This is a genomic window from Bradyrhizobium sp. RD5-C2 (assembly GCF_019972155.1).
Lineage (GTDB): Bacteria > Pseudomonadota > Alphaproteobacteria > Rhizobiales > Xanthobacteraceae > Bradyrhizobium.
This window is the reverse complement of record NZ_BOVL01000024.1, coordinates 1-115,343: the sequence shown is the minus strand read 5'-3', so window position 1 is coordinate 115,343 and position 115,343 is coordinate 1. Positions and strand designations below refer to the sequence as shown.

The following is a 115,343-nucleotide window of genomic DNA, read 5'->3' as shown; positions in this document are numbered from 1 at the left end:
CCTCGAGACCCGGTTGCAGGCCAAGCCGCTCGGCGGCCACACCGGCATCGGCCACACCCGTTGGGCCACCCACGGCAGACCGACCGAGAACAACGCGCATCCGCACGCCACCGAACGCGTCGCCGTGGTGCATAACGGCATCATCGAGAATTTCCGCGAGCTGCGCGAGCAACTCGAGCACAAGGGCGCAGTGTTCTCGACCGAGACCGACACCGAGGTCGTGGTGCATCTGGTCGACGATCTGCTCAAGGGCGGCGTCGCGCCGGTCGAGGCGGTGAGGGCGGTGCTGTCGCAACTGCGCGGCGCGTTTGCGCTCGGCTTCATCTTCGCCGGCCAGGACGATCTGATGATCGGCGCCCGCAACGGCCCGCCGCTCGCGGTCGGCCATGGCGAGGGCGAGATGTATCTCGGCTCGGACGCGATCGCACTCGGGCCGTTCACCGATACGATCAGCTATCTCGAGGACGGCGACTGGGTGGTGCTGAACCGCAAGGGCGCGACGATCTTCGACAAGGACAACGCCATCGTCCACCGCGAGGCGATCAAGCACACGACCGCGACCGCTTTGGTCGACAAGGCTAACTATCGCCATTTCATGGCGAAGGAGATCCACGAGCAGCCGGAAGTGGTCGGGCACACGCTCGCCCGCTACGTCGACATGGCGACCGAGCGCGTCGCTCTGCCGGTCAAGCTGCCGTTCGATTTCAAGGATATCCAGCGCATCTCGATCACGGCCTGCGGCACCGCGAGCTATGCCGGCTTTGTCGCAAAATACTGGCTGGAGCGGCTGGCACGCGTTCCGGTCGAGCTCGATGTTGCCTCCGAATTCCGCTACCGCGAAGCGCCGCTGCGCAGGGGCGACCTTGCGATCTTCATCTCGCAGTCCGGCGAGACCGCCGACACGCTGGCGGCGCTGCGTTACGCCAAGTCGCAGGGCGCACACACGCTCTCGGTCGTCAACGTGCCGACCTCGACGATCGCGCGCGAAAGCGAGACCGTGCTGCAGACGCTCGCCGGTCCTGAGATCGGCGTCGCCTCGACCAAGGCGTTCACCTGCCAGCTGATGGTGCTGGCCTCGCTCGCGGTTGCCGCCGGCAAGGCGCGCGGCGAACTCTCCGATGCCGACGAGGCCAAGCTGGTGCACGGCCTTGTTGAAATTCCGCGTCTGATGTCGGAAGCGCTCACCTCAGAGCTGCAGATCGAGAAGCTGGCGCGCGAGATCTCGAAGTCGCGCGACGTGCTCTATCTCGGCCGCGGCACCAGCTATCCGCTGGCGCTGGAAGGCGCGCTGAAGCTGAAGGAGATCTCCTACATCCATGCCGAGGGCTATGCCGCCGGCGAGCTCAAGCACGGGCCGATCGCGCTGATCGACGAGCACATGCCGGTCGTGGTGATCGCGCCCTACGACAAGGTGTTCGAGAAGACCGTCTCCAACATGCAGGAGGTCGCCGCCCGCGGCGGCAAGATCATCCTGATGACCGACGCCAAGGGCGCCGCGGAGGCGACCATCCAGTCGCTGGTGACGATCGTGATGCCGGACATGGGGGCGACCTTCGCGCCGATGGTCTATGCCGTTCCGGTGCAGTTGCTCGCCTATCATACTGCCGTGGTGATGGGCACCGACGTCGATCAGCCCCGGAATCTGGCCAAGTCGGTCACGGTCGAATAGCCGCAAGTGACGCTGTCACGCAGCCCTTCAAAAACCTGCTAGAATGGCTTAGCTCAGGGGTGCTGCGCGCCGAAGTTCGGGACAGGATCATCATCTCGCGCTAGCCTTTTGTTTATGCACGGTCTTTTCGGAAATCCGCGGCGCACTTTTCCGGATCATGCTGGTGAGGACGGCCGCTTCGACGATCTGGAACAGCAATGACGTCCAACAAAGTGCCTCCCCACGCGCCAGGTGAACTGCCTCCGGACGCTCCCCGCGGGCTGATGGCGCGGTTCCGCAACTATTTCCTGACCGGCCTGGTGGTGGCCGGGCCGATCGCGATCACGTTCTATCTGACCTGGTGGTTCGTGAACTGGGTCGACAATCTGGTCCGGCCGTTCGTGCCCACGGCCTACCGGCCGGAGACCTATCTGCCGTTCGGATTGCCGGGTTCTGGCCTGATCGTCGCCGTCATCGCACTGACGCTGCTCGGCTTCCTCACCGCCAATCTGATCGGGCGAACCTTGGTCGATCTGGGCGAGCGGCTGCTCGGTCGGATCCCCGCGGTGCGTGCGATCTATCGCGGCCTGAAGCAGGTGTTCGAGACGTTGTTCTCCGGCAACGGATCGAGCTTCCGCCGCGTCGGCCTGGTCGAGTTTCCCTCGCCCGGGATGTGGTCGATCGTGCTGATCTCGCAGGCGCCGAGCGCCGAGCTCGCGGCCAGCCTGCCCGGCGAGGAGGAGCACATCTCGGTGTTCCTGCCGTGCGCGCCGAACCCGACCACCGGCTTCTTCTTCTACGTGCCGAGGAGCAAGATCATCGAGATCGACATGAGCACCGAGGATGCCGCGACGCTGATCATGTCGGCCGGCGTGGTGCAGCCCGGCGCCAACGATCAGAAGCAGCGCGCGGCGGCGCTCGCCGGCATGGCCAACGCCGCGCGCGTCGCCAACCAGGCCTCGTTGCAGCCGGCCACTCAGCCCGCGCCGGCGAAGGTGGAGTAGAGGCTAGCGCGCCCATGCGGCGTGTCTGGCCGTACGATCGCGCTATCGCACCGTCATCCCCGCGCAAAGGCTTCGCCTTTGTCGCTCGAGGGGCGCGCTCTTGCGCGCGTCTCGAAGGATGCACGGCCACCAGCCGGGCCGTCGATCCTTCGAGACGGCCGAGTTGCGGCCTCCTCAGTATGACGGTGTGAGGGCTCGGCGTGTGTCGCGTAATCACCCCGCGCCGATCAGCGGCACGGCCTCGTCGCGCTCATAGAGATAGAGCAGGCAGCGCAACGCTTCGCCGCGTTCGCCCTTCAGCTTCGGATCGTCCTTCATGATCCGCAGCGCTTCGTCGCGGGCCTGGGTGATCAGCTGGCCGTGCACCTCGGAGCGCGCGATGCGGTAGCCGGGCAGGCCGCTCTGGCGGATGCCGAGCACGTCGCCTTCGCCGCGCAGCTTCAAATCTTCTTCGGCGATCCGGAAGCCGTCCGTGGTCTCGCGGATCACTTTCAGCCGCGCCTTCGACATCTCGCCGAGCGGCTCCTTGTATAGCAGGAGGCAGGTCGAGGCTTCCGAGCCGCGGCCGATCCGGCCGCGCAGCTGATGCAGTTGCGCAAGGCCAAAGCGTTCGGCGTTCTCGATCACCATGATGGTCGCCGCCGGCACGTCGACGCCGACCTCGACAACGGTCGTTGCGACCAGCAAGCCGATCTCGTGCGCGGCGAATTGCGCCATCACGCGATCCTTCTCTGTGCCTTTCATCTGGCCGTGCACCAGGCCCACACGATCGCCGAACCGCTGCTGCAGGCTCTCGAAACGCTCAGTCGCGTTGGTGAGGTGCTCGGTGCCCTCGGCCTCGGATTCATCGACCAGCGGGCAGATCCAGTAGACCAGCTTGCCGGCGCCGAGCGCGCGGCCGACGCCGTCCATGACATCCTCGATCCGGTTCATCGGCACCGCGCGGGTGTCGATCGGCTGGCGGCCGGCGGGCTTTTCGCGCAGCTCCGAGACGTCCATGTCGCCAAAGTATGTCAGCACCAGCGTGCGCGGGATCGGCGTTGCGCTCAGCACCAGCACGTCGACGGCCTCGCCCTTGGAGGTCAGCGCGAGGCGTTCGCGCACGCCGAAGCGATGCTGCTCGTCGACCACGGCGAGCGCCAGCGCCTTGTAGATCACGTCATCCTGGATCAGCGCGTGGGTGCCGACCAATAGGTCGATCTCGCCGGCCTCCAGCCGCGCCAACAGCTCGCGGCGCTCCTTGCCCTTCTCGCGGCCGGTCAGGATGGCAACCCGCATGCCGGCGCGCTCGGCGAGCGGCGCGATGGTCTTGATGTGCTGGCGCGCCAGGATTTCGGTCGGCGCCATCAGCGCGGCCTGCTTGCCGGCTTCGGCGACGGCGGTGGCCGCCAGCAGCGCCACCACGGTCTTGCCGGAACCGACATCGCCCTGCACGAGGCGCAGCATCCGCACCGGCTGGCGCAGATCCTCGGTGATCGCCGCGACCGCCTCCTGCTGTGACTTGGTCAGCGCATAGGGCAGGGCGTCGATGATCCGGTTGCGCAGATGGCCGTCACCGGCATTGCGCACGCCGGCGGGGCGGCGCAGCGTGGCGCGGATCAGTGCCAGCGCGAGCTGGCCGGCGAGCAGTTCGTCGAAGGCGAGCCGCGACCAGAACGGGCCGTCGGGCAGGATGTCGGTCAATTCGACCGGAACATGGACGCGGGTGAGCGCCTCCCTGATCGGCGGGAAGTTGCAGCGGCGCAGCACCTCGGGACTGATCCACTCCGGCAGGTCCGGCAGCTTGGTCAGCGCCTGCGCGATGGCGCGGCGGAGCGAGCCGATCGCGAGCCCCTCGGTCAGCGGATAGACCGGATCGATCCCGGACAGCTTAGCAAAGCCGACGTCATCGATGACGCGGTCGGGGTGCACGATCTGCGGGATGCCGTCATACATCGCCAGCGTGCCGGAGACGTAGCGCTTCTCGCCGACCGGCAGTAGCTTCTCGACATAGCCGGGCTGGGCGCGGAAGAAGGTCAAGACGACATCGCCGGTGTCGTCGCTGGCGTAGACGAGGTACGGCGCGCGCGAATTGCGCGGCGGCGGCGGACGATGGCGGTCGACGGTGACCTCGAGCGTGACCATGGTTCCGACCGCGGCGTCGCGGATCTTCGGCCGCGCGCGGCGATCGATCACGCTGGCCGGCAGGTGCAACAGCAGATCGACCAGCCGCGGCGTCTCGCTGCGGTCGAGCAGATAGCGCAGCAGCTTGTCCTGCTTCGGGCCGACACCCTGGAGGGTGGTGACCTGGGCAAACAGCGGATTGAGCAGGCTGGGGCGCATCAGGAGAATCTAGGTCCGTTTCGACACGTCATGCCCGGCCTTGTGCCGGGCATCCACGTCTTTTTTTAACGAGCATGAATTGCCGGGTCCCGTCTACGCCAAGGCTTCGACGGGCGCGCAAGCCCGGCAATGACGGCATGCGCCCAAAGCATCTCCAAAACGCGGCAAAAGAGGGCTGACATCGGCCCCCGCCGTCGCTATATCAAGCCCGCCCGGCACGTCCGGGCTTTTGGCGTTCGATGGATTTTGGGACATGACGGGATCGACACGATCGAGCAGCGGGCTCGATGACCGCCGCAAGCGGCTTTTGTTTCGCTGCTGGCATCGCGGCACCCGGGAGATGGACCTGATCCTCGGCCGCTTTGCCGATTCGACCATCGCCGACCTGTCCGATCTGGAGCTCGGCGAGCTCGAGCATTTGATCGAGGTGCCGGACCCCGACCTCTATGCCGCGCTGACCGGCGATAGGGTGCTGGCTGCCGAGCATCAGACCGCGCTGTTTGCCCGCATCAAGGCGTTTAGGGTGGCGGATCCCAACGCATGAAGCAGCCCATGAAATCGCCGGCCGCGATGCTCGCGCCCGGTCGGGTGCTGACCATCGCCAATGTCGCCGAGGGCGCCGAGGGGCTCGTGATCTCGGATCTCGCGCGCGCGATCGCCGCGCAGCCGAAGCGGTCGGCGGTCAGTCTCGCCGTGGTGTGCCGCGACGGCGCGCGGATGCAGCAGCTCGCCCGCGCGCTGGAATTCTTTGCGCCCGATATCGCCGTGATGCAGGTTCCGGCCTGGGACTGCCAGCCCTATGACCGCGTCTCACCGCATTCCGGCGTTCTGGCGCAGCGGCTCACCGCGCTCGCCAAGCTGTCGCGCCTGGTCGGCTCCGACAAGCCGCTGATCGTGCTGACCACGGTGAACGCCGCCGTGCAACGTGTCCCGGCGCGCGATCAGGTCGCAGCGCAGGCGCTGTCGGTTGCGCCCGGCAACGTCGTGCCGATGGACTCGGTCGTGGCCTGGCTCGAGCACAACGGCTACACCCGTTCGTCCACGGTGCGCGAACCCGGCGAATATGCGGTGCGCGGCGGCATCCTCGATCTGTTTCCGGCCGGCCTCGACCAGCCGGTGCGGTTCGACTTCTTCGGCGACTCGCTGGAGTCGATCCGCACCTTCGATGCCGAGACCCAGCGCACGCTGCTCGACATGCGTGGGCTCGACCTGGTGCCGGTGTCCGAGTTCCAGCTCACGACCGAAACCATCCGCCGTTTCCGGATGGGCTATGTCGCAGCGTTCGGCGCGCCGGGACGCGACGACCAGCTCTATGAAGCGGTCTCCGAGGGACGGCGTCATCCTGGCATGGAGCACTGGCTGCCGCTGTTCCAGGAGCGGATGGACACGCTGTTCGACTATCTCGACGGCGCAACGATCGCGATCGAGCCGCAGGGCGAGGACGCCGCGCGCGAACGCTTCACGCAGATTGCCGATTATTACGACGCACGGCGCGAAGCGCTGGAGCATCCCGGCAGCGGCGCGATCTACAAGCCGCTGCCGCCGGACAAGCTGTATCTGTCTGAGGCCGAATGGACCAGGCTGCTCGGCGATACACCGCTCGCGCGGCTGACGCCGTTCGCGGTGCCGGAAGGCTCGCCCGACATGTTCGACGCCGGCGCGCGGCAGGGCCGTAACTTCGCGCCCGAGCGCGCCGACGGTAATGTGAACGTGTTCGAGGCCGTCGTCGGCCATATCGGCGCGCTGCAGTCGCAGCGCAAGAAGGTGATCGTCGCGCTGTGGAGCGAGGGTTCGCGCGACCGCATGGGCGCGATGCTGCGCGATCACAAGCTGCTCAACACGACCAGCGTCAACACCTGGCGGATCGTGCAGGCGACCCCGCGCAACGAGACCATGCTGGCCGTGCTCGGCATGGAGTCCGGCTTCGAGACCGACGAATTCGCCGTCATCAGCGAGCAGGACATTCTCGGTGACCGCCTGGTGCGGCCGCGCAAGGCGAGCCGCAAGCTCGACAATTTCATCTCGGAGGTGACGAGCCTTGCGACCGGCGACCTCGTCGTCCATGTCGAGCACGGCATCGGCCGTTTTGTCGGGCTGCAGACGCTGGAAGTCTCCGGCGCGCCGCATGACTGTCTCGAGCTGCACTATGCCGCGGAGACCAAGCTGTTCCTGCCGGTCGAGAACATCGAGCTTTTGTCGCGCTATGGCTCCGACAGCGCCAATGTCGAGCTCGATCGTCTGGGCGGTGGCGGCTGGCAGGCGCGCAAGGCGAAGCTCAAGAACCGCATCCGCGAGATCGCCGGCGAACTGATCAAGATCGCGGCCGAGCGGCAGCTGCACGAGGCGCCGAAATTCCCGCTGCAGCCGCATGTCTATGACGAGTTCTGCGCGCGCTTCCCCTATGAGGAGACCGAGGATCAGTTGGGGGCCATCAACTCGACCTTGAAGGACCTCGAGATCGGCCGTCCGATGGACCGCCTGATCTGTGGCGACGTCGGTTTCGGCAAGACCGAGGTGGCGCTGCGCGCGGCCTTCGCGGTGGCGCTGGAGGGCAAGCAGGTCGCGGTCGTGGTGCCGACCACGCTGTTGGCGCGTCAGCACTCCAGGACCTTCACCGAGCGCTTCCGCGGCTTCCCGGTCAACATCGCGCAGGCATCGCGGCTGGTGTCGACCAAGGAGTTGAGCCAGGTCAAAAAGGGCCTCACCGACGGCAACGTCGACATCGTGGTCGGCACCCATGCGCTGCTCGGCAAGGCCATCAAGTTCAAGGACCTCGGCCTCCTGATCGTCGACGAGGAGCAGCATTTCGGCGTCAGCCACAAAGAGCGGCTGAAGCAGCTTCGCGCCCAGGTCCATGTGCTGACGCTGTCGGCCACCCCGATCCCGCGCACGCTGCAACTCGCGCTGACCGGCGTGCGCGAGCTCTCGATTATTGCCTCGCCGCCGGTCGATCGCCTCGCGGTACGCACCTTCGTCGCGCCGCACGATCCCCTGATGATCCGCGAGGCGCTGCTGCGCGAGCGCTACCGCGGCGGGCAGGCGTTCTACGTCGTGCCGCGGATCGAGGACCTCGCCGGCGTCAAGGATTTCCTCGACAAGAACGTGCCGGAGATGAAGGTCGCGGTCGCCCACGGCCAGATGCCGCCGACCGTGATCGAGGACATCATGTCCGCGTTCTACGACGGCAAATACGACATCCTGCTCTCGACCACGATCGTCGAGTCCGGTCTCGACATCCCGAACGCCAACACGCTGATCGTGCATCGCGCCGACATGTTCGGTCTCGCCCAGCTCTACCAGCTGCGCGGTCGTGTCGGCCGCTCCAAGCTGCGCGCCTATGCGTTGTTCACCTTGCCGGCGCAGCAGAAGATCACGGCGCAGGCGGAGCGGCGGCTGAAGGTGCTGCAATCGCTGGAGACGCTCGGCGCGGGCTTCCAGCTCGCCTCGCATGACCTCGACATCCGCGGTGCCGGCAATTTGCTGGGCGAAGAGCAGTCCGGCCACATCAAGGAAGTCGGCTTCGAGCTGTACCAGTCGATGCTCGAGGAGGCGATCATCAACCTCAAGGCCGGCGTCGCCGAGCCCGCCGCCGACCGTTGGTCGCCGCAGATCACGATCGGGATGCCGGTCCTGATCCCCGAGGACTACGTCAACGACCTCAGCGTGCGGCTGTCGCTCTATCGACGCCTCGCCGATCTCGAGACCGACGACGAGATCGACAGTTTCGCCGCGGAGATGCGCGACCGCTTCGGCGTGCTGCCGGACGAGGTGCGTTATCTGTTCAAGGTCGCCGCGATCAAGGCCTATTGCCGCCGGGCCAATGTGGGGAAGGTCGATGCCGGCCCGAAGGGCGCGGTGATCGCGTTCCGCGACAACAGCTTTGCGCATCCGGAGCGGCTGGTGACGTTCATCCGCCAGCACGGCCAGGCCGCCAAGGTGCGACCCGATATGAAGGTGGTGTTCTTCCAGGAATGGGATACGCCCGAAGAGCGGCTCGCCGGCACCACCGAGATCCTGCGCCAGCTCGCCAATCTCGCGGAGAACAAGAAGGCGGCGTGAGGTTCACCCTCCCGGTGGTTGTTGCGTCTGCAAGCTTGAGGCGATCTCACGCAAACTCGTCATGCCCGGGATAAGCCCGGAGATGGTGGTTCTCAAACATCAGTTCGTTTCCAAATATTTCTGCACCTTGGCGCGGCTCGACTCAGAGAGCGAACGGAAGATCTGAGGCGGGCGCGACGATTCCACAATGTGAACAACTGGCGAGAAACATTGAACTTTTGCGACCTGGATCTTGACGGCTTTGGGGCGAATTGTAAGCTGATCGTGTTTTTAGTTCAGATCGGCCTTTATATTTTGGATGACGTAGCAACTTGAATCTGGTTGGCGTCCCGCCAGCATTTCAACTGCTCTCCAAAACTCAGTGATCGAGACCCCGCGCCAAGTGAGTTGGTGAGGGCCAGGAGGCGTTTGCGTCGACTGTTGGGCCATCGGCCAGGCTCGGCTGCGGGGGCGAATTGCCGGCCAGATTTATTGGATTTCGAGATCAGTTTTTTCGGGGGAGGGGTTGATGGGTGTGAACGTCGGCAGCGGCAGCACCGTTTCTGTGTCCGATACGGAGAGCGGCAACACGGTCCAGGACGGCGGCACGCTCTACGTGCTGAATGGTGGGTATATCAGCAGCACGCTCGATGTCGGCACCGTCGTTGTGTCCTCCGGCGGCACCGATTTCGGCGACACCGTATCCAACGACTCAAATGGTGCCGCGCAGCTCTACGTTCTCGGCACCATCATCAGCGCCGTGATCAGCGGTGGCAACGCGATCCTCGGCTTCAGCTATCTCCCTTCCTACACAACCGGCGTTGGAACCGCGATCAGCACGACGATCATCGGTGGCCGACTGACAATTGACAGTGGCTCAACCGCAAGCAGCACCACGGTCACCAGCGGCGGCAGTCTGACCTTTTTCGGCGGCACGGCAATCAATACCACTCTCAATGGCGGTAGGCAGGACATATATGGCGGCACCGCGATCAACACCACGGTTGTGAGCGGAGGATACCAGTACGTCTCGAACGACTACAATAACAACCCTGGCGCCTATGGCAGCGCAGTCGTGTCCAACACCACGGTGGTGGGAAGCAGTTCCGAACAGATCGTTGGATTTCTCGGCGCCGGCAGCGCGGTCAGCACCATCATCGATGGTGCTACGCAGTACATCGGCTATGCCGCCTTCGGAACCGCCGGTATTGGTTACGCCAGCAATACCACCGTCACCGACGGTGGAATCCAGTACATTGCGCCGTACGGCTACGTTGAAACCGGCACGGCCGTCAACACGACGGTCACCGGCAGCGGCAGCATCCAATATGTCGGCGAAGGCCAATACTGCGGCAGCGCAACGGCGATCTCCACCACGCTGATCGCGGGCGGTGAACAGATCGTGTGGGGCGGCGGCGTGTACAGCCCCATCGCCAGCAGCACCGTGATCAGCTCCGGCGGTGCCCAGATCGTTTCATCCGGCGGCATCGCCAGGACCACCGTGATCAGCGCCGGCGGTACCGAGACCGTTATGGCGGGCGGCATTGCCAGCAGCACAGTGATCAGCTCCGGTGGCACCGAAGTCGTTTCGTCCGGCGGCACCGCAAGCGGCGTCGTCGTCGACAGCGGCGGCACCTTGATTCTCATTACCGGCGCCAGTGTCACGAACGTCACCAGCAATGGCGGCACAGTCGTTATCGAAAGCGCCCCTGTGACCGTAAGCAGCGGATCGTCCTACACCGTTTCGAGCGGCCAAACCGACACCGGTGATACCGTGCTCAATGGCGGTTCGATGTTCGTTGCCTCCGGCGGGACAGCCGTCGGCACCACCGTCAGCAGCGGCGGGCTTCTGACCATCAGCAAGGGCGGCGGCGACACGGGTACGGCCGTCTCGTCCGGCGGCACGGAAGCGGTCGCGGGCAACGATACGAATGCCTTCGTTGCAAGCGGCGCGACGATATTTGTCAGCAGCGGCGGCACCGCCAGCGGAACGCTCGTATCCGGAGGAACGCTCGACGTCCTGGCCGGTGGATTTGCCACCGGGACGACCGTCTCGGCGGGCGGCACTCTCAACGTGACGGGGACCACGTCCAATACGGTCGCGGTGTTGAGCGGTGCTATCGAGAACGTCTCGTCCGGCGGCGTCATCCAGGGCACCATCAGCGGCACGGCCGGTACCGGCACGTTCGTCGCAGCCGGTGCGACGCTCAACGTTCTGGCCGGAGGCTCGGCCAGCATGATCAACGTGTCCGGCACGCTCAACGTGCGGGGCAAGATCACCAGCAATGTCACCGTTCAGAGCGGCGGCCACGAAATCGTCTCTGCGGGTGGCTCCGTCACCGGCGTCACTGGTTCGGGGACCGTAATTTCGGGCGTGGTTGACGTTCTCTCCGGCGCTTCGTTCGAATATGCGACCGTCTTCAGTGGCGGTGACCTGAATGTCTCGTCCGGCGCGACCGCGGACCATATCTCCGTCTCGAGCGGCGGCATCTTCAACGTCGGCGGCACGGTCCTGAGTAACGTCGCGGTCTTTGCCGGCGGCATCGAGAACGTGTTCTCGGGAGGTGTGGTTACCGGCGTGACCGGCTCCGGAACCGGGATTTCGGGCGGCACGGTCAACGTGTCGTCGGGAGGCGCGATCGACCACACGACCGTCAGCAGCGGCGGCATGTTGAATGTTCTGTCCGGGGCGACGGCCCACAATGTTTCCGTCTCCAGCGGCGGCACGTTCAAAGTGGCTGGCGCAGTGACCAGCAACGTGACGGTGTTTGCCGGCGGCGCGGAAGTCGTTTCCTCCGGCGGGTCGACTGGTCCGGTGACGATTTCGGGCGGCGTGGTCGAGTTGCAGGTCGGCAGCGTCGCGAGCGGCGGCATCACCTTCAGCGGGTCCGGCGGGCAGCTCAAGATCGACAGCACCTCGATGCCGACGACGACCATCAGCGGGCTGGTGCTGGGCGACAGCATCGATCTGGCCGGGGTGACGTTCTCATCCGGCGGCTCGGTGACCTTGCTCGCAGGCAATGTCCTGCAGGTCACGGAGGGGGGGACCTCCTACGATCTGCAGCTTGATCAGACGCCTGGCGTGCGGTTCAGCGTCAGCACGGATTCCGGCACCGGCACGCTGGTCACGACGCGAGCCGATATCGCACCGGTCACGTCAGCGCCCAATGTACAGGCAACGGTCGGCCAGACCTCTGTGGCGGCGTCCAGCCTGTTTACGGTGTCGGACGCCGATGGCGATCCCATCACCCAATACGCGTTCTGGGACACCCAAGGTAACGGCCACTGGGCCATCAACGGCGTCGTCCAGGCCACCAATGCCGAGATCGATGTTGCGGCGGCGAACCTGTCGCAGGTGAGCTACGTCTTTGGTCCAAGCGGCTCTCCGGCCGATACGCTCTACGTCCGAGCCAATGACGGTACGGTTTGGGGCGGCTGGACCCAATTTGCAGCAACGGGATTTGTGGACACCGCGCCGACCGTGAACGCAGTCAACGTGACCGGGGCGCATGGTCAGACGTCGGTTGCCGCATCCAGCCTGTTCACGGTGACCGATCCGGATCACGACACGATCACCGAGTACGCCCTCTGGGACACCGGGGGAAGCGGCCACTGGGCGTTGAACGGCGCGGCTCTGCCTGCCAACACCGAGATCGATATTCCCGCGGCGCAGTTGTCGCAGTTGACCTACGTGTTCGGGCCGCCAGGATCAGCCCCTGATACGCTGTTCATCAGGGCGAACGACGGAACGTTGTGGGGGGCCTGGAAAGCGTTCACGGCAGGGCCGGGGAGCGATACTGCCCCGGTTGTTACGGCACCGAACGTCACCGCCAATCACGGGCAGGCGTCAGCTCTCGCCTCGAGTCTATTCACGACCTCGGATGCCGAGCACGATACGATCACGCAGTATGCGTTCTGGGACACCGGCGGCAACGGCCACTGGGTGGTGAATGGTGTCGCCCAAGCGGCCAACACCGAGATCGATGTTGCCGCCGCGAACCTGTCGCAGGTGAGCTACGTCTTCGGCCCCGGCGGCTCGCCGTCGGATACGCTCTACGTGCGGGCCAATGACGGGATGCTGTGGGGAGGCTGGACTGCGTTCACGGCGGCGCCGGGCCCCGATACGGCTCCGGTGGTGACGGCACCGAACGTGACCGCGACTCATGGTGAGACGTCGGCGCTCGCCTCGAGCCTGTTCTCGGTCACGGACGCGGAGAACGATCCGATCACCCAGTACGGGTTCTGGGACACCGGCGGCAACGGTCACTGGGTGGTCAATGGTGTCGCCCAGGCGGCCAATGTCGAGATCGATGTCTCCGCGGCGAACCTGTCGCAGGTGAGCTACGTGTTCGGCCCCGGGGGCTCGACGCCAGATACGCTCTACGTACGAGCGAACGACGGACAGAAGTGGAGCACCTGGGCCGCGTTCACGGCAACCCCGGGGATCGATGATCCTCCGGTCGTGACGGCACCGAACGTGACCGCCAATCACGGGCAGTTCTCGGCGCTCGCCTCGAGCCTGTTCACGACCTCGGACCCCGAGAGCGATCCGATCACGCAGTATGCGTTCTGGGACACCGGCGGCAACGGTCACTGGGTGGTCAATGGCGTCGCCCAGGCGGCCAACGCCGAGATCGATGTGTCCGCGGCAAACCTGTCGCAGGTGAGCTACGTGTTCGGTCCCGGCGGCTCGGCGCCCGATACGCTTTACGTGCGGGCGAAGGACGCCGGATCGCTGTGGAGCGCCTGGGCCGCGTTCACGGCGACACCAGGGATCGATACGGCCCCGGTCGTGACGGCACCAAACGTGACTGCCAATCACGGGCAGTTCTCGGCGCTCGCCTCGAGCCTGTTCTCGGTGACGGATGCCGAGAGCGATCCGATCACCCAGTACGCGTTCTGGGACACGCAAGGTAACGGACACTGGGTCGTCAACGGCGTCGCCCAGGCGGCCAACATCGAGATCGACGTGTCCGCGGCGAACCTGTCGCAGGTGAGCTATGTGTTCGGCCCCGGCAACTCGACATCAGATACGCTTTATGTGCGCGCCAATGACGGCAGCATGTGGGGCGCCTGGACCGCGTTCACGGCAACCCCGGGGATCGATGATCCTCCGGTCGTGACGGCATCGAACGTGGCCGCGGTCCACGGCGAGACATCGGTGCTCGCCTCGAGCCTGTTCGCGACCTCGGACCCCGAGAGCGATCCGATCATGCAGTACGCGTTCTGGGACACCGGGGGCAACGGCCACTGGGTGGTGAATGGTGTCGCGCAGGCCGCCAACACCGAGATCGATGTTGCGGCGGCGAACCTGTCGCAGGTGAGCTACGTGTTCGGCCCCGGCAACTCGACATCAGATACGCTTTATGTGCGGGCCAATGACGGCAGCGAGTGGGGCGCGTGGGTTGCATTCACGGCAACGCCGGGCCCCGACACGGCTCCGGTCGTGACGGCATCGAACGTCAGTGGAGTTCACGACCATTCGGTGGCGGCCTCGACCCTGTTCACGACCTCGGATGCCGAGCACGATCCGATCACCCAGTATGCGTTCTGGGACACCGGCGGCAATGGCCACTTTGTGGTGAATGGTGTCGCACAGGCCGCCAACACCGAGATCGATGTCTCGGCGGCGAATCTCTCGCAGGTGAGCTACGTGTTCGGCCCCGGCAGCTCGCCGTCGGATACGCTCTATGTGCGGGCCAATGACGGCAGCGAGTGGAGTACGTGGACAGCGTTCACGGCCACCGCCACCAACCAGGCGCCGACCGTCTCGGTCGCCAACGTCGTGACGGTCTCGGGGCAGACGTTCGCCGCATCGAGCCTGTTCGGCGCCACGGACGCTGACGGCGATACCATCACGAAATATGCGCTGTGGGATTCCAACTCGAACGGGCACTGGAGCATCAACGGCACATCGCAGGCCGCGAATACCGAGATCGACATCACCGCGGCGCAACTCTCGCAGACGACCTATCAGGCCGGCTCTGGTACCGACCAGCTCTGGATCCGTGCGTATGACGGCATCGCGTGGGGGGCCTGGCAGTCTTTCAACGCGACCGGCGAGAGCTCCGGCAGCGCCAACATCGCTGCGGGCGCCACCCTGGAATTGCCGGGAGCGTCGAGCGCCACCGTCGCATTCCAGGGCTCGACAGGGACGCTGAAGCTCGACAATTCCGCGAGCTTTGGCGGGACCGTCGCCGGGATGACCGGTTCGGATGCGATCGATTTCGCGAACATCAATTTCGCGAGCGTTCACACGCCGAGCATCAGCGGAAACGCAGCGAGCGGAACGCTCACGGTGACGGACGGCACCGTCACGGCGAGTATCATGCTGCTGGGCAACTACATGGCCTCGACCTTCACGACCTCGAGTGATGGCCATGGCGGGACCCTGGTTGTCGATCCGCCGGCGACGCAGGTCAGCCAGCTGGCGCAGCCACAGCATGCGTGAGGCTTGAGGATGAGAGGCATACGGAGCCACCAAGATAAGGTGGCTTCGCCTGCTGCCGACGCTGCCTGCGCAGCGATTGCAGCAACTGAAAAGCGGCATAGAGCTTGATTACGACGCCGCGCGCTCCGGCGTCCCGAACAATCGTCCCAGCAGCGACATCGCGGAATCGCCCGGCAGCAGCGTTGCGATGCTGACGGCGGGCTCGGCCCTGCTGTCGCGGCGGCCGTTCTGGGTGTGGCGCATCACGCTTGCCAATCGCCGCGTAATTGCCTGGGCGTTGCGCATGTCGGTCCCGGCGAACGCCACGACGAGCGACCGGTCGTCGTGCACGGCGCCGAAATCGGCCTGGCGCATCAGCCGGCTGATGATCCGCGCGCCGTCGAATTGCGCGCGCGGCTGCGTGTTGTCGAAGGTGAAACGCGCCACCGAGAGCGCGCCGCCGCGCTCGGCGGTCTGGTAGACGGCGGTTGCGAAGTCGCGCTCGAACGCGGCCTTGGTGAGCAGGCCGGTGCGGGGATCGATCAGGCCCTTGGCGTCGATTGCCTTGAGCATGCGGCCGAGCCGCGCCTCGAAGGCATGCTGGCGGATCATCGGCAACACCATGTCGCCGACGCGTGTCGGCCCGGCCGTGACGATCTCGAGATTGGGCAGCTCGTAACGCGGCGTCAGCTCGCCGGAGGCGACGATCACCGGCAACGGACGGAAGCGGACATCCTCGGTCAGCACCGTCAGGAACGCATCCATCACGCGCGGGGTGAAACCCTCGGCCAGCACGATGCCGTCGATGTCACGGTTGGAGAGATGTTTTGCGGCCGCCTCGATGCTCAGCGCACCGACCACGCCGGCACGTTCGCCGAGCGCGACCGACAGGGCCGGGTAGGCGCCGCCGCGGCCGATCAGGAGCGCGGTGGCCTCTCCGACCGGATCGATATCGGACATTGCGATCGGCGCCGGCGGCACCAGGCGGCGCATCACGGTCGCATGCAGGGCGCGAACGCGTAAGGACGCGTTGAGCCGGGCGACCAGGCGATCCGGCATGCCCTTGTGCTGGAAGAACGCGATGACGGTGTCGGGCAGGGTGGTCGCAGGATCGACCGCGATCAGCGGCAGATAGGGCGCGCGGGCGGCCGCGCGCTTGGCGAGGCCCGACAGGGCGACGAAGTCGATGCCCTCGGCGGCTGCGATGATCGCAGCCGGCTTGACCTGCTCGATGGCGCGTCCGACCTCGTTCCAGTCGGTGACCACGACCGGAAACAGCTTCGTCTCATCGAGGACCGCGGCAAACGGCGGCTTTGCCGACGCCGATACGATGAGGACCGGACCTTGTTGAGACATTCGAACGCTCGAAACCAATGCACAGATCAGCAAACGGCTACGATGCTAGTTGGCATGGCTTAATGCGGCGTCAACACAATGCTAAGACTAACGCAATGATAAGATTCTAGGGCGTTTCGGTGCCGCTGCGGTCGCGAAATGCTTCGACCATCAAGGGGTTAAGCCCAAGTTCTGTCAGGGCGTCGCGGGCCCGCGCATTGTCCTGGGCCCGTCCGGCCAGCCGGTGGCCACTGAGGCGGTCGGGCAGTGCCGTCAACAATGCGCCCTGGCCGAGGCGGCGCGACCACTCCTGTAGCTCCTGGGCGAGGAATCGGTAGCCGCCGACCGTCATGACCCCCGACGGCGGGGCGGTGATGTTGACGGCGCCGGTCGCGCGATCGACCCGCGCGGCATATTCGGTGTCGACGTAATCGCGCGGCGCTGGCGCAATCAGGGTGTCGCCCGGGGGCGGCGGCGGCGCATAGGCGGCGACCGGCACCATCGGGCCACGCAGGCCGAGCGTCCCCTTCGGGGTCAGCAGGATCTCGCCGGCGATCGATGCGCCGGGAGCCTCACGCGGCGCGCTGTGCGGACCGGGCTTGATCGGGGCCGGCGATCCGTCCTCGGCGTTGCGGCGGGCGCCGAACAGCCCGGCCTCGCCGAACAGATAGACGTCGGTCAAGGTCACCCGCCGCGACGTCCAGTGCGCGCTGGAGGCAACCTGCTCCGGCGTCCGCCAGAGGCCGATCGCGTTGCGCAGGGTGGGCAGGCGCTCCGACAGGCCGCACTCGTCGAGCCGCAGCGCGAGTTGCGCCGGCGCGATCAGCGTGTCGCAGCCGTGATCGTTGAACTGGGTTTCGAACGCTTCCTCGTCGAACGGGTGATGCATGACGAGCGTTCCGCCCGACAGCAGCCAGATCACCAGCGACGAACAGACGCCGGCGAACGACATCGGCGCGAACGCCGACATAATGGTCGCGCCCTGGGCCAGGTCGCTCTCCAGCGACATCGCGAGCCCGCCGGCGATCAGGCCGAAATGCGCGCGCGGCACCGGACGAAAACCCTCGCTGGTGACGTCGAAGGAAATCAGCGCCGCCTTGCGGCCGTCCTGGATCATCGGGCGCGCGGTCCGCGAGTCCTGCAGGATCGCGTCATCGAGCGACGCCATGCCTTCGGGCAGATCGGCGCCGAACCCGCAGACATGGCGGATCGAAAAAGCTTCCGCCGCGGCGTTCATGGCGATGTCTGCGTAGGAGACGCCGTCGATCCTGCCGCAGGTGACGATCGCCCGCGCCGCGGTGCGGTTGAGGACGGACGTCAGCTCGGCTTGCCGCCACAATAGCGGCAACGGCGCCACCACGAGGCCGACGCGATGGGCGGCGAGCACGGTCAGGGCGAATTCGATCGTCGAGGGAAGCTGAACCGCGATCACGGTATTGGCCGGCAATCCGCTCTCGACGAAGTGGGCGGCAATCGCCGAGATCGCGCGGTCGGCCTGAGCATAGGTCAGGCGCTTGCAGGTCTGTCCGGTGATGCGCTGCTTGTTGATCGGGTCGACCAGCGCCAGCGCCTCGGGTTGCCGCGCCAAAGTGCGCTTGAACAGCGTATCGAGCGTGGGCGAGGTGATCGACTGGTTCACAGGTTCAACGTCGGTTGCATCGCTTCGATCAGACCGGTCCATGCCGCGTCGGGTCGCAAATCACTTGGTCGCTCAACTTGGCAGCTCAATTGGATTGCGCGCCGGGCTTCTGCCACCAGGTCTCCGGCAGGTAGCCCGTCAACGCCGTGGCCGAAGGCCGTTCTATCCGATTCCAGCGCGCGATCCATTGCTCTCCCAAGTTAAATAGGGGGATAGCGTAGAAGCCGGACATCAGGGTCCGGTCCAGCGCCCGCACCGCCGAGACGAAGGCCGGCCGCTCCCGCGCCGCGAGCAGCGCGGCGATCATGGCGTCGATGGCCGGATCCCTGGCGCCCATGTAGTTGCGGGTGCCTGGCACGTCGGCGGCCTGGCTGCCCCAGTAGAACCACTGCTCGTTGCCCGGCGACAGCGACTGGTCCCAGCGAATGGGGATCATGTCGAAATCATAGGCGACACGGCGCTGCTCGAACTGCACCGCGTCGACCACCCGGACCGCGGCGTCGATGCCGGCCCGCTTCAGGTCGCGCTGATAGGCGAGGGCGATCCGCTCATGCTCGCGTGTCGTCACCAGAAGCTCGATCCGGAGCGGCGTCCCGGTCGCGCGCTGCTTCAGCACCGTGCCGTCGAGCGCGTAGCCCGCCTCCGACAGGAGTTTAAGCGCGTCGCGAAGGATGGTGCGGTCGCGGCCTGAGCCGTCGGTCTCGGGGAGGCGATAGCGGCCCTCGAGAATGTCGGGTGCGATATGCGACAGATACGGCTTGAGGAGCTCGCGCTCGCGGTCATCGGCGGGGCGGCCATAGGCGGACAGGTCCGAGCCGGCGAAGTAACCGCCGGCGCGCGAGTAGAGTCCAAAATAGTAATTGCGGTTGATCCATTCGAAATCGAACAGCATCAGCAGCGCCTGGCGCACTCTGACGTCGGCGAACTTCGGCCGCCTGGTGTTGAACACCAGGAATTCCGACGGATCGGGCGTGCCGATCTTGATGGTGTCGCGGATCACCTCGCCGCTTTTCGCGGCGGGGAAGTCGTAGCCGTCATGCCAGCGGAGCGGTTCGGGCTCGGTCCTGAAGTCATAGAGGCCGCGCTTGAACGCCTCGAACTGGCCGTTGGCGTCGCGATAGTAATCGAGCCTGATCTCGTCGAAATTCCAGAGCCCGCGGTTCACCGGCAGGTCGCGCCCCCAGTAATCCGGATTGCGGGTGAAGGTCACGCTGCTGCCGGGCTTGACCGCCGTCACGCGGTACGGGCCGGTGCCGATCGGCGGCGCCAAGGTGGTCTCTTCAAACTTGGAGACGTCGGTGGCATGGCGCGGCAGGATCGGCATCAGCCCGAGGATCAGCGGCAATTCGCGGTCCGCAACGCCGCCGAAATCGAACCGCACCGTGAGCGGGTCGAGCACCTCGGCCTTTGCGACTTTCGAATAATACTGGTGATGCAGCGGGCGGCCGTGATCGCGCAGCAGCTCGAGCGAAAACACAACGTCGTCGGCCGTGACCTCGTGCCCGTCGGAGAAGCGCGCGCGGGGGTCGAGGTGGAATGTCACATAGCTTCTGGCATCGTCGGTCTCGACGCTGCGGGCGAGCAGGCCGTACAGCGTGAACGGCTCGTCATTGTTCCGCACCAGCAGGCTTTCGTAGACATAGCCGCGCTCGTAGGCGTAGCCCCGGAGCTGCTGCACGGCGAGACCCCTGACAATCAGGGGATTGAGGCTGTCGAAGGTGCCCTCCCGGGGGCTCAGGACCAGACGGCCCCCCTTGGGGGCGTCAGGATTGGCGTAGGGCAGGTGGCTGAAGTCGGCAGGCAGCGCGGGCGCGCCATGCATCGCGATGGCGTGGCTCTCACTGGCGGCCACAGGGGCAACCGCGCTCGTCAGGAAACCCAGAATGGACGCCAGGACGAGCCAGATGGCGGCCGACGCGGTGCGCCAAACGTGACCGGGAACACGTCCATGAGGCGCCGGATTTGATTCGCGAAACGTCACATCGGAAGGTTTATCACAGGGCGGCAAAACTCGCCGTGACAGGTGCGCAAATGCGCTTGTCGGCATTGATCTTTCCGCGCGCCGCTGTATTGAAGGCGTGCAATTCGAAGGCGGGAACGCCTGTCACGTATCCGCCTCAATTGACTAGGAGACAGCCGCCCAAACGGCTATGTGTCGGCGCCTGCAGCGGTTTCGGGCGCTGCCGTTCAGAAAGGGTTTTCCGCAATGAATTTCCGTATCTTGGCCGCCCCGGTCCGGCCGCATGGGCGAATTGTTGCCCTGATGGCGGCGACGGCATTCTCTGCAGCGCTCCTGGTTCCTGCCGCTCAGGCCCAGCAGCCGGCAGCGCCGGCGCCTGCGGCACCGAAGGCCGCGCCCAAGGCGGCACCCAAGGCAGCTCCGAAGGCGCCGGCTCCGGCAGCCCAGGCGGCGCCCCAGGCACAGGCCCCGGCCGCAGGTCAGGCGCCCGCCGCGGCAGCCCAGCCGCCCCAGGATCAGCAGATCCAGCTCATCTACGCCCCCTGGACCAAGTTCTGCCTGAAGGGCCAGGAAGCCAACGCCAAGCAGGTTTGCTTCACCGGCAAGGATGGCCGCATCGAGTCGGGCCAGCCCGTGATCGCCGCCGTGATCATCGAGCCGGAAGGCGAGCCGAAGAAGATCCTGCGCGTCACGCTGCCGCTCGGCATGCAGCTGGTTCACGGCACCCGCATCATCGTCGACAGCAACCCGCCGCAGCAGGCGCCCTATGTGATCTGCTTCCAGAACGGCTGCATGTCCGATTATGAAGCAACCCCCGAGCTGATCGCCAACATGAAGAAGGGCCAGAACCTCGTGGTCCAGGCGATCAATTCGAACGGCGCGCCGCTGACGCTGCCGCTGCCGCTCAACACCGAATTCGCCAAGGCCTATGACGGCCCGCCGACCGATCCGAAGGTGTTCGAGGAAAACTCGAAGAAGCTGCAGGAAGAGTTGCAGAAGCGCGCCGAAGAACAGCGCAAGAAGCTGGAAGGCGCGGGCGGTGGCGCTGCGCCGGCTCCGGCCAACCCGGCCGCCAAGTAACAACGTCGATCGCGCGTTCAAGAAGTCGCGAGTTCGTCGCAAGCAAAAGGCGCCCGTAAGGGCGCCTTTTTTTGTCATGCGAAACAGACTGGCTGATGGCAGCCTGCCGCGCTGGTGATCGCACAGGTCGTGTGCGATGGTCGCTCAAGGCAAATCGATCGCGCCAAGCCGCATCGTCGTTGCCTTGTCCGGACAAGTCCGGCGTCGAAGCACAATCATAAATCTGTCACGGGAGGCCGGACGAAAGCGCGCAACACGCGCCTTCGATGCGCAAATGCGCGCGTGGTTCGCTGCGAACCCCGGCCACTGTGTGGAAGCGTGATGGCGCGATGCGACTGGACTTTGCCTGGGCCGCAAGTCCGTCCGTCGTTCGCAATCATGAAAGTCCCCAATGTCCCAGCGAGTCAGCACGCAGCGGCGGGAACCGGTTTCCCGGCCTTCGGAGCAGCCGACCGGCCGTGCTTCGGTCGATGCCGGCGGGCGTCTCAACCAGGACAACGCCCCCGGGAGCTTTCATCCGGGCATCGTTCATCTTGCGCTGGCGATGGGCGGCTTCGCGATCGGCATCGCCGAATTCGCCACCATGAGCCTGCTGCCGTTCTTCGCCCATGACCTGCACATCAGCGAGCCCCAGGCCGGCCACGCGATCAGCGCCTACGCGCTCGGCGTCGTGGTGGGCGCGCCTGTCATCGCCGTGCTGTCGGCGCGCATGACGCGGCGGACGCTGCTGATCGCGCTGATGGGCTTCTTTGCGCTGATGAACGGGCTCTCCGGGCTCGCGCCGGATTATCACACCATGCTGCTGCTGCGCTTCCTCGCCGGGCTGCCGCACGGCGCCTATTTCGGCATAGCCATGCTGGTCGCGGCCTCGCTGGTCCCGATCGACAAGCGTACGGCGGCCGTCGGACGCGTGCTGCTCGGCCTCACCATTGCGACGACGATCGGCGTGCCGCTCGCCAATGGCGTGGGCCAGGCGATCGGCTGGCGTTGGGCGTTCGCGATCGTTGCCGGCCTCGCACTGCTGACGTCCATCCTGGTTCTGATCTTCGCGCCGCGCGACGTTGCCGACAGCAAGGCGAGCCCGTTGCGTGAGCTCTCGGCGCTCGGGCGCAAGCATGTCTGGCTGACGCTTGCGATCGGCGCCATCGGTTTCGGCGGACTGTTCTCGGTCTACACTTACCTAGCGTCGACCATGCTGGCGGTGACGCACACCTCGCCCGCGCTGGTGCCCGTCACGCTATGCGTGTTCGGCGCCGGCCTCACCGCCGGCAACATCATCGTGCCGCGCTTTGCCGACCGCGCGCTGATGGCAACCGCGGGCGGGCTCTTGCTGTGGTCGGCCGCGACGCTGGCGCTGTATCCGCTGGCGGCGGCGAACTTCTCGACGCTGAGCGCCGACGTGTTCCTGATCGGCCTGGGCGGCGCGCTCGCCACCGTGTTGCAGACCCGGCTGATGGATGTCGCAGGCGAGGCGCAGAGCCTCGCCGCGGCGCTCAACCATTCCGCCTTCAACGTCGCCAATGCGCTGGGGCCGTGGCTCGGCGGAATGGCCGTCGCAGCCGGCTACGGCTGGACCTCGACCGGTCTCGTCGGTGCTGGACTGGCCCTGGCGGGTTTTGCGGTGTGGGCAATCGCGGCGGCGCTGGCCGCGCGTGAGGGGGTATGAGCAGTTCGGAAGCCGCGCCGTCGCGTCCGTCGCCGGACGGGCGCCGCGCGTCAGTTCAGCGACGGGTTGCGCGGACGATAGCCGCCCGATTTGTCCTTCACGAAGATCTCAGCCACCTGCGAGTGTCGGATCGGTTCGCCGGAATCGTCGGGCAGCAGGTTCTGCTCGGACACATAGGCGACGTACTCGGTCTCCGAGTTCTCCGCGAGCAGGTGATAGAACGGTTGGTCCTTGTGCGGCCGCATGTCCTCGGGGATCGACAGCCACCATTCCTCGGTGTTGTTGAACTCCGGGTCGATATCAAAAATCACGCCCCGGAAGGAGAACACCCGGTGACGGACGATCTGCCCGATCTGAAACTTGGCGGTGCGCGCTTTGATCATGGTTCGTCGATAGACCAACATTGTGGCCGATGCTAGGGGCTAAGCCTCGAATTAACCCCCGGCTTACCGATTCTAGCGGCACTAAAACGACCCGAAATCCGGCCGAGAAACTACTTTCAGAATGATCGATATCCTCAATCTGGCGTTGCCGTATTTCGGCTTGATCTTCATCGGCTACGCGTGCGGAAAAGCCAAGGGTTTGCCCGAGAGCGGGCTCGCCTGGATGAATTTCTTCCTGCTTTACGTTTCGTTGCCGGCGCTGCTGTTCGGGATCATGTCGAAGACGCCGTTCGCCGAGCTGAACAACCCGCCATTCCTGATCGCCACCACGCTCGGAACCGTGATCGCGTTCTTCCTGGCGATGATCGCAGGCAAACTGATGGGCGGGCTGTCGCTGCGCGAGGCGACGCTTGCGGGCCTGTCGGGAGCCTACGGCAATATCGGCTATATGGGGCCTGGGCTGGCGCTTGCCGTGCTCGGCGCCAAGGCGGCAGCGCCGACTGCGCTGATCTTCTGCTGCGACAGCATCTTCCTGTTCTCGATCGTGCCGCTCCTGATCGAGCTCACCGACCGCGACCATCCCTCGCTGCTGCACGCGTTCGGCGTGGTGCTGCGGCAGATCGTGCAGAACCCGTTGATCATGTCGGCGGTGTTCGGCGCGCTGGTGGCCGCGTTTCACATCCCGATCCCGGTCGCGCTGGACCGCACCATCCAGTTCCTCGAGAACGCCGCCGCACCGACGGCGCTGTTCGTGCTCGGCATCACCGTGGCGCTGCGGCCGTTCGAGCGGGTGCCGTGGGAGGTGCCGGGCGTGGTCGCGATCAAGCTTCTGATCCATCCGCTGCTGGCATTCGGACTGATGCTGCTGTTCGGTCCGTTCGCGCAGCCCTGGGCTGCGACCGCGGTGCTGATGGCCTCGCTGCCGCCGGCGCTCAACGTGTTCGTGATCGCGCGCCAGAACGACACCTGGATCGAGCCGGCATCGGTCGCGGTGCTGATCGGCACTTTCGCCTCGGTGGTCACGCTGACCAGCGTGATGTGGTTCATCCAGAGCGGACGGCTGGTGTTTCCCTAAGACGAGTAGGGGCTACCGCCGCCATGACGGCGCGAGACCCTCGCGCATCGCGAGCCGCCGCAGCGGGCCGAAGGCGCCGAGCAGATGCAGGCCGGCGGCCCGCGCCGTCTGGACGCCCAGGAAATCGCTGAGCAGCGACCGGTTGGCGATGTCGATCGCCCAGGTCCGGCTGGCGACATCAGGACGCCGCGCCGCCTGGTAGCGCGACAGCACATTCGGCGCGCCGGGATCCTCGCCGCGGCCGATCGCCTGGCCCGTGATCTCGGCGATATCGGCGGCATCGCGCAGCCCCATGTTGAGCCCCTGCGCGCCGATCGGCGGCAGCACATGGGCGGATTCGCCGACCAGCGCGATCCGGTCCTTGGCGAATTGCCGGGGCCGCTCGATGGCGAGCGGAAACACGTGACGGCCGCCCTGGACCTCGACGCGGCCGAGAATCGAATGCGACTGCCGCTCGGCCGAATCGGATAATTCGCCATCGCCAAGCGCCTTCAGCCGTTCGGCCTCCTTGGGCGCCGAGACCCAGACCACGCTGCTGCGGTTGCCGCTGAGCGGCACGAACACGCAGGGGCCATGCTCGGTGTGAAACTCGGTCGAGATGTTGTTATGCGGCCGGCTGTGGGTGATGTTGAAGGTGAGGGCGGACTGGCCAAGCTCGCGGCTGACCACCTCGATGCCGGCGGCCTCGCGCGAGAGCGAGTTGCGTCCGTCGGCGCCGACCACGAGTCGGGCCGATAACGTCTGGCCCTGTCGCGTCACCACGGTGACCGCGGCATCATCCGGTTGAACCGAGGCGGCCTCGTCGTCGAACCGCGTCAATGCGGCCATCTCGCCGGCGCGCTCCTCGAGCGCTGCGACCAGCGAGCGATTGTCGATGTTGAAGCCGAACTGCTCGCGGCCGATCTCCTCGGAGGAGAACCGCACCTCCGGCGCGCGGATCAGGCGGCCGGTGTCGTCGACGAGGCGCATGGTCTTGAGCGCGGCAGCCTTGTCGCTGCAGCGCCGCCAGACGTCGAGCCGCTCCAGGATCTCGGTCGAGGCGCCGAGCAGCGCGGTGGTCCGGTTGTCGGCATAGGGGGCGCGGCGCGCCAACAGCGCGGTGCGCGCGCCGGCGTCGGCGAGGGCAATCGCAGCCGTCAATCCGGCCGGGCCGCCGCCTATTACGATAACGTCATAATCCTGCGAGCTGTCGGACATATCAGGACATTTGACATGCTTGGCCCGATTTTCAAGCCGTCGGTAACCACTGAATCCTTCCAATGGTTTGCGCGGCGGAACGCCGCAAGACTGCATATGCAAAGGGGGCCGATTCCTGATAGCACTCGGCCGATGGAGCACTCGAGCCAGCCGGATGCGTTGCCAGAACGGATGCGGACCGCCGCATTCTCCGTTCATATCTTCACGGCGCTCGGCGCCGGTGTCGCGCTGCTGGCGATGCTGGAGGCGGTGCGCGAACACTGGGCCAACATGTTCGCCTGGCTCGGGGTGGCGCTGATCATCGACGGGATCGACGGCCCGCTGGCGCGCCGGCTCGACGTGGTGCGGCTGCAGCCGAACTGGTCGGGCGAGGTGCTCGACCTGGTGGTCGATTTCGTCACCTATGTGTTCGTGCCGGCCTATGCGATCACCGCGAGTGGCATGCTGCTGCCGCTGGCTGCGCCGATCCTTGGCATCGGCATCGTGGTGTCCAGCGCGCTGTATTTCGCCGACCGCCGCATGAAGGCCGACGACAACCATTTCCGCGGCTTCCCGGCGTTGTGGAATGCGGCGGCGTTCTATCTGTTCCTGCTGCATTTGCCGCCGGTGTTGTCGACGATCGTGGTCGCGCTCCTGATCGTGCTGACCTTTGCGCCGTTCCATGTGCTGCACCCGTTCCGGGTGGTGCGGCTGCGCTGGCTGACGCTGTGGCTGCTCGGCGCCTGGGCGCTGCTCGGCATGTACACGCTCGCCAACGATTTCGTGGTCGGAGCCCCGATCACCTTCGGCCTCTGCGCCATCGCCGTCTACATCGTCGGCAGCGACACCCTGATCCGCCGGATGAAAGCCTTCAGAGCATGATGCAATTGATCACCAGCCCGGAAGCCTGGGCGGCGCTGCTGACCCTGACTGCGCTCGAGATCGTGCTCGGTATCGACAACGTCATCTTCCTGTCGGTGCTGGTCTCGCGGATTCCGCAACCGCAGGCCAACCGCGCGCGGCAGATCGGCCTGCTGCTGGCGCTGGTGTTCCGCATCATCCTGCTCAGCGTCCTGGTCTGGCTGATCGGGCTGACGCAGCCGGTGATCACCATCGAGAGCGTCGCGCTGTCGTGGCGCGATATCATCCTGATCGGCGGCGGCCTGTTCCTGATTGCGAAGGCGACCCACGAGATCCACGCCGAGGTCGAGGCGCGTGACGCCGAGGAGAATGACAAGCCGAGCCCCAACGCGTTCTTCTGGGTGATCGTGCAGATCATCATCATCGACCTGGTGTTCTCGCTGGATTCGATCATCACCGCGATCGGCATGGCGCAGGACATCGAGATCATGATCGCGGCGGTCGTGATCGCGTGCATCATCATGTACGTCTCGTCGGGACCGGTGGCCCGGTTTGTCGCGGAGCATCCGACCACCAAGATGCTGGCGCTGGCGTTCCTGGTGCTGATCGGCGTGGCGCTGGTGGCCGACGGATTCAAATTCCACATCCCGCGCGGCTACATCTATTTCGCCATCGCATTCTCGGCGGCGGTCGAGATGTTCAACGTGCTGGCCAAACGCAACCGGAGGAAGCCGGCGTGCTAAGGGGCATGATCTTTTCGGAAAACCGCTTCGCACTTTTCCGGATCATGCTGTAGCCCCCGGTTCCGGCCGGTTGGTTGACAAGCCGGTGCCGATGGCATTCGCTCGGCTGACACTGAGATCTGAGGGAGCGACGACATGACCAAGGCTGTGCGGGTGCACAAGGTGGGGGGCCCCGAGGTCCTGACCTATGAGGATGTCGAGGTGGGGGCGCCGGGGACCGGGGAGGTCCGCATCCGCCAGCATGCGGTCGGGCTGAACTTCATCGACGTCTATTTCCGCACCGGCCTCTACAAGGCGCCCGGCCTGCCATTCATCGCCGGCAACGAGGCCGCGGGCGAGGTCGTGGCGGTTGGTCCGGGGGTGACCAATTTCCACCCCGGCGATCGCGTTGCCTACTACTACAACCTCGGCGGTTACGCCTCAGAGCGCGTCATCCCGGCGGACAAACTCGTCAAACTGCCCGACCACATCACTTACGAGCAGGGCGCCGTCCTGATGCTCAAGGGGCTCACGGTCTGGTACCTCCTGCACAAGACCTTCAAGGTCGAGCAGGGCCATCGGGTGCTGATCCATGCTGCGGCCGGCGGCATCGGACTGCTGGCCTGCCAGTGGGCCCACGCGCTCGGTGCGCATGTCATCGGCACCGTCGGCTCGAAGGCGAAGGCCGATATCGCGCTCGCCAATGGCTGCGACCACGTCATCCTCTACAACGAGGAGAATTTCGTCGAACGCGTCAAGCAGATCAGCCGCGGCGAGCTCTGCGACGTCGTCTATGACGGCGTCGGCAAGACCACGTTCCCGGGATCGCTGTCGTGCCTGCGGCCACGCGGCCTGTTCGTCTCGTTCGGCAACGCCTCGGGTCCAGTGCCGCCGTTCCCGCTCGCCGAGCTCAACAACCACGGTTCGCTGTTCGCGACGCGGCCGAAGCTCAACGACTATGTCGGCACCCGCAAGGAATTGCTCGAAGGCGCCGACACGCTGTTCGCTGCCGTGATCAACGGCAAGCTGCACGTGCCGATCAACCACGCCTATGCGCTCAAGGACGTCGCCAAGGCGCATATCGACCTGGAGAGCCGGGCTACGACGGGTGCGGCGATCTTGCGGCCGTAGCGATGCTACGGTCGCAAGCACTTTGCCGGACGAGCCAACCCGGCAAGATGGTGGTCCCGCGAGGACTCGAACCTCGAACCTTCGCGTCCGCAACGCGGTGCTCTGTCCAATTGAGCTACGGGACCATGCCATCATCGGCCGCGATCTGATATCGCCTGTCTACGCCACCCGTCTGGCCGCACCGACCTTCGTCAGCACTCCCTCCAGACAATCGATGACAGCGGAAATCTCCTCCCGCGTGACGTCGAGCGCCGGCATGAAGCGCAGCGTGTCCGGCTGCGGCGAGTTGACCAGCATGCCGGCCGCGAACGCCTCGGCGACGACGGCGGCGCCGATCGGCATCTTGAGATCGAGCGCGAGCAGGAGGCCGCGGCCTCTGATCTCGCCGAGCCCGTGCCGCGCCGACAGCCGCTGCAATTCGCGCTCGAGCAGCAGACCGGCATCGACGACCGATTTCAGGAAATCGGGCTGGCTGATCTTGTCGAGCACGACAAGCCCCGCGGCGCACATCAGGGGGTTGCCGTTGAAGGTGCCGCCCTGATCGCCATGATCGAAGCATGAGGCATGCTCGGTCGCAAGCAACGCCGCGAGCGGCACGCCGCCGCCGATGCCCTTGCCGAGCGTCATGATGTCGGGCGCGATTCCGGCGTGCTCATAGCCGAACAGCTTTCCGGTCCGGCCGATGCCGGTCTGGATCTCGTCGACAATCAGCAGCAGTCCGCGCTGCTGGGTCAGCGCCCGCAGCTCTTGCAGGAACGCGTCGGTCGCCGGCCACACGCCGGCTTCGCCCTGGATCGGCTCCAGCATCACCGCGACCGTCGATGAATTGATCAGTTGCCGCACCGACTCGATGTCGTTCAGCTTGGCCTTTCGGAAGCCCGAGACCTTCGGCTCGAACAGCGGCTCGAACGCCTTCTTGCCCGACGCCGACATGGTCGCGAGCGTGCGCCCGTGGAAGCCGCCTTCGAAGGTGATGATCTCGTGCGCGCCACCCTTGTACTTGGCGCCGAATTTGCGCGCGAGCTTGATCGCGCCCTCATTGGCCTCGGCGCCGGAATTGGCGAAGAACACCTGATCGAAGCAGCTCTTGTCGACCAGCATCTTCGCCAGTTTCAGGCTCTGCTCGTTGTAGAATGCCGGGCTCGGCGTCAATAGCCGCCTGGCCTGCGCGGCCAGCGCATCGGCAACGATGACCGGCGAGTGGCCGAGCGGATTCACGGCCCAACCCTGCACGAAATCGAGATAGCGGTTGCGGTCGGCGTCCCACAAATACGAGCCTGCGCCGCGCACGAACACGACCTCGGGGCGAGCGGTGATGTCCATCAGCGCATCGAACGGATGGGTGGCGTTGGTCATGTCGATCTCCTCTGGGGGCGGTGTGGGGATTAAGGGCAGGCCGAAAAGCGAGAAGGCCGCGCTTTGGGGGCGCGGCCTTCTCGAAAACCTTGGCTGATTTAGCTAATCAGCGGTGGCGTCGGACACGGCGCAGCCCAGCATCGTCGCGGGTGCGACGACGGTTGATGGCGCGGCGGTGGGTCCGGTTCAGCTTCATGGCGCAGGGCCATACAGCCGAAGGGCCGGTGGTGTCAAGCGGGAGGTGATATCGCACGCGAGTCGCTCGCGGAGCGTGTTAGATTGCGACGAGGCAATCTTGGAGCAATCTTGGAGGTGGCGCCGTGATCAAGCTGCTGATCGAACGAGACCTTCCGGCCAATTTCGACGTAACGGACGATGCGCAAGCGGCGCGTCATGCGCGGATTGCGCTGGACGCCATCAACGCAACGCAGGGCAGGGCAAGATGCACTGGCTCTGCACCTATGCGACCGATGACCGCAAGCTGTTCGGCCTCGTCGTGGTCGAGAGCGAGGCGGTCATCGATGCCTATGTGCGCAATGCAGGCATCACAAGCTCGGTCCGCATCCATCGCGTGCTTCGCACGCTCGATCCAGCGTTCGCCGCGCCGCCGACGACCAACTAGCGTTTCATCACAGCGATTTTGACTCTTTGGGAGTTGCTGGATAGGCGCAGCGGAGTTTGCCGAAGGGGACGCCATGTACAGTCTCGATATCATTCGGCCCGCGATCGTGTTGGCGTTGTTCACGCTGGCGGTTTTGCTTCTTATGGGGATCAGGAGGGGCCTGTCCAAGGAGACAACCGCAGACGACTACCGGTTCGGCGAATCGCATCGGGTTCCGCCTTCGGTCAGCGTCATCAACCGCAACTATATGAACCTGCTGGAATTACCGGTACTGTTCTACACGATCAGTCTCCTGATCCTCATCCTCCAGAGGTCCGACACCGTTTTTGTGTGGCTGGCCTGGACCTATGTTGCGCTGCGCATCGTTCACAGCGTTGTCCATCTGACGTACAACCGGGTACTTCACCGGTTGCTAATTTTCGTGGCGAGCAATGTCGTGCTCGTCATCATGTGGCTTCGCATCCTGTTCATGACCTGGTGAAGACAATCGACCGTCCTACTCACCGCAAATAGCTGCTGCCTGCTCGGCTGCTCTTGCCCCAGCGGCGGCTGAGCGCGACTTCGTCTCCGTGTCTCGACTTCAGAATCCGGCGACGCTGCCGTGCAGGTCGTATTCGTCGGCGCGCTCGATCTTGGCGGTGACGATCTCGCCGACCTTGAGCGGGCGGCGGCTGGTGAGATAGACGGCGCCGTCGATCTCCGGTGCGTCGGCCTTTGAACGACCTTTCGCGACCGTCGGGCCGACCTCGTCGATGATCACCTGCTGGCGGGTGCCGACCTTGCGCTTCAGGCGCTTTGCCGAAATCTTCTGCTGCCGCGCCATCAGCGCATTCCAGCGCTCCTGCTTGACCTCGTCGGGCACCGCATTGCCGATTGCGTTCGAGGCGGCGCCGGCGACCGGCTCGTATTTGAAGCAGCCGAGACGGTCGATCTCCGCTTCATCGAGCCAGTCGAGCAGATAGGCGAAATCGGAATCGGTCTCGCCGGGGAAGCCGACGATGAAGGTCGAGCGCAGCGTCAGCTCCGGGCATTGCTCGCGCCACTTCTGGATTCGCGCCAGCGTCTTCTCCTGTGCCGCCGGGCGCTTCATCGCACGCAGCACGTCGGGGCTCGCATGCTGGAACGGGATGTCGAGATAAGGCAGCACCTTGCCCTCGGTCATCAGGCCGATGACCTCGTCGACATGCGGGTAGGGGTAGACATATTGCAGCCGCACCCAGGCGCCGAGTTCGCCGAGCTCCTTGGCGAGATCGAAGAATCTTGCGCGCACGCTGCGATCCTGCCACGGGCTCTCGGCATATTTGATGTCGACGCCATAGGCCGAGGTGTCCTGCGAGATGACGAGCAATTCCTTGACGCCGGCCTTCACCAGCTTCTCGGCCTCGCGCAGCACGTCATTGGCCGGCCGCGACACCAGGTCGCCGCGCAGCTTCGGGATGATGCAGAAGCTGCAACGGTTGTTGCAGCCTTCGGAAATCTTCAAGTAAGCGTAGTGCCGCGGCGTGAGCTTGACGCCCTGCGGCGGCACCAGGTCGAGATGCGGGTTGTGCGCCGGCGGCAGCGCGCGGTGCACGGCGTCCAGCACGCTCTCATATTGCTGCGGCCCCGTGATCGACAGCACACCGGGATAGGCGCTCTCGATCTGCTCAGGCTCGGCGCCCATGCAGCCGGTGACGATGACCCTGCCATTCTCGGCCATCGCCTCGCCGATCGCGGCGAGCGATTCCTGCTTGGCGCTGTCGAGGAAGCCGCAGGTGTTGACGATGACGATGTCGGCGCCGTCATGCTTGCGCGCCAGCTCATAGCCCTCCGCGCGCAGCCGGGTGATGATGCGCTCGGAATCGACCAGCGCCTTGGGGCAGCCGAGACTGACGAACGAAATATGGGGCGCTCTTTCCATGTGGTCGCCTGGAGCCTGATCTGAATTGTTCGGATATGGTGATCCAACTAATTGATCTCATAGCAAAATTCAACCGCTAGCGCGTTCCGGCGATGAGAAAGTTTTGCTTGTTCTTGACGATCTGCAATCCACCAGTTCTTTGGGATGCAACAATTCGACGCGCGCGAGCGCTTCGCCCAGGCAGTCGGCCGGATGCCCAACCCCGCAACCGGCACAAGAACGAACATTCGCCGGCCAGCGATCGGCCAGCCGGAAAAATACTGCTATTGGATACGCATGACCCGAACACACAACTGGATAGCGACGTCCGGCGGTCCTCACCTGGTAATTGCTGATGAACAGCTGTTACATTGGCGGGGTATCGAGGGATGGCGCGACCATGGAGATCCGGCTGACCAAAGTGACTATGCCCGTGCGTGCAGAGTGACGACCTGGTTGGGGTCAATTGCCTGCCACCGAGGCAAAGCTGTTGTGTTATCTGGCGATGCCGGCGACATCGCATGGTATTCCGATGGTCAGGGTGACGGGGGCTTTCTCGTTCAATGGATCGGCGTCGATGACGAACGACTCATCGAGCCTGCATTGCGCACACCACAATTGCGGGACATTTTGGGAAGCTCAGACGCTGAGCGGCTTGAATTGGAAACAGGTGCGTCCGGCACGATGTGGCTGATTGATGCAAGCGATCGAGGCCGCGATCTGCGCGGCAATCATCAAGCTCTCGCGTTGCTGCCAGGGAGCTACCTCGCGAAGGCTGCGTACTACTGTTCAGCCGGGCTCGCGATTGTCGTTCGCGAAATCCGCCGGATCAAATCACCGCTCAACGAAGCTGGTTAGATTCCGGGGCCAGTCGACCGGCTTCGGGCTGAATAGCCGGCTCGAAGAGTTTACATTCCTTGCCTCAGGACCAACCAAGGACACAAAGCTTACCTTCGGCGCGGCGGCCTCTTGCATATCTGTGAATCTGCCTGATTGATGGGCAGGAGCTAGTCCCAATTGCCGAGAATTACAACCCTTTCCGCGCCGCCCCGGCGTGATATGGGTGGTTGTTGCCGGGCTTTAAGAGTGGTCGATGAGCGCTGAATCGTCTCCCAAGATCGTCATTGTCGACGAGAGCCCGATCCGTGCGGCCATCCTGGAGGAGGGGCTGCGGGAGGCCGGCTACACGGACGTGGTCCACATCAGCGAGATGCAGAGCCTGCTGTCGCGGATCTATGCGCTCGATCCCGAGATCATCGTCATCGATCTCGAGAACCCCAGCCGCGACGTGCTGGAACAAATGTTCCAGGTCAGCCGTGCGGTCCGCCGGCCGATCGCGATGTTCGTCGACCAGAGTGACGCCGCCTCGATCCAGGCCTCGGTGGAGGCCGGCGTCTCCGCCTACATCGTCGACGGCCTCAAGAAGGAGCGGATGAAGCCGATCCTCGATCTCTGCGTCTCCCGCTTCAATGCCTTCGCCAAGCTGCAGGATGAACTCGACCGTACCAAGCATGCGCTGGAGGAGCGCAAGGTGATCGACCGCGCCAAGGGCATCCTGATGAAAGTGAAGGGGCTGACCGAGGAAGAGGCCTACGTGCTGATGCGCTCGACCGCGATGCGCGAGAAGAAGAAGATCGGCGAGATCGCGCAATCGATCCTGACGGCGTCGGAGCTGTTGAAATGACCACACCCCTGCACATCGGATTCATTCCGCTGGTGGACGCTGCCGCCTTGATCGTCGCGGTCGACAAGGGGTTTGCGGCGACTGAGGGCCTCGACGTCACGCTGGTGCGCGAAGTGTCGTGGTCGAACGTCCGCGACAAGCTCAATATAGGCCTGTTCGACGCGGCTCATCTGCTGGCGCCGGTGGCGATCGCATCACACCTCGGGCTCGGTCACGTCAAGGTGCCGATCGCAGCCCCGTTCAATCTCGGGCTCAACGGCAACGCCATCACGGTATCGCCGGCGCTGCACGCCGCGCTGATGGCAGAGATCGACGGCGACCGCTTCGATCCGATGGCGACCGCGCGGGCGCTCGCGCGCGTGGTTGCAAAACGGCGGAAGAGCGGGGCGGAGCCGTTGACGTTCGGCATGACCTTTCCGTTCTCGACCCACAATTATCAATTGCGGTTCTGGATGGCCGCCGGCGGCGTCGATCCCGACGAGGACGTCCAGCTCGTGGTGCTGCCGCCGCCCTACATGGTGGACAGTCTGGCCAACGGGCATGTCGACGCGTTCTGCGTCGGCGCGCCCTGGAATTCGATCGCGGTCGATCTCGGCGTCGGCCACATCCTGCACTTCGTCTCGGACATCCTGCTCAGCGCGGTGGAGAAGGTGCTGGCGGTGCGCCAGAGCTGGTCGGAGAAGCACGCCGACGTCGTGGCCGCGTTGGTGCGCGCGCATCTGCGCGCCGCGGAGTTCATCGAGCAGCCGGAAAACCGCCCCGAGGTCGCGCGCATCCTGGCGCAGCCCGAGCGGCTCGGCGTCGACGCCAGCGTCATCCAGCGCACGTTCGATGGCCGGCTGAAGATCCTGCCCGACGGCACCATGCGCGAAAGCAGCCGCTATTTGCTGGTCGGGCGCGAGGCGGCGGCGCGGCCGGACCCGGGGCAGGCGGCCTGGCTCTACGCGCAGATGGTTCGCTGGGGCCAGACACCGTACCGGCCGGAGGCGCTGAAGGCTGCCATGGCGGTGTTCAGGCCGGACCTCTACGACGCCGCGGCCGGGCGCCCGGCCGATACCTCCCACGCCATAGGCGCGTTCGCCGGTCCGCCGTTCGATCCGACCGACGTTCCCGGCCATCTGGCGGCCTTCAAAATTGGGCGCTGGAAGCCCTGAGCGCGACGCAGCGGCCGCGCCTCAGTTGGCCACCGTCGGCTACTTTGCATGGGGTTGTTTTCGAGATTTTCGGTTATTGCAAGCTTGGCGCGGGTTCCCGACGCCTCGAATTGCAACGAATAAGATTCTCGGGCCGGCCTTCGGGGAAGAATATTCCTCTGGGAACCGGGTTCGCCGAGGGAGCGACGTCGCTATTTTTGCCACCCGCTTGAATCGGCGCGCGAACGATATTCCATATGCCTGAGAATGGGGCGTTGGAGATCGACCATGCGCGAGCTATCGGCGGAAGCCCGCCTGCACTTTTACGCGCGACAAATTTCAAGGAAGTCCGGGACCGGAGTTCACACTGCGGCGCTCTACAGCGCGTTTGCAGTGATCGCGGCCATCGTGTTCGGCACACTCTCCGTCCACCCGTTCTGAGGCCCTGAGAGAACTGCAAAGCCGCCGTCTGATGTCCTCAGGCGGCGGCTTTGTGCTGTCTGGACGCTGACGGCTCAGTAGCCGTAGCCGCGACCATAACCGTAACCGTAACCACCGCCGCAGGTGCTGCAGGTCGGCTGGACCGGCGCGTAGTAGGAATAACCCGGCGAGACCATCTGGGTGCGTTCCTGGGTGGCGTATTGCGGCGCGATGCGCTCATAGGCGACGCCTTCGGGCGCGACCATCACGGTCTTCGGCACCATCACGGTACGATACTGCGGCGGCGTACGATGCGCGATGACGCGGCCCGGCGACACCATCACGGTCTCCTGCACGGTGCGATACTGCGGCGGCACGGTCTGCACCTGATAACAGGTCGTGCAGGGCTGGGGCGGCGGCGTATAGCAGCTGTAGCAGCCGGCGGAGGCCGCGCTGGTGAAGGCGGCCGTGGCCACCGCAGCAATTGCGAGGGAGAGGCTGGTGCGGAACATGCTTTCGTACCCAATTTTCCTGAGAGGACAATCAAAGGCTCGGAAGCTGCACCTAGCAATCAAACGGCAAGTTTGGGTTTAAGAAGACTCTTAACGGAATCTAAAAGGGTCGGCGCGGCGGCCGGCCCTTGCTGCTCCGTGTGTTCGCGGCTCAGTGCGCGGTCTTGAACGGCGCGACCGTGATGCCGGCCTTGCTCAGCGCCTCGCGCAGACCGCGCGCGATCTCGACGGCGCCATGGGTGTCGCCATGGATACAGACGGTGTCGGTCTGCATCTTGATCACCTTGCCGGTGACCGAGACGACCGCGCCATCCTGCACCATCCGCACCACACGCTCGGCGATCGCCTTGGGATCGTGCAGCACCGCGCCGGGCTTCTTGCGCGACACCAGATTGCCGTCGTCCTCATAGGCGCGGTCGGCAAACACTTCATGCGCCATCCGCAGATTGGCGGCTTCGCCCGCGCGCACCAGCTTCGAGTTGGCGAGCACCACGAAGATGAGATTGCGGTCGACCGCCTTGATCGCATTGGCGATCGCGCGTGCGGTCATGTCGTCCTCGCAGGCGACATTGGAAATCGCGCCATGTGCCTTCACATGGGTGACCTTGTGGCCGGCCGCGGTTGCAATCGCCTGCAGGGCGCCGATCTGATAGGCGATCAGGTTCTCGATCTCGGAGGATGTCAGCCCCGGCATCGGGCGGCGACCGAAACCATGCAGGTCGCGATACCCAGGGTGGGCGCCGACGCTGACGCCGCGCGCCTTTGCGAGCTCGACGGTCTTGCGCATGATGTCGGCATCGCCGGCATGGAAGCCGCAGGCGACGTTGACCGAGGTCGCAAGCTCGATCATCGCGGCGTCATTGCCCATTTCCCAGGGGCCAAAGCTTTCGCCGAGATCGCAATTGAGGTCGATGGTTGCAGTCATGACGATCGATCCGTTTGTTGTTGATATTGGCTCTTTTGTTTGAGCATCATCTGATCGGAAAACCGCTTCGCACTTTTCCGGATGATGCTCTAGGGTAGCGCAACCTGCCAGGTAGTCACATCGACGGCGCTGACGGCCTGACCCGCGACATTCGCATCCCGCAGCGCCTCGATGTTGAGGCCGAGATCGTCGATGCCGCGGAGGCGATCGGGCAGGGAATGCAGCAGCGTGTGGAATTTGATCGCCTCGGCCTGCGCTTCCGCCATCGTGACGGCCTTGAAGTGGACCGGTCGGCCGGCCGAGGTCTGCGCGAAGCGGCCAAGATCGGCCGTGATCACGGTTGCGATCTTCGGATAACCACCGCTGGTGCCGCGGTCCGGCATCAGCACGATCGGCTGGCCGTTGCCGGGCACCTGGATGCTGCCGTTGACGGTGCCGTCGGAGACGATGTTGTGGCCGTCGCGGTGCTTGATCACAGCCCCTTCGAGCCGGTAGCCCATGCGGTCGCTGGTGGCCGAGATCTTCCACTCGTTGTCGAGGAACAGCTTCCTGTTTTCCGCGGTGAACTCGTCGTCCTGCGGGCCGAACAAGATGCGGATCGGCGCATCGGAGGCGGCCGGCAGTTCGATGCGGCGCTCAGTGGCGCCGCTCGCAGCTTTGGTCTTCAGCTCGTCGCCGCTTTGCAGCGGCCGGGGGTAGGGACTGCCGAGCCCGGCCCGGGCGTTGACGGCGAGGCTGCCGAACATCGGCTCGCCCTCGATGCCGTGCTCGATCGCGAGATAGCTGAACGAGCCGCCGCGCGCAAAGCCGAGATTGAGCGTCTCACCTTCGGCGAGCGTTGCCGAACTGTCGAAGGCAACCGGCCGGCCACCGATGTCAGCATTGCGTGACGCGCCGGCGAGCCCGATGCGCACCGCGCCGCCGCGTGCGGCGAAGGTGGCGCCGAACGGGCCGATCTCGACCACGGCAGCGAACGGCTCATTGCCGACCAGCGTGTTGGCGGCCGCCAGCGAAAGCCGATCCATCGCGCCGCTCGGCGTCAGGCCGTAGCGCTGCGAGCCCGGACGTCCGCCGTCCTGCACCGAGCTTGCCGGGCCGATCGAGGTGACGACGAGCTTGCTCATGGCGTCACCAGTTCTGCGACGAACTCGCCCGCCTCGGCGGCGCGGTCCTGTTCGGCAAAGGTCTTGGCATCCACCGCCGTGAAGGTGACGGCATCGCCCGGCTCCAGCAGGAAGGTCGGGTCGCGATGCAATTGATAGGTTCGCACCGGGGTGCGGCCGAGCAGGTGCCAGCCGCTCGGGCCGGCCAGGCACTGCACGCCGGTCTGAATGCCGCCGATTGAGATGGTGCCGGCCGGGGTCACGAGCCGCGGCTCCTTGCGCCTGGACATATGCAGGAACTTGTCGAGCCCGCTGAGATAGGACCAGCCGGGCGTGAAGCCGATCATGGCGACGCGATAGTCGCCGCCGGCGTGGCGCGCGACGATGTCATCTGGCGTGGTCTGGAGCGCCTTCGCCACATCCTCGAGATCGATGCCGTGCTCGCCGCCATAGGTGATGGGGATCCGCCAGCGCCGCGTTCCGGTCTCGGTCGGCGGCGCCTTGGCGGCGCGCGCAAGCAGCTGCTCGCCGAGTGCATCGAAGGTGATCTGCACGGGATCGTAATGCACCAACAGCGACCGGTAGGTTGGCACGGTCTCGATGATGCCGGCGATCGGCTCGGCTGCGATCACGCGGTCGAGCGCGAGCACCCGCCGGTTGGCGGCGTCATCGATGGTGCGGCTGAATTCCACCGTGATGGCGCTGTCGCCACTCGGCAAAAGGCGGGGAGGACTTAAGGGTTCGGCCATCGGCTCAAGCAGATTGGATTAGCCATCAAGCTAGCGTGTTTCGATTCAAAACGGAATTCGCTTCGTGCAAAATGATGCAGCAACTTCAATAAATTAATCGGCATGCCGGCGATAAATTTGGATGATCGCAGGTTTTTCGCGCAGCCCTTGACGCAGGGCCTTCGCCCGGCAACATGCGCCGGTCTTTTCCTCCCATCGGAGCAAGCTTTCGAGATGTCACTGTCCGCCGAAGCGATCGCGACGCTGTCGCACGTGTCCACCGCCACCATCACTACGGTCCTGCTCAAGAAGGGCCTGCGCAACATCTGGATGCGCGGCACCAAGCCCTTGAAGCCCGGGCAGAAGCGGTTGGTCGGACCGGCCTTCACGCTGCGCTTCGTGCCGGCCCGCGAGGATCTGGCGACGCCGGAATCCTGGTCGTCGCCGATCTCGACCCGTACCGCGATCGAGGCGATGCCTCAGGGATGCATTGCCGTTGTCGATGCCATGGGCATCACCGATGCCGGCATTTTCGGCGACATCCTCTGTGCCCGCATGGTCAAGCGCGGGGTGACGGCGCTGATCACCGATGGCGTGGTGCGCGATCTCGAGGGCGTGCTCGGCACCGGCCTGCCGGTGTGGTGCGATGGCTACGCGGCGCCGCCGTCGGTCGCAGGTCTGACCTTCGTCGGCTGGGGCGAACCGATCGGCTGCGGCGGCGTTGCCGTGTTTCCGAACGACGTGGTGGTGGCCGATCAGGATGGCGCGGTGCTGATCCCGCAGGCGTTCCTCGACCACGTGCTGGCCGAAGGGCCGGAGCAGGAGCGGATGGAGGCCTGGATCGTCAACGAGGTGAACAACGGCGCCCAGCTGCCCGGCCTGTATCCGATGAACGCTGAGACCAAGGCGCGCTACGCCGCATCCAAGAAATAACGTCAAGAAAGGGAGGTAACCCCATGGATATCCACGTTTCCGGCTCGCGGCCGACCCGCCGCGCGCCGAAAGAGAACTTCACCGGCAGCGTGCTGCAGGACCCGATCAACATGGCGCCGGCGCCAGCACGGCTGAATGCCTCGCGGGTGTCGTTCGAGCCTGGCGCGCGCACCGCCTGGCACACCCATCCGCTCGGGCAGACGCTGTACGTGATCTCAGGCATCGGCCGCGTTCAGGCCAAGGGCGGGCCGATCCGTGAAATCCGCCCCGGCGATGTCGTCTGGATCCCGCCGAACGAGAAGCACTGGCATGGCGCATCGCCTGACAACAGCATGACCCACATCGCCATGCAGGAGGCGCTCGACGGCGTGTTCTCGACCTGGATGGAGCACGTCACCGACGAGGAATACAACGGCAAGCTCGGTTGAGGCGTCGTTGCCTGCCCAAAGGAAAAGCCCCGCTCACGAGCGGGGCTTTTTGCTTTCACGACGCGGCGTCGATCAATTCACCCGCGTCCAGGTCTGGCCGCCGCAGAACATGCCGCCGAACGCGCAGCCCTGGACACGCAGCGTGTCGGGGCTCTTCAGTGCGATAGTGGAGTCGTAGGTGCTGCCGCTGTTCGGATCGAAGATGCGGCCGCTCCATTTGTCCTTGCCCGGCTTCATCTTGATCAGCACCTGCTCGCCATTGGCGTTCGATTTCTTGTCGACCGAGTAACCGCAGAGATTGGCGCCGCATTGTTCGATGCGGACCTTGCCTTCCTTCTCCTCGGTCAACCAGACGCCGAGCGGCGAGTTGGCTGCTTGTACGGCGTTCGCTGCCGGCTTGGGCGCAGGCGACACGGCGCCGACCGTCGGCGCTGAAGCGGGATTTGCCGCCGGCGCGGCGCTTTGCTGCACTACTGGCGGCGCGGGTGGTGGCGGCGGTGTGGTCGCTGCCGTGGCCGGAGGTGGCGTAACGCTCGTGTTCGCGGGGTCTGTCGTTGTTGCGGTCGGCGCCGGAGCGGCGGCCTGATCAACGGCAGGCGGAGAGGGTGAGGCAGCGGCTGCGGGTGGCGTGGCAGGCATGGACGGAGGGTCCGCTTTGGCGTCCTTCGGGGCCGTCTCGCGCTTCTGCTCGGCGTCCTTGTGCTTGGCGCGCTTGGTGCTGCGGCCGGCATTGTCATAGACGCCGGGGATCGAAACCGTTCCGCGATCCGGATCGATGCGAATGGTACGGCCGCCGTAATCGAACGTGTATTGCGCCTGCGCTGCCGCCGTGCTCGCCAGCACGAGTGTGGCGATCGCCAGAAGCTTTCTCATTTCGACCTCCAGTGCAGGGAATCCCGTTCGCGAGGCTATTTGGTGGCCGCCTCGCTGAACGTGCCCCAAATCACGGTCAGAAGATGAGTCGTGTCCTCGCGCCCGAGGTTCAAATCACTGGATTGCGATCCGGTTTCAGGCCGTGCGCATCAATTTGCGGCCGTGAGCAGCAGACTTGACGCAGCCTATTCAAACCACGCGGCATAGATCTTCGCATAGCTGCCGTCTTCGCGCGCGATGTGGAGCCACTGGTCGACGAACGCCTTCAAGGCGACGTCGCGCTGCATCCAGTAGGCCTTTTCCGCGAAGTCGAACGGCTTGTCGGGATGCACGGCGCAGAGCACGCCGGGATGCAGCTTCTGCTGATAGCGCGTCTCGGATGCATCGGTCATCATCAGGTCGGCGTCACCCTTGGCGATCTCGTCGAAGATTTTGGTGTTGTCGTTGAAGACACGGATGTCGGCGGCCTTCACGTTGGCGCGCGCAAAACGCTCGTTGGTGCCGCCGGGATTGACGATGACGCGGGTGCCGGGCTTGTCGATCTCGGCGATCGTCTCAAACCTGCCCTTGTCGGCGCAGCGTGTGATCGGCGTCTTGCCCTCGCGCATGATCGGCGTCGAGAACAGGCCCTTCTTCTGCCGGTCAAAGGTGATGGAGACGCCGCCCATCACGATGTCGAAATTGTCGGCTTCGAAATCCCTGGTCATCTGCGGCCACGATGTCGGCACGAACTCGACCTTGACGCCGAGCGCCTTGCCGAGCGATTGCGCCATGTCGACGTCGAAGCCGCGAAACGCCTTGGTCTCCTTGTCGAGCGCCGTGAAGGGCAGGTAGTCGCCGGTCATGCCGACGCGCAACGTGCCGCGCTTGACGATCTCATCGAGCCGGGACGGCGCCGGCTGCGCGTGCGCGGCAGACAGAAGCAAAACGAGAGCGAGGCCGGCCAGCGCGCGAAACATCAGACTTCTCCGTCAATTCCGATGACATGTCGTTGCGGACCATTTAGACCAGATGAGACTTTCCGGCCAGCACAGCGGGCACAATAGTGACCATCTCGCTCCACGAAGCATCCGTCGGCGTCTATGTGCCGTATCTGCGCAATCTTTCTGCGCTGCTCGATCATGCCGAGGCCCATGCCGGGGCTCGCAAGATCGATCCAGCCGTGCTGCTCGAGATGCGGCTTTCGCCGAACATGTACAGTCTTCGCCAGCAGGTCAGGGAGGCGAACCGGCATGTCCTCCTGAGCTGCGCGTTGCTGGCGGGGTGCGCGCCGCCGGTCTTGGCCGACACGGCGCCCGGCATCGCCGGGCTGAAAGGCGCAGATTGCGGCAACGATTGATTTTGCCCAAGGCCTGCCGCCGGACGTGATCGACGCCGCCCGCGACAGGGACGTCGTCTTCACGTTCCGGAGTGGCGCGACCAGACCGTTCACCGGCAAGTCCCTGATCCTGACCTTCAGCGTCCCGCAGTTCTTCTTCCATGTCGCGACGGCCTACGACATCCTGCGCCATGCCGGCGTCGATCTCGCGAAGAAGGACTTTCTGGGACCACCGAGGCCGCCGCAGGGCTAGAGCGTTTTCGAGCGAAACGGACGCCGGTTCGCGTGAAGAAAACGCGTCAACGCAAGAATCTAGAGCTTCGGTTCTGATTGAATCAGAACCGAAGCTCTAGGCCTCGTGGCGGTCCCTGCTTGCCTGAAGGGCGGCGGCCGTGCGGCTGACGATCTCGTGCTTGAAATGCTCGAAGCGCTGCCGTGCCTCGGCCTCGCGATCGTCGACGAATTTGATCGCGGCGTCCCTGTCCATCGGGCCGTTGACCAGCGGGTTCGATCCTTCGCCGACAGTCTCATCGACATAGTATTGGGCGCCGTCCTCGCGCACCGTCCAGCGGAAGCGCAGCGCGGCCATCGGGCCCGGGCCGGACTTGGAATAGCCATTGGCCTCGATCGGTTGGGGCGGCGGGATCGGCTCCGGCTCGCTCGGCTCCGGTGCGACCGCTTCGGGTTCGACCGGCTCGGGTTCTTCGAGCTCGGCCTGCTCGATGTTTGGTTCGACCTGCTCAATCGGCGGCGGCTCCACCGCCGGCGGCTCGGCCACGATGGAAACCGCCTCGACAGAAACGTCTGTGACGGACGATGGCAGGGGCGGTGGCATCGCTATCGAGGCCGGCGGCTCCTCGGCAGGGTCCGATGCCTCGTCCTTGTCGGTCGACTTGTCGTCGGACGATTTGGACTTCTCGGGAGGCGTCGTCGTCTGATCGAGAATGCTCGCGATGGCGGCGAGCGCATTGTCGGTCGGGTCACTCACGGTTCGGTCTCCCAGGCATAACGCCGGCGGAATCGTGCCGGCTCCCTTCCTATCTACCTGATTGGACTGCCCTTTGTCGCGCCCGATCGAGCTAGGCGCAGACCGGCGGACGCCGGTCCTTCCAGGGGCGGACCTGTTCGAGCTGACCGGCCAGGCGGAACAGCAGTCCTTCCTCGCCAAGCCTGGCCGCGAACATCATGCCGAGCGGCAGACCGGCCTTGTTCCAGGCCAGCGGCACCGACATCGCCGGTTGCCCGGACATGTTGAACATCGAGGTGCCCGGCATGTAGCGGCGCAGCACGGGCGCGATGTGCGTCAGGTCCTCGGACATCGTGTTCAGCTCACCAATGCGAAGCGGCGGCGCGCACAGCGTCGGGCTGAGGAAGATGTCGCAGCCCTCGAAGAAGGTCGCAAGCCCGCGCGAGATCTGGAACGCCGCAAGCTGCGCGGCGACGTAGTCGGCAGGCGTCATCTTGACCGAGTTCTGGCCGCTGGCGAGCGTCAGCCGCTCGACATCGTCCGACGTCAGCGTGCGCCCGACGCGCTGCTCGAGCAGGCGGATCGTCAGCGCCGTGTTGCCGCCGACGATGGTCGTCATGACCGCGGCGGGATCGGCGGCAAGCGGCGGTGCGCGCTCCTCGACATGATGGCCGAGGCCCTCGAGCACCTTGGCGATGTCGCGAACCGCCGCGGCGATCTCGGGATCAACAGCATCGCCGTAGGGCGACTTGTCGGTGAAGCTGATGCGCAGATGGCCGGGGTCGCGGCCGACCTCCTGGGAAAACGGCCGTTCCGGCGCCGGCGCGACGTAGAGGCTCGACGGCTCCGCGCCATGGATCGCATCCATCATGACTGCGCTGTCGCGGACGCTGATGCTCAGCACATGGCCGACCGAGAAGCCGCCCCAGCCTTCGCCGCGATCGGGACCGCATGGGTTGCGAGCGCGCGTCGGCTTCATGCCGAACACGCCAGAGGCGGAGGCGGGGATCCGGATCGAGCCGCCGCCGTCGCTGGCATGCGCGACGGGCAGGATGCGCGCCGCGACCGCAGCCCCCGCGCCGCCGGACGAGCCTCCGGAGGAATGGTCGAGATTCCAGGGATTGCGGGTCGGGCCGAACAGGCGGGATTCCGTCGTCGGCATCAGGCCGAACTCCGGGCTCGCGCTCTTGCCGAAGATCGCAAGACCGGCATCGAGGAAGCGTTGGGTCAACGTACCGTTGTGGTCGGCAACGAAGTCCTTCAGCAGGCTGGCGCCCGACGTGGTGCGGGTGCCCTCGAGCAGGTCGAGATCCTTCAGCAGGAACGGCACGCCGGTGAACGGGCCGTCAGGCAACCCCTTGGCGATCTGGCGCTCGGCGTGGTCGTAATGCTTGACGACGACCGCGTTGATCTTCGGATCGACGGCGGCCGTGCGCGCAATCGCCTCGTCGAGCAGTTCCTTTGCCGTGACGTCCTTGTTGCGGACGAGCTCGGCGAGACCGACCGCATCGTAGTTGCCGAATTCCTTGAAAGCCATGTGCATGCTCCGCATCGCCGGGCCGACCTCGCGGGATCGGCCGCGGCGCAAACGAGAAAGGCTGAAAGCTCAGCCGAGGACGTCCTGGTTGATCACGTTCTGGCGCAGCGGATTGCCGTCCAGCACGCTCAGGATATTGCGCGCGGTCTGCTCGCTCATGCGATCGACAGCCTCGACCGTCACGCCCGCGACGTGCGGCGCCATGATCACGTTCGGCAAAGCATGCAGCGGCTGGCCGACCGGTGGAGGCTCGACCTCGAACACGTCGAGGCCGGCACCGGCGAGCTTGCCCGACGCCAGCGCGTCGTGCAGCGCCTTCTCGTCCACGATGCCGCCGCGGGCGGTGTTGATGAGATAGGCGGTCGGCTTCATCAGCCTGATCCGCGCGGCGTTGAACAAGCCGACCGTCTCAGGCGACTTCGGGCAGTGGATCGTGACGAAATCCGCCCGCGGCAATGCCGCTTCGAGGCTCGACACCGCCTCACAGCCGGCCGCGGTGATCTCGCTCGCGGGCTTGTAGGGATCGTAGACCAGCACGTTCATTTCCATCGCGAGGCAGCGCTTGGCGGTGCGGGTGCCAATGCGGCCGAAGCCGACGATCAGAACCGTCTTGCCGTAGAGGTCGAACGGCAGCACGCCGAGCCGGCTCGCCCAGGTACCTTCCTTGACCATCGCGTGCATTTCCTGCGCGCGCTTGGCCAGCGTCAGCATCATGAACACGGCATGCTCTGCGACCGACGGCGAGTTTGCGGTGCCTGCGACCATCAGCGGCACCTTGCGGCGGGACAGCGCCGGCACGTCGACGGCGTCGTAACCGACCCCGATTCGGGTCACCACCAACATGCCCTTGGACGCCTCCAGCTCCGCCTCGCCGAAGCGGGTCGCGCCGAGCGCCACGCCATGGACCGGCGCATGCTGCTCCAGCATCGCCTGGAAGTCCTTGGCCGAGATCAGGTTGGGAAATTCGACGAGTTCTACATCATCCCGTTCATTGAGGAGGACCCGCGCCCCCGGAGACAGAGTCTGGGTGATGAAAATCTTCTTCTTGTTGGTAGCCATTTCCTGCCCTTGAGGTTTCTTGTGCGCCGTCAAAGCACGGCGCCGGTCACCTCGTTTAGCAAATGCATATTGTTGAGGTCCACAGCCAATCGGAGCGGGCTGCCATCCTGCGCGCCGGCATTGGGATTGACCCGGCCGCAGAGCTGGGAGCCCTCCAGCGTGAAGTAGACCAGGGTCTCCATGCCCATCGGCTCGGTCACGTCGAGCACCGCGTCGAACGGCTCGATGCCGGGCTCGGCATGCGGCCGCGCCTCCATGACATGCTCGGGCCGCAGACCCAGCAGCAGCTTGTCGGTGCGGGAAAGGCCCTGGTAGCGGGCGGCGCGCGCCGGCGGCAGCGGGAAGGAGAGGCGATCGGTCAGCCGCACGTTGAGCTTGCCGCCGACGTCTTCGAGCCGGCACGGCACGAAATTCATCGCGGGAGAGCCGATGAAGCTGGCGACGAACCGGGTCGCCGGCTTGTGATAGAGCTCGTTGGGCGTGCCGATCTGCTCGATCCTGCCGTGGTTCATCACCACCACACGGTCGGCCAGCGTCATTGCCTCGACCTGGTCGTGGGTGACGTAGACGGTCGTGGTTCGGACCTTCTGGTGCACCTTCTTGATCTCGATCCGCATCTGCACGCGCAGCTTGGCGTCGAGATTGGACAACGGCTCGTCGAACAGGAACACCTTCGGGTTGCGCACGATCGCGCGTCCCATCGCGACACGCTGGCGCTGGCCGCCGGAGAGCTGCTTCGGCTTGCGGTCGATCAGGTCGGTGATGTCGAGCATGCGGGCGGCTTCCGTGACCCGGCTCTTGATCTCGGCTTTGGGGTAGTGCTTCAGCCGCAGCCCGAACGACATGTTCTCGGCGACGGTCATGTGCGGATAGAGCGCGTAGTTCTGGAACACCATCGCGATGTCGCGGTCCTTCGGCGGCACGTCGTTGACGACATCGCCGCCGATCATGATATCGCCGTCGGAGATGTCCTCGAGGCCGGCGATCATCCGCAGGGTCGTCGACTTGCCGCAGCCGCTTGGTCCCACCAGCACGACGAACTCATGGTCGGCGATATCGAGGTCGATGCCGCGCACCGCCTCGACCTCGTCGTAACGTTTCACCACCTTGCGCAAACTGACGTCGGCCATGAATCCTACCCTTATCCTACCTTTGTCGCGTTCAACCCTTGGTCGCGCCGGCGGTCAGGCCGGCAATGTAGTAGTCCATCAGGAAGGCGTAGATGATCAGCGGCGGCGCGGCGCCGAGCAGGGCGCCGGTCATGATCTGGCCCCAGTTGAAGACGTCACCCTTGATCAGGGTCGTGATGATGCCGACCGGCAGCACCAGCTGATCGGTCGAGGTGGTGAACACCAGGGGGTAAAGGAACTGGGCCCAGGAGACGGTGAAGGCAAAGATCGTCGCCGCGATCAGGCCGGGCAGTGCGACCGGGATGAAGATCCGGGTCAGGGTCTGGAACCAGCTCGCGCCGTCGATGATCGCAGCTTCGTCGAGCTCCTTCGGGATCGAGGCGAAATAGCCGATCATGATCCAGGTGCAGAACGGCACCGTCAGCGTCGGGTAGATGAACAGCAGCACGTACCAGCGATTGACCAGCTGAATGCCGGTCCAGTCGCCGAACACGGCAAACATCTTGAACAGCGGGATGAACAGCAGGCTGTCCGGAATGAGATAGGTGAGGAACACCCCGGTCGCGAGCGTCGCCGAGCCCCAGAACTTCATCCGCGCCAGCGCAAAGGCCGCCGGCACGCTGATCAGCATCGTGATGGTGACGACGATGATCGAGACCCAGGCCGAATTCCAGAAGAAGCGCAGGAACTGATTGGAGGTCAGCAACTCAACGTAGTTGGAGAGCGTCGGATGATATACCCACCACGGGTTGGTCGCCGCGGAAATCTCCGCGCTGCTCTTCAGCGAAGTGATCAGCATGTAGAACGGCGGCACCAGCGAGAAGATCGCAAACAGCGTCAGGAAGAAGTAGGACCAGCGCAGCGCCCAGGTCCGATCGCGGCTCATGCTGCCGTATTTGACCTTGCGGGTCGGTCCCGACTTGTCGATCGTCACGGTGCTCATCAGGATTCATTCCCGCGTTTGGTGATGTCGCGCAGGATGAAGATCGCCGCGACCGCGAGGATCGGCACCATGAACAGCGAGACGCTGGCGCCGAGCGGAATGTCGCTACCCTCGATGCCGACGCGGAACGCCCAGGTGGCGAAGATGTGGGTGTGGTCGAGCGGTCCGCCCGCAGTCAGGATGCGCACGATGTCGAAATTGGCGAAGGTCACGATCAGCGAGAACAGCGTCGTGATCGCGATGATGTTGCGCATCATCGGCAGGGTCACGTACCAGATGCGCTGCCACCAATTGGCGCCGTCGATCGCGGCCGCCTCATAGAGCTGCTCCGGCACCGATTTCAACGCCGCCAGATACATGATCATGAAGAACGGGGCGCCGTACCAGACGTTGACCAGGATCACCGAGAAGCGCGCCCACATCGCGTCGCCGGTCCACGGGATCGGGCCGAGGCCGAAGAACGACAGCGTGTAGTTGAAGGCGCTGTAGGACGGGTCGAACAGCCACAGCCAGGCCAGCGTGCTCATCGCCGGCGGGATCACCCATGGCACCAGCAGCATGCCACGCCATTTGCGCTGCTTGTTGGCGGGAACGTTGTGCACGAAATGCGCGACGATGAAGCCGATCAGCGCTTTGAAGACCACCGCCGAGATCGCAAAGATGCAGGATTGCTTGACCACCAGCCAGAAGGTTTCGCGCTTGAACAGGAACTCGAAATTGCCGAAGCCGACGAACTTCGTCATCGCCTTGTTCAGCGTCGCAAGGTGCAGAGAATAGAGCGCCGGATAGATCACCAGCACGGCGATCAGGAGGATCAGCGGCAGCGTCATCAGGAACGCCGACATCGACTTGCGCCGCAGCGCGTTGCGCAGGCCGGCGCGCTTTCGCCCTGCCTGGGCCGTAGCTGTGCGGCTGGATTGGAGTGCGACATCAACCATTACGCTGGTCCCTCGCGCGGGTTGGTTGCACGGCTCGCCGTGTTCGGCGGCCGCGATGCAGAGGCGAGATCTCGCGCGGCCAACATGATCGGCGACCGCGCGCGAACTCGTCCGTTCGTCAGCTTCGCATGAAGCCTTCGCACTCGCCCTCGGCCCAGGCGAGTGTCTTTTCCATGGCTTCACCCTGGTAGTAGCGCAGGCACATCTTGGTCAGGGTGGCCTGGAAGTAGATCTGCTGTGCGACCTTGGGCGGCGCGGGCGAGGCCGCAATGGACAGCGTCTGGTGCTTGAAGGGGTTCGGGTAGTGATAGAGCGTGCCCTTCGGCGGCCCAACCTCTTCCCAGACCTTCAACGTCGTGAGCTTCTCATAGGCCGGCAGATCGTAGCCGCCGCTCGCCACCACCATCTTCTCGATCGATGCCGGTTGCGACAGATAAGACAGCAGGCTCTTGGCCGCTTCCTTGTTCTTCGAGAACGACCAGATCGACCAGAAGAACGGCAGATAGGGCGCGAAGCGTCCCTTCGGCCCGGCCGGGAACCCGTGCGTCCAGCATTGCTCGGCGACTTGGGGGGCGTCGCGCTTGGCGACTGCCCACGCGCTCGGCGGATTCATGATCATCGCGCCCTTGCCCGCGACCAGCCACTTGTTGTTGGAAGCATCGTCCCATGCGGCAACGTCGGGCGGCAGGAACGCCAGCAGCTTCTTGTAGAATTCGAGCGACTGGCGCACCGCGTCGGTCTTGACGGTGAGGTTGCCCTTGGCGTCGACCAGCTGAGCACCGAACGACTGGAAGATCGCGCCGGCAGTGTCGACATTGTCACTGGTCTCGCCGAGACCGATGCCGAACGGGAAGCCGGCCTTGTGGCAGGCTTCAGCCGCCTTGAGGAATGTATCGAGGGTCCAGTTGTCCGCCTTCGGCGCGCTTCCGGCAGGATACATCTCCTGGACGTCGATATTGGCGTACTTCTTCATCAGGTCGATGCGCGAGCAAGGACCCTTGATCTGGCTGCCGACGCTGGCGGGAACGCCGAGCCATTTGCCGTCGGCCTGGCCGAGATACTTCACCGTGCCGTTGACGTCGCCGTTCAGCTTGATCAGCGGGTCCATGATGTCGTTGACCGGCTCGAGCAGCTCGGCGTTGGACTGTGGCCACCATGTCGGCATCTGGAAGATATCGTGACCGGATTTCGCCTGCGCCTCGGCGGCGATGGTGACGATGTTCTTGTTGCCCTGGCTGGTGATGTAGTCGAGCTGGACCTCGACCTTTTCCTTGGCAGCCCATTCATTGACGAGCTCGGTGGAGGCACTGTTCGCACCCGGCACCCAGTGATCCCAGAAGCCCATCGAGAGCTTGCCGGCTGCGTAGGCGCCACGGACGTAGGGGGCTGTAATGAGCGCCGCCGATGACAGCGCTGTCGCTGCAACGAATTCTCGGCGCGAAAGCTTCTTCCGTGACATGGCATTCCCTCCCTGGTAGCCGACGGACAAAAGACTTTTTGAATCCCGTTGTTGTTTTTGTGCGTCGCGTTCGCGCGACGTCGTGGGATTTCGTTCACACTGATCAGAACAGAATTGCCGCCTGCTGTCGAGAAACGAGATGCCTGTGCCAAGTAGTACTAACGTTGTGGTCAAATCGCAGGCAGTGTCACCGGCATCACCGCAGATGCCCGTGGTTTGCCGCGCTTCCGGTCATCATGCTGCGACGCACGCGGAGGTTGGCGCAAGCGATGCTTGCAGACGGTGCGCGGTTGAGCCGCAGGTTTCCGGCCACGCCTGATCGAGCCGCGTTCCGTCATGTTGATGGTCGTCGCGACCAATAGACTTGCCGAAGCCGGAAACGATAAAGTCCGGATTCGTCGAACCCGCCCGCCGCGTCAGTCCTGCAATCCACCATCGATCACGGAGACCCGATCATGCTCATCCCGGTAGCGAAGCTGCGAGCGCAATGGAAATTGTGCGTCGCGGTTGGGGCCGCCGCCGTCACCCTGCTTGCAGTGCCTCATATGGTCGATGCGCAGATCGTGCAGGGCGTCGAAAACGGCGCGCGCGAAGGCAACAAGGCTGCCGGCCCGGTTGGCGGCGTGCTGGGCGGAGCAATCGGCGGCGTTGTCGGGGTAGTGACCGGCGTGACCGGGGTGCTGACCGGCAACAACAACGCCAACCCCAATGCCGGCAACGGCAAGAATGCGCAGGCTCCGGCGTCCGGTGACAAGCAGGGCGCCAAGGCCGCCAAATCGGCCAAGGCTGCCGCCAAGGACAAAGGTGCGAAGCAGGCGCCGACCGTGCTGACCCAGGCAGGCGCGCCGCAGCTTACGGCCGAACAGATCGTCGCCAATAGCGACGCCAACATCGAGCGGATCAAGAAGGAGCTCAACCTGACCCCGGAGCAGGAGAAGAATTGGGCCGGCTTCAACAGTGCGATGCACTATCTCGGGCACAATGGCGCCGACCGTCTCAACCTGCGCATTGCGCGCGCGCAGCGCGATCCGCCTGACGACATCATCGAGCAGATGCGCAACGAGGCCCAGTTCCTCAATGACCGCGCAGGCGATCAGCGCGGCGTAGCCGACGCCGCCGAGCCGCTCTATGCGAGCCTCGACGACAAGCAGAAACAGATCTTCATCAACGAAATGGTCCGCCTCAGCCACGAACGCGGGCTCGATTGAGCCCCATCGACGGCGAAGTGGGGACGAATAGCCGGGCTACCAGGCCCTGGGGTAGGTTAAAGGCGCAGCACCCGGCTATTCTGCCGCAGCGGCGCGGCCGGGTTAATTCGTCATTCAATGTTGAAGAAAAGCGGACCGGATCACGCCCGAGTGATGGCCGAGTCAGGGCCTTGTCGGGAACCGGTTTGCTGACATGAGAAATTGGCCGGCACATGCGCCGGCCAATTGTTGAGCAGGGGCAAAAAACCGGCGAAGACCGCTTCAGCTGTTCGGGAAATTCAGCTCCACGCCGACGCCGTCGGGATCGTAGAGGAATATCTGGGTGTCGCCGGTGCGCGGCACGATCTGCTCACGGAAGCTGACGTTGTTCGACTGCAAGCGCTTGCGCACGGCGTCGACGTCGGTGGCGGCGAAGGCAATATGATCGAGCCGGCCGGTGTCTTCATATTTCTTCTCGGTGCCGCGCACCACGATGCCGTCGCGCGGCTTGCGGGTGCCCATTAAATGGACAGTGGCCTGGCCGCCGGAATAGAGCCAGTAGCCGGGGAAATCGAGCGGTGGGCGATCGCCATTCTCGAGCCCGAGCACATCGCAATAGAACGCCTTGGTCTTCTCCAGGTCCTGCGGTTCGATCGTGAAATGCTGTAGTCCACCCAGTGGCATGGTTCTTCTCCCTGAGAAATCGGGTTAAACGAAGCTGAGGTCGGCATCGACGCCGAGCATCCAGGCGCCGACGGTCTCGAAATGACTGAAGCGGCCCTGCAATTGCTGGGTCACGGTGTGGATGTCGCGGAAGCGCCGTTCCAGCGGATGGCCGTCGAAGATCGCGGTGGCGCCGGCCGTGTTGTAGGCGAAGTCGACGGCTTCCCGCGCCTTGTGGATGGCGTGCGTTGCCGCCATCCGGATCGTCATGCGCTGCGCGACCGTAATGCTGTGGCCGGCAACCAGATCCTGCCAGATATCCGCCATAGACTGCAGCAGGAAGGCCCGGGCGGCGCGCAGATTGACCTCGGCCTGGGCGAGGCCGGATTGCACCACGGCATTGTCGCGCAGCGTCTTCTTCATGCCGCGCGGCACCTTGTTGCGGGCGACGTCAACGAAATTGTCCAGCGCGCTGCGGGCGATGCCGCAGGCGACCCCGGCGAAGCCGACCTGGTAACAGGTGTGGTTGCTCATCCGGTACAGCGGGCCACTCTCGCGGCATTCGCGATCGAATTCGCGGGTGATCGAATGGTCCGCACGGACGAAGACGTCGTTGAGCGCGAACTGGTCGCTGGCGGTGCCGCGCAGCCCGACCGTGTTCCAGATATCGGTCCATTCGACGTCTTCGGTCCGCACCAGCATGGTGCGCTCGACCTGCTCGCCATTGGCGTCGCGGCGCGGCGAGCCGTCCGCGGCATAGACCGGGCAGTGTGCGCCGAGCCAGGTGGCGTGCCGCCCGCCTGATGCAAACGACCAGACCCCGGTGACACGGTAGCCGCCCGCGCACTCGATCGCCTTGACCTTCGGGCCAGGTCCCCAGGCCAGCACGGCGCGTGGGTCGGCGAACATCTCCTGCGCGACCGGCAGGTCGAGATAGGCCGCCGACATCGCACAGCCGCCGGCCTGGCTCAGGCACCACGCCGTCGACGCATCGGCCTTGGCGATGGTCTCAATGACATGGAAGAAGGTGACAGGATCGGTCTCGATCCCCTCGGTGGAGCACGGCAACAGCAGGCGGAACAGCCGCGCCTCATGCAGCCGGTCGAGCAGATCGGGCGGCAGGCGGCGCGTCGTCTCGATCGCGTCGGAGGCGGCCGCAACCGCCTCCCTGACCGCCTCCGCGCGGGCGATCACGTCGCGATCACCGGCAAGATCGGCAGAAGTCACGCTCATGTCAGCCTCCCTCAGGCGCGCCGTATGGTTGCGGAGGCCGCGACGTCAGCCGTCGCGTTGAGCTCCTTGTCGATCTGCTCGATCGACTTGCCCCGGGTCTCGAGCCCGAAGAACAGATAGACCGCGCCCGCCATCAGGAACCAGCAGCCGAGATAGACGAAGGCGGTCGGGATCTGGGTCAGCGGCACATCCGGCTTGAGATAGTTGTTCGAGCCGACGATCAGGGCAAGCCCGACCGGTCCGATGATCTTGCCGATGCCGCCGAAGCCATAGGCCGATCCCATGCCGGTGGTGCGCAGATGCGACGGCCAGACCTCCGCGGCATAGGGGCCGACGATCGCAAAGCCGCCGTCGGCGAAGAAGAAGGCGGCGCCGAGCAACAGCCAGAATGCCGACATGCCGAACAGCGTCGCGTCGTAGTGATAGCCGGCGATGATCGTGAGCGCGCCGGCGCCGAGGCCGAGCAGGCCGCCGGCGATGCGCCGTCCCAGCAGTTCCGAGAACCAGGAGAACGAGATGCGTCCGAGGAAGCCGGTGATGCTGAGCAGGATCATCATCTTGGCGGCCTCCTGCGGCGTGACCTTCAAGAGCAGCACGAACAGCGCGGGCGCCCACAGCGTGATGCCGTAGACGCCAGTCTGCGCGCCGGCATTGCCGAGCCAGGAGACGATCAGGCTGCGCGGATATTTGAACAGGTCGAACCAGCTTGTCTTGACGATCGGGCCGGCGTCTGCCGCGCTTGGCAATGGCAGCTCCGATGGCTGAACCTCGAGGGCCCAGGCCAGCGACTTGCGGGCCTCGTCATAGCGTCCCTGACGGCACAGCCAGCGCGGCGATTCCGGAACCCAGAGCCGGACCAGCAGCACCAGGACAGCAGGCAGCACGCCGATCGCAAACAGCAACCGCCACTGATCGGTGCCCATGATCGCGCCCAGCACCGCGCCGAGGCCGACGCCGAGCGGGATCACGCAAGTGACGAGCCCGCCGACCCAGCCGCGCTTGTGCGAGGGCATGAACTCCTGCACCAGCGGCAGGTCGACACAATAGAGTCCGCCGACGCCGGTGCCGACGAAGAAGCGCAGGATTGCCAGATAGACCCAGCCATTGTCGGGCGTGAAATAGAGCAGGCCGGTCGCGATCGAGAAGTTCAGGACAGTGCCGATGAAGACGATGCGGCGCCCAACCCGGTCGGCCAGCCAGCCCCAGAGATAGGCGCCGAGGATGGCGCCGATGCCGGAACTCATCAGCACGGTGGCCGACTGGCCAAAGGTGAGTTTCCACGGCCCGATCAGGAACGCGAGCACAAAGCCGATCAGGAAGTAGTCGAAGAATTCCAGGGCATCGCCGATGATGGCCGCCGCAAGGATCTTGATCTGGTTGCCGGTCAGAGTCGTCCTGCGATCGAGGATCTCGAACATGGCGCGTCTCCCCATGGCGCCTGTTCGTTGTTGTTGGGAGCGTGCGTTGCGCCGGCGCATCGCCCATAGGGTGAGGATATCCTTGCGCCGTCGCGAACGGCAAGCCCGCACCGACGCGGGGCTCATCTGCAAGGGCGCGATACGCAAATCGGCTTACTGCTGCGCACAAATCGTGGTGCGAAAGCCTGATGCGGGCCGCGGGAGCCGTTGACTCCGGCAATGCCGATCGCCCACGTTTGCGTGAAGAAAGTTTGAGGGGGGCAAGGCCGGGTGGACGAAAAGCGCAAGCATCCGCGAATCGAGGTCAACGAACCCGGCTACGTCTCGTCGGGCGGTTCGGTCATGCATTGCACGATCGTGAACATATCGCCGGAAGGGGCCGCCATCGAGGTCGAGAATCCGGCCTTCGTCCCGCACAGATTCCGCTTGGTGATGGCCCGGGACGCCTCGGTCGTCTATGACTGCCAGGTGATCTGGAGCAAGAAGACGCGGATTGGAGTGAGTTTCGTGACGGCCGCCTGAGTGCGGCAATCTCCAGGGAACGCCGTGACCGACCGTGCCAGGTGGGGCGTGTCTGGTTGGTGGAACAGCAGGTGAGGCGCCGATGACTCCGGAACCCGCAACGATCTGCCTCGGCTGCTGGCAAAACCTGCATATGCCGATCCCGTTGCGCGGTCCCTTGTCGGCGCCGTTCCGCCTGTTCGGTGTCCGGCCGAGCCGTATGAATCCGAACACCTGCACGATCTGCGAGATGGCCTTCTCGAAGATCATGAAGGCGCGCGCCGTGACCATCGACGCCACCCTCCTGTTCGCCGATTTGCGCGGCTACACCACACTGACGCAGACCATCGCGCCGGCCGGGCTGACATCGTTGCTCGATGCGTTCTACGACGACTGCGCTGCCGCGATCTGGCGCTATGACGGCATTCTCAACAAGACGATCGGCGATGCCGTGTTCGCGATCTTCAATTTTCCGGTGCGACGGGAGGATCATGCCGTGCAGGCCCTGCTGGCGGCGCGCGAGATCCAGCGCCGTTTCCAGGAAAGGCACGACGCGCTGGTGCGGGCGATCGGCGCCGGCGACATCGAGCTCGGCATCGGCATCGGATTGGACAGCGGCGACACCAATTTCGGAGAGTTCGGCCAGACCCATCGCGACCTGACCGCGGTCGGCACGGTGGTCAATCGGGCGGCGCGCGCCCAGGCCGCGGCGAAGTCCGGCGAGATCCTTGTCACGACGGCCGTTCGGGATCGAACCCGCGACATGATCACCGCGGTCGGTTCCGACTATACGCTGAAGGGCTTCGACCAGCCGGTTACGCTATTTTCTGCGTGAGTTGATGCGGCGCAAAAAAAGACGGCTCCAGCGTGCAGCTGCGCGCCGAAGCCGTCGGGATGGTCGTTTGCCGATTACGAACGTCGCCTCAACGCGGGATCGGCGGCTTCGTTCCTGCCCAAACGAAATTTCTTTTGACCCGTTTCAGCGCCACATGCCGCGCATCCGGGCGCCGATGTCGATCGGCGGCGCCCGGCTGGCGGAGGAGGCCTGCGCGGCCGCGGCGCGCGGCCAAGTGTTCCGCTCGAACATCGGCAGCAGCCGTTCCGGGATGAAGCGGGTGCGCGAGGCGTACATGTGGCGGTCGCCCTTGGCGGCCTGGCCGTGGACGAAAAACCGCTGCGGCACCAGCAAATGCAGATCGTCCTTTGCCCGGGTCATGGCGACATAGAGCAGGCGGCGCTCCTCCTCGAGCTCGGCCGACGTGCCGGCGCCAAGATCGGAGGGCATGCAGCCGTCGACGACGTTGAGCACGTAGACGGATTTCCATTCCTGCCCCTTGGCGGAGTGGATGGTCGACAGGATCAAATAATCCTCGTCGAGCAGCGGCACCCCGGCCTGGTCGCTGGTCGCATCGGGCGGATCGAGCGTGAGTTCGGTGAGGAAGCGTTCGCGTGAAGGATAGCCGGCGGCGATCTGCTCGAGTTGAATGAGGTCGGCGCGGCGGACCTCGCTGTCCTCGTGGATTCGATCGAGATGCGGCTCGTACCAGAGGCGCGCGCGTTCGATGTCGACCGGCCATTCCGAGTAGCGGAGGTTCTCGATCGCCTCGACGAACAGCCGCCAGTCGGCGCCGGCGCGGGGCGGGGCAGGCAGCGCCACGAGCGCTGCGATCGGATCAGGGGCTTCTGCCATGCAGTCGAGCACGCGCTGCGCCGAGGCCGGCCCGACGCCGGGCAACAGGTGCAGGATGCGAAAGCCGGCGACCCGGTCGCGCGGATTGGCGGTGAAGCGCAGCAGCGCCAGCATGTCCTTGACGTGCGCGGCGTCGAGAAATTTGAGGCCGCCGAATTTCACGAAGGGAATGTTGCGCCGGGTCAGCTCGACCTCCAGCGGACCGCTGTGCGAGGAGGTGCGGAACAGCACCGCCTGGTGCTTCAACAGCGCGCCTTCCTCACGGTTGGCCAGCACCTGCTCGACGATGTAACGGGCCTGATCGGCCTCGTCGCGGATCGTGACCAGCAGCGGCTTGCGGGTCGAGGTCCGGTCGGTCCACAGGTTCTTGGTGAAGCGCTCCTTGGCGAGCGAGATCACGCCGTTGGCGGCCGCCAGGATCGGCTGCGTCGAGCGATAGTTGCGGTCGAGCGTGACGATCTCGGCGGCCGGGCTGAACTGCGCCGGGAAGTCGAGGATGTTGCGCACGGTGGCGGCGCGGAACGAGTAGATCGACTGTGCATCGTCGCCGACGACGGTGAGCCCGCGTCCTGCCGGCTTGAGCGCGAGCAGGATGGAGGACTGCAGGCGGTTGGTGTCCTGATATTCGTCGACCATCACATGGTCGAAGCGGCCGCCGATCTCCTCGGCCAGGGCCGTATCCGTCACCATCTGCGCCCAGTAGAGCAGAAGGTCGTCGTAATCGAGCACGTTCTGCCGCTGCTTGGCTTCGACATAGGCCGCAAACAGTTGCTTCAACTCGCTGGCCCAGCCGGCGCACCACGGGAAGAACTGGCCCAGCACGGCCTCGATCGGCATCTCCGCGTTCACGCAGCGCGAATAGATCGCAAGGCATGTGCCTTTGGTCGGAAACCGGCTTTCGGTACGGGAGAAACCGAGATCGTGGCGGACCAGGTTCATCAGGTCGGCGGAGTCCTCACGGTCATGGATCGTGAAGGCCGGGTCGAGCGCGATACGTTCGGCGAATTCGCGGAGCAGCCGCGCGCCGATGCCGTGGAACGTGCCGGCCCAATTGAGCGCATCGGTCATGATCGATGCGCGATCGCCGAGCACGCGCCGTGCGATACGCTCGACGCGGCCCGCCATCTCGGCGGCTGCGCGTCGCGAAAAGGTCATCAACAGGATGCGGCGCGGATCGGCGCCCGCGACGATCAGATGCGCGACGCGATGGGCGAGCGTGTTCGTCTTACCGGAGCCTGCGCCCGCGATCACCAGCAGCGGGGCGCCGACGATGCCATCCGCGCCGACCCCGTGCTCGACGGCGCGGCGCTGCTCGGAATTGAGCGCATCGAGATAGGCTGTGTTGGCAAGATCAGGCACGAATCACCTCCACGAAACGCTAACAGACATTGCGATTCCGTGGAGCCGGCGCGCCGGCGTGGGAGCAGAGAAATTAGATTGACATTAACGCACCGCGGAGCACAACCGCGCCATGGCTGACGTTTCCAAATCCGACACGCCGCTGAAGGCGACATTCAGAGTGCGGCTGAACGGCGAGACGGTAACGCTCGCGACCGTCGGCCAGGCCCACCGCTTCATCAGCAATCTCAGCGCCGTCGAATGGATGGAGTTCCGCTCACTGCATGACGACGCGCTGGTCGCGCTGGAGCGCGCGGCCGGCAACGCCATGCTGACGGTGCAGGCAACCTCCGCGCTGCGGGTGCTATTCGTCCGGGCCAAATTGCTCTGAAAAGAAATGGGCCGCCTTGGCCCTCCGAAGGCGGCCCGAGAGTGCGGCCGAAGCGCATTGCGCCCCTGGCCGTCGCGTGTACCGCCGTTACCTTGTTTGCGGCCATAACGAACGGGCCTTACGAAAGGAGTGCCGATTCGGCTGTAGCTGCAACACCACAATCAGTGGCCGACGTCGTCGACGAGACGGTCATACACAAGCGCAGAGCGCAGATTCATCGTTGCGATCCTCAGATAGCTGGGCTCGCGCATGGCGTTGTTGAACATCATGATTGCCGTCTTCCAGTACCCGCGCTCGCGCTGATCGACATTCAGCGCTGACAGGTAGTCCGCCGCGTCGCCAACGGTCGCGAGCGTTCGCCCGTCCTTCAGCGTGATCGGAAACGCTAGCGGCGACCGCTTCTCCAGCTCCAGCACGAAAGGCTCCCCCACAGGCAAACAGCAATAACAGACCAGACCTAGCTGCGCCGCTATATCAAAGCCTTAAGGGAGTGTCCGGCCCGGGCGGTTCAGAAGGAATCCGCCAATGCGATCTCGGCCCTGAGCGCATCGATGCGCCGTTCGGCTTCCTCTGACGTCAGGCCGTGCACGTACTGGTTCGGCTGATAGGCCTCCTCGGCTAGACTCCTCAACCGCAGCGCCTGGGCACGCGACATCAGCCCGCCAAGCCGCTCCGCAACCCCGCCAAATCTTACCGCTGCCATGCTCATCGCTCACCTCACTTGCCGGATCGTGACTTGACAATATGTTCTATTTTTGTTCTAACAAGCCATGGACAACAAGATCAATGAAATTCGTCGTAGGATCAGCACTTTGCGGGCTGAGATGACCCTGGTCGAGGCGTCGATCCGGGACCAGGTCAACCGCGATCTGGATTGCAGCGAGGCGTCCTACCGGCTGATGGCAATGCGCGCCGAAGTGACCGAACTCATCGGCCGCTGGAAGGCCGCCGGCGGTGGCGAGCGCCTCCCCACGGTTCGGGAGCGGCTGAGCCGAAGCTTTGCGGATCGGCCGGTCGCAACCGCTAAGCCGGCCCCAGTGAAATCACACAAGGCCAAGCCCAGCGCCAGGGTGTGATCCGGCCGCTCGGGTAAACAGGAGCGTCCGCACCGTCTCGCGCTCAAATCAGGTTTCGGGGCTGGAACCCTGGCCGCGGGTGGGCATTTTCTTGTGGTGAGAGCCAACACCATAGCATCGCCCAGCGCCATGATCGCCGATCCAACCGCGCCACCGCGGGCATCGATGAATGACGATCGCAGTCCACTGCTGACGCTGATTTCCTGCATCAGCTGCATCAGGACGATGCGGCTTGAGAGCAGCTCTCCGGGCAGCGAGGGCAGGGACATCCTTCAATATCGCTGCGAGCAATGCAGCCGCATCGAACGGGTGCAATTGGTGCGGCGAACCTGGCCGGCGGACCGTTCGTCCTCAACTTGAGAATTACTGCCGAACTCTCACCTTTCTGGGCGCATCTTGATGCGCTGGGAGATCCGGAGCGGTTTCGGATCGTTGCCCCGTCAGCTTCGAGAGTTCTCGGCTGAGGTCGTGAATGTGGTACGGCTTGCGCAGAACCGGAAAGTCGGACCGCACGTCGCGCGCACTCTCGCTGTAGCCAGTCGTCAACAGGATCGGCAGCTCGGGCTTCCTGTCCCGGATCGTGCGCGCCAGCTTCAGCCCGTCCATCCTGCCCGGCATCACGATGTCGCTGAACACCACGTCGACGCCATCGGCGTCGATTTCCGATAAGGCAGCCTCAGCGTTCGAGGCCCAGCGCACGGTGTAGCCGAGCTGTTCGAGCAGGCCCGTGCTCGCGTCCGCAACGGCCGGATTGTCCTCGATCAGCAGGACGGTCGCGGAGCCGCGCACGCTGTGGCGCTTGGTCGTGCCCGTTGCGGCCGCGGTCCCGCGCGGGAGGTAGACGCTGACCGTCGTGCCCTTGCCAAGCGCGCTTGCAATCTCGATCCGCCCGTCGGCCTGGTGGGCAAAGCCGTGGACCTGGGACAGTCCGAGGCCGGTCCCTTTGCCGACCGGCTTGGTGGTGAAGAACGGGTCGAACACCTTGCTCAGCACATCCTGGGGGATGCCTTCGCCGGTATCGGCCACGCTGACGGCCACCTCGGTGGTTTCGGATACGTTTCGGGCCGAGACGGTCAGCGTACCGCCATTGGCCATCGCGTCCCGCGCATTGACGACGAGGTTGATCAGCGCGGTCTCGAACTCGTTCGGGTCGACGAAGACCGGCCAGAGATCCGGCTGGATCTCCATGTTGAGCTTGATCGCGCCGCCGAGCGCGCTGCTCAGCACCTCTCGCACCGCGGTGATCCGGTCGGCGACAACGATGGTCTGCGGGTTGACGCTCTGGCGGCGCGCGAACGTGAGCAGTTGGCTGGTCAGGGATGCGGCGCGCTCGGATGCGGTTTCGATCGCGCTCAGGGCAAGCTGGCCGCGCTCGCTCGTCACCTCGCGCTTGATCCGGTGCAAATTGCCCGAAATGATCATCAGCAGGTTGTTGAAGTCGTGCGCGACGCCGCCGGTCAATTGGCCCAGCGCATCCATCTTCTGCGATTCCGCCAGTTGTCGCTGCACCAGTTCGAGCTTCTGCTGCGCCTCACGCCGCTCGGAAATGTCCCGCGTGATCTTGGCAAATCCGACCAGACTGCCGTCGTCGTCGCGGATCGGATCGATCACGACGCTGGCCCAGAAGAACGAGCCGTCCTTGCGGACCCGCCAGCCATCCTCCTCGTAGTGGCCGGTCTCTTCCGCGATCTTGAGCGCGCGAGCCGGCTTGCCCGCGGCCTGGTCCGCCGGCGTGTAGAACCGCGCGAAGCTCTGGCCGATGATTTCGCCGGGCGAATAGCCCTTGATGCGCTCGCCGCCGGCGTTCCAGTTGGCGACGATGCCGGCGGGCGTCAGCATGTACAGCGCGTAGTCGGTGACGTTGCTCACCAGCAGGCGGAACTGGCTTTCGCTGGCGTCGAGATCCGCGCGCGCCTGTTGGTGCTCGGTAACGTCGCGGGTGACCATCGCGTAGCCGATCAGCTTGCGCTTCTGGTAGATCGGATCGATGACGACCGAGGCGTAGAATTGCGATCCGTCCTTGCGGATGCACCAGCCCTCGGCCACGGCGTGCTTATCCTTCCGCGCCACCTGTAACGCCTTCGCGGGAAGGCCCGATGCACGCGTCTCCGCAGGATAGAAGGCCGAGAAGTGCTTGCCGAGGATTGCCTTGGCCGGATAGCCGGTGATGCGTTCGGCGCCTTTGTTCCGGTTGATCACCCGTCCATCAGGGGCGAGCGTGCAGATCGCGTAGTCTGCCGCTCCTCCGGCCAGCAGCCGGAAGCTGCGCTCGTTCTCGAAAATGCCCCGCCTGAGCCCGTCTGATTTCTTAACCATCACCAATCCTGCCAACGCCGGGAACGTTCCGGAGAGGCCAATGTTCCAATGCGATCAAATGCGCCGACGACGGCCAGGCAATACGAACGGCTTACGCTACTGCGCAAAAAGTTCCAATGCGCATGGGAACTTTTGGTTCCATTGGCGATTAAGCCCCTCGGTTTGCGTCACAAATCGCGGTTTTGGCGTTTTCCCGCTTGAATAGATCAAGGGCAGTCATTCTTATGGTCGCACTGGCTTCTCCGAGTCCCTGGATTCGTGGCCGGCGCGTAGGGGAAATTACATGACCGATCTCGGTTCGCCGCCTCGTCCCCGTGCTGATACACGCCGAACTCAATCATCGAACGGAAGCCTCGATTCCTCGCACGATCTGCTGCAATCGCTGCAGGCGATGCGCGGTGGCGACTTCTCGGTTCGCATGCGTGGCGACTATCTCGGCATCGACGGCAAGATCGCGGACGCCTTCAACGAAATCGCAGCCGCCAACGAGCGCATGGCGCAGCAATTGGCGCGCGTCGGACAGGTCGTCGGCCGCGAAGGACAGACCCGCCAGCGCGTCAATTTCGGCCTCGCCAGCGGCGCCTGGGCCGATATGGAAAGCTCGGTCAACACCCTGATCGACGATCTGCTGTGGCCGACCCGCGAAGTCACCCGTGCGGTCGCCGCGGTGGCGCAGGGCGACCTGCTGCAGACCGTGCAACTCGACGTCGAGGGCAGGCCGCTGCGCGGCGAATTCCTGCAGTCGGCGAACATCGTCAACACGATGATCAAGCAATTGTCGGTCTTCACCTCCGAGGTCACGCGCGTGGCCCGCGAAGTCGGCACCGAGGGCAAGCTCGGCGGCCAGGCCCAGGTGCCGGAAGTGACCGGCGTCTGGAAGGACCTGACCGAGAGCGTCAACTCGATGGCCAACAATTTGACCGGCCAGGTCCGCAACATCGCCGAGGTGACGATCGCGGTCGCCAACGGCGACTTGTCAAAGAAGATCACGGTCGACGTCCGCGGCGAGATCCTGCAGCTCAAGGAGGCCATCAACACGATGGTCGATCAGCTGCGTTCGTTCGCCTCGGAAGTGACGCGCGTGGCGCGCGAAGTCGGCACCGACGGCAAGCTCGGTGGCCAGGCTATCGTGCCCGGCGTCGCCGGCACCTGGAAGGACCTGACCGACTCCGTGAACGCGATGTGCGGCAACCTGACCGCCCAGGTCCGCAACATCGCCAACGTGACCACGGCCGTGGCGCGCGGCGACCTGTCGCGCAAGATCACGGTCGACGTCAGCGGCGAGATCCTCGAGCTGAAGGACACCATCAACACGATGGTGGACCAGCTCAATTCGTTTGCCTCGGAAGTGACCCGCGTGGCGCGCGAGGTCGGCACCGAAGGCAAGCTCGGCGGCCAGGCCCAGGTGCCCGGCGTCGCCGGCACCTGGAAGGACCTCACCGACAACGTCAACTTCATGGCGTCGAACCTGACCGCCCAGGTCCGCAACATCGCCGACGTCGCGACCGCGATCGCCGGCGGCGACCTGTCGAAGAAGATCACGGTGAATGTGTCGGGCGAGATCCTTCAGCTGAAGGAGACGCTCAACACGATGGTTGACCAGCTCAACGCTTTCGCGTCGGAAGTGACGCGCGTGGCGCGCGAGGTCGGCACCGAGGGCAAGCTCGGCGGCCAGGCCAATGTGCTCGGCGTCGCCGGCACGTGGAAGGACCTGACCGACAACGTCAACTTCATGGCGTCGAACTTGACCGCGCAGGTGCGCAATATCGCGGGCGTCACCACCGCGGTCGCCAATGGCGACCTGTCGAAGAAGATCACGGTGGACGTGCGCGGCGAAATCCTCGAGCTGAAGGACACCATCAACACGATGGTGGACCAGCTCAACGCCTTCGCCGGCGAAGTCACGCGCGTGGCGCGCGAGGTCGGCACCGAAGGCAAGCTCGGCGGCCAGGCCGAGGTGCGCGGTGTCGCCGGCACCTGGAAGGACCTCACCGACAGCGTCAACTCGATGGCCTCCAATCTCACGGGACAGGTGCGCAACATCGCCGAGGTCGCAACTGCCGTGGCGAAGGGCGACCTGTCGAAGAAGATCACCGTGAACGTGTCGGGTGAAATCCTTCAGCTGAAGGAAACGCTCAACACGATGGTTGACCAGCTCAACGCCTTCGCCGGCGAAGTGACGCGCGTGGCGCGCGAGGTCGGCACCGACGGGAAGCTCGGCGGCCAGGCCGAAGTGCCTGGCGTCGGCGGTACCTGGAAGGACCTGACCGACAGCGTCAACTCGATGGCCGGCAACCTGACGGCGCAGGTCCGCAATATTGCGGAAGTGGCGACCGCGATCGCCGGCGGCGACCTGTCGCGCAAGATCACGGTGGACGTCCGCGGCGAGATCCTTCAGCTAAAGGAAACGCTAAACACGATGGTCGACCAGCTCAACCGCTTCGCGGGCGAGGTGACGCGCGTGGCGCGCGAGGTCGGCACCGAGGGACGTCTGGCCGGCCAGGCCAACGTGCCCGGCGTTGCCGGCACCTGGAAGGATCTGACCGACAGCGTCAACTCGATGGCCGGCAACCTCACGGCGCAGGTCCGCAACATCGCCGAAGTGACGACCGCCGTGGCGCGCGGCGACCTGTCGCGCAAGATCACGGTCGACGTGAAGGGCGAAATCCTCGAGCTGAAGAACACCATCAACACGATGGTCGACCAGCTCAACGGTTTCGCGGGTGAAGTGACGCGCGTGGCGCGCGAGGTCGGTACCGAAGGCAAGCTCGGCGGCCAGGCCGAAGTGCCCGGCGTCGCCGGCACCTGGAAGGACCTGACCGACAACGTCAACTTCATGGCGTCGAATCTCACGGCGCAGGTCCGCAACATCGCCGAGGTCGCGACCGCGATCGCCGGCGGCGACCTGTCGAAGAAGATCACGGTGGACGTCCGCGGTGAAATCCTGCTGCTCAAGGACACCCTGAACACGATGGTCGAGCAGCTGCGCTCGTTCGCCGCCGAAGTGACCCGCGTGGCGCGCGAGGTCGGCACCGAAGGCCGGCTGGGCGGCCAGGCCGTGGTGCCCGGCGTCGGTGGCACCTGGAAGGACTTGACGGACAACGTCAACCTCTTGGCCGCGAACCTGACCACCCAGGTCCGCAACATCGCGGAAGTGACCACCGCCGTGGCGCGCGGCGATCTGTCGCGCAAGATCACGGTCGACGTGAAGGGCGAAATCCTCGAGCTGAAGAACACCATCAACACGATGGTCGACCAGCTCAATGCCTTCGCCGGCGAGGTGACGCGCGTGGCGCGCGAGGTCGGCACCGAGGGCAAGCTCGGTGGCCAGGCCGAAGTGCGCGGCGTCGCCGGCACCTGGAAAGATCTGACCGACACGGTCAACGTCATGGCGGCGAACCTGACCGAGCAGGTGCGCGGCATCGTCAAGGTGGTGACCGCGGTCGCGGACGGCGACCTCAAGCAGAACCTGACGGTGAAGTCGAAGGGCGAGGTGGCCGCGCTCGCCGACACCATTAACAACATGACCGAGACGCTCGCGACCTTTGCCGACCAGGTCACCAGCGTGGCGCGCGAAGTCGGCGTCGAAGGACGCCTGGGCGGCCAGGCCAACGTGCCCGGTGCGGCCGGCACCTGGAAGGATCTGACCGGCAACGTCAACCTGCTGGCCGCCAACCTGACGTCCCAGGTCCGCGCCATCGCGGAGGTGGCGACCGCCGTGACCAAGGGCGACCTGACGCGCTCGATTCAGGTCGACGTTCGCGGCGAGGTCGCGGAGTTGAAGGACAACATCAACACCATGATCGGTAACCTCCGTCTCACCACGGAGCGCAACACCGAGCAGGACTGGCTGAAGACCAACCTCGCACGCTTCACCAACATGCTGCAGGGCCAGCGCGACCTTGCGACCGTCGGCCGCCTCCTGCTGACCGAGCTGGCGCCGCTGATCAACGCGCATATGGGAGTGATCTATCAGGTCGACAATCCGGAGAGCCCGCAACTGCGGCTGCTTGCTGCCTATGCCAACGATAGCAGCAACCCGCATTCGCAGATCGTCCAGCTCGGCGAGGGCTTGATCGGCCAGTGCGCACTCGACAAGCGCCAGCGCCTGGTCTCGGACATTCCCGGCGATGCGGTGCCGATCAATTCGGCGCTGATGCGGATTATGCCGAAGAACCTCGTCGTGTTCCCGGTGCTGTTCGAGAACCAGGTCAAGGCGGTGATCGAGCTGTCCTCGATCTCGTCGTTCACGACTTCGCAGATCACCTTCCTCGAACAGCTGACCGACAGCATCGGCATCGTGCTCAACAGCATCGAGGCGACGATGCAGACCGAGGCCTTCCTCAAGCAGTCGCAGACGCTCGCCGGCGAGCTTCAGACCCAGCAGAGGGAGTTGCAGCAGACCAACGACCAGCTGGAGCAGAAGGCCCAGCAGCTTGCCGAACGCAACGTCGACGTCGAGCGCAAGAACCAGGAAATCGAGCAGGCGCGTCGCGCGCTGGAAGAGAAGGCGACCGAGCTGTCGCTGACCTCGAAGTACAAGTCCGAATTCCTCGCCAACATGTCGCACGAGCTGCGCACGCCGCTGAACTCGATCCTGATCCTGGGCCAGCAGCTCACCGAGAATCCGGATGGCAATCTGACCGGCAAGCAGGTCGAGTTCGCCCGCACCATTCACGGCGCCGGCACCGACCTGTTGAACCTGATCAGCGACATCCTCGATCTCTCCAAGATCGAGTCCGGCACGGTGACGGTCGATGCCGAGGAAATTCTCACCTCGAGCCTGCTCGAAACCGTCGGGCGGCCGTTCCGGCACGAGGCGGAGAACCGGCATCTCTCCTTCAGCATCGACGTCGACGCCAATCTTGCGCGCAGCATGGTGACGGACTCCAAGCGGCTGCAGCAGGTGCTGAAGAACCTGCTGTCGAATGCGTTCAAGTTCACCGCGGATGGCGGCGTGAGCCTGACCGTGTCGGCCGCGGTCGGCGGCTGGAGCGCCGAGCATCCGATCCTGAACGCCGCAACGGCCGTCGTCGCATTCGAAGTGTCGGATACCGGTATCGGCATTCCCCAGGACAAGCAGAAGCTGATCTTCGAGGCGTTCCAGCAGGCCGATGCCGGCACCAGCCGCAAATATGGCGGCACGGGCCTTGGCCTTGCCATCAGCCGCGAGCTGGCCGGCCTGCTCGGCGGCGAGATCCATCTGCGCAGTGCGCCGAGCAAGGGTTCGACCTTCACGCTCTATCTGCCGCTGAAATATGCCGGACCGTCGGCGGCGTTACGTCCGCAGGCGCTGGCGCTGCCGCACACGGCGACGCCGTCGCTGCAATCGTCCAGCGTGCAAGAGCGCGTGATCGAGCAGCTGCCGGACGACCGGCTCGATCTCGAGCCCGGCGACACGATCCTCCTGATCGTCGAGGACGACCCGCATTACGCGCGGGTGCTGATCGATCTGGCGCGCGACAAGGGCTTCAAGGTTCTGGTCGCAAGCCGCGGCGCCGAGGCGCTGGATCTCGCCAAGCAGTTCCAGCCGAGCGCGGTTTCGCTCGACGTCTTCCTGCCCGACATGCTGGGCTGGACGGTGCTGAGCCAGCTCAAGCACAATCCGCTGACCCGTCACATTCCGGTCCAGATCATTACGCTCGACGAGGACCGACAACATGCGCTGGCGCGCGGCGCGTTCTCTTTCGTCAACAAGCCGACCACGACCGAGGGCGTCAGCGCGGCGCTATCGCAGATCAAGGAATACGCCAGACCACGTCGCAAGCGTCTGCTGATCGTGGAGGACAATGCGGCGGAGCAGCTTAGCATCACCGAGTTGCTCGGCCACGAGGATATCGAGATCGTAACCAGCGGAACCGGGGCAGGGGCACTCTCGACGTTGCGCGAGCATCCGTGCGACTGTGTCGTGCTCGATCTGCGGCTGCCCGACATGAGCGGCTTCGAGGTGCTGGATCAGATCCGCAAGGACGAAACGCTCTCCAATATTCCCGTTGTGGTGTTTACCGGTCGGGAACTTTCGGCCGAAGAGGACGCGGAACTGCACACGATGGCGCGCAGCATCGTCGTCAAGGGTGTGGAGTCGCCGGAACGTCTGCTCGATGAAACGTCACTGTTCCTGCACCGTGTGATCACGGAATTGCCTGTCGAAAAACAGAGGATGCTGGAGAAGCTCAATAGTTCCGATGAGGATCTTATTGGCAAGACCGCGCTCCTGGTCGACGACGACGCCCGCAACATCTTCGCGCTGTCGAGCGTGCTGGAGCGGCGAGGTATGAAGGTGTTGACTGCGACAACCGGTCACGAGGCGATCTCGCTGGTCGAGTCCAATTCGAAGATCGCGATCGTGCTGATGGACATCATGATGCCGCAGATGGACGGTTACCAGACCATCGGCGCCATCCGGCTAAATCCGGCCTTTGCGCGGCTGCCGATCATTGCACTGACCGCGAAGGCGATGAAAGGCGATCGCGAGAAATGCCTGGAGGCAGGCGCATCCGACTATCTGGCGAAACCCGTGAATACCGAGCAACTGCTGCTGGCGATCCGCATGTGGCTGCACCGCTGATCGGCGATCGAACATGATGGACCATGAAAAGGTAAACATCCTTCTGGTCGATGACCAGCCGGCCAAGCTGCTGGCTTATGAGGTGATCCTGAAGGAGCTCGGCGAGACGCTGGTTGCCGCTTCGTCGGGCCGCGAGGCGCTCGAGTTCCTGCTCAAGAACGAAGTCGCGGTCATTCTGGTCGACGTCTGCATGCCTGAGCTCGACGGCTTCGAACTCGCCGCGATGATCCGCGAGCATCCGCGCTTTCAGAAGACCGCGATGATCTTCATCTCGGCAATCCAGGTCAGCGACATCGATCGGCTGCGCGGCTACGAGATGGGCGCGGTCGATTACGTGCCGGTGCCGGTTGTGCCGGAAGTGTTGCGCGCAAAGATCCGCGTGTTCGCCGAACTCTACCGCAAGACACGGCAACTCGAACGCCTCAATGCCGAGCTCGAGGACCGGGTGCGCGCGCGTACCGCCGAGCTCGAGCAATCGACCACGCGGCTGGTTGAGAGCGAGGCGCGCCGCAGCATGGCGATTGCCGCGGGCAAGATGGGCTCGTGGGACTGGGATTGGGTCAACGGCGACTGGATGTGGGACGAGGGACAATACAAGATCTTCGGCGTCGAACCGAAGTCCTTCGCGCTGACATCAGACAATATCCAGGCGCTGTTTCATCCCGACGATGTCGAACAACTCCGGCAGGGCTGGACCGGTTTCGACAACGGCCGCACGTCTTATGAGGCCGAATTCCGCGTGGTGCGGCCGGACGGCGAGATACGCTGGTGCGTCGGCACGGCTGCGGCGACCAGCGACAGGAACGGCAGGGTGGTGCGGGTCAGCGGCGTCACCGTCGACATCACCGATCGCAAGAAGGCCGAGGAACGGCAGAGCCTGTTGACCCGCGAGGTCGACCATCGCGCCAAGAACGCGCTCGCGCTGGCGCAGTCGATCGTGCGCCTGACGCGCGCGCAGAACGTGACCGCCTATGTGCGGGCGGTCGAGGGCCGCATCACGGCGCTGGCGCGGGTTCACACCGTGCTGTCGCTGTCGAGCTGGCAGGGCGCCGAAGTCCGGCGGCTGGTGACCGAGGAGATCGCGCCTTACTCCGAGGCCGGGCAGATCCAGATCGCCGGCGGAGAGGTGCAGTTGCAGCCCGCGACTGCGCAGACATTGGCACTGGCGCTCCACGAGCTCGTCACCAACTCCGCCAAATATGGCAGCCTGTCGGTGTTGCCGGGCCGGCTCGCGATCACCTGGGAAGTGGCGGACGACACACTGATCCTGGCCTGGGTCGAATCCGGCGGGCCTCCGGTGACCAAGCCGAAGCAGAAAGGCTTCGGCACACGAAGTGTCATCGCCAGCATCGAGACCCAACTCGGCGGACGGGCCGATTTCGATTGGCGTGCCGAGGGCCTGATCTGCCGCCTTACGGTTCCTCTCAAGCCGCTTGTCGGAGACACGCCGGCGTTCCGCGAACCGTCGGCAGCCGAGCGCAAGCCCATGGTCAGGTCCCGGGCCGTGTAGCGCATCCTGCGGAGCGCTCGCCTGTCGCTGTCACGGCGCCTCCCGATGAACATTGATGCAGCCGACATTGTGAACGCAGCTTGCGCGCGAACTGCGCTATGAGCTTCGCGTCTGACAGGGACCTCGCGCGAGGAGCAAATGCGTAAGACAAATCTTGCCGGCGTGAGCATGTCCGTCGTCATCCTCGTGGTGAGCAGCATCGCGCGGTCGGGCGCAGAACCTGTGCTGAAGGGCGTGGAGGCCTTCGGCGACTGGCAGCGCGACAGACCCGGCACGGTGCGCCTGATCACGCCGCAGGACCTACCCAAGCCGGGCGCAACGGCTTCCAGCAGCAATTCGTCCCGCGTCGTGTCACGCCCCGCATCGGCGGTGCCGCAGGTGCCGGCGGGCTTCAAGGTCGAGCTATTTGCCAGCGGATTGAGCGGTCCGCGCATTATCCGGACCGCGCCCAATGGCGATATCTTCGTCGTGGAAACCAGCTCCGGCCGCATCCGCATCCTGCGCGGCGCCGATGGCGGCTCGAAGTCGGCGACCAATGAGGTCTACGCAACCGGACTGAGCCGGCCGTTCGGCATCGCGTTCTTTCCAAACGGCGACAATCCGCAATGGCTCTACGTTGCCAACACCGACAGCGTCGTGCGCTTTGCCTACCGCAACGGCGATCTCAAGGCGTCGGGAAGGCCTGAGAGCATCGTCGCAAGCCTTCCGCACGGCTACGGCCACTCGACGCGCGACATCGTGTTCACGCCGGACGGCAAACGGATGCTGGTCTCGGTTGGCTCCGCCGGCAACGCTGGCGAGGGCCTTGGCCGGCCGCCGGAAGGTATCGAAAGCTGGAGCCGCGATCACGCGCTTGGCGCTGCCTGGGGATCGGAAACCGACCGTGCGGCTGTGCTGGCCTTCGATCCCGACGGCAAGAGCCAGAAACTGTTCGCCACCGGTATCCGCAACTGCGTCGGACTTGCGATCCAGCCCGGAAGCGGCACGCCCTGGTGTTCGACCAACGAGCGCGACGGCCGCGGCGACAACCTCGTGCCCGACTATGTGACGCGTGTCCGCGAGGGCGCGTTCTACGGCTGGCCCTGGTACTATATCGGCGCCAACGAAGACCCCGCACATGCCGGCGCGCGGCCCGACCTCAAGGACAAGGTGACTACTCCCGACGTGCTGTTGCAGGCGCACTCGGCCTCACTCGGCCTGACCTTCTACACCGGCAGCAGTTTTCCGGCCGAATATCGCGGCGATGCGTTTGCAGCCGAACACGGCTCGTGGAATCGCGCGAAGCGCACCGGCTACAAGGTCATTCGCATCAGGTTGAAGGACGGCGTACCGACCGGCGAGTACGAGGATTTCGTCACCGGCTTCGTCATCGGCGACAATGAGGTCTGGGGCCGTCCGGTGGGTGTCACCGTGGCGCGGGACGGCGCGCTGCTGGTCTCCGAAGACGGCAACGGCACGATCTGGCGCGTCAGCCACGACTAGCCGTTCGATCTTTACCGGGGCTCTTCAGGGGCCGCCGCGACGGCGGCTGCTATCCCAGTCCGTCCTTGAGGCCGTATTCCTCATAGATGGTCAGGGGATCGGTATCGGGAAACAACCGGCACTTGGCTTGTGCAAGATGCAGGGTGACGGCGCCGGCCTCACATCTCGCGGTCAGGATCTTCCGCACGTCCTCCATATGCGCGCGCGGCTGATGCTTCGACGGCAACTGCTCGAGCGCGACCAGCGCGGTGGCCAGCGCTTCCGTGACCGCCCAATCGTCGTGTCCGGTAATTCCCTTTCGCGGCATCACCACACCCTCCGTCACACCGGCTGCGACATTGTAGCGCGAGAAGGGTGGGGGCTGTCATCAGCCAACATGGCAGGCCGGCCAGGAACCGGTTGGCACGGCGCTGCCACGATGCGCCGCAGGGAGCCAGCGTGGCGGCGCGCGCAGGCAATGCTTACAACGACGGGTACGTCCCCTGATCACTCAATCAGCCCGCCCGATGTTCGAACCCTATCTCTCGGCCTGGAGCCTCGTCCGCGACGGCGATCCGATCGTGACGCACGCCGCACGGTTGCTGCCGGTGCGGCAGTTCGGCGAACCGGCGATGCTCAAGCTCTCTCACGAGCCGGACGAACGCCTCGGCGCCATCGTCATGGAATGGTGGGACGGCGACGGTGCGGCGCGCGTCCTTGCCTGTGACGGCGAGGCGCTCCTGCTCGAACGGGCGATGGGCTCGGCTTCGCTCAGCGACATGGCGCGAACCGGCCAAGACGATGAGGCCTGCAGAATTCTCTGTGCAACGGCCGATCGGCTTCACGCCCGGCGAACGAAACCGCGGCCGGACCTGACGCCATTGAGGGACTGGTTTCGCGAACTGTGGCCAGCGGCGAGGGCGCACGGTGGCATCCTGAACCGATCGGCTGCCGTCGCCGAAGCGCTGCTCGGCGATGTCAGCGAGATCGTGGTGCTGCATGGCGATCTGCACCATGACAACGTGCTCGACTTCGGCGCGCGCGGCTGGCTCGCGATCGATCCCAAGCATCTGGTCGGCGAGCGTGGCTTCGACTTCGCCAACATCTTCACCAATCCGGATCTTGCCGATCCGGCACGGCCGGTCGCGACCGAACCCGGACGTTTTGCGCGGCGCCTCGACATCGTCGTGGAAGCAGCAAGGCTGGATCGCCGGCGCTTGCTGTCATGGATCGTCGCCTGGACGGGCTTGTCGGCAGCATGGTTTCTCGGCGATGACAATCCGCTCGCCGAAATCGACCTGCAGATTGCAAACCTTGCCGCGGCCGAGCTCGACCGGATGGCGTAGGGCGCGCAGCGACTAAGCCGCGGCGGCGCTGGCTCCGCTCAGCGACACGCTCAAGATCCGCCATTTCGATATGTCGAAGAAGTAGGCCGCCTTGATACGCGCGGACGCGGCATCCGGCGCCTGAATCGCCGTGTGGAATTTCCGCTCCCCGTCGCTCAGCGAAATCCGGAATGTCTGCATTGGTCGAACCTCCACGCGCGGATGCTGCGGCAAGGACGGTTAAGATCCGGTTGCTGACAGCGGTCCTGCGTGGAGCACGCGCGTCTCACGCGATGCCGTTCTCAGGTGAAGTCTGCGGCAGCCGCACCATCGTGTCTCCTGCACCAACGACGCGTCCGTCCTGCGCTCTCAGTTCGAGGCGGCGCACCGGCAGCCCGCTCTTTCGGTCGACCAGCAGCACATGCGCTTCGTCGGGTTCGAAGAAGAAGTCCTCACCCCATTGCCGGAGCGCGACAAGGAGCGGAAACAGCCCGCGTCCCTTTTCGGTCAGCACATATTCCTGATACGGGCTGCCGTCCGCGGCGGGCACGGTCTCCATGATTCCGTGCGCCAGCAGATTGCGGAGCCGGGCAGAGAGGATGTTCTTGGCAAGCCCGAGGCTCTTCTGAAATTCGCCGAACCGGCGCAGCCCATCGAATGCATCGCGCACGATCAACAGCGACCACCAATCGCCGATCGCGTCCAGCGGCCGGGCCACGCCGCATATCGAGTCCCTGTGGCTCACTCGCTTGGCCATCGTGCTCCGCCTGACGCTCCTCATTCCACGTCGTGAATCGGTGGCGCGGTCCCGAAAGACCGCCCGAGTCGGAGCTCGATATATCGGTTGCAAAGTAAAACCTCAAGCGCTACAGGGTGGTTTCAATTTAAAACCGCTCGAGGCCAGCCATGATCCAACCCGACGCCACCTTCGACGGCACGTTTCCGTTCGCACCGCATTTCAGCTCGGCGCCGGGCTTCCGGATGCACTATCTCGACGAAGGCCCGCGGGACGGCGAGGTGGTGCTCTGCCTTCATGGCGAACCGACCTGGGGCTATCTGTTTCGCCATCTCGTGCCACTCCTCAGCACCACGCACCGCGTGGTCGTTCCGGATCACATGGGGTTCGGCAAGAGTGCGACGCCGGCGGAGCGCAGCTATTGGCTGCAGGACCATGTCGACAATCTCGAAGCGCTGGTCCTTGCGCTCGATCTCGCCGACATCACGTTGGTCATGCATGACTTCGGCGGCCCCGTCGGCATGGGGTTCGCGGCGAGGCATCCGGATCGCATCCGCCGCATCATCTCGGCCAACGGGCCGACGCCGTTCGGGCAAAGCGATCTGTTCGAGCGCGTCACCGCCAATGCGCTGGCCTCGCCCTGGTTTCAATGGATCGCAAAGGCCGAAGCGGACGGTGAGCTCGAGCCGATTCTCGGCCAACTCGGCTTCAACATCCTGAGCACGCTCAAGCTCAACGGCTTCGAGAACAACGCCATCATCACCGACGCTTGGCTCGCCGCCTACGGCGCACCCTTCGCGCGTCCGGCTGACTGCCTCGGTGCGATCGGATGGGCCAGGGGCTTTGCGATCGGCGCGCACAGGTTCGACGCGCCGGATCCCACAGCCGACCGCGTGATCCGCAGCAAGACTGCACTCGCTATCTGGGGCGAAGCGGACCGCACGCTGCACGCAGAGCATTTGCTGCCGCTGTTTTCCGCGATCTTCCCGGCGGCACCGGTCAGGCGTCTTGCCGGCGTCGGGCACTATTGTTTTGAGGATGCCCCGGAGGAAATCGGCGCCCTGATCACGGAGTTCATCGGGCAGACCTGACCGCGTGCCCGATCGCATGCGACGGGCAAGGCAGCGACGGCGCTGGTCAGGCGGCAGAGGAGTCGGACGTTGATCGGATCATGCCTGCTCGCAACAAGCGAGCAGGACGGTCAGATCGCCAAATCTCGATTGGGATGTGTCTGGTTCAGCTCGCGCCTGCGAGAAGGACGAGGTTGTTGATGACGGGCGTCGCGCAAAACGCCACCACAAGGGCAATCCTGGAAAGGCTTTCGCTGCGCCAAAGCAACGCGATGACGAGGAACGTTAAACCCAATTTCGGGATCAGCCACCAGGCGCCGAACCAGGCCTGCGCCATCTCCATGAACGGGTTCGCCTCGCCGAACCCGAGCTCCAAAATCCGGTTGGTGGTCGCGAGGTCCGCGCATCCAAGGAGCAGCACGGAGAGCAGCAGCAGTGCCTTGACCCAATTCATTTCAGCCTCTTGGTGTCGAGCGCCAGCCTGGCAATGACCCCATCATTTTAAGCTGATTCGTTAATTGTTGGTTCCAGCAGGAGATTCAACCGCGGCACCGGGATGAGCGCGCGGCCGTTTGGCATGGCCGCTGCTCCGGTCACCCCCTTGCATTTGCTCTAAACGACACCAACGACCCTGATCGTCGCTGGCTTGGCTCGCGCAAATCGTTTCCTCGCGTAGCCGATCAGCGGAGACTCGATCGTGCGCCAGATGATCTCCGCCAGGACGCAGACAACCGGAAGTGCAAGGCACCCTGCAAGCGGACGGCCGAAGTCAAAGAACACATCGTAGACGAGCATGTGGAATAGATAGAGCGAATAGCATCTGCGTCCCGGCCATACGAACGGACGAAGCAGTTCTGTCCGTTCCATGTTGGCGCCCAACCACACAATCGCGCAGCATGCGAATGCTGCGATGGAGAGAAAGCCGAAGGGTTCAACCACGATGGCATACGCCACATCGCAAAGTGGCGGCACGCAGGCCAGCATCATCCACACGGAGCGGGAGCGGCAGTAGCCGCGCATGAAGCAGGCGAGGAGGACGCCGCCGAACAGTTCATCGAGGCGACCGGGCAGCAGAAACTGCCAGGAATGGTCGGGCAGATAGGCGTGAAACAGCCAGCGCCAGACCGGCGCCAGCAGCACACCCGCCCAAATGGTAGGGATCAGCCATCGGCGTGGCAGCCAGTAAATCAGGATGGGCAGGATCAGATAGAACTGCTCTTCGATGGCCAGCGTCCAGGTGACGAAGGTCAGGTCAGACTGCGGATAGCCGAACTCCAGCCACGGGATGGCCTGGATGAAGAACAGGTAGTAACCCCAGTGATCTGGCGGCACGAGCGCCAGCAGCAGCCAATACAGCGGCAGGATCCGAAACGCCCTCCGTCCATAAAAGGACGAGAAATAGCCGGGCTGTTCGCGGCTATCCAGCAGGATGCCGCCGATCAGAAAGCCGCTGAGGACGAAGAACAGATCAACGCCCAGCATGCCGTATTTAAAGCCGAAATAGTGCCGGGCGATGACCATCGAAATGGCCAGCCCTCTGAGCGCGTCAAGCGGTTCGGAACGGCCGGACTGACCCTTGCGTTCCGCGCTCATGGATCGCCGATAGTAGCAATGTCCATCTTGCCCCGCCTTCAGGAGGAACGGAAAGGCTCCCGCACCCGACAGCGGAGGGCAACCCGGGACTCTACGGGGCTTTCCGGTCTTCGCTGAACGGAAATGCGTGGCTTCGGCGATCGTGCCAATGCCGTCCAGAAATGACTCATCCAGCGACGACGACCACCATGACCGATCCCCAGGTGGTCAGTAGAATGTTCGAGATCGGATAAGCGGGCGTATAGCCCAGCACTACCACCGAACTGCCGGAGCGCTCCTGAATGGCGGCCATCGCTGCCGTGACCGTCTGTGCCCCGGTCAATGCACCGAGCAGGAGGATGGGATTCATGCGCAGCACGAAATGGCCGAAGCAGAAGCCGACAATCTGCGGCAACAGGGTGACGATCATGCCGCCCAGAAGCAGGCCGATGCCCGACTCGCGTATGGCGGAAAGGAAGATCGGGCCGGCATGAATTCCGGTCAGGCCGACAAAGGCCGCCAGTCCGAGCGACGTCATCAGGCTGATGGCGCCGTCGGGGATCCGGCCGAAATGCGGCAGACGGGTGCGGAGATAGCCGACCAGAAGTCCGGCGAGCAGCGTGCCGACGCTGGTGCTCAGCGAGATGTTGATGCCGCCGACCGTAAAGCTGACGAGAACGCCGACGAGGCCGCCGAGGAAGATCGCGAGCCCCAGCACCACGAAATCGATGCTGGTGCTCGGCGCAACGATGACGCCAATGCTCTTGGCCGCATTCTGCACCACTGATTCGGGACCAACGATGCGAAGCAGATCGCCGCGCTGCAGGACGACCCCGGCGGCGACGGGGAGCGCTTCTCCACCTCGGCTCAACGAGCGCAAATAGAGGCCGCGAGCCCAGCTCTGTTCCGAGGCTTGTTCGAGATTGGTGCCCGCAAGCTTCGGGTTGATCAGGAACACGTCTGCCGAGATCAGAGGGATATCGAGCAACTCCCGGTCCTCCACCTCTTCGCCGCGCGGTTCGATCAGCTCCACGATGGTCTGGCGCGGTGCGGACAGCGCGATCACGTCACCTGCCGCGAGCGTCGTTCCAGGCTCCGCCTCGAGGATGTGCTCTCCACGGCGAATGCGGTGGATGAACACGCGTTGCCCGGGTACGCGGGCTTCGGCGGCGGCAACCGTCAGTCCGGCGATCGCCGCGTGATCATCGAGCCGGTAGCCGCGCAGTTCGAATTTGCGCCGGGCCGACGCCAGACCGGGCTTGGCGCGCGTGATCCCCAGGGCCTGCTCCAGCCTGAGCGCTTCCGTCTTCAGGTCGATCTTCAGCAGCGCCGGGACGACGATCGTGCAGAACGTGATCACGCCGGCATAGCCGAAGATGTAGCAAACCGCATCGGCCACCGCGATGTGCGAGACGAACAACGCACGCTGTGCGTCGGACAAAGGCAGCGAGTTGACTGCGTCGGTCGCCGTACCCATTGCGGCGCTCTGGCTGAGCGCACCTGACAGGAGCCCGGCCGCAAAGCCGGGGTCAAGTCGCAGCACGCGTGCCACGACGATCGCCGCCGCAAGGCCGGTGAGGCTCACGACCACGGCCATCAGCACCGGCTTCAGCCCGTCACGCTTCATCGCCAGCACGAATTGCGGACCGACCGAATAGCCCACCCCGAACAGGAACAGCAGGAACAGGAACGATTTGGTCATGCTGGAGACGGGCACGTGCGCGAAGTCGCCGACCGCAAGGCCAGCGAATAGCGAGCCCGTCACCGGGCCGAGGCTGAAGGCGCCGATCCTGAAGCTTCCGATCCAGTAGCCCGCTGCGATCACCAGGAACAGCGCGAGCTCCGGATAACGGACCAGAAACTGCTGCAGCCAGATCGACATGTTCCGGGCCGCGGCTAAGTCATCATCATCACCAGCACCATGCCCCAGATCGTCAGCAGCGTGTTTCCGACCGCGTAGGTGACGGTATAGCCGAGGCCGGGTATCTGGCTTTTCGCGCGGTCGTTGATCATGCCGAGCGATGCAGTGGTCGTGCGCGCGCCGGAGCAGCATCCGAGCAGGATCGCGTCATGGAAGCGGAACAGGTACTTGCCGACGAACATCGCCAAGATCAGCGGCACCGTGGTCACGATGACGCCCCAGAGGAACAGGCTGAAGCCGAGCTTCTGCAATCCGGCGACAAATCCCGGTCCCGAGGAGATGCCGACCACGGCAATGAAGACATTCAGGCCGACCGAGTTCATGAACCACACGGTCGGTGAGGGGATGCGGCCGAACGTCGGGTGCACGGATCGGAGCCAGCCGAAGAACAGACCGGAGATCAGCGCGCCGCCGGAGGTGGACAGGGTGAGCGGCACGCTACCGATCTTGTAGACGAAGGCGCCGATGAGCGCGCCGATCGCAATGGCCGCCCCGATGAACGCTACGTCGGCAACGTCGGTCGCGCGATCCGGCCGGCCCAGCAGCTTCGTGGTGGCCGCGACATCTGACGTGCGGCCGACCAGGGTGACGATGTCGCCGCGGTTGATCTTCGTGTTCGGCAGGATCGGGATCTCGGTCGCGATCGCGCCCCGGGCGATCTTGCGCAGGAATACGCCACGAGCGCCCGGTTCCTTCGCCAGTTCCGCCAGCGTCTTGCCATCGACGTCCTTGCTGGTGACGTAGACATCGACGCCCTCGATCGGCACCGCCAGCAGCTCGCGATCGTCAACCTCCTCGGCCTGCTCGCCGATCAGCTGCACGAGCACGTCGCGGCGGCCGGCGACGGCGACGACATCGCCGGCGTGAATCACGGTGCCGGAGCTTGCCTCCATGATCTTGCCAGCTTGCCGAAGCCGGAGGATGAAGATGCGATGATCGGGGATCAGCGCCTCGGCTTGCTCGACCGTCTTGCCGACGACCGGCCCGCGTTCGCTGACGCGATAGGCACGCAAATCGAACTGGTGCCAGGCCGTACCCGGACCGCCCACCTCCTTCTTGCCGCCATGCTCCTCTTCATATCTCTTGCAGGCGGTCTCGAGATCGATGCCGAGCAGCGCGGGCCCGAGCAGGGCAAGGACGATCGCCGACCCAACCGTGCCGAAGATATAGGTCACGGCATAGGCGACTGGCATCGCATCGAGCAGCTTCTTGGCCTCGTCCGCCGGCAGGCCAAGGCGATTAATCGCGTCGGTTGCGAGCCCCATCGACGCGGAGATCGTCTGCGAGCCGGCATAGAGGCCGATGGCCGATCCGACGTCGTAGCCGGCGATCTTCGCGCCGAAATACGCCGAGAGAAGGCAGAACACACAAACCACGGCCGCGAAAATCGCCTGCGGAATGCCGTCCTGCGCGATGCCGCGCACGAATTGCGGTCCGACACCGTAACCGATCGCGAATAGGAACATCAGAAAGAAAAACGGCTTGAGCGGACCTGAGATGGTGATGCCGATCTGGCCGATGATAACCGCGGCCACCAGCGTCGCGGTGACGGCGCCAAGGCCGAGACCCTTGTAGGTGAAGGATCCGAAATAGTAGCCCAGGGCCAACGAGAGGAAGATCGCGATTTCGGGATAGGTGCGCAGCGTCTGAAAGAACCAATCGATCATGATGTCACCCGTTCATGCTGTCCCGGGGCTTCGGCATGCGCCCGCTTCGATCTCACGCAGGGGGCCGAAAAGGGCGAGCAACTGTATCGATCGACATCAGACGGCGGTCGGCGAGGTGGATGTTGATCTATGTCAACCGCGAGTGCGACAGCCTCGTGATTTCATCGTCTTGCCGACAACGCACGCGTGAGCTGCTTGCGATCGCAAGGCCCGCACGAGACCGTTGACATAGATCAAGGCTCGTCACCGGCCGCCGCTCATGCTGAGCGCAAGGCGCCTGTCCACCTCCATTCCAACACCTTGCATCGTCCCGGGAGTATCAAATGGCCGATCTTCTGACCTTAAAGAAATTCGAGGCGTTGAGCCCGTTCGAGATCAAGGACGAACTGATCAACCTCGCGAAGAGCAATTCGAAGCGGAGTCAGATGCCCTTCCTGAACGCCGGGCGGGGCAATCCGAACTGGGTGGCCACGACGCCGCGTGAAGGCTTCTTCCTGCTCGGACAGTTCGCCATGACCGAGAGCAAGCGGGTGATGGAGCACCCGGCGGGCATCGGGGGCATGGCTCAGGCAAAGGGCATTGCCGGACGGTTCGAGGCCTGGCTCGCACAGCACAAGGACATGCCGGGCGCGAGCTTCCTGACCGAGATGCTGCCCTTTGCGGTGAAGAAATTCGGCTTCGATCCCGACGCTTTCGTCCACGAACTCGTCGACTCGATCATCGGCGACAATTACCCGGTGCCGGATCGCATGCTGGTGCACAACGAACGGATCGTGCACGAATATCTGATGTGGGCGGTTTGCGGCGAGCCCCGGCCGACCGGGAAGTTCGACATCTATGCGGTCGAAGGCGGCACGGCGGCGATGTGCTACCTCTTCAAGTCGCTGAAGGCCAATCGGCTGCTGGTGCCCGGTGATACGATTGCGCTGGCGACGCCGATTTTCACGCCCTACATCGAGATGACGCACCTGGAGGACTACGATCTGAAGGTCGTTCAGATCAGGGCTCCGCAGGAAAACAAGTTCCAGTTCACCGACGAGGAAATCAAGAAGCTGGAAGATCCGAAGGTCAAGGCCTTCTTCGTCGTCAATCCGTCCAATCCTCCGGGGATGGCGTTGAGCAAGGAGACGATCGCCAAGCTGGCCAATTTGGTCAAGACCAAGCGTCCCGACCTGATGATCCTCACCGACGACGTCTACGGAACCTTCGTGCACAACTTCCGTTCGTTGCTCGGCGAGCTGCCGCACAACACCATCGGCGTCTACTCCTATTCGAAGTATTTCGGCTGCACGGGATGGCGGCTCGGGGCCATCGCGATCCACGAAGACAACATCTTCGACAAGAAGATCGCCAAGCTCCCGGACGAGGCCGTGAAGGCGCTCGACAAACGTTACGGGCCGCTGACGCTCGAGCCGCGCAAGCTCAAGCTGATCGACCGGATCGTCGCCGACAGCCGCGACGTGGCGCTCAATCACACTGCGGGACTGTCGTTGCCGCAGCAGGTGATGATGAGCCTGTTCTCGCTTGCGGAGATGCTGGATGTGAAGAAGGCCTATCAGGCCGCCTGCATGGAAATCGTCAACAAGCGCCTGTGGTCGCTGCTCGACGGGCTCGGGCTCGCCGACAAGCTGACCCCCAATCCGAACTATGATGCCTACTATGCCCTGATCGACTTCGAGTTCTGGGCCCGAAAGAACATCGGCGACGATGCCGTCGAAAATCTCAAGAAGAACGTCCACCCGCTGGACCTTGCGTTCAGGCTGGCCGAGGCCCACGGGATCGTGCTGTTGAACGGAGGTGGCTTCGATGCCCCCGAATGGTCGCTTCGCGTGTCGCTCGCGAACCTCCCTGACGATGTTTACGACGACATCGGACGCGGCGTCCGCGCGATCGCCAGAGGCTATCGCGATGCCTACGAAGCGGCGACAGGGAAGGGCGCAGGCGCGAGGCGCTGATGAACTGAGTTCCACGGGCGGAGAGACCCGTTGATTTACGGCGCGACGGTTGGCCACGGTTGTCACCATTCAGCTGTCCAGATGTCGCGTCGTCAACGGCCCGGCTCTCATAGCCCGATTGGGTTAGGCAGGTTGTCGCAAGTGATTTCGATCGCGTGGCACAAGCTGCACTGGTCATCCGGTTTCCACGTGATCTACGATGACGATCATGAGGAACGGCGGCGACAAATTTAGTCGAATCGTTCGTGCAGGCCGCGCTCGCGGTTGGTTGAATCATGGGCTTGAGGCCATCGACGGCGATTTTGCTTTCAGGATGATTGTTGTCGCGGCCGGCACTGTGTCGACCATGGCGATTGCATTCGGATTGCTATCGCCCTGAGCGCGCCGTTACCCGAAGTCGAGCGAGCTGATGTCGGTGACGAGATCGGCGCCGGCAACCGCAGGCACGAGCCCGGTCTTGACGGCATAGCCGCCGACGATCACATGTGGCCGGCCCGACGCAGGGAGCGCGGCAACTCGTCTGGCAATATCGGCAACGGGCTCGCGTTGTTCAGCCAGTGCCATTGAGATCAGCAGGTATCTTGGCTTGGTCGCAACGAGACGCTTCTGCAGTCCATCGAAGCCAATGGGACCGTCAACGATCTCGGCGTGGACTCCGCGGCTGCCGAGCCAGAGCGCAAGGATGCGGATCGCGAGCGTGTGGGTGTTGCCTGGCGCATTCATGAGCAGGATCTGACCGGAGGGCGGGGCCCTCGGTGCTTGGCCGAGCGCGCTCGTCCTCGCCGTGATCAGGTCGACGACCTCCTCGCAGAAGGCGGTAAAGCGACGCTCGCCTTCGACGCTGAGCACGCCGGTCTTCCAATCCTCTCCGATCTGATACAGCATCGGGGCGATCATGCCGATCAGGATGTCGACCGGCCGGCAGCTTGCGCCGATTGCCTCGTCGACGACGGCTTCCGCGGCTTTGACGTTGTTGTGGCGCCCGGCAATGAACAGGCGGCCGAAGATATCGCGGAGGAATTGTGCATGCGCGAGCTCGCGCCCCTCGAAGGACCAGTAGTGCTTCGCTTCGCAATCCGCGCACAAGCCGTGCGTGATGCTGAAATCGTCGTATTCAGGCGCTTCGCCCGCGAAGTGTTGGCAGTATGAGCACCATTTCAGCACGAGACGGTTACTCCCGGCGGCAATGAATGCGCTTCAGAATAATTGCAAATTCGACCGGACGTCGAGATCGCTGTGCGGCCAGGCTCGGTATCGGGGCCTGCGTCACGACCTTCTTGTTTTGCTGCGCGCAAGAGGCGGTCGCGCTACCGCTGACACCATTCCGCTATGAGGCCCAGGCGCATCGGCATTGTCCCGGGGATACCGTGGTCTGGCTCGATCTCCGCCGCGGACGCTATTATCTCAAGGGACAGATCCGTTATGCCAGAGGCTTCGACGGCAGTTACGTGTGCAGGAACGAAGCTCGCGACAGCGGCTATCGGCGATCGTTGCTAGGCCTCCGCTGATCCCAGCAAAGGCCGGCGTAGTGTCCGACGACCGATCTACCATCCGTAATAGGCGCGCGGCTGGGCGTAATATCCGTAACCTCCATATCCTCCATAAGTCGGGCAATAGCCGGAGCCGTAACCATATCCGCCGCCGTAATAGGGGTATCCGCCATAGGCCGAGCTTGCGATGGCTCCGCCGACGATCGCCCCGGCTGCGGCGGCGCCCCATCCGCGATAACCCCAGCCACGATAGCCCCAGCCGCCGTAGCCTCCTCTCCAACCGCGGTAGCCCCAGCCACCGCCCCATCCGCCCCAACGGACCTGAACGGCGCTGTTGTCGACCGCGGCTTTCATGGCCGCGATGTTGGTCGGCAGCGGGGCGGCCTGGCTCGCGTCAACGCCGGTCGCGCTCGCAAGCAGGGTCAAAGCCAGCAAGGTTCTGGTGTTCTTCATGATGTCCTCCAGATCGGGGTGATAAGGCAGTCGTGATCCAACGGCTGGCAAATCACGAGCGGCTTCCAGATCATGTGCAGCCCAGACTGTCAGCCGGCGGGGGCCGACGCTTGATTTGAATCAATGTGACCGTGGGGCTCTCGGTGAAGCGGACGATTGATGCTGCACCTTGGGACAATTGCCGCGGGCTGCCGTCCGTCGCCTAATCGGAGCGCGATCGCGATCGTGATCCCGGCCGTGATCGCATCCCGACGAGTTGGAGCGGCCCCGATTCCCATCCCCGAACCGGGGCCGTTTCTTTGGCGAGGCAGCGGACGCGCGACGCTTGATCTGGATCAACTCGTGCGCGGCAGTGCGATGGCACCGCTTCCTGCGTGCCTGCTGACGCTCAACCGAAAGCACGCTCTTGAAAACCCTTCGCCAGCTCGTAGCGGGAGACGAGTTCATCCAGCTCGCAATTCGCCTCGGATTGCTGGCGCTGCTGATCTACTGGTCGTTCGTCCTGGTCCGCCCGTTCGTGCCGATCCTGGCCTGGAGTGTGGTGCTCGCGGTCGCGCTCTATCCCGTCTTCACCTGGCTCACGAGGATACTCGGTGGCCGCGCCAGCATCGCGGCTCTCGTTCTGACCTTGATCGCACTGGGAGTCGTCATCGGACCGGCGACCTGGCTCGGGATCGGGGCGGTGGACGGGGTGAGGGAGCTGGCCGGACAATTGAGCGCCGGGAACGTTGTCGTACCGTCGCCGGTGCCGCAGATCAAGGATTGGCCGCTGATCGGCGGCCCGCTCTACGATCTCTGGGATCGGGCCTCGACCAATCTGAGCGCCGTGCTGCGCGAGGTCGTTCCGCACCTAAAGCCGCTCGCCGGGATCTTGTTTGCGTTTGCGGGCGATGCCGGGGTCGGGATGCTGAAATTCCTGCTCGCGGTTGTCCTGGCGGGGTTTCTGTTTCCCTATGGCTCGCAGCTTGCCGCAGCCTGCCGGAGCTTCCTGTCCCGCATCGTGCCGGAGCAGAGCGAGCACTTCCTCGACCTGGCCGGCGCAACCATTCGGGCGGTGTCCCGGGGCGTCATCGGCGTTGCCGTCCTGCAATCGCTGCTGGCCGGGGTCGGCTTCAAGCTGGCGGGGATTCCAAGTGCGGGCCTGCTGGCGTTTGTCGTGATGCTGCTGGCGATCGTGCAGATCGGGGCGGCGATCGTGCTGATTCCGGTGATCATTTGGCTCTGGTCGACCAAGGACCTGGCGACGGCGCTTGCTTTCACGTTGTTCTTCCTGGTCGTCGGGGTCATCGACAATGTGCTGAAGCCGCTGGTCATGGGGCGGGGCCTGACCACGCCGGCGCTCGTCATCTTCGTCGGCGTGATCGGCGGGACGCTTGCGCACGGCATCGTGGGCCTGTTCATCGGGCCGATCATTCTCGCGGTCGCCTGGGAGCTGATCACGGCATGGATCCGGGACGACCGTGCCCGGCTAGCAGGACAGCGGTGATGCTATATCAACTCATCGTTGGATCGGCGGTCAGTGCGATCAATATCGTGCTCCATTCGCTGTTCACCGTCGGGGTGATTGGGCTGCTGCGGAACATCGCCTTGAGCGCGGCCGGCAGGTCTGGGTTGCAACTCAGCGGCGTGATGGTGGCGGCTGCGCTGATCCTGATGGTCGCACACACGCTGGAGATTATGGTGTGGTCACTGGCCTATTTCGTGATGAGTGCAGTGCCTGCGGGTAGCGATCTGATCTATTTCGCGTTCGTGAACTACACCACGCTCGGTTACGGCGACGTGATCCCGGTAAAGGCGTGGCTGTTGCTCGGACCGATGGCGGCCATGAACGGTATTCTGATGTTCGGCTGGTCGACGGCGGTCCTGTTCGAAGTGCTGCAAAAGACCATCGAGCGCCAAGCCGCGCCCGTGAAGTCCCCGTAAACTCGCGGTCAGTTGTCCAGCCTGGACAGCTGGTCGCGGTCGACCAGCATGATTTCGCGCTGGTTCGAGCCGAGGAAGTTGAGCGCTCCGTAGGCGTGCAGCTTGGAGAGCGCGCGCGATACCGTCTCCAGGGTCAGCCCGAGATAGTCGGCGATATCGCGTCGGCACATCGGTAGGGCGACGACGTCTACTCCAGTCAGCCGGCGGTCCATTTCGAGCAAGAATGCTGCAACCCGCTCCAACGCGGTCTTGCGGCCGAGCAGCAGCATGTGATCCTCGGCATGCTGCAGATTGCTCGTGGTCATGCTCAGCAGGTTGCGGGACAGGGCGGAATCCGAATGGGCCACCCGTTCGAGGCTCATCCGCTTGACCAGGCGCACATTCGTGTCGACGACAGCTTCGGCGGTGAAGCGATGGAATTCGGTATTCTCGAGGCCGAAAATGTCTCCGGCGAGATGAAAGGCGCCAATCTGGCGCCGTCCGTCGGAGAGGAGCTTGTAGCTGCGGACGGCCCCCGAGACGACCTGGTAGACGTACTCCGCAGGCTCCTTCTCGCCGTAGATCTCGGCGCCCTTTCTGTAGTGGAATTCGCTGGTGATGAAGTTGGCGTGCCGGGCGGTCAGCCCACCGAGGATGTTAGGTCCATTGGCCGGTCTGACATTGACGTGAGCGAACATGGACCAACTCACTCTGTAATGAACTTGCGGCGTCCGAGCGGTTCGAAATGCCTGTCCGCACGCAATGACTACGACAGGGCTCGATCAGCCTCTATTGGTCCTGAGGTCATTGTCCTAAAGGACAGGGCGCGGGAATGCGGCGATTTGTTCGTAATTGGTGCGGAAGTCTTCGAGGAAAATTCAATTCTCTCGACGATAATGGGGTGCTAGGTTTTGAACCCGTTGATCTCCGGCTCCGAGCGCTATGGGCAAGCCAATTCGGCTCTCTGGACTGATCATCCTGCTGGCTATCTTGCTTTCTCCGCCTGGTCTCCGGGCGCAAGAGATGCGTCCGCATTCGGCGCTGGTGCTGGACCAGTCCGATCGGGGCGGCCCGTTCTACGATCAGGTGTTCGTCGGGCTGAGGGATGCCGTGAGCGCGCACGGTCACGCGCCGACGACCGTCGACACGGAGAGCCTCGATTTCAGTCGCTTCGGTCGCGAGGCTTATCAAAACGGATTTCGGCGTGAAGCCGCTCTTCAATTGGCAGCCGATGCAGCGCTGCCGCAAGGCAGCGAAAGTCGCCTCCGTGAGCCGGGTTTTATTGAAAGGTACCGCTGGCGGGCGATCGCGCTCGCCGCTGCAATACTAGCCCAGACCTTGCTCATCGCGTTCCTGCTGCACGAGCGGCACATGCGGCGGAAGGCCGAGGTCGAATCCCGCAATCAGCTGTCCCAGCTTGCCCACGTCAATCGGCAGGCGACCGCCGGAGAGCTGTCGTCCTCCATTGCCCATGAGCTCAACCAGCCGCTTGGCTCGATCCTGACCAATGCCGAGACCGCGGAGCTGATCCTGGCTTCGCCGACGCCCGACCTTCAGGAGGTCCGGGAGATCATTTCCGACATCAAGCGCGATGATCTGCGCGCGAGCGAGGTGATCCGTCGGATGCGCAGTCTGCTGAAGCGTGCGCCATTTGAGAAGAAAGAGATCGATCTCAATCAGACCATGCGGGAAGCGTTCGATTTCCTCAAGCTGCAGGCCTCGGCGCGCAACGTCGCGATCTACCTGCAGACCTCACCGGAGACCCTGCGGGTGACGGGTGACCCGGTTCAGTTGCAGCAGGTCATTCTCAACCTTGTGGTCAACAGCATGGACGCGATGGCCAAAATGCCCTACGGGCGCACGATCATCGGTCGTACCGAGGTCAACGGCGACGCGCTGGCGATGATTTCCATCTGCGATTCAGGTCCGGGAATTCCCCAGGACAGGCTGAACGATATTTTCGATCCGTTCTTCACCACGAAGGAGCAGGGCATGGGCATTGGCCTGTCCATCGCGCGGACGATCGTTCTGGCGCATAGCGGTCAGATCTGGGCCGAGAACCAGTCCGGCGGCGGAGCGGCTTTTCATCTCTCGTTGCCGCTCGCTGCATAGCTCGTTTGGGGTCTTTTCTTGGCGGGAGGCCGTGATAATACGAATGGAGGATCTCGCTGTCGATCGCGCAGGAGAGGGCGTCATGCACGCTTACGTGCATATCGTCGATGACGATGACTCGTTTCGTACAGCACTTGAGCGCAGGCTCAAGCTCGCGGGCTATCGTGTTCTGACGTATGCGTCGGCCCGGCAACTGCTCGATCGATTGCCGGGCGACGAAGAGGCCGGCTGTATCCTGTTGGACGTGCGCATTCCCGGAATGAGTGGTCCCGAGCTGCAGGGCCGTCTGAACGAGCTGCAATCCACGCTCCCGATTGTATTTCTCACTGGATATGCCGACACGGCGACGACCGTCCAGGCGATCAAGGCGGGAGCCGAGGATTTCCTGACCAAGCCGATCGCGTCAGACCAGCTGATCGAGGCGATCGAGCGCGCCGTTGCGCGGCACGAGTTGGCCCGTAGCCAGCGAGCCAGGTTCGACTCACTCCGCGCGCTGCTGGCAAGGTTGACCCCACGCGAGCGGCAGGTGTTCGATCTGATCGTGTGCGGCCGGATCAACAAGCAGGTTGCCTATGAGCTCGGCACGACGGAACGCACGATCAAGGCGCATCGTCACCAGGTCATGGAGAAGATGCAGGTGCAGTCACTGGCCGAGCTGGTCTCGATCGCGGAGCGGCTCGGCACGCGCCAACCCGGTGGCGCGGTCAGGGGATAATCCGCTGCGGCCGCCTGTCCCAAGGTACAATATGAAAACCATGTGACGGCGGATATCTCCGGTATTGGCCGCGGTGATGTCGCGTGCCGGTGAGATTCCGATGCGCCCGTCGTCCAGGTGCCGACGTTAGGCAAAAATCGGGCTTTTGATTCAACAACGAGTGAAGGCCTCCGGATTTGCCGACCGCGAAATTTGTCTTCGTCGTGGATGATAATCCCTCCATGCTCCGTGGAATCGGGCGGCTGCTCAGGGAATACGGATTCGCATCCAGATTGTTCGAGACCGGAAGCGCTCTGCTAAAGCATGGCAGCTTCGACAGCGCGCTGTGCCTCATCCTGGATATCAATCTCAGTGATGGTTCCGGGATTGAACTGCGTCACCAACTGACGGATCTGGGCGTCGACGTCCCGGTCATCTACATTACCGGGAATGACAACCCGGCGACACGCATGGCGGCGATGGCATCGGGATGCGTGGCCTATCTGACCAAGCCATTCACGGCGAATTCATTGATGCAGCCGATCGAGCGGCTGCTGGCCGGCGTAGTCTAGCGGCTGCGAGCCTCAATCATTCGTCGATGGCTTGATCGAGTGTCAGCGCGGGTGCTCCCTTGCGCACGGTCGCAAAGCGGTCGAGCGGCACCGAGGTTGTCACCGTCAGAATGCTGGTGTCGACGGTGACGATCGACAGCGACTTTCCGCCGTCCATCTCCTCGAGGAGCTTCGGATCGGCAACATTGGCCGCAATGCACATATTGGTCACGCACCAGGTGTAGGGCAGGCGATGAACTTCCATCTGGTCAACCGATAGCTTGACCCCGGCCTGCAGATACATCCCGACCGGCAGGAAGAGCTGGAGGCGCGCGGTCCCGTCCTCACGCTCGACCAGATCGATGCGAACGGCGGTCTGGCCGGTGCCGAGCGTGCCGGTGATCGACGTCCGGCATAATGTCTTGGCGCCTGCTGCGTTGAAGCAGAGCTTTCGCCACTCGCCATACTTGACGTCGCGCGCCACGCGCGCTCCCCGCGGGGCGACCTCGTCACCATCCTTCACCGCAGCCGGCGGTGAGGGCGTCTGTTGACCGTGCGTGGCACTGACGCTCGCCACAAACAGCATTGAAGTAACCAAAGCACCATATCGGACCATAGATTCTCCTTCAGGGAGGCTTGGCCGCCTAGCGAACGTTGCCCAGAAATCGTTCGACCAATGGCGACCAGATGGGAATCGAATTGGGAGAGCCGATCAGGAAATGCCCTTCGTCGCCGAACGGCGGCAATAGATGGTATTCGGCCCGCCCGCCGGCGCGCGAGAACGCCTCGTGCATTCGCTTTGACAGGACCGGGCCGAAGAAGGTGTCGTTCTCGATATAGAGCCACAGCATGGGCACCCGTGAAGTCTGGCCAAAGAAGCCGGTCGTTTCGACCAGTTTATCGGGATTGCAATTGTTGTTGGGCTTGCCATCGACCCGGCCGCCGCGGCCGGCCGCGAAGGTGATGATGGCTTTGACCTGCGGAGGGTTGAGGCTCGACAGCGCGATCGCCGCCCAGCCGCCGGCCGACTGTCCGACGACGATGACGTCTTTCGGCACGATGCGCTTTTCGGCTGCCATGTAGTCGATGATCCAGAGATCGACCTGCGCGACGGCGAGACCCGGATCGAGGAAATTCGGATTGGTGCATTTCCCGACCTTGGAGAAGAACGGGCCGTAGAGACCGCGTTCGGGAATATCGATCGCCGCCGCGCCATAGCCGGTGCCGACCGGTGCCACCACGAGATAGCCGCGCCGCGCAAACCACATTGCGGCATCGCGAAATTCTACCAGCGGGAAGAAGCTGCGATCCCTGGCGTTCAGCGACACGCCATGATTCATGATGACCAGCGGGAAGGGACCGTCGCCCACGGGGCGAACCAGGTAGGCGAACATTGGTAGCGGTAGCGGCAACGCCCAGATCTCCTCCTGGATGCGCTGGGATGTGCCTTGATCATCGGTGCGTGCGGGAGCGGTCAGGCCAAGCAACAGAAGGGTTGCGGCAGCGAGGGTCCGTAAGCGGTGCTGACGCATGCCATGCGCTCCAGCGGTCGTCCGGCAAATGTGCAGGTCAGGATGATCGAGCCGAGCAAGGTAAGAAGCATTGCGGGCAGCAAGGCTTGATCTGAGTCAACGAGCATCGCGTCCGCCGGCGCAACCACATGCACCCATTGCGGCTTCATACGGCGGGCTTGATGTCGATCCGGGGCGAGATGAGTTGGATGCGTCGATTTCCGCCGGCGATCTGGCTCGCCGATTACCGCGTCTCCTGGCTTGGCGCGGACGCGATCGCCGGGGTCACGCTGGCGGCCTACGCCATACCGGTGTCACTGGCCTATGCGGGCCTCGCCGGCCTGCCGCCTCAGATCGGCGTGTACGGCTACCTGCTTGGCGGCATGGGCTACGCCCTGCTGGGCTCCTCCCGGCAACTCGCGGTCGGGCCGACCTCGGCGATCTCGCTGATGATCGCCGGTGCTGTCGGCATATTGGCCGGCGGCGATGCCACGCGTTACGGACAGATCGTCAGCCTCGTTGCGTTCAGCGTCGCAGTGCTCTGCCTGATTGCGTGGCTGTTCAAGCTCAGCCTGCTGGTGCGGTTGATCAGCGATAGCATTCTGGTGGGCTTCAAGGCCGGGGCAGGGCTCACCATCATCATGAGCCAGCTGCCGAGCCTGTTCGGCGTCGCAGGCGGCGGCCACAATTTTTTCGACCGCGCGATCAAGCTTGCCGGCCAGCTCGGCGATACCAGGCCGCTGGTGCTCGGCATCGGTGTGGCTGCGACCATGCTGCTGTTGCTCGGCGAGCGCAGGCTGCCCGGCAAGCCTGTTGGGCTGGCGGTGGTCGCGCTGTCGATCCTCACCGTCTCCGTGCTCGGGCTTGCGGAAATGGGATTGCCGGTGACCGGAAAGATCCCAACCGGGTTGCCGGTCCTTGCGTTGCCGACATTTGGCCTGCTCGAATTTGACGATCTCTTTCCCATCGCCGCCGGGTGCCTGGTGCTGGCCTATGTGGAAGGCGTATCCGCCGCGCGAAGCTTTGCGGCAAAGCACGGCTACCCGCTGGATGTCCGGCAGGAGTTCTTGGGACTCGGTGCGGCCAACCTCGCGGCAGCCCTTGGGCACGGCTATCCCGTTGCGGGCGGCCTGTCGCAATCGGCCGTCAATGACGCAGCCGGCGCGCGGACGCCACTGGCGCTGGTGTTCTGCTCCGTGACCCTCGCACTCTGCCTGCTGTTCTTCACCGGTCTGCTGACCAATCTGCCGAAGACCGTGCTTGCCGCGATCGTCTTTTCGGCCGTCTACAAACTGGTCGATATTCCCGCGCTCGCCAGAATGTGGCGGATCAGCCGGATCGATTTCTATGCCGCGCTCATCGCGCTGATATCCGTGCTGTTCCTCGGAATCCTGCAGGGTGTGTTGCTGGCCGCTGTCGCCACCATCTTCCTGCTGCTGTTGCGCGCGTCCCAGCCGAATATCGCGTTTCTCGGCCGTCTCCCTGGCAGCGGCCGTTATTCCGACAGGGCGCGGCACGACGACGTGGAGCCCTTGGCCGGGATCCTCGCGTTTCGCCCGGAAACCTCTCTCCTTTATGTCAATGCCGAGACGATCTTCGAGACGGTATTGGCGGCGCTTCGGACGTCCCCCGACGTCAAGCTGGTGGCCTGTGACCTGTCGGCCTCGCCATTCATCGACCTAGCGGGGTCGCGCATGCTCCACGATCTGCACCAGGAACTCGCATCGCGCGGAATCACGTTCCGCATCGTCGGGGCGCACGCGCAGTTGCGCGACCTACTTCAGGCGGATGGCCTTGCCGACAAGACCGATCGTGGAGACTGGATGCGCACGCTTGACAGCGTGTTGGACGACGGGAAACCGCCGGCAAACACCTAGGGTGTGCGACCGAGCGGATCGCCCCGGACACAGTAGCCCTGTCGCATCGCAAGGCGTGGCACCTGCTCGGAAGCTGTGAGACGCGTCTCAATCCGGCATCGGCTTGACTTGGATCAAAGGGAGCGTTGGGCCCGGTTTCTACGATCGGACAGAACCAGCGCCAGGATCACGAGATCAGGAGTCATTCATGGCCAACGACGCGAAGCCGGCACAGCAGCGCATCGACCAGTTCTTTTCCGGACCCGGCGGACGCGCCGACAATTGGCGCGATCTGGTTGAGGCGGCAAAGCGGTGGAGCGGAGGCGGCGACCGTGCCGCGTATGACGCGGCGCTGTCGGCGCTTGCGGTCACGGAGGAGTTTCACGGCTACCCGGGCCTTCGTTTGATGGCGGCACTGAAGGAAGCCGCGGCGGCGGGTGATGCCGCCACCTCGCTTATGCTTGCAACGCGGATCACGCAGGCCCTTCAAACGAAATCCTTCCGCCAACAGGCCCACGACTGGAGCACGCAGGACGACGGCAATGGCGACGTTCCTGATCTGCTTCCGCCAACGCTCGGACAATCGGGGGGCCGCCGCCCCTACTTCGAGACGCTGATCGTGACTGGGGTGCCGGCCGGCAACTGGCCGGGACTGCTTTCGGAATGGCGCAGGCTGCGGCGTCCGGTCGACGCCTTCATCTATGAGCCCGTGGTCGTGGGCAGTCTCGAGGACGCCTTTTGTGCGGCCATGCTAAATCCCAACATTGCGGCGGTGGTGATCAACGAAGGTTTCGGCTTGCGCTCGCGCCACGACGCGCCTGTGCTTCGTGCCATGACCGGCGCCATGGGGCTCAACGACGAGTCCGACGCGTCCGCGCTCCGGCTGGCCCATATCCTGAAGCGGATCCGTCCCGAGCTTGATCTCTACCTGATGTCCAACCGCGACGTCGAGGAATTGGCCGGCAATCCCGAGGCCGACGTGGCGCGCCGGGTGTTCTACTCGGTCGAGGATATCCTCGAATTGCATCTGTCAATTCTGGAAGGCGTGCAGGATCGCTTCGACACGCCGTTCTTCGACAATCTGAAGAAATACGCGCAGCGGCCGATCGGAACCTTCCACGCGCTGCCGATCGCGCGGGGCAAGTCCGTGTTCAAGTCGGACTGGATCCGCGACATGGGCGAGTTCTACGGGCTGAATCTGTTCCTTGCCGAGAGCAGCGCCACCACCGGCGGCCTCGACAGCATGCTGGAGCCGACCGGCAACATCAAGAAGGCGCAGGAGAAGGCCGCTCGCGCGCTCGGCGCCGACCGCGTCTTCTTCGTCACCAACGGGACCTCGACCTCCAACAAGATGGCGGTGCAGGCGCTGCTGGGTCCCGGCGACATCGCGATCGTCGATCGCAACTGCCACAAGTCGCACCACTACGGCATGGTGCTGGCGGGCGCGCAGCCGCTCTACGTTGAGGCATTCCCGATGACGGAATACTCGATGTACGGGGCAGTACCCCTGAAGACGATCAAGCAGGCGCTGCTGAATGCGAAGGCCGATGGCCGGCTCGACCGGGTCAAGATGATCGACCTGACCAATTGTACCTTTGATGGTCACATCTACAACACGCGGCGGGTGATGGAGGAATGCCTCGCGATCAAGCCCGACCTGATCTTCCTCTGGGACGAGGCCTGGTTCGGCTTTGCGCGGTTCTCGCCGTTCCTGCGGCGGCGAACCGCGATGGGCGCGGCCAACGAGATCGAAGCCTGGATGCGCGATCCCAAATCGGTTGCCGCTTACGAGAAGCAGCAGGTCGAACTCGGCAAGAACCCCTCGGACGAGGTGCTGCTCAAGACCCGGCTGATTCCCGACCCGCGCCAGATCCGGTTGCGGGTGTACCAAACCAATTCGACGCACAAGTCGATGTCGGCGATCCGGCAGGGCTCGATGCTGGCCGTCAAGGACATCGAATTCCACACGGTCGAGGCGCAGTTCAAAGAGGCCGTGTTTACGCACGCTTCGACCAGTCCGAACCAGCAGTTGATCGCAAGCCTCGACGTCTCGCGCCGGCAGATGGAGCTCGAGGGCTATGGACTGGTGGCCAATGCGATGGAGATCGCGTTCGCCATCCGCAATGCGGTCAACACCAATCCGCTGATCTCCCGATATTTCCGCGTTCTGGGCGCGGATGCGATGGTGCCGAAGGCCTATCGCCAGAGCGGGTTCACCGATTATCTGGCTGATGGCACCAACTGGGCAAGCGCGCTGAAGAGCTTGAACGACGACGAGTTCTGCCTCGATCCGACCCGCATGACGCTCGTCTGCGGCACGGCCGGCTACGACGGAACGCAGTTCAAGGGTCTGCTCGCCAGCCGCTACAACATCCAGGTCAACAAGACCTCGCGCAATTCGGTCCTGATCCAGTCCAACATCAACAATACGCGGAGCGACGTCGCGCATCTGGTCCGGGTGCTGGCCGAAGTCTCCGGCGAAATCGATCGGGGCCTGGCCAAGGGCGGAGCGAACGCCAGGCGCGATTTCGACGCGCGGGTCAACAGCCTGATGAAGGACGTGCCCGACCTGCCGAACTTCTCGCATTTCCACGACGCTTATCGCGGCGACGCGGGCACGAAGACGAACGAGGGCGACATCCGCGGTGGATTCTATTCAGCCTATGATGCGGCTGGATGCCAATACATTCGCCTGAACGATCCCGAGATCGACAGGCGCCTGAAGAACGGGCCCGCTCTCGTTTCCGCGAGCTTCGTGATCCCGTATCCGCCGGGCTTCCCGATCATGGTGCCTGGCCAGGTCATCACGCAGGAGACCATCGATTTCATGCGCAAGCTCGATGTGAAGGAGATCCATGGCTACGACGCCGCCGAAGGCTTGAAGCTCGTGACCACCGAGGCGCTGGCCAGGATGGGCAAGCCGCGGGCGGCAGCGCCGAAGCTGAAGGCCGCATCATAAGGGCACGAGATCTCGCAAGGCGTCTTCGCATTCTCGGAGCGATAATCCTTGCACAACAAGTCGTAACGCAACCGGTTTCTGGAGAGAGTCATGAGGAAAGTGAGTTTGATCGGAGTTCTTGCTGCGGTGGTGATGGGATTGGCCGGCTTCAGCACGCCATCACTGGCCGAAACCGGCTCGGTCGCCGTCATCTTCACCAAGGGCGGCTTCATCGTGGGTGTCGGAGGCGGCGAGGGCGTATTGACGCTGCGCGGCAAGCATTATCCGTTCACGGTGTCGGGGATGAGCGTTGGCTTCACGATCGGCGCTTCGACCACCAAGTTCGTCGGGCGCGCCATCAATCTCAGGGGGCCTGCCTCAATCGAGGGCTCCTACAGCGCCGCAGGCGCCGGTGGTGCGATCGCCGCGGGCGCCGGCGGCGTGCAATTGCAGAATGCCAATGGTGTGATCCTGCAGCTCAGCGGCCCGAAAGTCGGCGCCGAGGTCTCGGCCGCCGTGGGCGGTGTCACGATTCGCTTGAAATAGATCTGAGGGACCAAGGCCGCGCCCGGCGCGGCCTTGCCCTTCAGTAGCGTTCCTCGACGAACTTCATCCCGCGCAAGCCGGTCTGGTCGTTGTAGCGGCCCTTGTTCGAGCGCTTGGGCAGCTTGACCTTGACGCGCTTGACGCGTCCGTGAGGAATTGTCTTGAGCAGGAATGAGATGCAGTTCAGTCGCGCCCGCCGCTTGTCATCGGATCGGATGATGTTCCAGGGCGCATGCTTCGAGCTCGTCGCCTTGAACATCAGGTCGCGCGCGCGTGAGTAGTCATACCAGCGGCGATAGGATTCGGTGTCCATCGGGCTCAGCTTCCACTGTCGCAACGGATCGTCGATCCGAGCCCTGAAGCGCCGTTCCTGCTCATCCATCCCGACCTCGAGCCACAGCTTGATCAGGATGATGCCGCCCTCGATGATGTATTGCTCCATCTGCGGGCAGAGCGAGAGGAACCGCTTGTGGTCCGCAGGCGTACAGAATCCCATCACATATTCGACGCCTGCGCGATTGTACCAGCTGCGATCGAAGATCACGATCTCGCCGGCGGCGGGAAACTGCTGCATGTAACGCTGGATGAAGAGCTGGGACTTCTCGCGATCGGATGGTGCCGGCAGCGCGACCACCCGAAACACACGTGGGCTCACCTTCTCGGTCAGGGCCTTGATGGTTCCGCCCTTGCCGGCTGCATCGCGACCCTCGAACAGGATGATGACCCTGAGCTTGTTCGCTACCACCCAGTCCTGGAGATGGCACAGCTGGACCTGCAGCTTGTGCAGCTCTTCCTCGTACTGTTTGCGCGTCATCTTTTCTGCGGACTTGTCTTTCGCCATGGATACCCGTCCATCGTTCGAGCTGTTAACCCCAGGCAATGACGATGCCGATGTCGCCGGGCATGCCCCCGGGGTATTCAACGACCTGGTATCGGATGCGATAGCCGCGCGGCTGCAGATAGTCCGCCCAGAGCTGGTATATTTCCTTCGGTATGCCTGTCAGCGTCTTTTCCCAGCCGACCTCCATCTGATTGATGGCGCGCCCCTTGTCGGTGCACAGCGTGTTGGGGAAGCGGTAGACCTGCACTTCGGTCAGTCCGTTGCGTACTGCGCGCTGAATCACCGTCGATGCCAGCTTGACCTTCTCGTCCTCGCTGAGCCCGGAGGGTTTGCTCAACCGCTCGATCAAGGCGCGCTTCTCGGCCTCCACAGCAGCCGCACGCTTGGCATGTTCCTCGGCCTTCCCCGCTTCCTGGAGCGCTGCCTGCTTCTGGATCTCGTGCGCATTCGGGATCAAGTCATCGATCTTGTCTCGCATGGCTGGGGACTCCTAAGCCCGATCTCTCACCGTGCCTCCAAACGGTAGGGTCGGGCCAACGGGCCTCCTTGATCCAGATCAAGCAAGCGCGATAGGATGATCAGCAGTGTCGATCAAGATTGCTTGCGGTTTTATTGCAACCGGGAGACTTGGCTTGAACGAACAGATCCATCCGGCAGCGCCCCATCATCTGCCGTTTTTCATTCCCGGCGCCGACGGGTCGGATACCTTGATGGTGGTGATGGGCATTTTCCTCGTAGCCACAGTCTTGTGGGTTGGCACTCTCTACTGGAAGCTGCACAGCCTGCCGGAGCGCATGGCGCACAAGAGCCAGAAGCTTCAATTTGAGATCGTCGCGGTCCTCGGACTGATATCGCTTTTCACCCACATGCATATCTTCTGGGTCGCCGGCTTGCTGCTGGCGCTGATCGACCTGCCGGATTTCGGCACGCCGATGCGCAGCATTGCCGATTCCGTCGAGCGCATCGCCGACGCCACGCCAGGCGCGCCCGCTTCAGAACCGGAAGCCGAATCCGTACCGGGCGGCGGTCCCGACGTCCGGACGCCCGCGAAGCAAGGGGTGCACAACCATGCTTGAGCTGATGATCTGCTCGCTGGTGACGATCCTACCGGATTACCTCTACCGCCGCTATCGGCAAGGCAAGCGATTCGGCAAGGAGATCACGTTTTTCTCCGTCTGGTACGAGCTGAGATGGGGGATCACCGGCTGCCTGATGCTCACGATCTCGCTGATCACGATGATCTTCTACTTCCATCCCTCGACAAGCTCCGCGGCGATCTACTTCAGGACAGTGCCGATCCTGCCCGAAGGGTCCGGCCGCGTCGTCGAGGTCAATGTCGACTTCACCGCGCCGGTGAAGAAAGGCGACGTTCTGTTCCGGCTTGATAGTTCGAAGCAGGAGGCTGCGCTGGAGACCGCCAGGCGAAAGATCGCCGAGGTCGATGCGTCGCTGATCTCGGCGCAGGCCGATGTCGTCAAGGCGGACGCCCAGATCGGCGAGGCGAAAGCCTCGTTGCAGCAGGCCAAGGACGAACTCGACGTGAAGAGCGAATTGCAGCGCCGCAATCCCGGCATCGTGCCGCAACGCGACATCGAGAAGCTGCAGGTGCTGGTCGATCAGCGACAGTCCGGCGTCGATGCGGCTAGTGCAGTCAAGGAATCGGCGACGTTGCGGGTCTCCACGCTCCTGCCGGCCGAGCGGGCGAGCGCCGAGGCCGCGCAGGCGCAGGCCCAAGTGGATCTCGACAAGACCTTCGTCCGTGCCGGCGTCGATGGCCGCGTCGAGCAATTCCTGGTTCGCCCAGGAGACCTCGTCGCTCAGATCATGCGGCCGGCGGGAGTCCTGATACCGGACGAAGCGGGCCGCAACAGGTTGCAGGCGGGCTTCGGGCAGATCGAGGCCCAGGTGATGAAGCCCGGCATGGTTGCGGAAGCCACGTGTATGTCGAAACCCTGGGTGATCATCCCGCTCGTCGTCACCAGCGTGCAGGATTTCATCGCCGCCGGTCAGTTTCGGGCCACCGAGTTGTTGATCGACCCGCAGAGCCTGCAGAAGCCGGGTTCGATCCTCGTGTTCCTTGAGCCGCTTTACAAGGACGGCCTCGACGGCGTGACACCGGGCAGCAGTTGCATCGTCAATGCCTATACTAGCAACCATGACGTGATTGCCGATCCGAAAACCGGCGCGTTGAAAGGTTTTGCCCTGCACGCCGTCGACGCGACCGCACTCGTTCATGCACTGCTGCTGCGGATCCAGGCTCTGCTGCTGCCGATCCAGACGCTGGTGCTCAGTGGTCACTGACGGGCGCGAACAGGGAGACAGCATATGAAACCGGATCGCAAATTTCGCGCAATCGTGGTCGCGGGCATGATCTTCGGATCGCCGGATTACGCGCGCGCATTCGATCTCACCGGCGCCTGGGCCACGAGCGCCGAACAGTGCCGAAAAGTGTTTGCCCACAAGGGCCGGGCGAGCCAGCTCACCTTCACGAATTTCTCGGGCGTCTATGGCGGTGGGTTCATCGCCGAGGCCGATCGCCTTCGAGGCAAGTTCGAGAACTGCAAGATCAAATCGCGCAAGGACGACGGCCAGAACATCAACATCATCGTCGGTTGCGCGTCGGGAATCATGGTATCGAACGTGCAGTTCTTCCTTAAGGCCGTCGACGACGATACCATTACGCGCCAGTTCCCGGGCATCGAGGGGATGGAGGTCAACTATCATCGTTGCAAGCTCTAGAGGTGTCCGCTCCCCGCGCTGGCTCAGCGCCGCCGCACTGTTGCGTGCTGACGCCGGACCGATTGGGTAGCGCGCCGTGGATCCGGGCAGGTTGCCAAGGTCATTCCGCATCGCCCTGGTGGTGGGTATTGTCCTTCTGGCAGCGGGCGCTGGCTTGTTGGCCTACCGCTGGTATGAGCGGCCGACGACCTTGACGATTGCAGTTGGCTCGCTGGATGGCGAGGCCGGCAGGCTGATCTCGGCGATCGCCGGAAAGCTCACCCAGTCGAAAGCGCCGGTCAGGCTCAGCCTGGTCCAGACCCCGGGGCCGCTTGAGTCCGCCCAGGCATTCGCGTCCGGAAAGGTCGATCTCGCCGTCGTACGTGGGGATGTCGGCGATCTCTCTCAGGCTCAGGCCGTCATCGTACTGGCCCACGCCACCGTGCTGATGATTGCGCCGCCCGGCGCTGCGATATCCGACGTGGCGGAGCTGAAGCGCGCCACCATCGGCGTGATCGGCGCCGAAGCCAATCAGAAGCTGATCAAGGTGCTGACCGATGAGTACGACCTGGCGCGGGCCGGCGTGACGTTCAAGCCGCTGGCGCCCGCGGACGCGCGCCGGGCCCTCGACACCAAGGAGGTCCGGGCAATCCTGCTCGTGATGCCCCTGACCGAGAAATATCTGGCGCTGCTGCGCAACGTCTTCCCGCACACTGCGCGAGCCGGCCCGGTGATGATCGCCATCGAGTCCGCCGGTGCGATCGCGGAAAAGGAGCGCGCCTATGAGAGCTTCGATGTGCCGAAGGGTACCTTGCGCGGCTCGCCGCCGATTCCTGCCGACGACCTGACGACGCTGCAGACATCGTTCTATCTGGTGGCGCAGAAGAAGCTCGGGAATGACCTGATCGGCGACCTGACGCAATCGATCGTGAATGCGCGGCGGGACCTGCTTGCAGAGCTGCCGGGGCTTTCCCAGATCGCCACGCCCGACACCGACGCGGGCGCCTATTTGCCGGTGCATCCCGGGGCGGCAGCTGTCTTTGAGGGGACCCGGGAGAGCTTTCTCGACCAGTGGGGCAACGCGATCTTCCTGGCGCCGATGATCGCAGGCGGGCTCGCGTCCGTGCTCGCGGCGGCGTGGAAATTCCTTCGGCCGGTCGAGACACCGAGCCGCCAGGAGGCGCTCGACGCGCTCTATGCGCTCGGGCCTCGGGTCCGGGCGGCCGGTCTCGAATCGGAACTGGAGGAGATCGAGCGTGAAATCGACCAGGTGCTGCGGACGCAACGCAAGGAGCCGGTCGCAGACGACAAGGCAGAGCGTGCCGTCACCGCGGTGAATGTTGCGGCTCACCGGCTCGAGAACCTGATCCACGATCGCCGCGTTCATCTTGCATCGCGGCAGCCGAGCCAAGTCCAAAGCTGAACCGCAAGCTGAGCGGAAGGATGCTTTCCTTTGATCTCGATCAAGGGGAGGACGTGGCTGTGGCGGATGCTGCCGACCGTCGGTGTCGATGGAGGTCGCGATGGTCCGTTGGGGCAAGACTCTGCTTGTGGTTGCGCTGGTGTCGGTGACATCAGCTGCCGGATTCGCGCAGACTGCTGACAAACCGCCAGCTCCGGCCAGCCAGCCGGCCGCGGCAACAGCGCAGCCGGCGGATCAGCTCTTGAAGCCGGAGCAGTTGGAAGCCCTGGTGGCGCCGATCGCGCTTTATCCGGACTCGCTGCTGGCCAATGTGCTGGCGGCCTCGACCTATCCGCTCGAAGTCGTGCAAGCCGATCGCTGGCTGAAGGAACGCAAGAGCCTGAAGGGCGACGCGCTGAAAGCCGAGGTCGACAAGCAGGCCTGGGATGACAGCGTGAAGGCACTCGCGAGTACCGCCGACGTGCTCTCGATGATGAGCGACAAAATCGACTGGACGAAGAATCTGGGTGACGCCGTGCTGGCCCAACAGGCCGACGTCATGGATGCGATCCAGCGGCTGCGCAGCAAGGCGCAGGCGAACAACAAGCTGGTGACGACCAAGCAGCAGAAAGTCAGCGTCCAGACCCAGGAGAACAAGCAGGTTATCGTCGTCGAGCAGACCGATCCGGACACGGTCTACGTACCCTATTACGATCCCGCCACGGTCTACGGCGCGTGGCCCTATGCTGAATACCCGCCGTATTATTTCGGCTATCCGTCCTATATCGGCGCAGGTGTGATCGCGACCGGCCTTGCCTTCGGCGCCGGATGGGCGATCGGACGGTGGGGCAATTATTGGGGCGGCGGCTGCAACTGGGGCAATCGCAACGTCTATGTGAACCATTTCAACAGAACCAACAATATCGCGAACGGCTGGCAGCACAATTCCGCGCATCGCGGGGGCGTGCGCTACAACAACAGCAGCGTCCAGCAGCGCTTCGGCGGCAACAACAATCGTGCCGGCGTCAGCGACCGGATGAACTATCGCGGCCGCGACGGTCAGCAGGTTCTCAACCCGGGCGGCGATCGCGCGGGTGGCGCAGATCGGGCAGGAGACCGGGCAGGAGACCGCGGCGGCGATCGCGCCGGAGACCGTGCGGGTGATCGCGCTGGGGATCGTGGAGGTGACCGCGCCGGAGATCGCACGAAAGGCGGTGACCGTGCGAGTGCGGCCGATCGTGCCAAGGGTGGCGACCGCGCCGGTGCCGGCAACAAGGCCAAGGGCGGCGGCGATCGCGCAAAGGCCGCCAACCGCGGCAGCACCGGTAACCGCGCCGCGGCGGCTAATCGCGGTGGCGGTGGCAGTCGTGGCGGCGCCATGAACGTGTCGTCCGGACGGGCAGCCGCGGCGGCATCGGCGCGCGGGCGATCGAGCATGGCCAGCATGCCGCGCGGCGGCGGCGCAAGCTTCGCCGGTCGCGGTGGCGGCGGAGGCGGCGGAGGTGGCGTCCGAGGTGGCGGAGGAGGTGGCGGGTTCCGCGGTGGTGGCGGCGGTGGACGGCGTTCCGACATCGCGCTCAAGCACGACATCGAACTGCTTGGGTATCTCGCCAACGGCATCGGCTATTATCGCTTCAGCTATCTCGGCAGCAACAAGGCCTATGTCGGCGTGATGGCGCAGGAAGTCGAGCGAGTGATGCCGGCGGCGGTGACACGCGGCGCCGATGGCTATCTCAGGGTCTATTACGACAGGCTCGGCCTCAAGTTCCGCAGCTACCACGACTGGCTTGCCGCCGGTGCGAAGATTCCATCCTCGTCGGAGGCATCACGATGACAGGCACTTCGTACTTGCGATTGGATCGCCTGGCTTGGATCGGCATCGCGGCGGCAGCAGCATTCGCCTTGCTCCTCTCTCCGGTTCGCGCCCAGCAGGGCTTCCCCAATCCGGAGGACGCGGCGTCCGCGCTGGCAACCGCCGTCAAAACCGGCACGAGCCGGGCCATGCTGAAGGTGCTGGGCCGCGATGCTGCTGATATCATCGAGTCCGGCGACGATGTCGCCGACGCAAATGCGCGAGAGCGCTTCCTGTCGGCCTACGACGCCAGGCATTCGATCAAGGCCGATGGCAACAAGAAGGCTACCCTGATTCTGGGGCCGGACGATTTCCCGTTCCCGATCCCCCTCGTCAACAACCAGGACGGCTGGAGTTTTGACGCGGCCGCGGGACGTCGCGAAGTCCTCTACCGCAGGATCGGCCGCAACGAGCTTGCTGCGATCCAGACCAGTCTCGCCTATGTCGACGCGCAGAATGAATATGCCGAGAAGGATCGCGGCGAGGGCGTCGGCACCTATGCCCAGCGCATCGTCAGCAGCCCAGGCAAGACCGACGGATTGTTCTGGCGCGACGACAAGGACCCGAGCCCGCTCGGTGAGCTGGCAGCACAGGCCGCGGCGGAAGGCTACAAGGTCGGCGAGCAGGCCGAGCCGTACCACGGATACTACTATCGGATCCTGAAAGCGCAGGGCTCCGATGCTCCGGGCGGTGCGCTGAACTATGTCGTGAAGGGCAAGATGATCGGCGGATTTGCACTGGTCGCCTGGCCCGCCGAGTACGGCAATTCCGGCGTCATGACCTTCCTGGTCAACCACGCCGGCACTGTCTACCAAAAGGACCTCGGTTCACGCACCGATTTCCTCGCCAAGCGCATGATCGCCTTCGATCCGGATCAGACCTGGAAGAAAGTCGACCCTACAAATCCTTGAGCGAAGAGGGGCTGCAATGATGCGAGGCATCCGTCCCGTCATACTGGCGCTTGTCGCGATGGTTCTGCTGGTTGCGCCGTGCTTTGCGCAGGCGACCGGCCACGTCCAAGTCAAGTTCGTGAAGGCGGCGCTCGTCGTGGGTGGCGGCGGCGGGAGCGGCACGCTCACCTACCGTGGGCGGCACCATCGGTTCATCGTGTCCGGCTTCAGCCTCGGCGTCAGCGCGGGCGCATCGGTGACGTGGCTGGAAGGCACCGCCTCCGGCATCAGGGAAGTCAACGATTTCGCCGGCAGCTATACGCTGGTCGGCGGAGGCGGCGCATGGGCCGCCGGCGTCGGCGGTGTGAGTATGCGAAATGAGCACGGCGTTCTGCTCATGCTCAAAGGGCCGAAAGCAGGCCTGGAGTTTGCGGCAAATCTGGGCGGGCTGACGATCTCACTGCAATGAAGTCAGGCTTCTTGCGTAGCGCCTGGCAATGGAGCTGCATGGTGCGCCTTTCCTGGCGAGCATCCAAGCGTCGAAACTGTGCCAGTGAAAATTCAATCCTCTACCAGCAGAGCTGACGGAAAGTAGGCGAGCAGTTTTCCGTCCGGCGGACCGTACTTCCAGAAGCCGGCAGCGCGGTGAAAGCCGTCGATCAATATCGGAAAGCTAAACGAGCGACCAAACGTAATCGGATCCGCGGGAAATTCATAGCTCGTTCCCCTGGGAAGTACGCTTCGAGGATCATCGAGATCGAGGCTCGTGGTTTCCATGTATTCCTCGAACGAAATGAAACGTCCCTCGCTTTCGGGATCCCACACATTTGGAGGCACGAACATCGAGCCTAATCGGGCCCGTCCGATCTCGACAACGTCGAACGAAATTACGCCGGTTAGAAATGCGAGCAGGACGGGCCTCGCGCACGCCGCGCCAAAGGCAAGTTCATATAGTTCGGCTTCAGAGAGCTGCTCGAATGATGTCCCACTCAATCGCTTTGCGGCGAGATGCGCCAGGTCAGAATAGTGCCGAGCGGCCGGAGAATCTGTCAACTCGCTGTAGCCCCACCGAGCTTGAACTTCCAACAAAGGGACGTTTTGCAGTGTCAAGACGTCTACTTTCTCTCGATCGAGAAATTGGGCTCGCTTTATCCAGGCCATTCCGGAAATTGCGTCAAGTTGATGGTACTCGCGACTATTTGGTGCTCAGCCGGTCGCTGACACCATCGTCACGCTGAACCACCAGGGGAGGGATGCAGACGTAGCTTTGCATCGTGGGATACGCCAGGTTCATGGCTCCATCGATCCCTTGGTCCTCATCGACGATCGGTGTTCCAGGAAACGGTACGAGCTGCTTCTTGAGCGGCAGCACGCTTCCCAGGAAGCGCCGCGCTCCGCGTGGGCTAATCGAGTATGCCTGTATTCCGTAGGCGTGCCTGAGCCGGTAGGGGCGATAAGTTGGTGGGCCGTCCGGAGTATCACTCCAGGAAAACGGTTCGCTTCGATCGTAGAACCGAAGCTCCGAGGCGGAAAATCCAAGATCGATCCAGAGATAAAGTGGATCGTAAATGAAACCCCACAAGATTATATCCCAATCGCTGGGCATCTGTGCCAGCACCGACAATCGGTGCTCATCGAATGCAGGATGACTAAGCGCGTCGTCCTCGAAAATCGTCAAAGGCTGGTCTTGAGACGCCGCCTTTTGCCAAAGGGTTATGTGAGAGAGCGCGCAACCCAAGGCTCCCGCACTGTAGTCAAGTCCGGGGGCAATGAGCCCCTCCCGTTCGAGCCGTGAGCGATCCAGCTTGCTGCCATCGATCGCTGAAACTCGCTCAACGTTGCTGAGTTTGGCGTTGCGAGATTTGAACTTATCCCAGCGGGCCGCGCTTCGGTCCAAATTGATGACCTGGATGTCATTCGTTGATTGCTTGTTTCCTTGCGCTGCTCGAGGTTGCGTGTTTGCCCCCTTCGCCAGCAGGAATGTACCCAAACCATCTGATACGATCGAGCGAGCCGCAGCCTCGGCGCCGACTGGATTTAGGTGAAAAGCGTCTTGAAAAATGTCAGTGCGGCCGGCTAATCGCGCTTCCAAATCGCACAAGATATGTTTTCCGGCACGAGCGGCCGCGCGAGTGGTTTCGTTGACCAACGCGCGGGTTCGGGCCACGGCTGGACCGATACGTTCGCCTCGCAGATGGGGAATGGTCGCAAACCAAAACTCGATGCCAAACGATCGCGCCGCGAGGGAAAAGAGATCGAGTAGCCGACGACGATCCGCGACGCTCGGTACGGAAAGCAAGTTTTGGTCGCGCCACGAGTTGTTCGTGTTGAGGTCGACGATCGGCTCGAGCCAACAATCGCGGCTCCAGAAACTGGCCTCAAGACCCGCGACATCCACATCCACAATTCCCGTCATCAGAATGACGACGTCCGGCTTGAGCGGTATGATCTTGTTGAGGAACAGATTCAGCATATGGAGAGTGGTCGCTCCGCTGTACCCTCCGTTTCTCACTATGACGTCCAGAGCACTCTCGCTACGCAGAATTGTCTCGAGCTTGGCGCAAAACCGGTCATCGGGGTCGAGATACATGCCCTCGACCACACTGTCGCCGAGAACGATCACAGTTCGAGCCGCCGTAGCCGGAGACTGTGACCCGCGAATGAAGCCGAGCGCGTCAGTCTCCATGAGATATGGCTTCCGGACGAGGGTGTGCTTTCGGCTTTCGACGTACTCATCTGAAGGCGTGTGCGACAAGGATACGTTCGCAGGATATTCCTTCAATCGTATCGTCCGTTTTCCATTGCTAGCCGGAACAGTCTCCTTGCTCTGTGTCTCCAGTGATAGTTTTGCCGCAAATTCTCCAGCAACCAGCGGCCGAATTGCCTCCCCATCGGACGCAAACGTCAACCATCCGTAAATCTCGCGAGTGTCCAACGTTTGCGAAATGCCCGCGCGACGCGCGCTATGGGAAAATATCACGTATTCATACCGACCCGAACCATCATCGTAGGTCAAATGCGGTATCGCGTCTGCGCGAACCAGATATGTGCAATGGACGACAGGTACCTCGTAGAGCCCTGGCGAGGAGCGGCCCAGGATGTTGTTGTATTCGTCGCTGGGTAGAAAATATCCGTTCGCGTCGATCTTCTGGTGATAATTTGAGTACAGCGGCCTGTCTTCGTCCACGCATTTGAGCAGCGGCGCTACGATCGGACGATTCAAATCTACGAGGCTTCGTAGGGTGGAGGGGCGCAGATAGTTGTCGACGTCGACCACGAGATAGTAGTCGCATCCCAGGACCAGAGTCCGGTTCATGCTGTGCTGACGGATCCGCCCTAGCACAGAAAAACGAGTAGCATTCCACTCGTGGTCGGCAAACTCCTCGACCCGTTCGGCTGCGTCGCTGTCGTCGAGTTCTACGTGCGAGTATCGCCGTCCAACCCGTTTGATCCAGTCCCGGAGAATGTTGGCGGTGTCATCTTGATTGTTGTTGGTTCGGACGTGAACCGCAATGCGATCCGGCGGATAGTCGAGCGCCTCAATGCATTCCAGGTACAACGGCAGATGGCCGGCTTTGCTCTTTGCGAGGATTGCTATCAGCACTTTGGGAAGAAGACGCGTTGCGCCGGGCTGCGGGGGTGCATCCGCAAGCCTGACCCTTTCGGAAATCCGGTCCTTTGCAAAACGCAGATTGTCCTCTACGCGTCTCTTCACACCCTCATCGATCGATGGAATTTGAAGGATGCGAAGGCAGGCGTCGATGCAGCCTTCATAATCGCCGGACCAATAGGCATTGACCGCGAATTCGTCGAGGAGCCCGAATTCATAAATCCACTCTTCGACGAATAGCGCTCCAATAGGGATCGGCAAATCGATGCCACCGCGAGCGATATCGGCCCCCTGCTTGTTGCGGCTCTTTGAACGGCAGTATCGGCTGGCACCGTGTAACGCTTCGGCCCTCAGGGGTTGAGCGTCGGTGGCCCGCTGGTAAGCCGCAATGACGTCGTCATCTGCGTGGGCAAGAGCCTCCTTGAGCCGTGCCGCGCTGTAGAGGGAAATGAATACCTCTTCCTGCCAGAAGCCCATTTCGGCACGAGCCAGGTAGTGGGGGAGTGCTTTCTCGGGTTCATTGCAGTCTCGATAGCTTTGGGCAAGATAGAACGTATAACGAGAGCGAAGAAACGCATCCGTCTCGCTCTGAAGGGCGCGTTCCAACAGCGCAGCGTCCTTACGGTACTTCTGAGGATCTTGGCTGCGCGCGCCCCCGCCGCCTATCTGGATCGCAAGGCCGGGAGCTGTCTCTCGACCAACAGCGTCGGCCGGCGCCTCGACGAATTCGTGGAGCACGCCCCGAAAATAGAACTCCTTTTTGTTGCTGCAAATGTGTGGTCGATAATGACGGATGCCGTTGTGGTTGATCGCCGCGTCATAGAGGTCTGCGGACATGCCAGACTTGAAGCCAGCAACGTCGAATCCCGGCTCGATGGTGAGTGCGTCGTCGGCGTCGATGATGAAGGCGTAGTCGACGTCCGGTCTGCGGCGAAGGCAAGCTAACGCGTGCGATCGGTTGTATGCGAAATCCCGCCACGGTTCGTCGACGACTTCACCCGCCAGCCCATTTCTGTCGAGCCACTGCCTTATGACCTCTTGCGTGCCGTCGGTTGATCCTGTGTCTTCGATCAGCACATAGTCGATCAATGGCCGAACGCTGTCGAGACAGCGGTCGATGACCGCGGCCTCGTTCTTGACGATCATGCATAAGCCGATCGACTTTCCGACTCGTTGCGGCAATCTAGGCTCCTTCGCCACGTGCTGTTCGCTTCTGGGCGTGTTCTCTGACGGCAGAGGAGGCGACACAGCCGAAGCCTTAGGCCGGGACGCCGGATCGCTCTCAAGTGTCGAGCGGACCTCGGTCGCATCGATCGAGGCGATCCAAGACTCGCTGTCGGCGACCCCGTAGGACACGAGTAGCCGACGGCCGTCTGGATGCCACGCCAGGCCAGCTGCAAATTCTACACCTTTGTCCTTGAAAAAGAACGGTCGGCTAAGCCGGCGCAGACGATTGTCGCGATCAAACCAGACAAAGCGATGCTGATAGAACCTTCGATCGTTCTGCCACTGAACTTCGTGGACGAGCGCGAGCCATCCATGGTCGAATTCGACGAGTGGCGTTCCGCCCCGAAACTGTTCGACGGCAAAGGCAGCATCACTCTCTGAGACAAGTTCACCCCTGTCGTTGACGATCTTGGTCGGGCCGCACGAGTAGACGAAACGCAGACTTGTGCCATTGGCTTGTGGCATCCAGTTCTTTTCGTGGAGTCGAGGACCCTCAGGACGAAGCACGCGCCAATCGGTGAGCCGGGTTTCCGAACTGCTTCGCTGTTCAATCCGGGCGATCAACTGTTCGCACCAGCCTTCGGCATTCAACTCGCGGACGCATGAACTGCCCCACAGCGAGCCATTCCAACTGAACAAACGGATATCCTCGAGTCCTTGCACTTCCTCGAACTGGGCTATTGGGAAGTCGGCGGGCGGCAAGATTTCGGCCGACGTTTGCACGCCGAGATTCGTGTCCAGCCGTAGCAGAAAGTTGCGGGTCCGAATGGGATCGCCGCTGTCGGTCTCATAGGTGCCATCTTCGAGCAGACGAAAATTCACTGCGCGCTGCACGAGGTAGAGGTCATCTCCATGACGCGAGACGGATGGGTTGGTTGGCCGATAGCCTGTAGGCACATCGTAATGCACCGGTTGTGCCGAAAACGATTCAAATAGCTGCTGCGCTGACTGTAGGTAAAAGAATAGATTTGCCCGCGCGAGCTCGCGTGGGTCGTCTGGAATTGCTCGGTTGAGCGCTAATCCGTTGCAGATTGAGTACCCACGGTCCCAGCGGGCAGCGTCCTGACTGTAATTCGCAGCGATCGAGAATTCCTCATGCAGGCCGGTCTGATAGACGTCGGTTTCGATGAAAAGGATGTCGCTCTCGGGAGCTGGTATGGAAAGTCCGAGCTCGGAAAAGTGGAGGCTCGTCTCATGTCTGCCGCGTTCCCGATAGTATCGTGCTAAATCGTAGAGGGGTTCGGCGCGTGTCGGCCGCTGCTTGAATGCCTCAAGCGCCTTGCTGACGAACGCGTCTTCATCGCCCATATCTCGCAGGCAACGCGCGTGCTGCAGCCGTGCCATCCACGCCTCTTCGTCCCAGCCTTCCATCTCGGCGCGCTTGGCAAAAGTTGCCGCGGATTTGGCATACTGGCCGGCATCTCGATACGACCACGCGAGATAAAACCAGTATCGGGCGTTGTCCGGCTCCCGCTCGAGTGCAGCTTCCAGCAGTCGTATATCCCGCTCCGATTTATCTCCGCGGTTCGCCCCGCTGGCGTGATCGATGTACCAGGCGCCGTGCAATTCAACGACATCTCCGGGGACGTCGATATATTCGTGCGTGACTCCAATATACCTTGAGCCGCTGTCACGCCGCACCAATCGCGTGTTCCAATAGCTCAATCCGCCCGACGCGCGTTGGAGGAGGCGATAGCCGGGACCGGCAAGGGATTGGCGGAATTTGGCGTCGTCGACAATGAACTCCATATCGGCGTCGTTGAACAGGACATAGTCGAAATCGAGCTTTGAAGCGCAGGCGCGATCGAGCGCTTCGTTCCGGGCCTGGCCGAAATCGTGGAAGGGAATCGTATGAATTTCACCCGGAAGATTGCGCCGGGCAAAGAATGTTCTGATGAAGTCCTGCGTGCCGTCGGACGAGCCAGTATCGCAGATGACCCAGCAAAAGATGTGATCAGCAACCGCCGACAGGCAGCGCTCGAGATTTGCCATCTCGTTCTTGACGATCATGTTCAAGCAAAGGCGCTTATTTTCTGCCACCGCCAAACTTTTTAGGTTGATGCAAGCAATTACAAAAAGCTCAAACTAGAAGAAGAGTTGATCGGTTCGACACGGCATGCGCCGGCCCTTTGGTTCCATTAACGGAAACAGCAAACAACGTAGCTGAAAATGTTCGGGCAGCAAATTCAGCAAGTTGCGCCGCCTGATGCGCAGTCAAATCGTTGTTAATGGAACCCGTTAACCGAAATAATTTGACATAACTCGCGCTCGATTTTGAATCTTCTTGCGCTATTTTTCTCGATCTGCTTATGCTTAAGCGATTATTAATTTCTGCGGTCCGTCTGCGCTTCAGGCGGGGGTATTTGGAATGACGTTCAATCTTGGAATGTGTTCGTTGGCTGTTTGCTGATGGCTTAGGTATGCGTAGCGGCTAACCACCCAAGGTTGAACCACTATTTCTAGTTGGATCGAGCGTCGGTTTCCGGGCGAAGGGGCTCCGGGCGTCGACCTCGTCCGTGCATTGGGTGGCGTCGCATGGTTAAGTCAGGTCGAGCCGGCAAGTCGTCGATTTCCCACAACTTCCCATCCATCGCACCTCCGATAACTGCGGCAGGCGTTGCCAGATACGCGGGAGTTCTCTCCGCGGGAATCATTAACGAGATTTTGGTCATCGGGAATTTGCCGCGCGGGCAGACGACCCAGAACGTCACCTATTTCATTGTCGACCGCAATACGAAGGCGATCGTATCGCAGGTCACGCTTCCCGACGCCTCGAACCATTTCAACGGCGTCGAGATCCGGCTCAAAGTGGCGCGCCTGTCCGGCGCTTACGACATCGGCACTTTTCAATCCGACGGCGAATTCCAGCCGGCCGAATTTCTGGCAGTCCGAAGTGACTTGGATACTCCGCCGTCAAGTGGAGTTGGTGCACGCGGCGCCTGAGCGGTTTTGCCAGGCGGCGTCTTTTTTTTGATTTCGGGCCGAGCGCCAAAAAGCGCGCGGCCCATCATTTGTTATTGATGAAGGGGCTAGGCCGATGGGTGGCAAGTCTGAGTCTGAGTTTCTTTTTGTCGATTCATTTGTTCCCGATCTCAGCACTCTGCTGGAAAACCTCCGGCCCGAAGTTCGGGCGCTGGTGCTCGATCACGGCAGGCCGGCCGCGCAGCAGATGGCCGAAGCGCTCGAGGGGATCGACGGGCTCGATGCGATCCACATCGTGGCGCATGGGGCGCCTGGCAAGGTTGCATTCACGGCGGGAGAGTGGTCACGCGAAACGATCGCGAACTACAAGGACGACCTGCGGGAGATTGGTCGATCTTTATCCATCGAAGGTAATTTAAGGCTTTGGAGTTGTGACACCTCCGCGGGGACCGTCGGCAAGAGATTTATCGAAGCGCTCGTCCAATTGACGGGTGCCGAAATCTTCGGTGCAACTGGAAAAGTAGGCGCTGAAAAGCTTGGAGGCGCGTGGGCTTTATCTACGGCTTCCCAACCTCCGCTAACCAGATCCGGGCAATTGGCTTACGGCGGCGCCTTAGCGGCAACCACAGAGCTCACAATAAGCGGAAGCCTAACAAAAGGATCGAATAGCTTCGACAACGATTCGAATGACGGCCCTGTCACAATTTACGTCGTCAATACAACTGACAATATCATTGTCGGCAGTTTCATCCTACCACTAGCTTCTTTTACCGGTAGTAATGAAAATTTCAGCGAGACCATCGTACTTCCGTCTAGTTCGAGTTCTTCAGACACCTACACCATCTACTTACAGGCGAACAACAGTGGCACAATCTCAACGCTTGCCACGATTACAAATGGGGTTGTTGCCAACACTGGTGTTACTCTAACTGGTACCAGTGGGACCCACACCAGCACCTACGCTGTAACTTCTGCTGGCACTGGCTTCAATTCCAATCAAGGTGCAACTGGTGCGACCGGCGCATCAGGCGCCACGGGTGCGACCGGCGCAACCGGTGCGACAGGCTCATCCGGCGCTACAGGTGCGACCGGAGCCACGGGCTCGACGGGCGCGACAGGCTCATCCGGTGCCACAGGTGCGACCGGCGCCACGGGCTCGACGGGCGCGACAGGCTCATCCGGTGCCACAGGTGCGACCGGAGCCACGGGCTCGACGGGCGCGACAGGATCAACCGGAACCACAGGTACGACTGGCGCATCGGGAGCTACGGGCGCGACAGGTTCATCCGGCGCCACAGGTTCGACCGGCGCTACGGGTGCGACTGGCGCGACAGGTTCATCCGGCTCCACAGGTGCGACTGGCGCAACGGGGGCGACAGGCTCATCCGGCGCCACAGGTGCGACCGGCGCCACGGGTGCGACGGGTGATACCGGCGCCACAGGATCGACCGGTGCAACGGGCGATACCGGCGCGACTGGAGCAACAGGCGCGACGGGCGACACTGGCGCAACTGGAGCCACAGGTTCGACCGGCGCCACGGGTGCGACGGGCGACACCGGTGCAACCGGAGCCACAGGATCGACCGGAGCAACAGGCGCGACGGGCGACACCGGCGCAACCGGTGCCACAGGATCGACAGGCTCCACGGGTGCGACGGGCGACACCGGCGCAACCGGCGCCACAGGTGCGACCGGCGCCACGGGTGCGACGGGCGACACCGGCGCAACCGGCGCCACAGGATCGACCGGCGCCACGGGTGCGACGGGCGACACCGGCGCGACTGGAGCCACAGGATCGACCGGCGCCACGGGTGCGACGGGCGACACCGGTGCAACCGGAGCCACAGGATCAACCGGAGCAACAGGCGCGACGGGCGACACCGGCGCAACCGGCGCCACAGGTGCGACCGGCTCCACGGGTGCGACGGGTGACACCGGCGCAACCGGCGCCACAGGTGCGACCGGCGCCACGGGTGCGACGGGTGACACCGGCGCAACCGGAGCCACAGGATCGACCGGAGCAACAGGCGCGACCGGAGATACCGGCGCGACTGGAGCCACAGGTTCGACCGGTGCCACGGGTGCGACGGGCGACACCGGCGCAACCGGAGCCACGGGTTCGACCGGCGCCACGGGTGCGACGGGTGACACCGGCGCAACCGGCGCCACAGGATTGACCGGAGCAACAGGCGCGACGGGTGACACCGGCGCAACAGGATCGACCGGAGCGACAGGAGCGACGGGCGACACCGGCGCTACAGGTTCGACCGGTGCGACAGGCGACACTGGTGCAACCGGAGCCACGGGTTCGACGGGCGCCACGGGTGCGACGGGAGCCACCGGCTCGACTGGCGCAACTGGAGCGACCGGTGATCCTGGCGCGACGGGTTCGACGGGAGCCACGGGCTCGACAGGAGCAACTGGTAATACGGGAGCAACCGGCTCGACGGGTTCGACAGGATCAACCGGAGCCACAGGTGCAACGGGCGCATCTGGAGCTACAGGTTCAACCGGTGCCACGGGCGCGACGGGTGCGACCGGCCGGACCGGTGCGACGGGTGCGACCGGACCGACAGGGCCTACGGGACCGACGGGTCCGCGCGGCAACACTGGTGCGACTGGTCGCACCGGTGCAACCGGTTCGACCGGCGCCACTGGGGCAACGGGTGCGACCGGGCGTACAGGCGCCACCGGCTCGACGGGGGCCACTGGTTCGACGGGCGCCACCGGCTCGACGGGAGCTACCGGCTCGACCGGAGCAACCGGCGCGACTGGGGCCACTGGTTCGACAGGCGCAACAGGTAACACTGGAGCAACCGGAGCCACAGGTGCGACCGGAGCTACGGGCTCGACGGGTGCGACCGGCTCGACTGGTGCGACCGGTGCAACCGGCGCGACTGGGGCTACTGGTTCGACAGGCGCGACGGGAGCAACAGGTAACACTGGAGCAACCGGAGCCACAGGTGCAACCGGAGCCACCGGCTCGACGGGAGCTACCGGCTCGACTGGTGCGACCGGATCGACCGGAGCAACCGGCGCGACTGGGGCCACTGGTTCGACAGGCGCGACGGGAGCAACAGGTAACACTGGAGCAACCGGAGCCACAGGTGCGACCGGAGCTACGGGCTCGACGGGTGCGACCGGCTCGACTGGTGCGACCGGATCGACCGGTGCAACCGGCGCGACTGGGGCCACTGGTTCGACAGGCGCAACGGGAGCAACAGGTGACACCGGAGCTTCGGGTGCCACCGGCGCGACCGGCGATCCTGGTGCGACTGGCGCGACGGGTTCGACCGGCGCAACCGGATCGACCGGGGTAACGGGAGCCACAGGTGCGACCGGAGCCACGGGCTCGACAGGTGCAACCGGAGCCACCGGCGCAACCGGCTCGACGGGTGCAACTGGTGCGTCCGGCTCGACGGGGGCCACGGGCGCGACGGGAGCAACAGGAGGCACTGGAGCAACCGGAGCCACAGGTGCGACCGGAGCCACGGGCTCGACGGGTGCAACCGGATCGACGGGTGCCACTGGCCGAACCGGAGCGACGGGTGCGACCGGACCAACAGGGCCTACGGGCCCGACGGGCCCGCGAGGCAACACTGGTGCAACCGGGCGCACCGGTGCGACCGGCGCAACAGGGGCGACGGGTTCTACAGGCGCCACCGGCTCGACAGGGGCGACTGGCCGAACCGGCTCGACCGGTGCAACTGGTGCAACCGGCTCGACGGGTGCCACGGGAGCCACCGGCTCGACGGGTGCAACTGGTGCGACCGGCTCGACCGGTGCAACGGGAGCCACCGGCTCGACGGGTGC

The 115,343-nt window shown here is 63.9% G+C and carries 95 protein-coding genes and 1 tRNA gene (1 of these 96 running past the window's edge); 51 read left to right on the top strand and 45 right to left on the bottom strand.

From position 1 onward, the window contains the following. Window positions 1–1,669, top strand: the 3' portion of a protein-coding gene (gene glmS / locus BraRD5C2_RS31410; protein ID WP_223975128.1) for a glutamine--fructose-6-phosphate transaminase (isomerizing). It extends 158 nt beyond the left edge of the window; only the last 1,669 of its 1,827 coding nucleotides appear in the window; its start codon lies beyond the left edge, outside the window; the stop codon is at window positions 1,667–1,669. Between the two features lie 197 nt (window positions 1,670–1,866). Further along, window positions 1,867–2,652, top strand: coding sequence for a DUF502 domain-containing protein (locus BraRD5C2_RS31405; protein ID WP_223975127.1), 786 nt, complete (start codon window positions 1,867–1,869; stop codon window positions 2,650–2,652). Between the two features lie 213 nt (window positions 2,653–2,865). Here BraRD5C2_RS31405 and recG read toward each other — a convergent pair whose 3' ends face one another. Further along, window positions 2,866–4,974 (bottom strand): ATP-dependent DNA helicase RecG, encoded by a 2,109-nt coding sequence (recG, locus tag BraRD5C2_RS31400; RefSeq protein WP_223975125.1) that lies wholly within the window; start codon window positions 4,972–4,974, stop codon window positions 2,866–2,868. Window positions 4,975–5,227: 253 nt separating this feature from the next. On the opposite strand from recG, the gene BraRD5C2_RS31395 reads away from it, so the two are divergent. From BraRD5C2_RS31395 to BraRD5C2_RS31385, 3 genes are all read left to right on the top strand, one after another. Then, a complete protein-coding gene (locus tag BraRD5C2_RS31395) occupies window positions 5,228–5,518 on the top strand; it encodes an FAD assembly factor SdhE (RefSeq protein ID WP_223975124.1) in 291 nt (96 codons plus the stop codon). Next, on the top strand, window positions 5,515–9,033 hold the full coding sequence (gene mfd / locus BraRD5C2_RS31390; protein WP_223975123.1) for a transcription-repair coupling factor: 3,519 nt from the start codon (window positions 5,515–5,517) through the stop codon (window positions 9,031–9,033). The genes BraRD5C2_RS31395 and mfd overlap by 4 nt, the downstream gene beginning before the upstream one ends. A gap of 508 nt (window positions 9,034–9,541) precedes the next feature. Further along, window positions 9,542–15,463 carry an AIDA repeat-containing protein gene (locus BraRD5C2_RS31385; RefSeq protein ID WP_223975122.1) on the top strand — a complete coding sequence of 1,974 codons (5,922 nt, stop codon included), beginning with the start codon at window positions 9,542–9,544 and terminating at the stop codon, window positions 15,461–15,463. A 108-nt stretch (window positions 15,464–15,571) separates the two neighbouring features. Here BraRD5C2_RS31385 and BraRD5C2_RS31380 read toward each other — a convergent pair whose 3' ends face one another. From BraRD5C2_RS31380 to BraRD5C2_RS31370, 3 genes are all read right to left on the bottom strand, one after another. Continuing rightward, window positions 15,572–16,798 carry a GGDEF domain-containing protein gene (locus BraRD5C2_RS31380; protein ID WP_223975121.1) on the bottom strand — a complete coding sequence of 409 codons (1,227 nt, stop codon included), beginning with the start codon at window positions 16,796–16,798 and terminating at the stop codon, window positions 15,572–15,574. A gap of 106 nt (window positions 16,799–16,904) precedes the next feature. Further along, window positions 16,905–18,416 carry an AMP-binding protein gene (locus BraRD5C2_RS31375; protein ID WP_223975120.1) on the bottom strand — a complete coding sequence of 504 codons (1,512 nt, stop codon included), beginning with the start codon at window positions 18,414–18,416 and terminating at the stop codon, window positions 16,905–16,907. A gap of 85 nt (window positions 18,417–18,501) precedes the next feature. Then, complete coding sequence (locus tag BraRD5C2_RS31370; protein WP_223975232.1) at window positions 18,502–20,238, bottom strand: extracellular solute-binding protein; 1,737 nt, start codon at window positions 20,236–20,238, stop codon at window positions 18,502–18,504. A gap of 384 nt (window positions 20,239–20,622) precedes the next feature. On the opposite strand from BraRD5C2_RS31370, the gene BraRD5C2_RS31365 reads away from it, so the two are divergent. Beyond that, complete coding sequence (locus BraRD5C2_RS31365) at window positions 20,623–21,456, top strand: invasion associated locus B family protein (RefSeq protein WP_223975119.1); 834 nt, start codon at window positions 20,623–20,625, stop codon at window positions 21,454–21,456. A gap of 391 nt (window positions 21,457–21,847) precedes the next feature. Further along, on the top strand, window positions 21,848–23,122 hold the full coding sequence (locus BraRD5C2_RS31360) for an MFS transporter (protein WP_223975118.1): 1,275 nt from the start codon (window positions 21,848–21,850) through the stop codon (window positions 23,120–23,122). Between the two features lie 50 nt (window positions 23,123–23,172). Here BraRD5C2_RS31360 and hspQ read toward each other — a convergent pair whose 3' ends face one another. Beyond that, on the bottom strand, window positions 23,173–23,505 hold the full coding sequence (hspQ, locus tag BraRD5C2_RS31355; RefSeq protein ID WP_024584048.1) for a heat shock protein HspQ: 333 nt from the start codon (window positions 23,503–23,505) through the stop codon (window positions 23,173–23,175). A 121-nt stretch (window positions 23,506–23,626) separates the two neighbouring features. On the opposite strand from hspQ, the gene BraRD5C2_RS31350 reads away from it, so the two are divergent. After that, complete coding sequence (locus BraRD5C2_RS31350) at window positions 23,627–24,580, top strand: AEC family transporter (protein WP_223975117.1); 954 nt, start codon at window positions 23,627–23,629, stop codon at window positions 24,578–24,580. A 12-nt stretch (window positions 24,581–24,592) separates the two neighbouring features. Here BraRD5C2_RS31350 and BraRD5C2_RS31345 read toward each other — a convergent pair whose 3' ends face one another. After that, window positions 24,593–25,777: a UbiH/UbiF family hydroxylase gene (locus BraRD5C2_RS31345; protein ID WP_223975115.1), complete on the bottom strand. Its 1,185-nt coding sequence runs from the start codon at window positions 25,775–25,777 to the stop codon at window positions 24,593–24,595. A gap of 132 nt (window positions 25,778–25,909) precedes the next feature. On the opposite strand from BraRD5C2_RS31345, the gene pcsA reads away from it, so the two are divergent. The 3 genes from pcsA to BraRD5C2_RS31330 all read left to right on the top strand — a co-directional run bounded on the left by pcsA (window position 25,910) and on the right by BraRD5C2_RS31330 (window position 28,470). Next, the gene (gene pcsA, locus BraRD5C2_RS31340; RefSeq protein WP_097671961.1) at window positions 25,910–26,638 is read left to right on the top strand and encodes a phosphatidylcholine synthase; all 729 of its coding nucleotides are present in this window, start codon (window positions 25,910–25,912) and stop codon (window positions 26,636–26,638) included. Next, complete coding sequence (locus BraRD5C2_RS31335; RefSeq protein WP_223975113.1) at window positions 26,635–27,360, top strand: TerC family protein; 726 nt, start codon at window positions 26,635–26,637, stop codon at window positions 27,358–27,360. The genes pcsA and BraRD5C2_RS31335 overlap by 4 nt, the downstream gene beginning before the upstream one ends. A 135-nt stretch (window positions 27,361–27,495) precedes the next feature. Further along, a complete protein-coding gene (locus tag BraRD5C2_RS31330; protein ID WP_092114426.1) occupies window positions 27,496–28,470 on the top strand; it encodes a quinone oxidoreductase family protein in 975 nt (324 codons plus the stop codon). Between the two features lie 48 nt (window positions 28,471–28,518). Here the strand turns inward: BraRD5C2_RS31330 and BraRD5C2_RS31325 are convergent. Further along, a tRNA-Arg gene (locus BraRD5C2_RS31325) sits at window positions 28,519–28,595 on the bottom strand. A gap of 34 nt (window positions 28,596–28,629) precedes the next feature. Beyond that, window positions 28,630–29,826 (bottom strand): acetylornithine transaminase, encoded by a 1,197-nt coding sequence (locus BraRD5C2_RS31320; protein ID WP_223975111.1) that lies wholly within the window; start codon window positions 29,824–29,826, stop codon window positions 28,630–28,632. Between the two features lie 442 nt (window positions 29,827–30,268). On the opposite strand from BraRD5C2_RS31320, the gene BraRD5C2_RS31315 reads away from it, so the two are divergent. Further along, on the top strand, window positions 30,269–30,448 hold the full coding sequence (locus tag BraRD5C2_RS31315) for a hypothetical protein (protein ID WP_223975109.1): 180 nt from the start codon (window positions 30,269–30,271) through the stop codon (window positions 30,446–30,448). A 73-nt stretch (window positions 30,449–30,521) separates the two neighbouring features. Beyond that, the gene (locus BraRD5C2_RS31310) at window positions 30,522–30,929 is read left to right on the top strand and encodes an MAPEG family protein (RefSeq protein WP_223975107.1); all 408 of its coding nucleotides are present in this window, start codon (window positions 30,522–30,524) and stop codon (window positions 30,927–30,929) included. Window positions 30,930–31,028: 99 nt separating this feature from the next. Here the strand turns inward: BraRD5C2_RS31310 and rimO are convergent, their stop codons facing one another. Further along, the gene (gene rimO, locus BraRD5C2_RS31305; protein WP_223975105.1) at window positions 31,029–32,348 is read right to left on the bottom strand and encodes a 30S ribosomal protein S12 methylthiotransferase RimO; all 1,320 of its coding nucleotides are present in this window, start codon (window positions 32,346–32,348) and stop codon (window positions 31,029–31,031) included. A gap of 144 nt (window positions 32,349–32,492) precedes the next feature. Between rimO and BraRD5C2_RS31300 the strand changes: the two genes are divergently transcribed. The 4 genes from BraRD5C2_RS31300 (at window position 32,493) to BraRD5C2_RS31285 (ending at window position 35,585) form a co-directional block, all read left to right on the top strand. Next, window positions 32,493–33,185 carry an Imm21 family immunity protein gene (locus BraRD5C2_RS31300; RefSeq protein WP_223975103.1) on the top strand — a complete coding sequence of 231 codons (693 nt, stop codon included), beginning with the start codon at window positions 32,493–32,495 and terminating at the stop codon, window positions 33,183–33,185. A 235-nt stretch (window positions 33,186–33,420) separates the two neighbouring features. Then, window positions 33,421–34,011: an ANTAR domain-containing response regulator gene (locus BraRD5C2_RS31295; RefSeq protein ID WP_028332037.1), complete on the top strand. Its 591-nt coding sequence runs from the start codon at window positions 33,421–33,423 to the stop codon at window positions 34,009–34,011. Continuing rightward, window positions 34,008–35,165, top strand: coding sequence for a CmpA/NrtA family ABC transporter substrate-binding protein (locus BraRD5C2_RS31290; protein ID WP_223975102.1), 1,158 nt, complete (start codon window positions 34,008–34,010; stop codon window positions 35,163–35,165). Before BraRD5C2_RS31295 ends, BraRD5C2_RS31290 begins: the two co-directional genes overlap by 4 nt. Before the next feature lie 267 nt (window positions 35,166–35,432). Beyond that, the gene (locus BraRD5C2_RS31285) at window positions 35,433–35,585 is read left to right on the top strand and encodes a hypothetical protein (protein ID WP_223975101.1); all 153 of its coding nucleotides are present in this window, start codon (window positions 35,433–35,435) and stop codon (window positions 35,583–35,585) included. Window positions 35,586–35,659: 74 nt separating this feature from the next. Here the strand turns inward: BraRD5C2_RS31285 and BraRD5C2_RS31280 are convergent, their stop codons facing one another. The 4 genes from BraRD5C2_RS31280 to pxpB all read right to left on the bottom strand — a co-directional run bounded on the left by BraRD5C2_RS31280 (window position 35,660) and on the right by pxpB (window position 38,853). After that, on the bottom strand, window positions 35,660–36,076 hold the full coding sequence (locus BraRD5C2_RS31280) for a hypothetical protein (RefSeq protein ID WP_223975100.1): 417 nt from the start codon (window positions 36,074–36,076) through the stop codon (window positions 35,660–35,662). 151 nt (window positions 36,077–36,227) lie between these two features. Further along, window positions 36,228–37,001 carry a LamB/YcsF family protein gene (locus BraRD5C2_RS31275; protein ID WP_092114433.1) on the bottom strand — a complete coding sequence of 258 codons (774 nt, stop codon included), beginning with the start codon at window positions 36,999–37,001 and terminating at the stop codon, window positions 36,228–36,230. Between the two features lie 89 nt (window positions 37,002–37,090). Beyond that, a complete protein-coding gene (locus BraRD5C2_RS31270) occupies window positions 37,091–38,125 on the bottom strand; it encodes a 5-oxoprolinase subunit C family protein (protein ID WP_223975099.1) in 1,035 nt (344 codons plus the stop codon). Then, a complete protein-coding gene (gene pxpB, locus BraRD5C2_RS31265; RefSeq protein ID WP_223975098.1) occupies window positions 38,122–38,853 on the bottom strand; it encodes a 5-oxoprolinase subunit PxpB in 732 nt (243 codons plus the stop codon). Before pxpB ends, BraRD5C2_RS31270 begins: the two co-directional genes overlap by 4 nt. 213 nt (window positions 38,854–39,066) lie before the next feature. Between pxpB and BraRD5C2_RS31260 the strand changes: the two genes are divergently transcribed. Beyond that, window positions 39,067–39,765, top strand: a complete 699-nt coding sequence (locus tag BraRD5C2_RS31260; RefSeq protein ID WP_223975097.1) for a ribonuclease activity regulator RraA — start codon at window positions 39,067–39,069, stop codon at window positions 39,763–39,765. Window positions 39,766–39,788: 23 nt separating this feature from the next. Then, window positions 39,789–40,193, top strand: a complete 405-nt coding sequence (locus BraRD5C2_RS31255; RefSeq protein WP_166205030.1) for a (R)-mandelonitrile lyase — start codon at window positions 39,789–39,791, stop codon at window positions 40,191–40,193. Between the two features lie 72 nt (window positions 40,194–40,265). Here the strand turns inward: BraRD5C2_RS31255 and BraRD5C2_RS31250 are convergent, their stop codons facing one another. Together BraRD5C2_RS31250 and BraRD5C2_RS31245 are read right to left on the bottom strand one after the other, a co-directional pair. Beyond that, entirely contained in the window at window positions 40,266–41,066 is an 801-nt protein-coding gene (locus BraRD5C2_RS31250; protein ID WP_223975096.1) for a DUF2147 domain-containing protein, read from the bottom strand. A 185-nt stretch (window positions 41,067–41,251) separates the two neighbouring features. Continuing rightward, window positions 41,252–42,025, bottom strand: coding sequence for a transporter substrate-binding domain-containing protein (locus BraRD5C2_RS31245; protein ID WP_223975094.1), 774 nt, complete (start codon window positions 42,023–42,025; stop codon window positions 41,252–41,254). A gap of 86 nt (window positions 42,026–42,111) precedes the next feature. Here BraRD5C2_RS31245 and BraRD5C2_RS39570 point away from each other — a divergent pair, with 86 nt between their 5' ends. After that, window positions 42,112–42,405 (top strand): DUF1993 family protein, encoded by a 294-nt coding sequence (locus BraRD5C2_RS39570; RefSeq protein ID WP_308444460.1) that lies wholly within the window; start codon window positions 42,112–42,114, stop codon window positions 42,403–42,405. Window positions 42,406–42,430: 25 nt separating this feature from the next. After that, a complete protein-coding gene (locus tag BraRD5C2_RS39565; RefSeq protein WP_308444459.1) occupies window positions 42,431–42,637 on the top strand; it encodes a DUF1993 family protein in 207 nt (68 codons plus the stop codon). Window positions 42,638–42,733: 96 nt separating this feature from the next. Here BraRD5C2_RS39565 and BraRD5C2_RS31235 read toward each other — a convergent pair whose 3' ends face one another. The 7 genes from BraRD5C2_RS31235 to BraRD5C2_RS31205 all read right to left on the bottom strand — a co-directional run bounded on the left by BraRD5C2_RS31235 (window position 42,734) and on the right by BraRD5C2_RS31205 (window position 50,417). Continuing rightward, the gene (locus tag BraRD5C2_RS31235; RefSeq protein WP_223975092.1) at window positions 42,734–43,372 is read right to left on the bottom strand and encodes a hypothetical protein; all 639 of its coding nucleotides are present in this window, start codon (window positions 43,370–43,372) and stop codon (window positions 42,734–42,736) included. Window positions 43,373–43,463: 91 nt separating this feature from the next. Beyond that, window positions 43,464–44,888 carry an amidase gene (locus tag BraRD5C2_RS31230; RefSeq protein WP_223975090.1) on the bottom strand — a complete coding sequence of 475 codons (1,425 nt, stop codon included), beginning with the start codon at window positions 44,886–44,888 and terminating at the stop codon, window positions 43,464–43,466. 69 nt (window positions 44,889–44,957) lie between these two features. Further along, window positions 44,958–45,947, bottom strand: a complete 990-nt coding sequence (locus BraRD5C2_RS31225) for a hydroxyacid dehydrogenase (RefSeq protein WP_223975088.1) — start codon at window positions 45,945–45,947, stop codon at window positions 44,958–44,960. Window positions 45,948–45,976: 29 nt separating this feature from the next. Further along, the gene (locus BraRD5C2_RS31220; RefSeq protein WP_212314432.1) at window positions 45,977–47,077 is read right to left on the bottom strand and encodes an ABC transporter ATP-binding protein; all 1,101 of its coding nucleotides are present in this window, start codon (window positions 47,075–47,077) and stop codon (window positions 45,977–45,979) included. Between the two features lie 31 nt (window positions 47,078–47,108). Then, on the bottom strand, window positions 47,109–48,020 hold the full coding sequence (locus tag BraRD5C2_RS31215) for a carbohydrate ABC transporter permease (protein ID WP_223975086.1): 912 nt from the start codon (window positions 48,018–48,020) through the stop codon (window positions 47,109–47,111). Continuing rightward, on the bottom strand, window positions 48,020–48,958 hold the full coding sequence (locus tag BraRD5C2_RS31210) for a carbohydrate ABC transporter permease (RefSeq protein ID WP_223975083.1): 939 nt from the start codon (window positions 48,956–48,958) through the stop codon (window positions 48,020–48,022). Before BraRD5C2_RS31210 ends, BraRD5C2_RS31215 begins: the two co-directional genes overlap by 1 nt. 118 nt (window positions 48,959–49,076) lie before the next feature. Then, on the bottom strand, window positions 49,077–50,417 hold the full coding sequence (locus BraRD5C2_RS31205; protein WP_223975081.1) for an ABC transporter substrate-binding protein: 1,341 nt from the start codon (window positions 50,415–50,417) through the stop codon (window positions 49,077–49,079). A gap of 455 nt (window positions 50,418–50,872) precedes the next feature. On the opposite strand from BraRD5C2_RS31205, the gene BraRD5C2_RS31200 reads away from it, so the two are divergent. Next, complete coding sequence (locus BraRD5C2_RS31200) at window positions 50,873–51,625, top strand: Spy/CpxP family protein refolding chaperone (RefSeq protein WP_374708067.1); 753 nt, start codon at window positions 50,873–50,875, stop codon at window positions 51,623–51,625. A gap of 261 nt (window positions 51,626–51,886) precedes the next feature. Here BraRD5C2_RS31200 and BraRD5C2_RS31195 read toward each other — a convergent pair whose 3' ends face one another. Genes BraRD5C2_RS31195 through BraRD5C2_RS31185 form a run of 3 tightly spaced genes read right to left on the bottom strand, consistent with a single transcriptional unit; the run spans window position 51,887 to window position 54,918 of the window. After that, on the bottom strand, window positions 51,887–52,288 hold the full coding sequence (locus BraRD5C2_RS31195) for a VOC family protein (RefSeq protein WP_223975078.1): 402 nt from the start codon (window positions 52,286–52,288) through the stop codon (window positions 51,887–51,889). A 24-nt stretch (window positions 52,289–52,312) separates the two neighbouring features. Then, a complete protein-coding gene (locus tag BraRD5C2_RS31190; RefSeq protein WP_223975075.1) occupies window positions 52,313–53,500 on the bottom strand; it encodes an acyl-CoA dehydrogenase family protein in 1,188 nt (395 codons plus the stop codon). A gap of 11 nt (window positions 53,501–53,511) precedes the next feature. Beyond that, window positions 53,512–54,918: an MFS transporter gene (locus BraRD5C2_RS31185; RefSeq protein WP_223975073.1), complete on the bottom strand. Its 1,407-nt coding sequence runs from the start codon at window positions 54,916–54,918 to the stop codon at window positions 53,512–53,514. A 270-nt stretch (window positions 54,919–55,188) separates the two neighbouring features. On the opposite strand from BraRD5C2_RS31185, the gene BraRD5C2_RS31180 reads away from it, so the two are divergent. Both BraRD5C2_RS31180 and BraRD5C2_RS31175 read left to right on the top strand, forming a co-directional pair. Further along, entirely contained in the window at window positions 55,189–55,440 is a 252-nt protein-coding gene (locus BraRD5C2_RS31180) for a PilZ domain-containing protein (RefSeq protein ID WP_223975071.1), read from the top strand. A gap of 82 nt (window positions 55,441–55,522) precedes the next feature. After that, a complete protein-coding gene (locus BraRD5C2_RS31175) occupies window positions 55,523–56,254 on the top strand; it encodes an adenylate/guanylate cyclase domain-containing protein (protein WP_223975068.1) in 732 nt (243 codons plus the stop codon). Window positions 56,255–56,398: 144 nt separating this feature from the next. On the opposite strand, the gene BraRD5C2_RS31170 is transcribed toward BraRD5C2_RS31175, so the two are convergent. Beyond that, the gene (locus BraRD5C2_RS31170; protein WP_223975066.1) at window positions 56,399–58,468 is read right to left on the bottom strand and encodes an ATP-dependent helicase; all 2,070 of its coding nucleotides are present in this window, start codon (window positions 58,466–58,468) and stop codon (window positions 56,399–56,401) included. A 112-nt stretch (window positions 58,469–58,580) separates the two neighbouring features. On the opposite strand from BraRD5C2_RS31170, the gene BraRD5C2_RS31165 reads away from it, so the two are divergent. Then, entirely contained in the window at window positions 58,581–58,838 is a 258-nt protein-coding gene (locus BraRD5C2_RS31165; protein WP_223975063.1) for a hypothetical protein, read from the top strand. A 161-nt stretch (window positions 58,839–58,999) separates the two neighbouring features. Here the strand turns inward: BraRD5C2_RS31165 and BraRD5C2_RS31160 are convergent, their stop codons facing one another. Continuing rightward, window positions 59,000–59,254 (bottom strand): hypothetical protein, encoded by a 255-nt coding sequence (locus tag BraRD5C2_RS31160; RefSeq protein ID WP_223975061.1) that lies wholly within the window; start codon window positions 59,252–59,254, stop codon window positions 59,000–59,002. Between the two features lie 92 nt (window positions 59,255–59,346). Further along, entirely contained in the window at window positions 59,347–59,547 is a 201-nt protein-coding gene (locus tag BraRD5C2_RS31155; RefSeq protein WP_223975059.1) for a DUF3072 domain-containing protein, read from the bottom strand. A gap of 61 nt (window positions 59,548–59,608) precedes the next feature. On the opposite strand from BraRD5C2_RS31155, the gene BraRD5C2_RS31150 reads away from it, so the two are divergent. After that, the gene (locus tag BraRD5C2_RS31150; protein ID WP_223975057.1) at window positions 59,609–59,914 is read left to right on the top strand and encodes a hypothetical protein; all 306 of its coding nucleotides are present in this window, start codon (window positions 59,609–59,611) and stop codon (window positions 59,912–59,914) included. 363 nt (window positions 59,915–60,277) lie between these two features. Here BraRD5C2_RS31150 and BraRD5C2_RS31145 read toward each other — a convergent pair whose 3' ends face one another. Then, a complete protein-coding gene (locus BraRD5C2_RS31145) occupies window positions 60,278–62,230 on the bottom strand; it encodes a hybrid sensor histidine kinase/response regulator (protein ID WP_223975055.1) in 1,953 nt (650 codons plus the stop codon). 283 nt (window positions 62,231–62,513) lie between these two features. On the opposite strand from BraRD5C2_RS31145, the gene BraRD5C2_RS31140 reads away from it, so the two are divergent. From BraRD5C2_RS31140 to BraRD5C2_RS31130, 3 genes are all read left to right on the top strand, one after another. Beyond that, window positions 62,514–68,798 carry a HAMP domain-containing protein gene (locus BraRD5C2_RS31140; RefSeq protein ID WP_374708066.1) on the top strand — a complete coding sequence of 2,095 codons (6,285 nt, stop codon included), beginning with the start codon at window positions 62,514–62,516 and terminating at the stop codon, window positions 68,796–68,798. Between the two features lie 16 nt (window positions 68,799–68,814). Beyond that, window positions 68,815–70,308, top strand: coding sequence for a sensor histidine kinase (locus BraRD5C2_RS31135; protein ID WP_223975226.1), 1,494 nt, complete (start codon window positions 68,815–68,817; stop codon window positions 70,306–70,308). Window positions 70,309–70,476: 168 nt separating this feature from the next. Beyond that, window positions 70,477–71,790 (top strand): PQQ-dependent sugar dehydrogenase, encoded by a 1,314-nt coding sequence (locus tag BraRD5C2_RS31130; protein WP_374708068.1) that lies wholly within the window; start codon window positions 70,477–70,479, stop codon window positions 71,788–71,790. A 49-nt stretch (window positions 71,791–71,839) separates the two neighbouring features. Here BraRD5C2_RS31130 and BraRD5C2_RS31125 read toward each other — a convergent pair whose 3' ends face one another. Then, entirely contained in the window at window positions 71,840–72,097 is a 258-nt protein-coding gene (locus tag BraRD5C2_RS31125; RefSeq protein ID WP_223975052.1) for a hypothetical protein, read from the bottom strand. A gap of 199 nt (window positions 72,098–72,296) precedes the next feature. Here BraRD5C2_RS31125 and BraRD5C2_RS31120 point away from each other — a divergent pair, with 199 nt between their 5' ends. Beyond that, the gene (locus BraRD5C2_RS31120; protein WP_223975051.1) at window positions 72,297–73,115 is read left to right on the top strand and encodes an aminoglycoside phosphotransferase family protein; all 819 of its coding nucleotides are present in this window, start codon (window positions 72,297–72,299) and stop codon (window positions 73,113–73,115) included. A gap of 12 nt (window positions 73,116–73,127) precedes the next feature. Here the strand turns inward: BraRD5C2_RS31120 and BraRD5C2_RS31115 are convergent, their stop codons facing one another. Further along, window positions 73,128–73,295, bottom strand: coding sequence for a hypothetical protein (locus BraRD5C2_RS31115; protein ID WP_223975050.1), 168 nt, complete (start codon window positions 73,293–73,295; stop codon window positions 73,128–73,130). Between the two features lie 85 nt (window positions 73,296–73,380). Continuing rightward, window positions 73,381–73,851, bottom strand: coding sequence for a winged helix-turn-helix transcriptional regulator (locus BraRD5C2_RS31110; RefSeq protein ID WP_223975049.1), 471 nt, complete (start codon window positions 73,849–73,851; stop codon window positions 73,381–73,383). Between the two features lie 149 nt (window positions 73,852–74,000). Between BraRD5C2_RS31110 and BraRD5C2_RS31105 the strand changes: the two genes are divergently transcribed. Then, complete coding sequence (locus BraRD5C2_RS31105; protein WP_223975048.1) at window positions 74,001–74,921, top strand: alpha/beta fold hydrolase; 921 nt, start codon at window positions 74,001–74,003, stop codon at window positions 74,919–74,921. Between the two features lie 145 nt (window positions 74,922–75,066). Here BraRD5C2_RS31105 and BraRD5C2_RS31100 read toward each other — a convergent pair whose 3' ends face one another. The 4 genes from BraRD5C2_RS31100 to aspT (BraRD5C2_RS31085) form a co-directional block, all read right to left on the bottom strand. Next, a complete protein-coding gene (locus tag BraRD5C2_RS31100) occupies window positions 75,067–75,354 on the bottom strand; it encodes a DUF5658 family protein (protein ID WP_223975047.1) in 288 nt (95 codons plus the stop codon). Window positions 75,355–75,512: 158 nt separating this feature from the next. Further along, entirely contained in the window at window positions 75,513–76,493 is a 981-nt protein-coding gene (locus BraRD5C2_RS31095) for an acyltransferase family protein (RefSeq protein WP_223975045.1), read from the bottom strand. Between the two features lie 166 nt (window positions 76,494–76,659). After that, window positions 76,660–78,354: an aspartate-alanine antiporter gene (gene aspT / locus BraRD5C2_RS31090; RefSeq protein ID WP_223975224.1), complete on the bottom strand. Its 1,695-nt coding sequence runs from the start codon at window positions 78,352–78,354 to the stop codon at window positions 76,660–76,662. 14 nt (window positions 78,355–78,368) lie between these two features. Continuing rightward, window positions 78,369–80,060, bottom strand: coding sequence for an aspartate-alanine antiporter (gene aspT / locus BraRD5C2_RS31085; protein ID WP_223975043.1), 1,692 nt, complete (start codon window positions 80,058–80,060; stop codon window positions 78,369–78,371). Window positions 80,061–80,383: 323 nt separating this feature from the next. Here aspT (BraRD5C2_RS31085) and aspD point away from each other — a divergent pair, with 323 nt between their 5' ends. Both aspD and BraRD5C2_RS31075 read left to right on the top strand, forming a co-directional pair. After that, the gene (aspD, locus tag BraRD5C2_RS31080; RefSeq protein ID WP_223975041.1) at window positions 80,384–82,015 is read left to right on the top strand and encodes an aspartate 4-decarboxylase; all 1,632 of its coding nucleotides are present in this window, start codon (window positions 80,384–80,386) and stop codon (window positions 82,013–82,015) included. A 199-nt stretch (window positions 82,016–82,214) separates the two neighbouring features. Further along, window positions 82,215–82,394 (top strand): hypothetical protein, encoded by a 180-nt coding sequence (locus BraRD5C2_RS31075; protein ID WP_223975039.1) that lies wholly within the window; start codon window positions 82,215–82,217, stop codon window positions 82,392–82,394. Window positions 82,395–82,402: 8 nt separating this feature from the next. On the opposite strand, the gene BraRD5C2_RS31070 is transcribed toward BraRD5C2_RS31075, so the two are convergent. Then, window positions 82,403–83,179 (bottom strand): B12-binding domain-containing protein, encoded by a 777-nt coding sequence (locus BraRD5C2_RS31070; RefSeq protein ID WP_223975037.1) that lies wholly within the window; start codon window positions 83,177–83,179, stop codon window positions 82,403–82,405. Between the two features lie 26 nt (window positions 83,180–83,205). Here BraRD5C2_RS31070 and BraRD5C2_RS31065 point away from each other — a divergent pair, with 26 nt between their 5' ends. Continuing rightward, on the top strand, window positions 83,206–83,523 hold the full coding sequence (locus BraRD5C2_RS31065) for a hypothetical protein (protein WP_223975035.1): 318 nt from the start codon (window positions 83,206–83,208) through the stop codon (window positions 83,521–83,523). A gap of 36 nt (window positions 83,524–83,559) precedes the next feature. Here the strand turns inward: BraRD5C2_RS31065 and BraRD5C2_RS31060 are convergent, their stop codons facing one another. Continuing rightward, window positions 83,560–83,958 (bottom strand): hypothetical protein, encoded by a 399-nt coding sequence (locus BraRD5C2_RS31060; protein ID WP_223975034.1) that lies wholly within the window; start codon window positions 83,956–83,958, stop codon window positions 83,560–83,562. A gap of 406 nt (window positions 83,959–84,364) precedes the next feature. Between BraRD5C2_RS31060 and BraRD5C2_RS31055 the strand changes: the two genes are divergently transcribed. Both BraRD5C2_RS31055 and BraRD5C2_RS31050 read left to right on the top strand, forming a co-directional pair. After that, the gene (locus tag BraRD5C2_RS31055) at window positions 84,365–85,444 is read left to right on the top strand and encodes an AI-2E family transporter (RefSeq protein ID WP_223975033.1); all 1,080 of its coding nucleotides are present in this window, start codon (window positions 84,365–84,367) and stop codon (window positions 85,442–85,444) included. Then, window positions 85,444–85,881, top strand: a complete 438-nt coding sequence (locus BraRD5C2_RS31050; protein WP_223975032.1) for a potassium channel family protein — start codon at window positions 85,444–85,446, stop codon at window positions 85,879–85,881. Before BraRD5C2_RS31055 ends, BraRD5C2_RS31050 begins: the two co-directional genes overlap by 1 nt. Before the next feature lie 8 nt (window positions 85,882–85,889). On the opposite strand, the gene BraRD5C2_RS31045 is transcribed toward BraRD5C2_RS31050, so the two are convergent. After that, on the bottom strand, window positions 85,890–86,558 hold the full coding sequence (locus tag BraRD5C2_RS31045) for a helix-turn-helix domain-containing protein (RefSeq protein WP_223975031.1): 669 nt from the start codon (window positions 86,556–86,558) through the stop codon (window positions 85,890–85,892). 244 nt (window positions 86,559–86,802) lie between these two features. Between BraRD5C2_RS31045 and BraRD5C2_RS31040 the strand changes: the two genes are divergently transcribed. The 3 genes from BraRD5C2_RS31040 (at window position 86,803) to BraRD5C2_RS31030 (ending at window position 89,238) form a co-directional block, all read left to right on the top strand. After that, window positions 86,803–87,972, top strand: a complete 1,170-nt coding sequence (locus BraRD5C2_RS31040) for a sensor histidine kinase (RefSeq protein ID WP_223975030.1) — start codon at window positions 86,803–86,805, stop codon at window positions 87,970–87,972. A gap of 82 nt (window positions 87,973–88,054) precedes the next feature. Then, on the top strand, window positions 88,055–88,687 hold the full coding sequence (locus BraRD5C2_RS31035; RefSeq protein WP_223975029.1) for a response regulator transcription factor: 633 nt from the start codon (window positions 88,055–88,057) through the stop codon (window positions 88,685–88,687). Window positions 88,688–88,863: 176 nt separating this feature from the next. Then, on the top strand, window positions 88,864–89,238 hold the full coding sequence (locus BraRD5C2_RS31030; protein WP_223975028.1) for a response regulator transcription factor: 375 nt from the start codon (window positions 88,864–88,866) through the stop codon (window positions 89,236–89,238). 16 nt (window positions 89,239–89,254) lie between these two features. On the opposite strand, the gene BraRD5C2_RS31025 is transcribed toward BraRD5C2_RS31030, so the two are convergent. After that, on the bottom strand, window positions 89,255–89,803 hold the full coding sequence (locus BraRD5C2_RS31025; protein ID WP_223975027.1) for an invasion associated locus B family protein: 549 nt from the start codon (window positions 89,801–89,803) through the stop codon (window positions 89,255–89,257). Between the two features lie 58 nt (window positions 89,804–89,861). Next, window positions 89,862–90,749 carry an alpha/beta hydrolase family protein gene (locus BraRD5C2_RS31020; protein ID WP_223975026.1) on the bottom strand — a complete coding sequence of 296 codons (888 nt, stop codon included), beginning with the start codon at window positions 90,747–90,749 and terminating at the stop codon, window positions 89,862–89,864. Window positions 90,750–90,928: 179 nt separating this feature from the next. Between BraRD5C2_RS31020 and BraRD5C2_RS31015 the strand changes: the two genes are divergently transcribed. The 3 genes from BraRD5C2_RS31015 to BraRD5C2_RS31005 all read left to right on the top strand — a co-directional run bounded on the left by BraRD5C2_RS31015 (window position 90,929) and on the right by BraRD5C2_RS31005 (window position 96,068). Next, complete coding sequence (locus tag BraRD5C2_RS31015) at window positions 90,929–92,605, top strand: SulP family inorganic anion transporter (RefSeq protein ID WP_374708065.1); 1,677 nt, start codon at window positions 90,929–90,931, stop codon at window positions 92,603–92,605. A gap of 187 nt (window positions 92,606–92,792) precedes the next feature. Further along, a complete protein-coding gene (locus BraRD5C2_RS31010) occupies window positions 92,793–95,543 on the top strand; it encodes a decarboxylase (RefSeq protein ID WP_223975024.1) in 2,751 nt (916 codons plus the stop codon). A gap of 90 nt (window positions 95,544–95,633) precedes the next feature. Then, on the top strand, window positions 95,634–96,068 hold the full coding sequence (locus BraRD5C2_RS31005) for a hypothetical protein (RefSeq protein WP_223975023.1): 435 nt from the start codon (window positions 95,634–95,636) through the stop codon (window positions 96,066–96,068). A 40-nt stretch (window positions 96,069–96,108) separates the two neighbouring features. On the opposite strand, the gene ppk2 is transcribed toward BraRD5C2_RS31005, so the two are convergent. Further along, window positions 96,109–96,909: a polyphosphate kinase 2 gene (gene ppk2 / locus BraRD5C2_RS31000; protein ID WP_223975021.1), complete on the bottom strand. Its 801-nt coding sequence runs from the start codon at window positions 96,907–96,909 to the stop codon at window positions 96,109–96,111. A 25-nt stretch (window positions 96,910–96,934) separates the two neighbouring features. Continuing rightward, complete coding sequence (locus BraRD5C2_RS30995) at window positions 96,935–97,387, bottom strand: hypothetical protein (RefSeq protein WP_223975019.1); 453 nt, start codon at window positions 97,385–97,387, stop codon at window positions 96,935–96,937. A gap of 154 nt (window positions 97,388–97,541) precedes the next feature. On the opposite strand from BraRD5C2_RS30995, the gene BraRD5C2_RS30990 reads away from it, so the two are divergent. The 7 genes from BraRD5C2_RS30990 (at window position 97,542) to BraRD5C2_RS30960 (ending at window position 104,240) form a co-directional block, all read left to right on the top strand. Further along, the gene (locus tag BraRD5C2_RS30990) at window positions 97,542–97,985 is read left to right on the top strand and encodes a hypothetical protein (RefSeq protein WP_223975017.1); all 444 of its coding nucleotides are present in this window, start codon (window positions 97,542–97,544) and stop codon (window positions 97,983–97,985) included. After that, window positions 97,978–99,210 (top strand): HlyD family secretion protein, encoded by a 1,233-nt coding sequence (locus BraRD5C2_RS30985; protein ID WP_223975015.1) that lies wholly within the window; start codon window positions 97,978–97,980, stop codon window positions 99,208–99,210. The genes BraRD5C2_RS30990 and BraRD5C2_RS30985 overlap by 8 nt, the downstream gene beginning before the upstream one ends. A 24-nt stretch (window positions 99,211–99,234) precedes the next feature. Then, entirely contained in the window at window positions 99,235–99,648 is a 414-nt protein-coding gene (locus BraRD5C2_RS30980; protein WP_223975013.1) for a hypothetical protein, read from the top strand. A gap of 76 nt (window positions 99,649–99,724) precedes the next feature. Continuing rightward, complete coding sequence (locus BraRD5C2_RS30975) at window positions 99,725–101,050, top strand: TAXI family TRAP transporter solute-binding subunit (RefSeq protein ID WP_374708064.1); 1,326 nt, start codon at window positions 99,725–99,727, stop codon at window positions 101,048–101,050. A gap of 100 nt (window positions 101,051–101,150) precedes the next feature. Continuing rightward, window positions 101,151–102,863, top strand: coding sequence for a DUF3300 domain-containing protein (locus BraRD5C2_RS30970; RefSeq protein ID WP_223975009.1), 1,713 nt, complete (start codon window positions 101,151–101,153; stop codon window positions 102,861–102,863). Continuing rightward, on the top strand, window positions 102,860–103,792 hold the full coding sequence (locus tag BraRD5C2_RS30965; RefSeq protein ID WP_223975005.1) for a DUF2950 domain-containing protein: 933 nt from the start codon (window positions 102,860–102,862) through the stop codon (window positions 103,790–103,792). The genes BraRD5C2_RS30970 and BraRD5C2_RS30965 overlap by 4 nt, the downstream gene beginning before the upstream one ends. A gap of 16 nt (window positions 103,793–103,808) precedes the next feature. After that, window positions 103,809–104,240: a hypothetical protein gene (locus BraRD5C2_RS30960; RefSeq protein WP_223975004.1), complete on the top strand. Its 432-nt coding sequence runs from the start codon at window positions 103,809–103,811 to the stop codon at window positions 104,238–104,240. A 92-nt stretch (window positions 104,241–104,332) separates the two neighbouring features. On the opposite strand, the gene BraRD5C2_RS30955 is transcribed toward BraRD5C2_RS30960, so the two are convergent. Then, window positions 104,333–104,881: a hypothetical protein gene (locus BraRD5C2_RS30955; protein WP_223975003.1), complete on the bottom strand. Its 549-nt coding sequence runs from the start codon at window positions 104,879–104,881 to the stop codon at window positions 104,333–104,335. Window positions 104,882–104,966: 85 nt separating this feature from the next. Beyond that, window positions 104,967–110,618 (bottom strand): glycosyltransferase, encoded by a 5,652-nt coding sequence (locus BraRD5C2_RS30950; RefSeq protein ID WP_223975222.1) that lies wholly within the window; start codon window positions 110,616–110,618, stop codon window positions 104,967–104,969. Window positions 110,619–111,143: 525 nt separating this feature from the next. On the opposite strand from BraRD5C2_RS30950, the gene BraRD5C2_RS30945 reads away from it, so the two are divergent. Both BraRD5C2_RS30945 and BraRD5C2_RS30940 read left to right on the top strand, forming a co-directional pair. Beyond that, window positions 111,144–111,551, top strand: a complete 408-nt coding sequence (locus BraRD5C2_RS30945) for a hypothetical protein (protein ID WP_223975002.1) — start codon at window positions 111,144–111,146, stop codon at window positions 111,549–111,551. A gap of 94 nt (window positions 111,552–111,645) precedes the next feature. After that, window positions 111,646–115,343 (top strand): DUF4347 domain-containing protein (locus tag BraRD5C2_RS30940; RefSeq protein WP_223975220.1); only part of this gene is annotated, 3,698 nt, incomplete at its 3' end.

Coding starts and splice junctions, on each gene's coding strand:
- BraRD5C2_RS31275 (WP_092114433.1), bottom strand. CDS start 37,001: ATGACTGCAACCATCGACCTCAATTGCGATCTCGGCGAAAGCTTTGGC.
- BraRD5C2_RS31110 (WP_223975049.1), bottom strand. CDS start 73,851: ATGGCCAAGCGAGTGAGCCACAGGGACTCGATATGCGGCGTGGCCCGG.
- BraRD5C2_RS30960 (WP_223975004.1), top strand. CDS start 103,809: ATGATGCGAGGCATCCGTCCCGTCATACTGGCGCTTGTCGCGATGGTT.
- BraRD5C2_RS31050 (WP_223975032.1), top strand. CDS start 85,444: ATGCTATATCAACTCATCGTTGGATCGGCGGTCAGTGCGATCAATATC.
- BraRD5C2_RS30980 (WP_223975013.1), top strand. CDS start 99,235: ATGAAACCGGATCGCAAATTTCGCGCAATCGTGGTCGCGGGCATGATC.
- BraRD5C2_RS31365 (WP_223975119.1), top strand. CDS start 20,623: ATGAATTTCCGTATCTTGGCCGCCCCGGTCCGGCCGCATGGGCGAATT.
- BraRD5C2_RS30965 (WP_223975005.1), top strand. CDS start 102,860: ATGACAGGCACTTCGTACTTGCGATTGGATCGCCTGGCTTGGATCGGC.
- BraRD5C2_RS31270 (WP_223975099.1), bottom strand. CDS start 38,125: ATGAGCAAGCTCGTCGTCACCTCGATCGGCCCGGCAAGCTCGGTGCAG.
- BraRD5C2_RS31350 (WP_223975117.1), top strand. CDS start 23,627: ATGATCGATATCCTCAATCTGGCGTTGCCGTATTTCGGCTTGATCTTC.
- BraRD5C2_RS31150 (WP_223975057.1), top strand. CDS start 59,609: ATGGACAACAAGATCAATGAAATTCGTCGTAGGATCAGCACTTTGCGG.
- BraRD5C2_RS31245 (WP_223975094.1), bottom strand. CDS start 42,025: ATGTTTCGCGCGCTGGCCGGCCTCGCTCTCGTTTTGCTTCTGTCTGCC.
- BraRD5C2_RS31330 (WP_092114426.1), top strand. CDS start 27,496: ATGACCAAGGCTGTGCGGGTGCACAAGGTGGGGGGCCCCGAGGTCCTG.
- BraRD5C2_RS31290 (WP_223975102.1), top strand. CDS start 34,008: ATGACCACACCCCTGCACATCGGATTCATTCCGCTGGTGGACGCTGCC.
- BraRD5C2_RS31040 (WP_223975030.1), top strand. CDS start 86,803: ATGGGCAAGCCAATTCGGCTCTCTGGACTGATCATCCTGCTGGCTATC.
- BraRD5C2_RS31210 (WP_223975083.1), bottom strand. CDS start 48,958: ATGGTTGATGTCGCACTCCAATCCAGCCGCACAGCTACGGCCCAGGCA.
- BraRD5C2_RS30970 (WP_223975009.1), top strand. CDS start 101,151: ATGGTCCGTTGGGGCAAGACTCTGCTTGTGGTTGCGCTGGTGTCGGTG.
- BraRD5C2_RS31225 (WP_223975088.1), bottom strand. CDS start 45,947: ATGGCTACCAACAAGAAGAAGATTTTCATCACCCAGACTCTGTCTCCG.
- rimO (WP_223975105.1), bottom strand. CDS start 32,348: ATGGAAAGAGCGCCCCATATTTCGTTCGTCAGTCTCGGCTGCCCCAAG.
- BraRD5C2_RS31125 (WP_223975052.1), bottom strand. CDS start 72,097: ATGCCGCGAAAGGGAATTACCGGACACGACGATTGGGCGGTCACGGAA.
- BraRD5C2_RS31020 (WP_223975026.1), bottom strand. CDS start 90,749: ATGCGTCAGCACCGCTTACGGACCCTCGCTGCCGCAACCCTTCTGTTG.
- recG (WP_223975125.1), bottom strand. CDS start 4,974: ATGCGCCCCAGCCTGCTCAATCCGCTGTTTGCCCAGGTCACCACCCTC.
- BraRD5C2_RS31175 (WP_223975068.1), top strand. CDS start 55,523: ATGACTCCGGAACCCGCAACGATCTGCCTCGGCTGCTGGCAAAACCTG.
- BraRD5C2_RS31295 (WP_028332037.1), top strand. CDS start 33,421: ATGAGCGCTGAATCGTCTCCCAAGATCGTCATTGTCGACGAGAGCCCG.
- BraRD5C2_RS31185 (WP_223975073.1), bottom strand. CDS start 54,918: ATGTTCGAGATCCTCGATCGCAGGACGACTCTGACCGGCAACCAGATC.
- BraRD5C2_RS31250 (WP_223975096.1), bottom strand. CDS start 41,066: ATGAGAAAGCTTCTGGCGATCGCCACACTCGTGCTGGCGAGCACGGCG.
- BraRD5C2_RS31195 (WP_223975078.1), bottom strand. CDS start 52,288: ATGCCACTGGGTGGACTACAGCATTTCACGATCGAACCGCAGGACCTG.
- BraRD5C2_RS31045 (WP_223975031.1), bottom strand. CDS start 86,558: ATGTTCGCTCACGTCAATGTCAGACCGGCCAATGGACCTAACATCCTC.
- BraRD5C2_RS31060 (WP_223975034.1), bottom strand. CDS start 83,958: ATGAAGAACACCAGAACCTTGCTGGCTTTGACCCTGCTTGCGAGCGCG.
- BraRD5C2_RS31255 (WP_166205030.1), top strand. CDS start 39,789: ATGGATATCCACGTTTCCGGCTCGCGGCCGACCCGCCGCGCGCCGAAA.
- BraRD5C2_RS31165 (WP_223975063.1), top strand. CDS start 58,581: ATGGCTGACGTTTCCAAATCCGACACGCCGCTGAAGGCGACATTCAGA.
- BraRD5C2_RS30945 (WP_223975002.1), top strand. CDS start 111,144: ATGGTTAAGTCAGGTCGAGCCGGCAAGTCGTCGATTTCCCACAACTTC.
- aspD (WP_223975041.1), top strand. CDS start 80,384: ATGGCCGATCTTCTGACCTTAAAGAAATTCGAGGCGTTGAGCCCGTTC.
- BraRD5C2_RS31200 (WP_374708067.1), top strand. CDS start 50,873: ATGCTCATCCCGGTAGCGAAGCTGCGAGCGCAATGGAAATTGTGCGTC.
- BraRD5C2_RS31135 (WP_223975226.1), top strand. CDS start 68,815: ATGGACCATGAAAAGGTAAACATCCTTCTGGTCGATGACCAGCCGGCC.
- BraRD5C2_RS31155 (WP_223975059.1), bottom strand. CDS start 59,547: ATGAGCATGGCAGCGGTAAGATTTGGCGGGGTTGCGGAGCGGCTTGGC.
- BraRD5C2_RS31360 (WP_223975118.1), top strand. CDS start 21,848: ATGTCCCAGCGAGTCAGCACGCAGCGGCGGGAACCGGTTTCCCGGCCT.
- mfd (WP_223975123.1), top strand. CDS start 5,515: ATGAAGCAGCCCATGAAATCGCCGGCCGCGATGCTCGCGCCCGGTCGG.
- BraRD5C2_RS31145 (WP_223975055.1), bottom strand. CDS start 62,230: ATGGTTAAGAAATCAGACGGGCTCAGGCGGGGCATTTTCGAGAACGAG.
- BraRD5C2_RS31205 (WP_223975081.1), bottom strand. CDS start 50,417: ATGTCACGGAAGAAGCTTTCGCGCCGAGAATTCGTTGCAGCGACAGCG.
- BraRD5C2_RS31230 (WP_223975090.1), bottom strand. CDS start 44,888: ATGGCTTTCAAGGAATTCGGCAACTACGATGCGGTCGGTCTCGCCGAG.
- BraRD5C2_RS31190 (WP_223975075.1), bottom strand. CDS start 53,500: ATGAGCGTGACTTCTGCCGATCTTGCCGGTGATCGCGACGTGATCGCC.
- pxpB (WP_223975098.1), bottom strand. CDS start 38,853: ATGGCCGAACCCTTAAGTCCTCCCCGCCTTTTGCCGAGTGGCGACAGC.
- BraRD5C2_RS31010 (WP_223975024.1), top strand. CDS start 92,793: ATGGCCAACGACGCGAAGCCGGCACAGCAGCGCATCGACCAGTTCTTT.
- BraRD5C2_RS31280 (WP_223975100.1), bottom strand. CDS start 36,076: ATGTTCCGCACCAGCCTCTCCCTCGCAATTGCTGCGGTGGCCACGGCC.
- BraRD5C2_RS30985 (WP_223975015.1), top strand. CDS start 97,978: ATGCTTGAGCTGATGATCTGCTCGCTGGTGACGATCCTACCGGATTAC.
- pcsA (WP_097671961.1), top strand. CDS start 25,910: ATGGAGCACTCGAGCCAGCCGGATGCGTTGCCAGAACGGATGCGGACC.
- BraRD5C2_RS31120 (WP_223975051.1), top strand. CDS start 72,297: ATGTTCGAACCCTATCTCTCGGCCTGGAGCCTCGTCCGCGACGGCGAT.
- BraRD5C2_RS31310 (WP_223975107.1), top strand. CDS start 30,522: ATGTACAGTCTCGATATCATTCGGCCCGCGATCGTGTTGGCGTTGTTC.
- BraRD5C2_RS31315 (WP_223975109.1), top strand. CDS start 30,269: ATGCACTGGCTCTGCACCTATGCGACCGATGACCGCAAGCTGTTCGGC.
- BraRD5C2_RS31130 (WP_374708068.1), top strand. CDS start 70,477: ATGTCCGTCGTCATCCTCGTGGTGAGCAGCATCGCGCGGTCGGGCGCA.
- BraRD5C2_RS31285 (WP_223975101.1), top strand. CDS start 35,433: ATGCGCGAGCTATCGGCGGAAGCCCGCCTGCACTTTTACGCGCGACAA.
- BraRD5C2_RS31115 (WP_223975050.1), bottom strand. CDS start 73,295: ATGCAGACATTCCGGATTTCGCTGAGCGACGGGGAGCGGAAATTCCAC.
- BraRD5C2_RS31335 (WP_223975113.1), top strand. CDS start 26,635: ATGATGCAATTGATCACCAGCCCGGAAGCCTGGGCGGCGCTGCTGACC.
- aspT (WP_223975043.1), bottom strand. CDS start 80,060: ATGATCGATTGGTTCTTTCAGACGCTGCGCACCTATCCCGAAATCGCG.
- BraRD5C2_RS31320 (WP_223975111.1), bottom strand. CDS start 29,826: ATGACCAACGCCACCCATCCGTTCGATGCGCTGATGGACATCACCGCT.
- BraRD5C2_RS31140 (WP_374708066.1), top strand. CDS start 62,514: ATGACCGATCTCGGTTCGCCGCCTCGTCCCCGTGCTGATACACGCCGA.
- BraRD5C2_RS31005 (WP_223975023.1), top strand. CDS start 95,634: ATGAGGAAAGTGAGTTTGATCGGAGTTCTTGCTGCGGTGGTGATGGGA.
- BraRD5C2_RS31215 (WP_223975086.1), bottom strand. CDS start 48,020: ATGAGCACCGTGACGATCGACAAGTCGGGACCGACCCGCAAGGTCAAA.
- BraRD5C2_RS31220 (WP_212314432.1), bottom strand. CDS start 47,077: ATGGCCGACGTCAGTTTGCGCAAGGTGGTGAAACGTTACGACGAGGTC.
- aspT (WP_223975224.1), bottom strand. CDS start 78,354: ATGTCGATCTGGCTGCAGCAGTTTCTGGTCCGTTATCCGGAGCTCGCG.
- hspQ (WP_024584048.1), bottom strand. CDS start 23,505: ATGATCAAAGCGCGCACCGCCAAGTTTCAGATCGGGCAGATCGTCCGT.
- BraRD5C2_RS31380 (WP_223975121.1), bottom strand. CDS start 16,798: ATGTCTCAACAAGGTCCGGTCCTCATCGTATCGGCGTCGGCAAAGCCG.
- BraRD5C2_RS30995 (WP_223975019.1), bottom strand. CDS start 97,387: ATGCGAGACAAGATCGATGACTTGATCCCGAATGCGCACGAGATCCAG.
- BraRD5C2_RS31370 (WP_223975232.1), bottom strand. CDS start 20,238: ATGCATGGCGCGCCCGCGCTGCCTGCCGACTTCAGCCACCTGCCCTAC.
- BraRD5C2_RS31095 (WP_223975045.1), bottom strand. CDS start 76,493: ATGAGCGCGGAACGCAAGGGTCAGTCCGGCCGTTCCGAACCGCTTGAC.
- BraRD5C2_RS30950 (WP_223975222.1), bottom strand. CDS start 110,618: ATGATCGTCAAGAACGAGATGGCAAATCTCGAGCGCTGCCTGTCGGCG.
- BraRD5C2_RS31260 (WP_223975097.1), top strand. CDS start 39,067: ATGTCACTGTCCGCCGAAGCGATCGCGACGCTGTCGCACGTGTCCACC.
- BraRD5C2_RS31395 (WP_223975124.1), top strand. CDS start 5,228: ATGACGGGATCGACACGATCGAGCAGCGGGCTCGATGACCGCCGCAAG.
- BraRD5C2_RS31345 (WP_223975115.1), bottom strand. CDS start 25,777: ATGTCCGACAGCTCGCAGGATTATGACGTTATCGTAATAGGCGGCGGC.
- BraRD5C2_RS31100 (WP_223975047.1), bottom strand. CDS start 75,354: ATGAATTGGGTCAAGGCACTGCTGCTGCTCTCCGTGCTGCTCCTTGGA.
- BraRD5C2_RS31300 (WP_223975103.1), top strand. CDS start 32,493: ATGCAACAATTCGACGCGCGCGAGCGCTTCGCCCAGGCAGTCGGCCGG.
- ppk2 (WP_223975021.1), bottom strand. CDS start 96,909: ATGGCGAAAGACAAGTCCGCAGAAAAGATGACGCGCAAACAGTACGAG.
- BraRD5C2_RS31075 (WP_223975039.1), top strand. CDS start 82,215: ATGACGATCATGAGGAACGGCGGCGACAAATTTAGTCGAATCGTTCGT.
- BraRD5C2_RS31015 (WP_374708065.1), top strand. CDS start 90,929: ATGAGTTGGATGCGTCGATTTCCGCCGGCGATCTGGCTCGCCGATTAC.
- BraRD5C2_RS31035 (WP_223975029.1), top strand. CDS start 88,055: ATGCACGCTTACGTGCATATCGTCGATGACGATGACTCGTTTCGTACA.
- BraRD5C2_RS31385 (WP_223975122.1), top strand. CDS start 9,542: ATGGGTGTGAACGTCGGCAGCGGCAGCACCGTTTCTGTGTCCGATACG.
- BraRD5C2_RS31025 (WP_223975027.1), bottom strand. CDS start 89,803: ATGCTGTTTGTGGCGAGCGTCAGTGCCACGCACGGTCAACAGACGCCC.
- BraRD5C2_RS31105 (WP_223975048.1), top strand. CDS start 74,001: ATGATCCAACCCGACGCCACCTTCGACGGCACGTTTCCGTTCGCACCG.
- BraRD5C2_RS31405 (WP_223975127.1), top strand. CDS start 1,867: ATGACGTCCAACAAAGTGCCTCCCCACGCGCCAGGTGAACTGCCTCCG.
- BraRD5C2_RS31065 (WP_223975035.1), top strand. CDS start 83,206: ATGCGCTTCAGAATAATTGCAAATTCGACCGGACGTCGAGATCGCTGT.